Annotated in this window: 112 protein-coding genes, 1 tRNA gene, 1 other RNA gene and 1 riboswitch (1 of these 115 running past the window's edge); of the genes, 71 read left to right on the top strand and 43 right to left on the bottom strand. The window is 63.5% G+C overall.

Annotated elements, in window-relative coordinates; genetic code table 11:
• The 5 genes in view from rodA to PVW51_RS00550 are tightly spaced (at most 49 nt apart) and all read right to left on the bottom strand, a layout consistent with a single transcriptional unit that may run on beyond the window.
• Positions 1-883 carry the 5' portion of a rod shape-determining protein RodA gene (gene rodA / locus PVW51_RS00570; protein ID WP_274573191.1) on the bottom strand. The gene continues 257 nt to the left of window position 1, outside the view, so 883 of the gene's 1,140 nt are visible here — the first part of the coding sequence; its start codon is at positions 881-883; its stop codon lies beyond the left edge, outside the window.
• Positions 880-2,823 carry a penicillin-binding protein 2 gene (mrdA, locus tag PVW51_RS00565; RefSeq protein ID WP_269364064.1) on the bottom strand — a complete coding sequence of 648 codons (1,944 nt, stop codon included), beginning with the start codon at positions 2,821-2,823 and terminating at the stop codon, positions 880-882. Before mrdA ends, rodA begins: the two co-directional genes overlap by 4 nt.
• Before the next feature lies 1 nt (position 2,824).
• Positions 2,825-3,364, bottom strand: a complete 540-nt coding sequence (locus PVW51_RS00560) for a rod shape-determining protein MreD (protein WP_114277377.1) — start codon at positions 3,362-3,364, stop codon at positions 2,825-2,827.
• Positions 3,361-4,266, bottom strand: coding sequence for a rod shape-determining protein MreC (mreC, locus tag PVW51_RS00555; RefSeq protein ID WP_114277378.1), 906 nt, complete (start codon positions 4,264-4,266; stop codon positions 3,361-3,363). Before mreC ends, PVW51_RS00560 begins: the two co-directional genes overlap by 4 nt.
• Positions 4,267-4,315: 49 nt before the next feature.
• The gene (locus tag PVW51_RS00550) at positions 4,316-5,362 is read right to left on the bottom strand and encodes a rod shape-determining protein (protein WP_067295094.1); all 1,047 of its coding nucleotides are present in this window, start codon (positions 5,360-5,362) and stop codon (positions 4,316-4,318) included.
• A 170-nt stretch (positions 5,363-5,532) separates the two neighbouring features.
• On the opposite strand from PVW51_RS00550, the gene PVW51_RS00545 reads away from it, so the two are divergent.
• Positions 5,533-6,117 carry a VOC family protein gene (locus tag PVW51_RS00545; RefSeq protein WP_269364070.1) on the top strand — a complete coding sequence of 195 codons (585 nt, stop codon included), beginning with the start codon at positions 5,533-5,535 and terminating at the stop codon, positions 6,115-6,117.
• 34 nt (positions 6,118-6,151) lie between these two features.
• On the opposite strand, the gene PVW51_RS00540 is transcribed toward PVW51_RS00545, so the two are convergent.
• On the bottom strand, positions 6,152-6,463 hold the full coding sequence (locus tag PVW51_RS00540; RefSeq protein ID WP_269364072.1) for a DUF1244 domain-containing protein: 312 nt from the start codon (positions 6,461-6,463) through the stop codon (positions 6,152-6,154).
• Positions 6,464-6,700: 237 nt separating this feature from the next.
• On the opposite strand from PVW51_RS00540, the gene pyk reads away from it, so the two are divergent.
• From pyk to rplT, 4 genes are all read left to right on the top strand, one after another.
• Entirely contained in the window at positions 6,701-8,146 is a 1,446-nt protein-coding gene (gene pyk, locus PVW51_RS00535) for a pyruvate kinase (protein WP_269364074.1), read from the top strand.
• 44 nt (positions 8,147-8,190) lie between these two features.
• Positions 8,191-8,415 carry a hypothetical protein gene (locus PVW51_RS00530; RefSeq protein ID WP_274573190.1) on the top strand — a complete coding sequence of 75 codons (225 nt, stop codon included), beginning with the start codon at positions 8,191-8,193 and terminating at the stop codon, positions 8,413-8,415.
• Positions 8,416-8,592: 177 nt separating this feature from the next.
• Positions 8,593-8,793 (top strand): 50S ribosomal protein L35, encoded by a 201-nt coding sequence (gene rpmI, locus PVW51_RS00525; RefSeq protein ID WP_071973065.1) that lies wholly within the window; start codon positions 8,593-8,595, stop codon positions 8,791-8,793.
• Between the two features lie 15 nt (positions 8,794-8,808).
• On the top strand, positions 8,809-9,174 hold the full coding sequence (gene rplT, locus PVW51_RS00520) for a 50S ribosomal protein L20 (protein ID WP_067295078.1): 366 nt from the start codon (positions 8,809-8,811) through the stop codon (positions 9,172-9,174).
• A gap of 156 nt (positions 9,175-9,330) precedes the next feature.
• Here rplT and PVW51_RS00515 read toward each other — a convergent pair whose 3' ends face one another.
• The gene (locus PVW51_RS00515) at positions 9,331-9,918 is read right to left on the bottom strand and encodes an NAD(P)H-dependent oxidoreductase (protein WP_274573189.1); all 588 of its coding nucleotides are present in this window, start codon (positions 9,916-9,918) and stop codon (positions 9,331-9,333) included.
• A gap of 105 nt (positions 9,919-10,023) precedes the next feature.
• Between PVW51_RS00515 and PVW51_RS00510 the strand changes: the two genes are divergently transcribed.
• From PVW51_RS00510 to PVW51_RS00485, 6 genes are all read left to right on the top strand, one after another.
• Positions 10,024-10,602, top strand: a complete 579-nt coding sequence (locus PVW51_RS00510; RefSeq protein ID WP_274573188.1) for a TetR/AcrR family transcriptional regulator — start codon at positions 10,024-10,026, stop codon at positions 10,600-10,602.
• Between the two features lie 78 nt (positions 10,603-10,680).
• On the top strand, positions 10,681-11,754 hold the full coding sequence (pheS, locus tag PVW51_RS00505) for a phenylalanine--tRNA ligase subunit alpha (protein ID WP_114277385.1): 1,074 nt from the start codon (positions 10,681-10,683) through the stop codon (positions 11,752-11,754).
• Positions 11,751-12,176, top strand: coding sequence for a hypothetical protein (locus PVW51_RS00500; protein WP_274573187.1), 426 nt, complete (start codon positions 11,751-11,753; stop codon positions 12,174-12,176). Before pheS ends, PVW51_RS00500 begins: the two co-directional genes overlap by 4 nt.
• Entirely contained in the window at positions 12,173-14,572 is a 2,400-nt protein-coding gene (pheT, locus tag PVW51_RS00495; protein WP_274573186.1) for a phenylalanine--tRNA ligase subunit beta, read from the top strand. The genes PVW51_RS00500 and pheT overlap by 4 nt, the downstream gene beginning before the upstream one ends.
• A gap of 9 nt (positions 14,573-14,581) precedes the next feature.
• Positions 14,582-15,028 (top strand): YtoQ family protein, encoded by a 447-nt coding sequence (locus PVW51_RS00490; protein ID WP_274573185.1) that lies wholly within the window; start codon positions 14,582-14,584, stop codon positions 15,026-15,028.
• Positions 15,029-15,156: 128 nt separating this feature from the next.
• On the top strand, positions 15,157-15,837 hold the full coding sequence (locus PVW51_RS00485; protein WP_274573184.1) for a dimethylsulfonioproprionate lyase family protein: 681 nt from the start codon (positions 15,157-15,159) through the stop codon (positions 15,835-15,837).
• Here PVW51_RS00485 and PVW51_RS00480 read toward each other — a convergent pair.
• Positions 15,785-16,483 carry a glutathione S-transferase family protein gene (locus PVW51_RS00480; RefSeq protein WP_274573183.1) on the bottom strand — a complete coding sequence of 233 codons (699 nt, stop codon included), beginning with the start codon at positions 16,481-16,483 and terminating at the stop codon, positions 15,785-15,787. The genes PVW51_RS00485 and PVW51_RS00480 overlap by 53 nt on opposite strands.
• 145 nt (positions 16,484-16,628) lie before the next feature.
• Between PVW51_RS00480 and mscL the strand changes: the two genes are divergently transcribed.
• Positions 16,629-17,063 (top strand): large conductance mechanosensitive channel protein MscL, encoded by a 435-nt coding sequence (gene mscL, locus PVW51_RS00475; RefSeq protein WP_269364234.1) that lies wholly within the window; start codon positions 16,629-16,631, stop codon positions 17,061-17,063.
• A 58-nt stretch (positions 17,064-17,121) separates the two neighbouring features.
• Here the strand turns inward: mscL and PVW51_RS00470 are convergent, their stop codons facing one another.
• Complete coding sequence (locus PVW51_RS00470; RefSeq protein WP_274573182.1) at positions 17,122-17,733, bottom strand: TetR/AcrR family transcriptional regulator; 612 nt, start codon at positions 17,731-17,733, stop codon at positions 17,122-17,124.
• A gap of 86 nt (positions 17,734-17,819) precedes the next feature.
• On the opposite strand from PVW51_RS00470, the gene PVW51_RS00465 reads away from it, so the two are divergent.
• Positions 17,820-18,161 (top strand): darcynin family protein, encoded by a 342-nt coding sequence (locus tag PVW51_RS00465; protein WP_269364093.1) that lies wholly within the window; start codon positions 17,820-17,822, stop codon positions 18,159-18,161.
• A gap of 176 nt (positions 18,162-18,337) precedes the next feature.
• Here the strand turns inward: PVW51_RS00465 and ald are convergent, their stop codons facing one another.
• Positions 18,338-19,456 (bottom strand): alanine dehydrogenase, encoded by a 1,119-nt coding sequence (gene ald, locus PVW51_RS00460; RefSeq protein WP_114277391.1) that lies wholly within the window; start codon positions 19,454-19,456, stop codon positions 18,338-18,340.
• A gap of 137 nt (positions 19,457-19,593) precedes the next feature.
• Here ald and PVW51_RS00455 point away from each other — a divergent pair, with 137 nt between their 5' ends.
• Entirely contained in the window at positions 19,594-20,052 is a 459-nt protein-coding gene (locus tag PVW51_RS00455; protein WP_274573181.1) for an Lrp/AsnC family transcriptional regulator, read from the top strand.
• Positions 20,053-20,799 carry a sulfite exporter TauE/SafE family protein gene (locus PVW51_RS00450; RefSeq protein WP_274573180.1) on the top strand — a complete coding sequence of 249 codons (747 nt, stop codon included), beginning with the start codon at positions 20,053-20,055 and terminating at the stop codon, positions 20,797-20,799.
• An 87-nt stretch (positions 20,800-20,886) separates the two neighbouring features.
• Here PVW51_RS00450 and rpsU read toward each other — a convergent pair whose 3' ends face one another.
• Positions 20,887-21,093, bottom strand: a complete 207-nt coding sequence (gene rpsU, locus PVW51_RS00445; protein WP_007118112.1) for a 30S ribosomal protein S21 — start codon at positions 21,091-21,093, stop codon at positions 20,887-20,889.
• 141 nt (positions 21,094-21,234) lie between these two features.
• Here rpsU and PVW51_RS00440 point away from each other — a divergent pair, with 141 nt between their 5' ends.
• The 4 genes from PVW51_RS00440 (at position 21,235) to PVW51_RS00425 (ending at position 23,988) form a co-directional block, all read left to right on the top strand.
• Positions 21,235-21,933, top strand: coding sequence for a COQ9 family protein (locus PVW51_RS00440; RefSeq protein ID WP_274573177.1), 699 nt, complete (start codon positions 21,235-21,237; stop codon positions 21,931-21,933).
• 158 nt (positions 21,934-22,091) lie between these two features.
• Positions 22,092-22,811, top strand: a complete 720-nt coding sequence (locus PVW51_RS00435; RefSeq protein ID WP_274573176.1) for an energy-coupling factor ABC transporter ATP-binding protein — start codon at positions 22,092-22,094, stop codon at positions 22,809-22,811.
• Positions 22,786-23,382, top strand: a complete 597-nt coding sequence (locus PVW51_RS00430; protein ID WP_274573175.1) for an energy-coupling factor transporter transmembrane component T family protein — start codon at positions 22,786-22,788, stop codon at positions 23,380-23,382. The genes PVW51_RS00435 and PVW51_RS00430 overlap by 26 nt, the downstream gene beginning before the upstream one ends.
• Positions 23,383-23,442: 60 nt before the next feature.
• Positions 23,443-23,988 carry a biotin transporter BioY gene (locus tag PVW51_RS00425; RefSeq protein ID WP_274573174.1) on the top strand — a complete coding sequence of 182 codons (546 nt, stop codon included), beginning with the start codon at positions 23,443-23,445 and terminating at the stop codon, positions 23,986-23,988.
• Here PVW51_RS00425 and PVW51_RS00420 read toward each other — a convergent pair.
• Positions 23,977-25,080: a thiolase family protein gene (locus PVW51_RS00420; protein WP_274573512.1), complete on the bottom strand. Its 1,104-nt coding sequence runs from the start codon at positions 25,078-25,080 to the stop codon at positions 23,977-23,979. The two genes, PVW51_RS00425 and PVW51_RS00420, sit on opposite strands and share 12 nt — an antisense overlap.
• Complete coding sequence (locus PVW51_RS00415; protein WP_274573173.1) at positions 25,074-26,309, bottom strand: class I adenylate-forming enzyme family protein; 1,236 nt, start codon at positions 26,307-26,309, stop codon at positions 25,074-25,076. Before PVW51_RS00415 ends, PVW51_RS00420 begins: the two co-directional genes overlap by 7 nt.
• Positions 26,310-26,415: 106 nt before the next feature.
• Here PVW51_RS00415 and PVW51_RS00410 point away from each other — a divergent pair, with 106 nt between their 5' ends.
• On the top strand, positions 26,416-27,402 hold the full coding sequence (locus PVW51_RS00410; protein WP_274573172.1) for an NAD(P)H-quinone oxidoreductase: 987 nt from the start codon (positions 26,416-26,418) through the stop codon (positions 27,400-27,402).
• Between the two features lie 292 nt (positions 27,403-27,694).
• On the opposite strand, the gene PVW51_RS00405 is transcribed toward PVW51_RS00410, so the two are convergent.
• The gene (locus PVW51_RS00405; protein WP_274573171.1) at positions 27,695-28,342 is read right to left on the bottom strand and encodes a ribonuclease T2; all 648 of its coding nucleotides are present in this window, start codon (positions 28,340-28,342) and stop codon (positions 27,695-27,697) included.
• Positions 28,343-28,469: 127 nt separating this feature from the next.
• On the opposite strand from PVW51_RS00405, the gene PVW51_RS00400 reads away from it, so the two are divergent.
• The 3 genes from PVW51_RS00400 (at position 28,470) to PVW51_RS00390 (ending at position 31,870) form a co-directional block, all read left to right on the top strand.
• Positions 28,470-29,237, top strand: a complete 768-nt coding sequence (locus PVW51_RS00400) for a DUF1013 domain-containing protein (RefSeq protein WP_274573170.1) — start codon at positions 28,470-28,472, stop codon at positions 29,235-29,237.
• Between the two features lie 85 nt (positions 29,238-29,322).
• Complete coding sequence (locus PVW51_RS00395; RefSeq protein WP_274573169.1) at positions 29,323-30,435, top strand: endonuclease/exonuclease/phosphatase family protein; 1,113 nt, start codon at positions 29,323-29,325, stop codon at positions 30,433-30,435.
• A gap of 256 nt (positions 30,436-30,691) precedes the next feature.
• Positions 30,692-31,870, top strand: a complete 1,179-nt coding sequence (locus PVW51_RS00390; RefSeq protein ID WP_269364117.1) for a type III PLP-dependent enzyme — start codon at positions 30,692-30,694, stop codon at positions 31,868-31,870.
• Between the two features lie 204 nt (positions 31,871-32,074).
• Here the strand turns inward: PVW51_RS00390 and recR are convergent, their stop codons facing one another.
• From recR to PVW51_RS00370, 4 genes are all read right to left on the bottom strand, one after another.
• On the bottom strand, positions 32,075-32,668 hold the full coding sequence (gene recR, locus PVW51_RS00385) for a recombination mediator RecR (protein ID WP_114277405.1): 594 nt from the start codon (positions 32,666-32,668) through the stop codon (positions 32,075-32,077).
• A gap of 62 nt (positions 32,669-32,730) precedes the next feature.
• Complete coding sequence (locus PVW51_RS00380; protein ID WP_114277406.1) at positions 32,731-33,075, bottom strand: YbaB/EbfC family nucleoid-associated protein; 345 nt, start codon at positions 33,073-33,075, stop codon at positions 32,731-32,733.
• Positions 33,076-33,128: 53 nt separating this feature from the next.
• Complete coding sequence (locus tag PVW51_RS00375; RefSeq protein WP_274573168.1) at positions 33,129-34,865, bottom strand: DNA polymerase III subunit gamma/tau; 1,737 nt, start codon at positions 34,863-34,865, stop codon at positions 33,129-33,131.
• Between the two features lie 64 nt (positions 34,866-34,929).
• Entirely contained in the window at positions 34,930-35,292 is a 363-nt protein-coding gene (locus PVW51_RS00370; RefSeq protein ID WP_269364123.1) for a YidH family protein, read from the bottom strand.
• Positions 35,293-35,356: 64 nt separating this feature from the next.
• Here PVW51_RS00370 and ypfJ point away from each other — a divergent pair, with 64 nt between their 5' ends.
• Entirely contained in the window at positions 35,357-36,196 is an 840-nt protein-coding gene (gene ypfJ / locus PVW51_RS00365; protein ID WP_269364124.1) for a KPN_02809 family neutral zinc metallopeptidase, read from the top strand.
• Between the two features lie 236 nt (positions 36,197-36,432).
• Here the strand turns inward: ypfJ and ffs are convergent.
• Positions 36,433-36,530: signal recognition particle sRNA small type (gene ffs / locus PVW51_RS00360), an RNA gene on the bottom strand.
• Positions 36,531-36,672: 142 nt separating this feature from the next.
• On the opposite strand from ffs, the gene nudC reads away from it, so the two are divergent.
• Positions 36,673-37,641, top strand: coding sequence for an NAD(+) diphosphatase (gene nudC, locus PVW51_RS00355; RefSeq protein WP_269364126.1), 969 nt, complete (start codon positions 36,673-36,675; stop codon positions 37,639-37,641).
• Between the two features lie 85 nt (positions 37,642-37,726).
• Entirely contained in the window at positions 37,727-38,194 is a 468-nt protein-coding gene (locus PVW51_RS00350; RefSeq protein WP_114277410.1) for an SRPBCC family protein, read from the top strand.
• A 603-nt stretch (positions 38,195-38,797) separates the two neighbouring features.
• On the opposite strand, the gene PVW51_RS00345 is transcribed toward PVW51_RS00350, so the two are convergent.
• Complete coding sequence (locus PVW51_RS00345; RefSeq protein ID WP_274573167.1) at positions 38,798-39,286, bottom strand: MarR family winged helix-turn-helix transcriptional regulator; 489 nt, start codon at positions 39,284-39,286, stop codon at positions 38,798-38,800.
• Between the two features lie 79 nt (positions 39,287-39,365).
• On the opposite strand from PVW51_RS00345, the gene PVW51_RS00340 reads away from it, so the two are divergent.
• Positions 39,366-40,235, top strand: a complete 870-nt coding sequence (locus tag PVW51_RS00340; protein WP_443287199.1) for an EamA family transporter — start codon at positions 39,366-39,368, stop codon at positions 40,233-40,235.
• A gap of 20 nt (positions 40,236-40,255) precedes the next feature.
• Here the strand turns inward: PVW51_RS00340 and PVW51_RS00335 are convergent, their stop codons facing one another.
• The gene (locus tag PVW51_RS00335; RefSeq protein WP_269364130.1) at positions 40,256-41,095 is read right to left on the bottom strand and encodes a prephenate dehydratase; all 840 of its coding nucleotides are present in this window, start codon (positions 41,093-41,095) and stop codon (positions 40,256-40,258) included.
• Between the two features lie 128 nt (positions 41,096-41,223).
• Here PVW51_RS00335 and PVW51_RS00330 point away from each other — a divergent pair, with 128 nt between their 5' ends.
• The 6 genes from PVW51_RS00330 (at position 41,224) to PVW51_RS00305 (ending at position 49,067) form a co-directional block, all read left to right on the top strand.
• Positions 41,224-41,724 (top strand): c-type cytochrome, encoded by a 501-nt coding sequence (locus tag PVW51_RS00330; protein ID WP_114277415.1) that lies wholly within the window; start codon positions 41,224-41,226, stop codon positions 41,722-41,724.
• A 166-nt stretch (positions 41,725-41,890) separates the two neighbouring features.
• A complete protein-coding gene (locus PVW51_RS00325) occupies positions 41,891-43,822 on the top strand; it encodes an extracellular solute-binding protein (protein ID WP_274573166.1) in 1,932 nt (643 codons plus the stop codon).
• Between the two features lie 6 nt (positions 43,823-43,828).
• The gene (locus PVW51_RS00320; protein ID WP_274573165.1) at positions 43,829-44,917 is read left to right on the top strand and encodes a microcin C ABC transporter permease YejB; all 1,089 of its coding nucleotides are present in this window, start codon (positions 43,829-43,831) and stop codon (positions 44,915-44,917) included.
• Positions 44,917-46,098, top strand: coding sequence for an ABC transporter permease (locus tag PVW51_RS00315; protein WP_274573164.1), 1,182 nt, complete (start codon positions 44,917-44,919; stop codon positions 46,096-46,098). The genes PVW51_RS00320 and PVW51_RS00315 overlap by 1 nt, the downstream gene beginning before the upstream one ends.
• Before the next feature lie 67 nt (positions 46,099-46,165).
• Positions 46,166-47,749 (top strand): ABC transporter ATP-binding protein, encoded by a 1,584-nt coding sequence (locus tag PVW51_RS00310; RefSeq protein ID WP_269364138.1) that lies wholly within the window; start codon positions 46,166-46,168, stop codon positions 47,747-47,749.
• Positions 47,750-48,164: 415 nt separating this feature from the next.
• A complete protein-coding gene (locus PVW51_RS00305) occupies positions 48,165-49,067 on the top strand; it encodes a LysR family transcriptional regulator (protein ID WP_274573163.1) in 903 nt (300 codons plus the stop codon).
• Here PVW51_RS00305 and PVW51_RS00300 read toward each other — a convergent pair.
• Complete coding sequence (locus PVW51_RS00300) at positions 49,048-50,514, bottom strand: D-alanyl-D-alanine carboxypeptidase family protein (protein WP_274573162.1); 1,467 nt, start codon at positions 50,512-50,514, stop codon at positions 49,048-49,050. The two genes, PVW51_RS00305 and PVW51_RS00300, sit on opposite strands and share 20 nt — an antisense overlap.
• A 250-nt stretch (positions 50,515-50,764) precedes the next feature.
• Positions 50,765-51,475: an HAD family hydrolase gene (locus PVW51_RS00295; protein ID WP_274573161.1), complete on the bottom strand. Its 711-nt coding sequence runs from the start codon at positions 51,473-51,475 to the stop codon at positions 50,765-50,767.
• 88 nt (positions 51,476-51,563) lie between these two features.
• On the opposite strand from PVW51_RS00295, the gene clpS reads away from it, so the two are divergent.
• From clpS to PVW51_RS00280, 3 genes are read left to right on the top strand one after another with little or no spacing between them, the layout of a single operon-like run.
• The gene (gene clpS, locus PVW51_RS00290) at positions 51,564-51,905 is read left to right on the top strand and encodes an ATP-dependent Clp protease adapter ClpS (RefSeq protein ID WP_067294983.1); all 342 of its coding nucleotides are present in this window, start codon (positions 51,564-51,566) and stop codon (positions 51,903-51,905) included.
• Positions 51,906-51,908: 3 nt separating this feature from the next.
• Positions 51,909-52,898 carry a class I SAM-dependent methyltransferase gene (locus tag PVW51_RS00285; RefSeq protein ID WP_274573160.1) on the top strand — a complete coding sequence of 330 codons (990 nt, stop codon included), beginning with the start codon at positions 51,909-51,911 and terminating at the stop codon, positions 52,896-52,898.
• Between the two features lie 22 nt (positions 52,899-52,920).
• Positions 52,921-53,721, top strand: coding sequence for an SDR family NAD(P)-dependent oxidoreductase (locus PVW51_RS00280; RefSeq protein ID WP_269364146.1), 801 nt, complete (start codon positions 52,921-52,923; stop codon positions 53,719-53,721).
• A gap of 13 nt (positions 53,722-53,734) precedes the next feature.
• Here the strand turns inward: PVW51_RS00280 and PVW51_RS00275 are convergent, their stop codons facing one another.
• The 4 genes from PVW51_RS00275 to PVW51_RS00260 form a co-directional block, all read right to left on the bottom strand.
• Entirely contained in the window at positions 53,735-54,124 is a 390-nt protein-coding gene (locus PVW51_RS00275; protein WP_274573159.1) for a DUF1304 domain-containing protein, read from the bottom strand.
• Between the two features lie 157 nt (positions 54,125-54,281).
• Positions 54,282-55,217: a fatty acid desaturase family protein gene (locus PVW51_RS00270; protein WP_274573158.1), complete on the bottom strand. Its 936-nt coding sequence runs from the start codon at positions 55,215-55,217 to the stop codon at positions 54,282-54,284.
• A 123-nt stretch (positions 55,218-55,340) separates the two neighbouring features.
• Positions 55,341-55,898: a fasciclin domain-containing protein gene (locus PVW51_RS00265; RefSeq protein WP_269364149.1), complete on the bottom strand. Its 558-nt coding sequence runs from the start codon at positions 55,896-55,898 to the stop codon at positions 55,341-55,343.
• Between the two features lie 95 nt (positions 55,899-55,993).
• On the bottom strand, positions 55,994-56,995 hold the full coding sequence (locus PVW51_RS00260) for a phosphatase PAP2 family protein (protein ID WP_274573157.1): 1,002 nt from the start codon (positions 56,993-56,995) through the stop codon (positions 55,994-55,996).
• 190 nt (positions 56,996-57,185) lie between these two features.
• Between PVW51_RS00260 and PVW51_RS00255 the strand changes: the two genes are divergently transcribed.
• From PVW51_RS00255 to PVW51_RS00190, 14 genes are all read left to right on the top strand, one after another.
• Positions 57,186-57,262 (top strand) — tRNA-Met (locus PVW51_RS00255).
• Positions 57,263-57,798: 536 nt separating this feature from the next.
• Positions 57,799-58,830 carry a TRAP transporter substrate-binding protein gene (locus PVW51_RS00250; protein WP_269364152.1) on the top strand — a complete coding sequence of 344 codons (1,032 nt, stop codon included), beginning with the start codon at positions 57,799-57,801 and terminating at the stop codon, positions 58,828-58,830.
• A gap of 81 nt (positions 58,831-58,911) precedes the next feature.
• A complete protein-coding gene (locus tag PVW51_RS00245) occupies positions 58,912-59,493 on the top strand; it encodes a TRAP transporter small permease (RefSeq protein WP_269364154.1) in 582 nt (193 codons plus the stop codon).
• 1 nt (position 59,494) lies between these two features.
• Positions 59,495-60,811 carry a TRAP transporter large permease gene (locus PVW51_RS00240; protein ID WP_274573156.1) on the top strand — a complete coding sequence of 439 codons (1,317 nt, stop codon included), beginning with the start codon at positions 59,495-59,497 and terminating at the stop codon, positions 60,809-60,811.
• Positions 60,812-60,827: 16 nt separating this feature from the next.
• A complete protein-coding gene (locus PVW51_RS00235) occupies positions 60,828-62,645 on the top strand; it encodes a feruloyl-CoA synthase (RefSeq protein WP_274573155.1) in 1,818 nt (605 codons plus the stop codon).
• 73 nt (positions 62,646-62,718) lie between these two features.
• On the top strand, positions 62,719-64,257 hold the full coding sequence (locus PVW51_RS00230) for a benzoate-CoA ligase family protein (RefSeq protein ID WP_274573154.1): 1,539 nt from the start codon (positions 62,719-62,721) through the stop codon (positions 64,255-64,257).
• Positions 64,257-65,081, top strand: a complete 825-nt coding sequence (locus tag PVW51_RS00225; protein ID WP_274573153.1) for an alpha/beta fold hydrolase — start codon at positions 64,257-64,259, stop codon at positions 65,079-65,081. The genes PVW51_RS00230 and PVW51_RS00225 overlap by 1 nt, the downstream gene beginning before the upstream one ends.
• Positions 65,074-65,523, top strand: coding sequence for a DUF309 domain-containing protein (locus PVW51_RS00220; RefSeq protein WP_274573152.1), 450 nt, complete (start codon positions 65,074-65,076; stop codon positions 65,521-65,523). Before PVW51_RS00225 ends, PVW51_RS00220 begins: the two co-directional genes overlap by 8 nt.
• Before the next feature lie 115 nt (positions 65,524-65,638).
• A complete protein-coding gene (boxC, locus tag PVW51_RS00215) occupies positions 65,639-67,297 on the top strand; it encodes a 2,3-epoxybenzoyl-CoA dihydrolase (protein ID WP_274573150.1) in 1,659 nt (552 codons plus the stop codon).
• Between the two features lie 103 nt (positions 67,298-67,400).
• Complete coding sequence (boxB, locus tag PVW51_RS00210; RefSeq protein WP_269364163.1) at positions 67,401-68,852, top strand: benzoyl-CoA 2,3-epoxidase subunit BoxB; 1,452 nt, start codon at positions 67,401-67,403, stop codon at positions 68,850-68,852.
• 118 nt (positions 68,853-68,970) lie between these two features.
• On the top strand, positions 68,971-70,149 hold the full coding sequence (gene boxA, locus PVW51_RS00205; protein WP_274573149.1) for a benzoyl-CoA 2,3-epoxidase subunit BoxA: 1,179 nt from the start codon (positions 68,971-68,973) through the stop codon (positions 70,147-70,149).
• Positions 70,149-70,571, top strand: a complete 423-nt coding sequence (locus PVW51_RS00200; RefSeq protein WP_114277436.1) for an acyl-CoA thioesterase — start codon at positions 70,149-70,151, stop codon at positions 70,569-70,571. Before boxA ends, PVW51_RS00200 begins: the two co-directional genes overlap by 1 nt.
• Before the next feature lie 77 nt (positions 70,572-70,648).
• Positions 70,649-71,536: a helix-turn-helix transcriptional regulator gene (locus PVW51_RS00195; RefSeq protein ID WP_274573148.1), complete on the top strand. Its 888-nt coding sequence runs from the start codon at positions 70,649-70,651 to the stop codon at positions 71,534-71,536.
• Positions 71,533-72,045: a 3-hydroxyacyl-CoA dehydrogenase family protein gene (locus PVW51_RS00190; protein WP_274573147.1), complete on the top strand. Its 513-nt coding sequence runs from the start codon at positions 71,533-71,535 to the stop codon at positions 72,043-72,045. Before PVW51_RS00195 ends, PVW51_RS00190 begins: the two co-directional genes overlap by 4 nt.
• 13 nt (positions 72,046-72,058) lie before the next feature.
• Here the strand turns inward: PVW51_RS00190 and PVW51_RS00185 are convergent, their stop codons facing one another.
• From PVW51_RS00185 to PVW51_RS00170, 4 genes are all read right to left on the bottom strand, one after another.
• Positions 72,059-73,186 carry a CaiB/BaiF CoA transferase family protein gene (locus PVW51_RS00185; protein ID WP_274573146.1) on the bottom strand — a complete coding sequence of 376 codons (1,128 nt, stop codon included), beginning with the start codon at positions 73,184-73,186 and terminating at the stop codon, positions 72,059-72,061.
• 38 nt (positions 73,187-73,224) lie between these two features.
• Positions 73,225-74,790, bottom strand: coding sequence for a 2-isopropylmalate synthase (locus PVW51_RS00180; RefSeq protein WP_274573145.1), 1,566 nt, complete (start codon positions 74,788-74,790; stop codon positions 73,225-73,227).
• A gap of 653 nt (positions 74,791-75,443) precedes the next feature.
• Positions 75,444-75,788, bottom strand: a complete 345-nt coding sequence (locus tag PVW51_RS00175; RefSeq protein ID WP_114277441.1) for an antibiotic biosynthesis monooxygenase family protein — start codon at positions 75,786-75,788, stop codon at positions 75,444-75,446.
• On the bottom strand, positions 75,785-76,108 hold the full coding sequence (locus tag PVW51_RS00170; RefSeq protein ID WP_269364175.1) for an NIPSNAP family protein: 324 nt from the start codon (positions 76,106-76,108) through the stop codon (positions 75,785-75,787). The genes PVW51_RS00175 and PVW51_RS00170 overlap by 4 nt, the downstream gene beginning before the upstream one ends.
• Positions 76,109-76,180: 72 nt before the next feature.
• On the opposite strand from PVW51_RS00170, the gene PVW51_RS00165 reads away from it, so the two are divergent.
• Positions 76,181-76,879, top strand: coding sequence for an ArsR/SmtB family transcription factor (locus PVW51_RS00165; RefSeq protein WP_274573144.1), 699 nt, complete (start codon positions 76,181-76,183; stop codon positions 76,877-76,879).
• A gap of 15 nt (positions 76,880-76,894) precedes the next feature.
• Here the strand turns inward: PVW51_RS00165 and PVW51_RS00160 are convergent, their stop codons facing one another.
• Positions 76,895-77,698, bottom strand: coding sequence for an alpha/beta hydrolase family esterase (locus PVW51_RS00160; protein ID WP_274573143.1), 804 nt, complete (start codon positions 77,696-77,698; stop codon positions 76,895-76,897).
• Positions 77,699-77,792: 94 nt separating this feature from the next.
• Positions 77,793-78,383, bottom strand: coding sequence for an NAD(P)H-dependent oxidoreductase (locus PVW51_RS00155; protein ID WP_274573142.1), 591 nt, complete (start codon positions 78,381-78,383; stop codon positions 77,793-77,795).
• 142 nt (positions 78,384-78,525) lie between these two features.
• On the opposite strand from PVW51_RS00155, the gene PVW51_RS00150 reads away from it, so the two are divergent.
• Positions 78,526-78,921: a metallopeptidase family protein gene (locus PVW51_RS00150; RefSeq protein WP_269364182.1), complete on the top strand. Its 396-nt coding sequence runs from the start codon at positions 78,526-78,528 to the stop codon at positions 78,919-78,921.
• A 15-nt stretch (positions 78,922-78,936) separates the two neighbouring features.
• Here the strand turns inward: PVW51_RS00150 and PVW51_RS00145 are convergent, their stop codons facing one another.
• A complete protein-coding gene (locus PVW51_RS00145; RefSeq protein WP_274573141.1) occupies positions 78,937-80,595 on the bottom strand; it encodes an NAD+ synthase in 1,659 nt (552 codons plus the stop codon).
• 263 nt (positions 80,596-80,858) lie between these two features.
• On the opposite strand from PVW51_RS00145, the gene PVW51_RS00140 reads away from it, so the two are divergent.
• Positions 80,859-82,313: an MORN repeat-containing protein gene (locus tag PVW51_RS00140; protein ID WP_274573140.1), complete on the top strand. Its 1,455-nt coding sequence runs from the start codon at positions 80,859-80,861 to the stop codon at positions 82,311-82,313.
• 48 nt (positions 82,314-82,361) lie between these two features.
• Complete coding sequence (locus PVW51_RS00135; protein WP_274573139.1) at positions 82,362-83,411, top strand: NAD(P)H-dependent flavin oxidoreductase; 1,050 nt, start codon at positions 82,362-82,364, stop codon at positions 83,409-83,411.
• A 39-nt stretch (positions 83,412-83,450) separates the two neighbouring features.
• Here PVW51_RS00135 and PVW51_RS00130 read toward each other — a convergent pair whose 3' ends face one another.
• Positions 83,451-84,374 carry an MBL fold metallo-hydrolase gene (locus PVW51_RS00130; protein WP_274573138.1) on the bottom strand — a complete coding sequence of 308 codons (924 nt, stop codon included), beginning with the start codon at positions 84,372-84,374 and terminating at the stop codon, positions 83,451-83,453.
• 110 nt (positions 84,375-84,484) lie between these two features.
• On the opposite strand from PVW51_RS00130, the gene PVW51_RS00125 reads away from it, so the two are divergent.
• Genes PVW51_RS00125 through PVW51_RS00115 form a run of 3 tightly spaced genes read left to right on the top strand, consistent with a single transcriptional unit; the run spans position 84,485 to position 87,721 of the window.
• Positions 84,485-84,886: a DUF1801 domain-containing protein gene (locus PVW51_RS00125; RefSeq protein WP_274573137.1), complete on the top strand. Its 402-nt coding sequence runs from the start codon at positions 84,485-84,487 to the stop codon at positions 84,884-84,886.
• A gap of 48 nt (positions 84,887-84,934) precedes the next feature.
• Positions 84,935-86,269 (top strand): glutamate--tRNA ligase, encoded by a 1,335-nt coding sequence (gene gltX, locus PVW51_RS00120; RefSeq protein WP_274573136.1) that lies wholly within the window; start codon positions 84,935-84,937, stop codon positions 86,267-86,269.
• Positions 86,270-86,320: 51 nt separating this feature from the next.
• Entirely contained in the window at positions 86,321-87,721 is a 1,401-nt protein-coding gene (locus PVW51_RS00115) for an MATE family efflux transporter (RefSeq protein ID WP_274573135.1), read from the top strand.
• Here the strand turns inward: PVW51_RS00115 and PVW51_RS00110 are convergent.
• On the bottom strand, positions 87,701-88,255 hold the full coding sequence (locus PVW51_RS00110) for a gamma-glutamylcyclotransferase family protein (protein WP_269364199.1): 555 nt from the start codon (positions 88,253-88,255) through the stop codon (positions 87,701-87,703). The genes PVW51_RS00115 and PVW51_RS00110 overlap by 21 nt on opposite strands.
• A gap of 97 nt (positions 88,256-88,352) precedes the next feature.
• Positions 88,353-88,438: riboswitch (glycine riboswitch) on the top strand.
• A gap of 152 nt (positions 88,439-88,590) precedes the next feature.
• On the opposite strand from PVW51_RS00110, the gene gcvT reads away from it, so the two are divergent.
• From gcvT to gcvP, 3 genes are all read left to right on the top strand, one after another.
• Positions 88,591-89,715, top strand: coding sequence for a glycine cleavage system aminomethyltransferase GcvT (gene gcvT, locus PVW51_RS00105; RefSeq protein WP_274573134.1), 1,125 nt, complete (start codon positions 88,591-88,593; stop codon positions 89,713-89,715).
• Entirely contained in the window at positions 89,702-90,094 is a 393-nt protein-coding gene (gene gcvH, locus PVW51_RS00100) for a glycine cleavage system protein GcvH (protein ID WP_269364238.1), read from the top strand. The genes gcvT and gcvH overlap by 14 nt, the downstream gene beginning before the upstream one ends.
• Before the next feature lie 66 nt (positions 90,095-90,160).
• Positions 90,161-93,007: an aminomethyl-transferring glycine dehydrogenase gene (gene gcvP, locus PVW51_RS00095; RefSeq protein ID WP_274573510.1), complete on the top strand. Its 2,847-nt coding sequence runs from the start codon at positions 90,161-90,163 to the stop codon at positions 93,005-93,007.
• Between the two features lie 260 nt (positions 93,008-93,267).
• Here the strand turns inward: gcvP and PVW51_RS00090 are convergent, their stop codons facing one another.
• From PVW51_RS00090 to PVW51_RS00075, 4 genes are all read right to left on the bottom strand, one after another.
• Positions 93,268-93,534, bottom strand: a complete 267-nt coding sequence (locus PVW51_RS00090; protein ID WP_269364202.1) for a hypothetical protein — start codon at positions 93,532-93,534, stop codon at positions 93,268-93,270.
• A gap of 98 nt (positions 93,535-93,632) precedes the next feature.
• On the bottom strand, positions 93,633-94,505 hold the full coding sequence (locus tag PVW51_RS00085; protein ID WP_274573133.1) for an inositol monophosphatase family protein: 873 nt from the start codon (positions 94,503-94,505) through the stop codon (positions 93,633-93,635).
• Between the two features lie 75 nt (positions 94,506-94,580).
• A complete protein-coding gene (locus tag PVW51_RS00080; protein WP_274573132.1) occupies positions 94,581-97,097 on the bottom strand; it encodes an ABC transporter permease in 2,517 nt (838 codons plus the stop codon).
• The gene (locus tag PVW51_RS00075; protein ID WP_274573131.1) at positions 97,094-97,762 is read right to left on the bottom strand and encodes an ABC transporter ATP-binding protein; all 669 of its coding nucleotides are present in this window, start codon (positions 97,760-97,762) and stop codon (positions 97,094-97,096) included. The genes PVW51_RS00080 and PVW51_RS00075 overlap by 4 nt, the downstream gene beginning before the upstream one ends.
• A gap of 165 nt (positions 97,763-97,927) precedes the next feature.
• Here PVW51_RS00075 and PVW51_RS00070 point away from each other — a divergent pair, with 165 nt between their 5' ends.
• Together PVW51_RS00070 and PVW51_RS00065 are read left to right on the top strand one after the other, a co-directional pair.
• Positions 97,928-98,557: an arylesterase gene (locus PVW51_RS00070; RefSeq protein WP_338019722.1), complete on the top strand. Its 630-nt coding sequence runs from the start codon at positions 97,928-97,930 to the stop codon at positions 98,555-98,557.
• A 3-nt stretch (positions 98,558-98,560) separates the two neighbouring features.
• Positions 98,561-99,178 carry an SOS response-associated peptidase gene (locus PVW51_RS00065; RefSeq protein WP_274573130.1) on the top strand — a complete coding sequence of 206 codons (618 nt, stop codon included), beginning with the start codon at positions 98,561-98,563 and terminating at the stop codon, positions 99,176-99,178.
• Positions 99,179-99,261: 83 nt separating this feature from the next.
• Here PVW51_RS00065 and PVW51_RS00060 read toward each other — a convergent pair whose 3' ends face one another.
• Entirely contained in the window at positions 99,262-99,468 is a 207-nt protein-coding gene (locus PVW51_RS00060; protein WP_067294005.1) for a cold-shock protein, read from the bottom strand.
• 285 nt (positions 99,469-99,753) lie between these two features.
• Here PVW51_RS00060 and PVW51_RS00055 point away from each other — a divergent pair, with 285 nt between their 5' ends.
• Both PVW51_RS00055 and preA read left to right on the top strand, forming a co-directional pair.
• Positions 99,754-101,076 (top strand): NAD(P)-dependent oxidoreductase, encoded by a 1,323-nt coding sequence (locus PVW51_RS00055; protein WP_274573128.1) that lies wholly within the window; start codon positions 99,754-99,756, stop codon positions 101,074-101,076.
• A gap of 116 nt (positions 101,077-101,192) precedes the next feature.
• Positions 101,193-102,497 (top strand): NAD-dependent dihydropyrimidine dehydrogenase subunit PreA, encoded by a 1,305-nt coding sequence (gene preA / locus PVW51_RS00050; protein ID WP_274573127.1) that lies wholly within the window; start codon positions 101,193-101,195, stop codon positions 102,495-102,497.
• Positions 102,498-102,516: 19 nt separating this feature from the next.
• Here preA and PVW51_RS00045 read toward each other — a convergent pair whose 3' ends face one another.
• Together PVW51_RS00045 and PVW51_RS00040 are read right to left on the bottom strand one after the other, a co-directional pair.
• Positions 102,517-102,882, bottom strand: coding sequence for a hypothetical protein (locus PVW51_RS00045; RefSeq protein WP_274573126.1), 366 nt, complete (start codon positions 102,880-102,882; stop codon positions 102,517-102,519).
• A gap of 151 nt (positions 102,883-103,033) precedes the next feature.
• Positions 103,034-103,651, bottom strand: coding sequence for a TetR family transcriptional regulator C-terminal domain-containing protein (locus tag PVW51_RS00040; RefSeq protein ID WP_274573125.1), 618 nt, complete (start codon positions 103,649-103,651; stop codon positions 103,034-103,036).
• A 152-nt stretch (positions 103,652-103,803) separates the two neighbouring features.
• Here PVW51_RS00040 and PVW51_RS00035 point away from each other — a divergent pair, with 152 nt between their 5' ends.
• From PVW51_RS00035 to PVW51_RS00005, 7 genes are all read left to right on the top strand, one after another.
• Positions 103,804-105,054: a Zn-dependent hydrolase gene (locus tag PVW51_RS00035; protein ID WP_274573124.1), complete on the top strand. Its 1,251-nt coding sequence runs from the start codon at positions 103,804-103,806 to the stop codon at positions 105,052-105,054.
• Positions 105,055-105,154: 100 nt separating this feature from the next.
• A complete protein-coding gene (locus tag PVW51_RS00030) occupies positions 105,155-105,439 on the top strand; it encodes a hypothetical protein (protein ID WP_274573123.1) in 285 nt (94 codons plus the stop codon).
• Positions 105,440-105,522: 83 nt separating this feature from the next.
• On the top strand, positions 105,523-106,983 hold the full coding sequence (gene hydA / locus PVW51_RS00025) for a dihydropyrimidinase (RefSeq protein WP_274573508.1): 1,461 nt from the start codon (positions 105,523-105,525) through the stop codon (positions 106,981-106,983).
• Positions 106,984-106,999: 16 nt separating this feature from the next.
• Complete coding sequence (locus PVW51_RS00020; RefSeq protein ID WP_274573122.1) at positions 107,000-107,806, top strand: ABC transporter ATP-binding protein; 807 nt, start codon at positions 107,000-107,002, stop codon at positions 107,804-107,806.
• A 252-nt stretch (positions 107,807-108,058) separates the two neighbouring features.
• Complete coding sequence (locus tag PVW51_RS00015) at positions 108,059-108,922, top strand: ABC transporter permease (protein WP_269364226.1); 864 nt, start codon at positions 108,059-108,061, stop codon at positions 108,920-108,922.
• On the top strand, positions 108,922-109,761 hold the full coding sequence (locus tag PVW51_RS00010; protein WP_274573121.1) for an ABC transporter permease: 840 nt from the start codon (positions 108,922-108,924) through the stop codon (positions 109,759-109,761). The genes PVW51_RS00015 and PVW51_RS00010 overlap by 1 nt, the downstream gene beginning before the upstream one ends.
• Before the next feature lie 39 nt (positions 109,762-109,800).
• Complete coding sequence (locus tag PVW51_RS00005; protein ID WP_269364230.1) at positions 109,801-110,790, top strand: ABC transporter substrate-binding protein; 990 nt, start codon at positions 109,801-109,803, stop codon at positions 110,788-110,790.
• Positions 110,791-111,032: the final 242 nt, after the last annotated feature.

The raw sequence follows: 111,032 nt of genomic DNA, 5'->3' as shown, positions 1-111,032 counted from the left end.
GCAGGCTGAACCCGCCGACAAAGCCGAATTCCTCTGCCAGGGTGGTGAAGATGAAGTCGGTATGCTTTTCCGGCAGGAAGTTCAGCCGCGACTGGGTGCCTTGCATGAAGCCGCGCCCGGTCCAGCCGCCGGACCCCAGCGCGATCTTGGACTGGGTGATGTGATAGCCCGCGCCCAGCGGATCGGCGGCGGGATCGAGAAAGGTGTCGATGCGGCGGTACTGGTAGTCGTTCAGCAATTGCCAGGTGGTGCCGCGCGACTGGAAGACCGCCGTCAGCAGCCCCGTGGCGGAGGCGATGACCGCGGCGAAATAGGCCCAATGCACCCCGGCCAGGAACATCAGCCCGCCCCCCGCCGTCAGCAGCAGGATCGAGGTCCCGAGGTCCGGCTGGCGCAGGACCAGCACGGTCGGCACACAGATGATCAGGACCGGCAGCAACACCCAGAATGGGCGCGATACCTTTTTGGCGGGCAGCCAGTCGTAATAGGCGGCCAGAAACATCACCAGGGTGATTTTCATCAGTTCGGAGGGTTGCAGGTCCATGAACCCCAGGTCGATCCAGCGCTGCGAGCCCTTGCGCTCATCGCCGATCAGCGCCACGGCGACCAGCAGCAGCAGCGAGCCCCCATAGGCCAGGCCCGACAGGTTCCGCCAGAGCCAGATCGGGATCATCGCCACTGCGAGCATCAGGGAGAGGCCAAGGCCGAAGCGTTTCATCTGCGGTTCGGCCCAGGGGGTGAATGACCCTCCGGCGACGGAATAAAGCATCAGGAAACCGATGCAGCAGACCGAGGCCAGCAGCAGCGTCAGCGGCCAGTTCAGGTGCAGGATCTTGCGAAACCCCGTCGGGACCGATTTGACCGTATATTCAAGGTAACTCATGCCTGATCGTTTCCGTTGATCGCGGCCTGGGGCTGCATCTCGCGCAGCTTGCGTTGCTGGGTCTTGATCCGGCCCCGGTCGGCAGAGGGATAGGCCTCCAGCGGGGGCTCGCCCCCTGCAAGCGCCTGCAGGATCACGTCCCGCGCGATGGGGGCAGCTGCCGTAGATCCGCCGCCGCCATGTTCAACCAGCACCGACACCGCATAGCGCGGGTTGTCGAAGGGGGCGAAACTGACAAACAACGCGTGGTCGCGGCGTTCCCAGGGCAGGTCTTCGTTCCGGCTGACCCCGCGCGCCCGTTCGGCGGCGGTGATGTTGCGGACCTGGCTGGTGCCGGTCTTGCCCGCCATGCGGTATTCTTCGGCGATGATGCGCGACCTGTAGCCGGTGCCGCGGCGGTTGTTGACCACCTCGAACATCGCGCGGCGCATCTTGCGCAGGTTGTTTTCGTTCATGCCCAATGACTCGCCCGCGCCACTGGGTTGCTCGACGCCGTCGATTGTCTTGACCAGCCGTGGTGTCACCGCCCGGCCGGTGGCGATGCGCGCGCTCATCACCGCCAGTTGCAGCGGCGAGGCGAGCATGAAGCCCTGCCCGATGGAGGCGTTGACCGTGTCGCCGATGACCCAGTCCGCCCCGCGTGTCTCGCGCTTCCAGCTTTTGGTCGGCGTCAGGCCCGAGGCGACAGAGGACAGCGCCAGTTCATGCTTGATGCCAAGGCCAAAGCGGTTCGCCATGGCCGAAATCTTTTCGATCCCGACCTTGAGGGCGAGATCGTAGTAATAGACGTCGCAGGATTGCTTCAGCGAGTTTTCCAGGTCGACCCAGCCGTGACCCGCGCGTTTCCAGCAGTGAAACCGCCGCCCCGCGACTTCGAGATGGCCGGGGCAATAGACGGTTTCGTCCGGGCCGATGATGCCTTCCTCGATGGCGGCCATGGCCGTCATCATCTTGAAGGTCGAACCGGGCGGGTACGTCCCCTGTACCGTCTTGTTCACCAGGGGGCGGTATTTCGATTCCAGCAGCGGGTTGTAGTCCTTGGAGGAAATCCCGCCGATGAAAAGGTTCGGGTCGTAGGATGGCGCCGAGGCGATGGCGGCCAGGTCGCCGTTCTCACAGTCGATGACCACGACGGCGGCGCTTTCCCCGTCCAGGCGGGCCTGGACGTATTGTTGCAGCTTGGCGTCCACGGTCAGCTGTATGTCCTTGCCCGATTCGCCCTCGCGCCGGGACAGTTCACGCATCACCCGGCCGGTGGCGTTGACCTCCACCTGCTTGGTGCCTGCCTTGCCGCGCAGGATATCCTCGCGCCGGGCTTCCACGTTGATCTTGCCGATCTGGAACCGCGGGATGCGCAGCACCTGGTCGGGGTCCTCCAGCGCGTCGAGGTCGGCCTGGCTGACCCGGCCGACGCGGCCCACCACATGGGCAAAGTCCGAGCCGCGCGGATAGACCCGCGTCAGCCCGACCTCGGGTGTGACGCCGGGCAGGGCGGGCGCATTGACGCTGACGCGGCTGACATCCTCCCAGCTGACATCGTCGACGATGGTGACAGGCAGGAAGGGTGCGGAGCGCTTGATCTCTGCCATGGCGCGTTCGCGGGTTTCCGCGTCAATCGTGATGATCTGTCCCAGACGATCCATCACCGCCTCTGCGTCGCCCGCATCTTCGCGCACCATGACAATGCGATAGCTCGGCACGTTCTGCGCCAGCCGCATGCCGTTGCGGTCAAAGATCTCGCCGCGGGCGGGGGGGATCAGCCGGATGTTGATGCGGTTTTCCTCGGCCAGCAGGCGGAACTGGTCGGCCTGATCGACCTGCAGATACCGCATCCGCGCGGCAAGGCCGCCCATGAACAGCAACTGCGCGCCGCCCAGAAGGGCGGCCCGGCGGGTCAGCCGCGTGTGGTTGGCATCGTTTTCGGCGCGGTTGCGTCTCATCTCAGACCCTCTGCCCCAAAGCATCCAGATCGCCGGGCGCGGTCTTGCGCACCCGCATCAGGCCGTGGGTTACGGCCACGACCAGGGGATAGAATAACAAGGACATGCCCAGTTCCGAAAGGCTGAGTGTGAGGCCCGGCACAGGAACCAGAACAAGGGCAAGTATCAGCCGGTTCGCGACCATGATCAACACCATGATCATGGCAACCGACACCCATTCAGCGGCAAAGCCGCCGTCGCGCAGGGACCGGCCCCGCGACTTGAGGTTTTCACAGCCGACCAGCGCCAGCAACGCCCAGAGGCCCGGCGGGCGCTGCAACAGAAGGTCAGACATCAGAAAGGCGATGGCCAGCGCGAGGGCAGGCACATATTCCGGGCGCCGCAGGCCCCAGGCACAGGCAAAGCACAGCAGCAGGTCGGGGCCGGCCCAGCGGCGGGGCGTGGTTTCCATCGGCAGCAGATGAAAGAACAAGATCACAAGCGCAAGGAACAGGAACGACGCCCGCATCGCCCAAAGCCGGGACAGCGACAGATCGTTCATTCACTCACCTCCGCTTCCGCCTCTGTCTGCACGGGCAAGGGGCCTGCAGGGGAGATCACCTGCGCATTGTCGGTCACCTTCTCGGTGCCGTAGTGCCGCATCACCCGCAGGAATTCCAACCGCTCGTAATCCGCCGCAAGCCGCACGCGCAGCCGCCCGCCGGGGTCGGCGGTGACCTGTCCGATCAGCAGACCCGCAGGAAAGACGCCCCCGTCACCGGATGAAATCACCCGGTCGCCGGGACGCACCAGATCGGGGCTTTCGATGAAATCCAGCGGCGGCGCGGCGGAATTGTCGCCCGCGACGATCGTGCGCTGGCCCGAAGGCTGGATCACCGCCGGGATGCGGCTGGAGGCATCTGTCAGCAGTATCACCCGCGCGGTGTTCTGCGCCACGCCGGAAATGCGGCCGACAAGCCCGATGCCGTCCATGGTGGCCCAGCCGTCCACCAACCCGTCGCGCGCGCCGACGTTCAGCAGGACGGATTGCCGGAAGGGCGAACCGGAATCGGCCAGCACCACCCCGGTGATGAAGGTCAGGCGCGGGTCCAGCCGCACCTTGTTCAGGTCCAGCAGCCTGGCATTTTCCTGTTCCAGTTGCAGGGCCGCTTCCTTCCAGGCCTGCATCTGGCGCAATTCGCTGCGCAGCTCCTGGTTCTGTTCGCTCAGCCGCTGGTAGGATTGAAAGTCGCGCAACAGGTTGATCGTGCCCGTCACCGGCGCCATCGCCCAATCCAGGTTGGGCACCAGCCGGTCGGTGATCTGGGCGCGAAACCGTTCGACGCGCGGACTGTCGATGCGCCACAAAAGAAAGATCGCACCCAGCAGCAGGATCAGCACAGCCAGCAGCAACCGGCGCAGCGGGCCGGTGAAATCACTGCTGGTTGAGCGGTCTTTGGCCATGTCACAAAGGCTCCTGCCCGAGGGGCGGGCGTGGCAATGGTATCAGGATTCAGCTGTCGTAGTCGATGGCGTGGCGCAGCTGTTTTTCGTATTCCAGCGCCTTGCCCGTGCCCAATGCGACGCAGTTGAGCGATTCATCCGCAATGGAAACGGCAAGCCCGGTCTGCTCGCGCAGCGCGAGGTCCAGATCGCCCAGCAATGCGCCACCGCCGGTCAGCATGACGCCCCGGTCCACAATATCCGCCGCAAGGTCGGGCGGGGTGGTTTCCAGCGCGGTCATCACCGCCTCGCAGATCTGCTGCACCGGTTCGGCCAGCGCCTCGGCGATCTGGGCCTGCGTGACCTCGATCTCTTTCGGCACGCCGTTCAGCAGGTCGCGGCCACGGATCTGCATCGAAGTGCCGCGCCCGTCGTCGGGCATCCGCGCCGTGCCGATGGAGGTCTTGATGCGTTCTGCGGTGGTTTCGCCCACCAGCAGGTTCTGCTGACGGCGCAGGTAGCTGATGATTGCCTCGTCCATCCGGTCGCCGCCGACGCGGACGGAGCGGGCATAAACGATGTCACCAAGGCTGAGAACCGCCACTTCGGTGGTCCCGCCACCGATGTCCACGACCATATTGCCGGTGGGATCGGTGATCGGCATCCCCGCACCGATGGCCGCCGCGATGGGTTCGGCGATCAGACCCGCGCGGCGTGCGCCAGCGGAAAGAACCGATTGGCGAATCGCGCGTTTCTCGACCGGGGTGGCGCCATGCGGCACGCAGACGATGATCTTGGGCTTTGAAAAGGTGGAGCGTTTATGCACCTTTCGGATGAAGTGCTTGATCATCTCCTCGGCGGTGTCGAAATCCGCGATGACACCTTCGCGCATCGGGCGGATCGCCTCGATACTGCCGGGGGTGCGTCCCAGCATCAGCTTGGCGTCCTCGCCCACGGCCAGCACCTTCTTGACCCCGTCCTTGATATGATAGGCAACGACCGACGGCTCAGACAGAACAATCCCGCGACCCTTGACGTAGACAAGCGTATTCGCCGTGCCCAGATCAATCGCCATGTCGGAAGAAAACATGCCGCGGAGATTTCCAAAGATGTTCATGCGGTGCAAACCTTGATTAAAAGCCCAATCAGCCCGCGACTCTGACAGAGGCGGGCGCGCAGCCCTTATAGGCTTCGCTCCACTGAGGCGAAAGGGGGGCTCTGAGAAGTCTCGGCATCTTGTCGCCGCCGGGTTAGGCTGGGCAAGAAAACAAAGGGTGGAGATATATAATGAAGAAAATTCAATCGCTCGGCGTCCATCACATCACGCTGACCGGTGCCGACCGTCAATCCTCGATCGACTTCTGGGAGGGGGTGCTGGGCATGCCTTTCATCTTCGACCAGCCCAATCTGGACGACCCGGACGAGGGGCATCTGTATTTTGATCCCGGTGACGGCCGGTTGATCACGATATTCACAAATGAAAACCGAAAGCCTGTTCATAACAGAACCCCGACCGATCCGGGCTGCGTGCATCATCTGGCGCTTGAGGTCGATCAGGCGACGCATGAACAGGTGCTTGACCGCCTGGCAGAGCGGGGCATCCCGAATTCCGGGATCAAGGACCGGGGTTTCATGAAGTCGATCTATTTCAAGGACCCGCTGGGCTTTCTGATCGAACTGGCCTGCTACACCTTCATCCCGCCGCGCGGCAGCAGCCATGCCGAGGTCATGCTGGAGGCACACAAGCTGCGCGTCGCACGGGGCGACAAGGCCATCGGCCGCAGCCATCTGGCCGACGCGGTGCTGTTGATCGTGGAGCGCAGCCAGTTGTCGCTGAGCGAGGATCGCGGCGCGCGCAACCCTTACGGGTGAGCCATCGCAAGGCGGCAGGTCGCGCGCAGGGCGGTCAGCCTTCGCCGACGTTTTTGGCAAAGGCTTCCTTGAACTCAGCCTGCTGGCCGGATGTCGCATCGGTCTGGTAGTTCTTCTTCCAGTCCTCCATCGACATGCCGTAAAACAGCTCGCGGGCCTCTTCCTTGGTCATTTCGATGCCCCGTGCATTGGCCGCTTCCTGATACCAGCGGCTCAGGCAGTTGCGGCAGAATCCGGCAAGGTTCATCAGGTCGATGTTCTGAACGTCGGTGCGGTCCTGCATCAGATGCTGTTGCAGACGGCGAAAGGCGGCGGCCTGCAGTTCGATCTCTTGCTGATCTGGCATGGTGATCTCCTTTTGGATGAAAGCTGGGGGGGCATCGCACAGGTGTCAAGCAGATGCGCCATTGAGCATCGAAATCATCCGGTGAAAGGCGGCCGGGGCTGGCAGAAGCTTAGCATTCATGAAACCTTGGGTGATTATGACGGTGGGGCTTCATATGGGCGGCAATGTATGTTACCGCTAACGGAAGAAAATTAACGGGCCACTGTCTGGCCCAGAAGAAAGAACAGGGAAAATCACATGAGACGCCTGCGCAACGTAAAGATCGTGGCAACCTTGGGCCCTGCATCCGATACCTACGAGATGATCGAAACGCTGCACAAGGCCGGGGCGGACGTGTTTCGCCTGAACATGAGCCATGGCAGCCACGAGGAAATCCGCGAAAAGCACCGCATCATCCGCGAGGTCGAAGAGAACCTTGGCAGCACCATCGGCATTCTGGCTGACCTGCAGGGCCCGAAACTGCGCGTGGGTGTCTTTGCCGGTGACAGCGAACAGCTTGATCCCGGTGCCAGTTTCCGGCTCGATCTGGACGAGGCGGAAGGTGATGCAAGCCGGGTCAACCTGCCCCACCCCGAGATTTTCCAGGCGCTTGAGCCGGGGGCGACCCTGCTGGTCAATGACGGAAAGATCAGGCTGAAGGTCAAGGACTGCGGTCCGGATTTTGCCAATTGCGAAGTGGTGATCGGCGGCATCATTTCCAACCGCAAAGGGGTGAACGTGCCCGATGTTGTGCTGCCGCTGGCGGCGCTGTCGGACAAGGACCGCGCGGATCTGGAATTTGTCTGCGGCCTGGGCGTGGACTGGCTGGCGCTGAGCTTTGTGCAGCGCCCCGAAGACGTGACCGAAGCACGCGATCTGGCAAAGGGACGGGCCTCCATCCTGTCCAAGATCGAAAAACCCTCGGCGGTGACGCGGTTCGACGACATTCTGGCGGTCAGCGACGGCATCATGGTCGCACGCGGCGATCTGGGTGTCGAACTGCCGGTGCAGAACGTCCCGCCGATCCAGAAACGCCTGGTGCGCAAATGCCGTATGGCGGGCAAGCCGGTGATCGTCGCCACCCAGATGTTGGAATCGATGATCGAAAGCCCGATGCCCACCCGGGCGGAAGTGTCGGACGTGGCCACCGCGATCTATGAGGGGGCCGATGCTGTCATGCTCTCGGCCGAATCCGCGGCGGGCGCCTATCCGGTCGAGGCGGTGCAGACCATGAACAATGTCGCCTCCGAGGTGGAGCTGGACCCGACCTATACCCAGATCATCGAATCCTCGCGCATCGCCGACCGTGAAACCGTGGCCGACGCCATTGTTGCTGCGGCCCGCGAGATTGCGGAAACCACCGAGATCAAGGCGATCTGCTGCTTTACCCAAAGCGGGACCACCGCCGTGCTCACAGCCCGTGAGCGGCCCCGCGTGCCGATCATCGCGCTGACCCCCGATGTGCGCACCGCCCGGCGGCTTGCATTGAGCTGGGGCACGAACTGCGTGATCACACCGCCGCTGGACCGGTTCAAGCTGGCGGTTGTCGCGGCCGTCAAGGCGGCAACCGCCGAAGGTTTCGCACAGGCGAAAGACCTGATTGTCGTCACCGCCGGCGTGCCCTTCAACGTGCCGGGCACCACCAATATCCTGCGCGTTGCCCCCTGCGACGAAAGTTTGATTTTTGCATCCGATCCGGAGTAGCCTGTTCAGGTAGTTGATTTTTTCTCAATCAGGAGTGGTCGGTAATGGACCCTGATCTGGCACTTGTCCTCGGCATCGTGATCGGGGCGCTCTCGATCCCGTCCATCCTGTCGGCCCTGTCTGACAGGCGCGCGCCGCGCGCCTCGGCGCTGACGATCCTGATCGCCGGGGGGCTGGTCCTCTATGCTGCGCAGAACAAGCCGCAGGGCTATGCGCTGGAAGAGGTGCCGGATGTCTTTGTGGATGTCGTCGCCCGCTATATGCCCTGAGGCCGGACGAGGTTTCACCGGCCGGCGGATGCGCCGGTAAACCAGCAGCCGCGCAACCGCATCGCGGCACTTGCCAAACCGGCACAACCCTCCTATACGCCCTCACTCAACCCGCGCGTCCGGCCAACGTGGCATGCCGAGTCGCGCGTCAACCGAACTCAATAGACGGAGACGGAAATGCCCAAGATGAAGACGAAATCGAGCGCCAAGAAGCGCTTCAAGATCTCGGCGACCGGTAAGGTCATCGGGGGTCAGGCCGGCAAACGCCATGGCATGATCAAGCGGACCAAGAAATTCATCCGCGACGCACGCGGCACGACAGTTCTGTCAGAGCCCGATGCAAAGATCATCAAGGGCTATATGCCCTACGACCGCTGATAGAGGAGAACCGAGATGTCCCGAGTTAAAGGTGGTACAGTCACCCACGCCCGTCACAAGAAGATCGTCAAGGCCGCCAAAGGTTACTACGGCCGCCGCAAGAACGTCTTCAAGGTCGCCACACAGGCGGTCGACAAGGCGAACCAATACGCCACACGTGACCGCAAGAACCGCAAGCGGAACTTCCGCGCGCTGTGGATCCAGCGGATCAACGCCGCTGTGCGCTCCCATGACGAATCGCTGACATACAGCCGTTTCATCAACGGTCTGAACCTGGCCGGCATCGAAGTGGACCGTAAGGTTCTGGCCGACCTGGCCGTGCACGAACCCGAAGCCTTCGGTGCGATCGTCAAGCAGGCACAGGCGTCACTGGCCGCGTAATCCGCGCCAGTCGGAAATTTCAAAAGGCCCCCGCAGCGATGCGGGGGCCTTTTTGTTTGGGCAGGTTCAGCATGGGTGGCACTGGCTGTGCGGCTGCGGGTTTCCGGCCGGCAGGGGGCAGGGCGCGTTACAGGGGCCGCGCACCAGCGTTGCGGCTCAGACCCCCGCCTTGCCCAATTGCCCCACATTCGCCAGCCAGCCGTCAACCTGCCCGGCCCCGGGGCTGCTTGCGGCAGAGAAAAAGCTTACCCTGGTCGGTTTGATTCCGACAAAGCGCAGGATCTGCCCGCGCATCTGATGCAGGATCGCATTGCGATAGATCAGCGACAGGAACCATCTAGGCGTGTCCGAGGTCAGGATCAACCGCGCCGAACGGCCCGAGAGCAATGGTTTGGGCATCTTGCCCCTGGGCACCCGGCTGTCAAAGGTCCGGCCCGGCAGGAACGCCCGGTCAATCGCGCCCTTCAGCTTGGCCGGAATGCCGCCCCACCACATCGGCGCGGTCAGGACGACATGCTCTGCCCATTCGATGTCCGCCAGCAGCCTTTCCAGGGCGGGCTCCAGCGGCTTGGTTTTGCCAAAACCTGCAAATCCATGGTCGGGGTCGAAATCCATCGCTGCGATATGGGTCAGGCGCACCTCATGCCCCGCTGCACGCGCCGCGACGGCATAGGATTCGGCCAAGGCGCGGTTCAGGGAGGTTTCGGCCGGGTGGCCATTCAGGATGTAGATGCGTTTCGACATGGTGATTCCTTGTAATTGACCGTGGTCATTAATTGCTAGCGGTTAAAATGACCACGGTCAATAATCAAATTTGACCGCGGTCAGGGATCGTGCCACATCTGGGGAATGAAACAGGCTGTCCAGAAACGCACCCTCGAAACCCGCGCCCGGCTGGTGGCCGCGGCCAAGGGGCTGGTCGCGGCGCAGGGCTATGCCGCGCTGCGGGTCGAGGATGTCGTGGCAAAGGCGGGGGTGGCCAAGGGCACCTTCTTTGCCCATTTCCCCGACAAGGATGCACTGATGGATCTGCTGATCGGGGCCGAGATCGACCGCCACCTTGATGCCATCGCGGATCTGTCCGCCCCGCGCGACGTGGATGAATTTGTCACGGTTCTGATGCCGTTACTGCGTTTCATGACCTGCGAACGCTATGTCTTTGACGTGATCCTGCGCCACTCCGGCGCGGCGCTGGCAGAGGAGATCGGACCGATTGCCACCACCTTTGTGCGCCAGGCCGAGGTTGTTGCCGCATGGCTGGACCAGGGCCCGTTTCGCCGCGATGTCTCCCCGGATCTGCTGGCCGAAGGGGTGCAGGCATTTGTCACCCAGGCGATGGCGCTGCATTTCTGCGCACTGCACAACGCCGTGCCGCTGGACCAGCGCCTGCGCCCCTATCTGTCGGCCTGGCTGCACCCGGGCATCTGAACCCGCTTCACGCCCCGCATGGCTTGTATTCAGCGGCCAGTCTGCTAGCACGACCCCGACAGTTGAAGGACGATTGCGATGGACGATCTCAAGCAGAAATACCTTTCCCGGATTGCCGATGCGGCGGACGAGGCCTCCCTCGAAGACATCCGTGTCACCGCCGTGGGCAAGAAGGGTGAGATTGCGCTGAAAATGCGCGAGCTGGGCAAGATGACCCCGGAAGAACGGCAAGTGGCCGGTCCCGCGCTGAATGCCCTGAAGGACGAGATCAACTCCGCCCTCGCGGCCAAGAAGGCGGCGCTGGGCGACGCGGCACTGAACGAGCGCCTGCGCAGCGAATGGCTGGATGTGACCTTGCCCACCCGCGCCCGGCGGCAGGGCACGATCCACCCGATCAGCCAGGTGACCGAGGAGCTGACGGCAATTTTTGCCGAGATGGGCTTCTCCGTCGCGGAAGGGCCGCGCATCGACACCGACTGGTACAATTTCGACGCGCTCAACATCCCCGGCCACCACCCGGCACGGGCGGAAATGGACACCTTCTATATGGCGCGCGCGGAAGGCGACAACCGCCCGCCACATGTGCTGCGCACCCATACCTCCCCGGTGCAGATCCGCACGATGGAAGCGCAGGGCGCGCCGCTGCGCATCATTTGCCCAGGTGGCGTCTATCGCGCGGATTACGACCAGACCCATACGCCGATGTTCCACCAGGTCGAGGGGCTGGCGATTGACCGCGATATCTCCATGGCGAACCTCAAGTGGGTGCTTGAGGAATTCTTTGCCGCCTTCTTCGAGATCGACGGGATCAAGACACGCTTCCGCGCCTCGCATTTCCCCTTCACCGAACCCTCGGCAGAGGTCGACATCCAGTGTTCCTGGGTCGATGGCCAGTTGCGCATCGGCGAGGGCGACGGCTGGCTGGAGGTGCTGGGCAGCGGCATGGTGCACCCCCATGTGCTGCGCTCCGGCGGGGTGGATCCGGATCAGTGGCAGGGCTTTGCCTTTGGCATGGGGATCGACCGCATCGCGATGCTGAAATACGGCGTGCCGGACCTGCGGGCCTTCTTTGATTCAGACCTGCGCTGGCTGCGGCACTATGGGTTCGCCTCGCTGGACCAGCCGAATTTGCATGGGGGGTTGAGTCGGTGATTGTCGAGACAATACTTGCCGCTCTAGTTGCTTCAGCTTTTGGTTCAGCCGCCTATCTCTACCAAAAATCTGTTGATCGAAAAGAAGCACTTATCGAGAAAAGACGCACCGCCTATGAGGCGATGTTATCAGCGCTCTATCACTTCGACTTCCGTGAAAGGGCGCGAGGCACCGAGCAATATGACAAAGCTCGCCTGCAGCTTGCGCTTCTGGCATCTGACGACGTCCTTCGTGCCCTTTCAATGGTGCATGAAGGTACGCATGTTGATGGCGATGGCATTGGCCCTGAAGACCTAAATCAACGGTCAGTGGACCTTGTATGTGCAATGCGAGAAGATGTTTTTGAGTCAACAAAGATATCTGGATCTGACCTAGAATACATCCTGCCGATTGGCATTCGTAGCGTAGGAACGACGATATGAAATTCACCCTGTCCTGGCTGAAAGAGCATCTGGATACGACCGCTTCGGTCGATGAAATCACCTATGCCCTGACCGATCTGGGTCTGGAGGTCGAAGGGGTCGAGGACCGCGGCGCGAAACTGGCGGATTTTACCATCGGTTACGTGAAATCTGCGGAAAAGCATCCTGATGCGGACCGCCTGAACGTCTGTCAGGTCGAAACCGACGAAGGTGTGACCCAGATCATCTGTGGCGCGCCCAATGCGCGTGCAGGCATCACCGTGGTGGTCGCCAAGCCCGGCGTCTATGTGCCCGGCATCGACACGACCATCGGCGTGGGCAAGATCCGCGGCATCGAGAGCTATGGCATGATGGCCTCCGAGCGCGAGATGGAACTGAGCGAGGAACACGACGGCATCATCGAACTGCCCTCGGGCGAGGTGGGGCAGCGGTTTGTCGACTGGCTGGCCCAGAATGACCCGGCCAAGGTTGATCCGGTGATCGAGATTGCCATCACCCCCAACCGCCCCGATGCGCTGGGCGTGCGCGGCATCGCCCGCGATCTGGCGGCACGCGGTCTGGGCAAGCTGAAACCGCGCGACGTGGATGCGGTGGAGGGTGCCTTCCCCTGTCCGGTCACCGTCAGCATCGACGAGGACACACGCGACCAATGTCCGGTGTTTTACGGCCGCATGATCCGGGGCGTGACCAATGGCCCGTCACCTGCCTGGCTGCAGGACCGCCTGCGCGCCATCGGGTTGCGGCCGATCTCCTTCCTCGTGGATGTCACGAACTTCTTCACCTATGACCGCAACCGCCCGCTGCACGTCTTTGACGCGGACAAGATCGCGGGCAATGCGCTGCGGGTACATCGCGCCCTGGGCGGCGAGACGATAATGGCGCTCGACGACAAGGAATATACATTCGAAGCGGGCATGACCCTGATTTCCGACGCCGATGGCGTGGAAAGCATTGGCGGTGTCATGGGCGGCGCCGGGTCGGGCTGCACGGCGGAAACCACCAATGTCTTCATCGAGGCGGCCTATTTCGATCCGGTGCGCACCGCCTATACGGGCCGCGCGCTCAAGATCAATTCCGATGCGCGTTACCGGTTCGAGCGCGGGATCGACCCGGCCTGGACGCCTTTTGGCATCGAACATGCCACCCGGATGATCCTGGATCACGCGGGCGGCGAGGCTTCCGAGGTTGTGGTGGCGGGGCAGATCCCGGACACGGCCCGCGCCTACAAGCTGGACGCGGCAAGGGTGCAGTCGCTGGTCGGCATGACCATTCCCGAAAGCGATCAGCGCCAGACGCTGACATCGCTGGGCTTCCGGCTGGAAGGCAACATGGCCCATGTGCCGACATGGCGGCCCGATGTTCAGGGAGAGGCGGACTTGGTGGAAGAGGTGGCCCGTATCGCCTCGCTGACCAAGCTGGAGGGGCGGCCGCTGCCGCGCCTGACCGCAGGTGTGCCGCGCCCCGTGCTGTCTCCGACACAGCGCCGGATCGGGGCGGCGCGCCGTGCCACCGCCGCGCTGGGCTATAACGAATGCGTCTCCTACAGCTTCATTGACCAGGCCTCAGCCGCGCTTTTCGGGGGCGGCACGGATGCGACCCGGCTGGAAAACCCGATCTCAGCCGACATGAGCCACATGCGCCCGGCGCTTTTGCCGGGATTGTTGCAGGCGGCCGCGCGCAACCAGGCGCGGGGCCATGCGGATATGGCACTGTTCGAGGTCGGCCCGGCCTTTCAGGGGGGCGAGCCGGGTGAACAGGCGGAGATGATCACCGGGCTGCTGATCGGGCGCACCGGACCCAAGGATGTGCATGGCGCGTCCCGGCCCGTGGATGTCTTTGACGTCAAGGCGGATGCGGAAGCGGTGCTGTCGGCGATGGGCGCCCCGGCGCGGGTGCAGATTCTGCGCGGCGCGCCGGATTACTGGCATCCGGGCCGGCACGGCATGATCTGCCTGGGCCCGAAGAAGATCCTGGGCATCTTCGGCGAAGTGCATCCGAAAATCCTGACCGCGATGGACGTGAAGGGGCCCGCCATGGCCTTTACCATCTGGCCTGATGAAATCCCGCTGCCGCGCAAGGCCGGGGCCACCCGTGCCGCGCTTCGGATCAGCGATCTGCAGGCGGTTGAGCGTGACTTTGCCTTTGTCGTGGATGCCGGGGTCGAGGCGCTGACGCTGGTCAATGCGGCGCTGGGCGCGGACAAGTCGCTGATCGAGGATGTGCGCGTCTTCGACGAATTTATCGGCGGATCGCTGGGCGAGGGTAAAAAGTCGCTGGCGATCACGGTGCGGATGCAGCCCAGCGAAACCACATTGAAAGACGCGGATATCGAGGCGGTCGGGGCCAAGGTGATCGAAAAGGTCACCAAGGCCACGGGCGGCGTTCTGCGCGGTTAAGGGGGACATATGCTCAGAGTTTACCTGTCCGGCGAAATCCACACCGATTGGCGCGAACAGATCGTCGAGGGGGCCAGCGGGCTGGATGTCGCCTTTGACGGTCCGGTCACCGACCACGCCGCCAGCGACGATTGCGGCGTGGCGATCCTGGGCGCGGAGGCGGACAAGTTCTGGCACGACCGCAAGGGCGCGCAGATGAACGCCATCCGCACCCGCAAGGGGATTGCGGATGCGGATGTGGTGGTTGTGCGCTTTGGCGATCAATACAAGCAATGGAACGCCGCATTCGACGCGGGCTATGCCGCCGCCCTGGGCAAGTCGCTGATCATTCTGCACGGGCCTGACCATGCCCATGCGCTGAAGGAAGTGGATGCCGCTGCCCTGGCGGTTGCGTCGGAACCGGCGCAGGTGGTGCAGATCCTGCGCTATGTGCTGAACGGCACGCTGCCGGATTAGGCCCCAGGACCCGTTCATTGATCCTACGTGTTCGGCGGCGCGTTTTCGACGCTGCCGCGTCGCAATCAGGCGCGTCGCGCGATGCGGCCTTTCTTACATCTCCCACCAGCTTCAGGGAGGGCGCGAGGATGCAAACGATTGCGGCGGACCGGAAAGTCTGGGACCACCTTCTGGCCACGGCCCGCGCCACACACGAGGCGCATCCCGCCCTGCAGGCCTTCTGTCCGTTCCCCGACGATCTGCGCCCGCAGGATGTCGCGCCGTTCGAAGTGCCGGCAGCGGCCGTTATGGCGGCTGAAACCGGGCTGTATGATGGGTGTAACGACGCCCTGCGCGATGCCTTTCTTGCCGCCGGTGGCCAAGCGCTCTGGCATGAAACCTACAAAGGTACGGATATCGGCCAGGATTTCATGGAGCGGTTTGGCTGCTTTTGCCTGATCGGCGAGGGCGGCGCGTTTCACAGTGACCGGATGCGCGCGTGGATGGTCTATATGCCACCGCACCTGCACTACCGCTGGCACCACCACCCGGCCGAGGAAATGTACCTGACCGTGGCGGGGGATGCCCTGTTCATGCGCGCCGGGTGCGAACCCGAAGTCCTGTACGCGGGCGACACCAGCACACATGCCAGCAACCAGCCCCACGCGATGGAAACCGGGGAGCACCCGATCATGGCCTATGTGATCTGGCGCAACGGCTTTGACATGCCGCCAATGCTGACCGACAGTTTGTCCGCCCTGCCAGAAACGGTGCCGGTCATTCCCGCGGGGGTGTCACCAGACCCTTCTGCACTGCGGGGCGGGCAGTGAACCGTTCCAGATAATCCACCAGGTTGCTGTGATCTTCCCAGCCCACCACCTCTTTCGCGCCATAAAAATCGAGCCCCCGCAGCCAGGGCGCGATGGCGATGTCGGCGATGGAATAGTCACCGGCAATCCAATCCTTGCCCTCAAGTGCCAGGTTCAGCACGTTCAGCAGGCGCTTTGCCTCGTTGACGTAGCGTTGCTGGGGGCGTTTGTCTTCCCATTCGGATCCGGCGAATTTGTAGAAAAAGCCGAGCTGGCCCAGCATCGGACCAAGACCGCCCATCTGGAACATCAGCCACTGGATGACATGCGCCTTTTCGGTCGCGGTGCTGCCGATCAGCTTGCCTGACTTTTCTGCCAGATAGATCAGGATCGCGCCGGATTCGAAAAGGCCCACAGGTGTGCCGTCCGGCCCTTTCGGGTCAATGAACGCCGGGATCTTGTTGTTGGGGTTCAGCGACAGGAACTCCGGGCTTTTCACGTCGGCATCCGACAGGGTGACTTTGTGCGCCTCATAGGGAATGCCCATTTCCTCCAGCGCGATGGAGACCTTGACGCCGTTCGGCGTGGGAAAGGAATAAAGCTGCAATACGCCCGGGTCTTTCGGCGGCCATTTGCGGGCGATGGGGAAGGAATCGAAAACTGACATGGAGGGCTCCTTTGGTTTCATGATGCAAGGTAGTTGCTTTTCCCCGCAGTAACAGACTTCCACCTGTGCGAAGTTATGCTAACAAATGTGCATTGCTGAACGGACCGAAAGCCGTCCGGGCATCTACTGGAAAGAGGGACATGTTGTGATTAACGAATTCAAGGACTTCATCGCCAAGGGCAATGTTATGGACATGGCCGTCGGTATCATCATCGGCGCGGCCTTTACCGCCATCGTGACATCGCTGGTCGGCGATCTGATCAATCCGATCATCGGCCTGTTCTCGGGCGGGGTGGATTTTACCAATAACTATGCCGTGCTGGCCGGTGACGTGCCTGCCGGTGCCTCATTGGAAGCCGCGCGGGAGGCGGGCGCCTCTGTCTTTGCCTATGGCGCCTTCATCATGGCGGTCATCAATTTCCTGATCATCGCCTTTGTGGTCTTCATGCTGGTCAAGATGGTCAACCGCGTCAAATCAGCGGCCGAGAAACCCGAAGAGGTCGCTCCCGAAGTCGAGACCGGGCCGTCGGAGCTGGACGTTCTGCTGGAAATCCGCGACCAGCTTGCCAAGGGCAAGTGATCCGCTCCGCTTTCGATCAAAGGCCCGCTTTGGTGGGCCTTTTTCTGTTTCCGGCGCTTCAGTCGCCCGCAGCCGGGCTTGACCCCAGGCCGAGGTATCCGCGCGCCAGCCGCCCGGATCTGAGCAACAGTGCCTCCTGATCGGTTTCACCGGCCATGCCTGCGGCATCAATCATGCCACGCAGCGCCGCCACCAGATCGCGGGCCAGCAGTTCGGCATCCTCCAGCCCCGCATGGGTCAGAAATGCTGCGACCCTTTGTAGAATGGCGGCGTTCAGGGCCTTTGTTTCTTCCTCCAGCGGGAGGACAGCATCGGCATATTCCAGCATCCGGGCCAGTTTGGGCCGGCGCAGCTGATGGCCGACGGCCGCGTGCAGCAACCTCTCCAGGGTGGTCTCCACATCCTCCGCGGCCATGTCGCGGGTGGCTGTCTGCACATCTTCCAGCAGTTGAGCGCGCTCCCGGCGGATGATCTCGGCCAGGATCGCCTCCTTAGACGGGAAATATTGATACAGCGTCCCGATGCTCACCCCCGCGACCTCGGCCACGCGGTTGGTGTTCAGCCGGTCAAACCCTTCTGCCACCAGAATGCGAGCAGCCGCCTCCAGGATGGCGTCGTAACTGACGCGGGCGCGGGCCTGCGTTGGTGTTTTTCGGGGGTTTATCCGCATCTCCAGGGCCACCTCCAGAAGCGAGTAGAGGAATGTGAGCGATTGCTCATACTAATGAACTGCAAGCAGGGAAAAAGGAATGCCCGATGAAATGGACCATTTTTGTCAACATGCGCGCCACACCGGCCTGGTTGCGCCAGCCGCCCGGGGAACGCGACAGGATCGCTGCGGCATGCCTTGGCACGGCGATGGTGGACGACCGCGTGACCATGCGGTTCTACGATGCGGAAGCCTTCAGCGGTTATTGCTCCGACGTGGCCGTGTTCGAGACGACCGACATGCAGGCCTATTATTTCGTCATGGAGAGGCTGCGCAATACGGCACTGTTGTCCGTGCCGTACTTTGAAATTATCTCCATCATCCCGGCCATGGAAAACGGTTTCCGGGAGTTCCAGCGCGCCGAGCAGGGGGTGCGGCAAGGCGGGTGATCAGGCCATCCGACGCAAGCGCCGGCCCGGCCCGCACATTGCATTACCTTGGGCCCGACCGGAGCTTCGCCGCATTCTCACCTATGACCGCTTGGCCCCTGCCACCTCCTCCTGACGTGCTGCAGCATTCAGGGACGACGAGGTGACACAAAGCCGGGTTTGACTGGTGTCTGACGTTACGCCTTCAGCGCAAGCCGGGGTGACAACACGTCGATCCCCAGCGCCTTGCCCACCGCATGATAGGTCAGTTTGCCCGCATGTACGTTCAATCCGTTCAGCAGGTGCTCGTCCTCTTCGCAGGCCTGACGCCAGCCCTTGTTGGCCAGCGCCAGCATGAAGGGCATGGTCGCATTGCCAAGCGCGATGGTCGAAGTGCGCGCAACGGCACCCGGCATGTTGGCCACGCAATAATGCATGATCCCGTCGACCTCATAGACCGGATCCTGGTGCGTGGTTGCCTTTGACGTCTCGAAACACCCGCCCTGGTCAATCGCCACATCGACAAGCGCCGCACCGGGTTTCAGTTCGGACAATTGTGCGCGGGAAATCAGCTTGGGCGCCGCAGCACCGGGAATCAGCACCGCGCCGATGATCATGTCGGCCTGACGCGCCAGCTCCATGGTGTTCTGGGCAGAGGCATAGGCGGTCTTGAAGGTGCCGCCGAAGACATCGTCGAGATAGCGCATCCGGGGCAGGGACCGGTCCAGCACGGTCACATCCGCGCCCATGCCCGCCGCGATCCGCGCCGCATGGGTGCCGACAACACCGCCGCCGATCACCATGACGCGGGCCGGGTTCACACCGGGCACACCGCCCATCAGCACGCCGCGTCCGCCGTTGGCCTTTTGCAGGGTCCATGCGCCAACCTGCGGTGCCAGACGGCCCGCAACCTCGGACATTGGTGCCAGCAGGGGCAGGCCGCCCATGCGGTCGGTTACGGTTTCATAGGCGATGCAGGTCGCGCCTGAGGCCATCAGGTCGCGTGTCTGCTCGGGGTCGGGGGCAAGGTGAAGATAGGTGAACAGCACCTGGCCCTCGCGCAGCATCTTGCGCTCCACGGCCTGCGGCTCCTTGACCTTCACGATCATGTCGGCGGCGGCGAAAACCTCCTTCGCGGTCCCGATGATCTGCGCACCGGCGGCCTGGTAATCGCTGTCCTCGAAGCCCGCGCCGATGCCCGCGCCGGTCTCGATCAGGACCTCATGTCCTGCCGTTGTCGCCTCCAGCGCCGCCGAGGGGGTCAGCCCAACGCGGAATTCCTGCGGTTTGATCTCTTTCGGGCAGCCGATTTTCATGATGAGTCCCCTGTTGATTTATTGGCGGAAGCATGGGCAATTCTGCACGCAAAGGGACACGAATAAAGGTGGCGCGACCGGCATTTATCAGGATATCATTGCGCCATGATCAACATATACGCGAAAGTCTTGCGCCGATGAGTCTCGACGAGATTGATCGCCGTATCCTCAGGGCACTTCAACGCAACGGGCGGATGTCAAACGCCGAACTGTCCGACGATGTCCATCTGTCCCCCTCCGCCTGCCACCGCAGGGTCCAGCGGATGGAGCGGACCGGCTATATCAGCGATTATGTCGCCCTGCTGAATCCCCGGAAACTCGGGGTGCCGACAACGGTCTTTGTGGAGATTACCCTGCAGGGCCAGGCCGATGAAACACTGGACGCATTCGAAAAATCCGTCGCGCGGATTCCCGATGTGCTGGAGTGCCACCTGATGGCGGGCTCTGCCGATTACCTGTTGAAAGTGGTGGCCGAGAATACCGAAGACTTCGCGCGCATCCACCGCCAGCATCTCGCACGGCTGCCGGGGGTGCAGACCATGCAGTCCAGCTTTGCCTTGCGCACCGTCTGCAAAACCACCGCATTGCCTGTCTGAATGCAGATTGAACCCGAGATGGGCCTGCTGGTGGCCGCCGTGTTCCTGTTTGCCGGCACGATCAAGGGTGTGATCGGGCTGGGCCTGCCGACGGTCGCGATGGGGATCATGGGCCAGTTCCTGCCGCCCACCACTGCCCTGGCGATCATCGTGCTGCCGCTTCTGGTGTCGAATGTCTGGCAGGTGATCCGCGCCGGGGCGGGGCTGGGCACGCTGCGGCGCTACTGGCTGCTGATGGCACTGCTGGGCGGATCGCTCTGGCTGACGACGTTCTTCACTGCCTCGGTCTCGCCCGAATTCCTGCTCGGCGCCATCGGGGCCGCCATTGTCGTCTTTGCCGTCTCGAACCTGCTGGGGACCCCGCCACCGGTTCCCGACCGCTGGGACCGGACAGCACAGGCGGTCACGGGGATCAGCGCGGGCGTGCTGGGGGGCTTTACCGGCATCTGGTCGCCGCCCTTTGTGACCTACCTCATCGCCCGGCGCACCGATGCGGATGAATTCGTGCGCGCCTCGGGCCTCTTTATCCTGATCGGGGGCGTGCCCCTTGCCATCGGCTTCTGGCAGTCGGGCATCCTGAACGGGACCACCGGGCCGCTTTCGGCGGCGATGATCGTACCGACGCTGGCGGGCTTTACCCTGGGCGAGGTGCTGCGCCGCCGGATGAGCGCCAGGGCCTTCCGCCGGGTGTTCCTCTGGCTTTTCCTGCTGATGGGGCTGAACCTGCTGCGCCGCGCGCTGTTCTGACCGGCCCGGGGCCCGGACGGCAGGCCAAAGAAAACCCCCGCAGCGCGGGGCTGCGGGGGTTCTGATTTCCGGCATCGCGGGAATGATTTACATCATGCCTTCGCGTTGCGCTTTTTTGCGTGCCAGCTTGCGGGCACGGCGGATCGCTTCAGCTTTCTCGCGCGCTTTTTTCTCGGAGGGTTTCTCGAAATGTTGCTTGAGCTTCATTTCGCGGAACACGCCTTCGCGCTGGAGCTTTTTCTTCAGAGCCCGGAGGGCCTGATCGACATTGTTGTCGCGAACACTAACCTGCATGTGGTTGTCACCACCTTTCTAGGAAAAAGTTGCAAGGATTTGCAGGAAATGGCCCTATATCAACCTTGAAACTGTTTGTCGAGTCCGACAGGACCGCAATTGGAAGGTATGTCCGACAGGACCGCAAAAAAGGAGCGCAAGATGACCAAGGCAGCAACCGACCCCAGGCTGAAACTGCTGGATGCGGCCTTGCCGCATGTGCCCTTCGATGGCTGGTCGGAGGTGACCTTCAAGGCCGCCATCGACGAAAGTGGCGTGGACCCGACAGTGGCGCGCGCGGTCTGCCCGCGCGGCGCGGTCGATCTGGCGGTGGCCTATCACCGGCAGGGCGATGCCGCGATGCTGGCCGCGCTGAAATCCGAAAACCTTGAAGACCTGCGTTTCCGCGACCGCGTGGCACGGGCGGTCCGCCTGCGTCTGGAACAGGTGCAGGACAAGGAACTGGTCCGGCGGGGCACCACCCTGTTTGCGCTGCCGCAATATGCGCCCGATGGCGCGAAGCTGATCTGGGAAACCTGCGATGCCATCTGGAACGCGCTGGGCGACACATCCGAGGATGTGAACTGGTATACCAAACGGGCCACCCTGGGCGGTGTCTATTCCTCCACCGTCCTGTACTGGCTGGGCGACGACAGCGAAGGCCACATGCGCACCTGGGCCTTCCTGGACCGGCGCGTCGACAATGTGATGCAGATCGAAAAGCTCAAGGCGCAGGTGAACCAGAGCCCGACCCTCAGCAAGCTCATGGCGGGGCCGAACTGGCTGTTGAGCCACATCAAGGCGCCCAGCCGCTTTCCCAAGGGCGATCTGCCGGGGTCATGGACCGCCCCGCGGGATTGATTACAGTGCCCCGCCTTTAACCTGATACAAGTTTGAGGCGGGGCGCTTGCCCCGGGAACTCGGGCCAAAACGGGTGCAATCTGGCGCGGGTGCCTTTACACCCCGGCCAGACATGCTAGGCGGTAGCGCCTTGATCCCAGCCGGAACAGACCCGCCTCATGCCGCTGATAGATGCACAAAACATCACATATGCGCCGAATGGCGTGCCTGTGTTGTCCGATGTAACCCTGGTCAGCAACGCCCGCCGCATCGGCGTGGTGGGACGCAACGGATCGGGCAAGACCTCCTTCGCCCGTGTGCTCGCAGGGCTGGTCGCGGCGGACAGCGGGCAGGTCCGTATCGCCGGTGCCCGGGTGGCAAAGGACCGCAAGGCGGCGCTGGGGGCCGTGGGCATCCTGTTCCAGAACCCCGACCACCAGATCATCTTTCCCACCGTGGAAGAGGAAATCGCCTTTGGCCTCGCGCAGATGGGCCATGCCCCTGCGGAGGTGGCGCAACAGGTTCAGGCGATCCTCGGGCAGTTCAACAAGGGCCATTGGGCGCGCGCCGCGATCCACCAGCTTTCGCAGGGCCAGCGGCAGCTGGTCTGCCTGATGTCGATCCTGGCCATGCGCCCGCAGGTGATCCTGCTGGACGAACCATTTGCCGGGCTCGATATTCCCACCGCCATGCATCTGTCCCGGGTATTGGAAGGGCTGGAGGCGACCCTGGTCCAAATCACCCATGATCCCGGCATGGTGCGCGGCTATGATCATGTGCTCTGGCTGGAAGGTGGCGCGGTGATGCAGCAGGGCAGGCCACAGGACGTGTTGCAGGCCTTCGAGGCACGTATGGTGGAACTGGGGGCGGCTGATGATCTCTCTGACCTCGCCGGTTGAAACCCGTGCCCATGGCTGGCCCGCCGGGGCCAAGCTGGCGGCGCTCTGTGCCGCGACGGTGGTGTTGTTCGCCACCAAGGCGCTGCTGTGGCACGGGGTCTTCCTGGCGCTGACCCTGGGGCTTTACGCCCTGCCGGGGGCGCTGTTCCTGCGCACCGGGATCGTCCGGCTCAGGCCGCTGTGGATCTTTGCGGCGGTGATCCTGCTGTGGCATCTGGTCACTGCCGATCTTCGGGCCGGGCTGGTGATCGTGATGCGGATGATGACCGCCGTGGCACTGGCCAATCTGGTCACCATGACCACGCGCCTCGCCGACATGATGGGGGTCGTGCGCTGGCTGCTGACCCCGTTTCGCGCCTTTGGCCTGCGCACCGATCTGGTGGAGCTGGCAATGGCATTGGTGATCCGCTTCACCCCCGTCCTGGCCGACAAAGGCCGCATGCTGGCACTGGCCTGGCGCGCCCGTGCGGTCCGCCGCCTGGGTTGGCGCATCATCACGCCCTTCGCCGTGCTTGCGATAGACGATGCGGAACATGTGGCCGACGCCCTGCGCGCGCGGGGCGGGTTGTAACTTGACGGTTTCGCCCTCAGCCCCTACCGCTGCGGGGTCGGAATTCAAAGGACCTATGCCATGGAACGCTCCCTGACCCTCATCGCCCTTTTCGCGGCCCTGATCGCAGCACTTGGTCTGATCCCCAAGTTTACCCTGGGCTTCGGCGTGCCGATCACGGCGCAAACGCTGGGCGTGATGCTCTGCGGGACGGTTCTGGGCGCACGGCGCGGCGGTCTTGCCGTGCTGTTGTTCATTGCCCTTGTGGCACTTGGCCTACCGCTGCTGGCAGGTGGGCGCGGCGGCCTCGGCGTCTTTGCGACACCCAGCACGGGCTTCCTGATCGGCTGGCCGGTCGGTGCCTTTGTCTGTGGCCTGATCATGGAGCGGAGCCGCCGCCTGCCGGTGGCATGGGCCGCCGGGATTGCCTCGGTGCTGGGCGGAATCGTGGTGATCTATGTCTTTGGCATCGCGGGACTGATGCGCGCGCTGGACAAGAGCGCGCTTGAGTCCCTGGGGCTGGTGACCGCCTTCATCCCGGGGGATCTGATCAAGGCCGTCCTCGCAGGTCTGATCACCGCCGGTCTGGCACGGGCGCGCCCCGCAAGCCTGCTGTCACGCGGATAACAACAGGGCGGTCCCGAGGCCGCCCGCGGCGGCAATCGCGGCCAGCCCGGTCCCGCCCGTCCGGCGCAGCGTATGGAACAGCCGCACGGCGTTGATCGCGCCGGAGGCCCCCACGGGATGCCCGCGCGCCAGCGCCCCGCCGCCGGTGTTGACGATCTGTGGATCAATCCCCGCGCCGCGCACACAGGCGATGGCCTGCACCGCATAGGCCTCCATCACCTCGGCGGCCTGCAGGTCGCGCGGGGTCCTGCCGGCTGTGGCCAGCACATATTCAATCGCGGCAACCGGGGCCAGGCCGGGCATATCCGGGGTGCCGCCGCGCGTCGCCCCGCCCAGGATTTCCTGCACAGGCGTCCGCAGCTGCCGCGCGGCCCGTTCCGACACCACAACGACAAATCCCGCGCCATCTGCGGCCACGGCGGTATTGGCTGTGGTGATGTCGCCGGTCAGAACCCTGGCACGCCGGCATAAGGCGGGCCGCAGATCACGGGTAAAGGCATCCGCCGTCAGCCCCGCAACGGGAATGATCTCTCCGGCCGCTACTGCATGGGCGCGCGCCTTTGCATGGCTGGCCATCGCCCAGGCATCCTGCGCCTCCCGGCCGATTCCCAGCAAGGCACCAAGGGCCTGGGCGGCCTCGGCCATGTCGGGGTCGCGGTCGGGCCAGGGGGTAAACTCTGCCTGCTCATAAGCCTCCGGCGCGCGGCCATCCGCAAAGCGCCGCAGGCGCAGGGGGCGGCGCGAGTAGCTTTCGACGCCACCGGCCACAACCACATCCGCAGCCCCCGCCAGAACCATCTGCCGCGCCAGAACCACCGCATCCAGACCGCCCGCGCATTGGCGGTCGATGCTCAGCCCCGCCACCCGTTCGGGCAGACCGGCCGCCAGCGCCAGCACCCGCGCCGGGTTTCCACCCGCCCCCAGGGCATTGCTGACAATCAGCTCGTCGACATCCTCGGCGGTCAGCCCCGCCTGCGCCAGAACGGCCTTGATCACCGGCGCACCGAGTTCGTGCAGCGACAGCGCCGAGAGCGCGCCGTCACGCGGGGCCACCGCGCTGCGGCAGGCCGCTGCCAGCCAGGCGCTCACGATCCGCCCTCCAGCAGGCGGGCCAGTTCGGCGTGATCGGTTTTGCCCGACACCAGCCGGGGCAGGTCATCGAGAAAATGAACGCGCCGCGGCGCGACAAGCGGGCCAAAGCGCCGCCTGCAGGCATCGGTAACCGCGGCGCTCAGGCGCGGGTCCCTTGCCCCTTCGAGACAGGCCACAAGCCGATGGCCACGCAGCGCATCGGGCAGGGGCAGAACGGCACAGGCGGCCACGCCGGGCAGGTCGGTGATGAAATTCTCGACTTCCTCGGGATAGACGTTCTGATCCGCAATCGTGATCATCCGCGTCCTGCGCCCCTTGAGCCAAAGCAGGCCGTTCCCGTCCAGATGGCCGATTTCGCCGACAAAGACGAAACCGTCCCGCCGATGCGCCTCAGCCCCCGGCGCGCCGAGATACCCGTCAAACAGGTAAGGGCTGCGCACCCAGACCTCGCCCACGCCCCCGGTGCTCTGCCCGGCCTCGTCCAGTATGCTCAGCGTCACGCCGGGATAGGCGGCGCCGACCGCGCCATCCGGCGTATCCGCCCCGCCAAGGGTGACAAAACTGGTCTCGGCGGCGCCATAGAACACATGCAGGGCGGCATTGGGGGCAAGCGGCCTGACGGCGGCGCGGCCCGTCGCCTGCAGCGCCCCCCCGCCGCAGAGGATCAGCCGCAGCGCCGGCAGGCACTGGCCTTTTGCGGCGCGGGCGAGGCGCAGCAGCTGCGTCGGCGTCGCATAGAGGATCCGCACCCCATGGCGCAGGCAATGGGCGATCTGCGCACGGGGCGAAAGACTGTCGAGCACATGCACATCCGCGCCCAGATGCAGCCCCTCCAGGACACCATAGAGGGCCAGCGAATGGCTGAGCCTGCCCAGAACCGCAATGCTGTCCCCGGGCACGATGCCAAAGATCGCCGCATTCTGCGCGAAACTGGCGGTCCAGGATTTCTGACTGCGCAGGATCGCCTTGGGCAGGCCCGTCGAGCCGCCGGTCAGCGTGACGAAATGGGTTGCGGGCACCTCGGCCCCGGTCAGCGGCGCGCCATCGCGCAGGCAGAAGCTGCCCCGCGCTGCGATCTGTGCTGTCAGCCGGGTCAGGCAGGCCTCGGTCGGATGTGCCGGAATGCACAGGTCCGAAGGCACAGCCGCCGCAGCGGGCCGCGCGATTTCCGCAGACCCGGCAAAGAGCCGGGCATCGGCATGCCAGGTGAACCTGTCCCGATCCGTCATGCTTGTCTCTTGCTCCGGTGTTCCTGACCCTTGCGCAGAGTTATCGGGGTCGACGCGGCGCGCGCAAGACCTATGCTGAAACGCAAGCGATGTGAAAGGAATTCCGATGAGTGACACAATGACCGCGATGGAGATCACCAAACCCGGTGGACCGGAGGTCCTGCAACCGGCCACCCGCCCGGTGCCCTTGCCTGCCCATGGGCAGGTGGTGATCAAGGTGGCCTATGCGGGTGTGAACCGCCCCGATGCCCTGCAACGGGCCGGGAAATATGCACCGCCCCCCACGGCCAGCGACCTGCCGGGGCTGGAGGCCTCGGGCGAGGTGGTGGCGCTGGGTGAGGGCGTCAGCGGCATCGACCTGGGCGATCAGGTCTGCGCCCTGCTGCCCGGCGGCGGCTATGCCGAATATGTGGCCACCCCGGCTGCACATTGCCTGCCGGTGCCCGATGGCATGGGGCTGAAGGAAGCCGCCTGCCTGCCGGAGACCTTTTTCACCGTCTGGTCCAATGTCTTCATGCGGGGCGGGTTGAAGGCGGGCGAACGCTTCCTGGTGCATGGCGGCTCCTCAGGGATCGGGACGACGGCGATCCAGCTTGCCCATGCCTTTGGCGCGCGGGTCTTTGCCACGGCGGGCACGGACAAGAAATGTGCCGCCTGCATGGACCTTGGCGCCGAGGCGGCAATCAACTATCGCGACATGGATTTCGTGGATGTGCTGGAGGCGGAAGGCGGCGCCGACCTCATTCTCGACATGGTGGGCGGGGATTACATCCCCCGCAACCTCAAGGCCCTGGCCCCGGACGGCCGCCTGGTGCAGATCGCCTTCCTGCAGGGGCCGAAGGTCGAGGTGAACTTTGCCATGCTGATGACCAGGCGGCTGACCATGACCGGATCCACCCTGCGCCCGCAGAGCGACCTGGACAAGGCGCGGATTGCGCAGGAACTGCGCGAGGCGGTCTGGCCGCTGTTGTCGGCGGGGCGCGTGGCACCGGTGATGGACAGCAGCTATCCCCTGGCCGAGGCCGCCGCCGCCCATGCACGGATGGAAGGCAGCGGGCACATCGGCAAGATCGTGCTGGAGGTTGCCCCCTGACCCAAAAGCCGCGCTGACGCGCGACGCGATGCCCGGTGTCCGTGGCGCGCCTGAGCCCACCACCGGTGAGGTCTTTTGCGGTGCCACCGTCGCGCAGGGATATTTGCCTGCCAAAAAGAGAGGGTAAGAAAATCTTAACCCTCATCGGGCAGGTTGGTTCTGCGGTACAGGCGGGGACGCCGATGACCGTGCCAGAAAGAGAGCGAGGCTTTCCGGAAGGGGGAGGGGGCATGACGTCCCCCTCCTCTTTTTGGCTTCAAATATCCATCCGACGCTGGCGACAGGTGCAAGGTCAGGGAATATTGCGCATGTGCGTGAACAGGGCATCTTTCATCCGGCAATCTTTCACCACATCCTGCCCGCAGGGCACCGGATCGAGGGTTTTGCTCAGGCAGATCCGCGCCTCCTGAATGTGACCGTCGCGGCAGGTGATGGTGATCCCGTCGGGCTCCAGCCCCGGATTGGCCTTGAGGAATGCCGCTTCCACCACCGAGGCGGGCAGGCGCACGTCCCGGGACAGCTTCCGAAACACCTCGGGCCGGCGGATTGTGCCATAGGCCTGCCGGGACAGCGCGTAATAATCGGCGGCGGACAATCCGCTGCAGCTTCCGTGTTTCTTCCACTGGTGCCAGGCCAGCCCGCCGGTGCCCATGATGTCGGCCATCGCCGCCGTCATCCCGCGCGAGGGCGGGCGCTGCGCGGTCTGGCAGAAGGCGGGATAGCCGCGGTGAAACTGCGGCCAGAGACCATGCAGAACCCATCCGTGGCCGGCATCCCGCGCGCATTGCGGCGAGCGCCGCGCATCGCCCTCCAGCGCGCACCAGTTCGGCGACCAGCTCAGCGCCAGCACGTAATAGTCGAATTCACCGGCACGTTCGTCCCCGGCACGCAGGGCGGTTGCGCTGCAGAGCAGGGCGAGGATCAGGGCAAGCGCGCGCATTGGGTCTTTCCTTTGATGTGCGGGGCCACTATAAGGCGCCCGAGTTCCCCGACAATGGAAACCGTCCCGGCCCGCCGGGAAAGCCCTTTCAGGCGACGGGAAAGTTGCGACGTTCAGGAGAGATAAAATGGCAAAACCGATTATGGCCAAGGCCACCGCCGTATGGCTGGTGGACAATACGACGATCAGCTTCAAGCAGATCGCCGATTTCGTCGGCCTGCATGAACTGGAAGTCCAGGGCATCGCGGACGGTGACGTGGCGCAGGGCGTCAAGGGGTTCGACCCGATTGCGAACAACCAGCTGACCCAGGAAGAGATCGACGCGGCGCAGGACAATCCGATGCACAAGATCCAGCTCAAGTTCAACGCCGCCGCCCAGGGCGAGGAAAAGCGTCGCGGCCCGCGTTACACCCCGCTCAGCAAGCGCCAGGACCGTCCCGCCTCCATCCTGTGGCTGGTGAAATTCCACCCCGAGCTCAGCGATGGCCAGATCAGCAAGCTGGTGGGCACGACCAAACCCACGATCCAGGCGATCCGCGAGCGGACCCATTGGAACATCTCCAATATCCAGCCGATCGACCCGGTGGCACTGGGCCTGTGCAAACAATCCGAATTGGACATGGCGGTTCAGAAGGCCGCCGCCAAGAAGGCCGCAGCCGGCGAAGTGATGAGCGATGACGAGCGTCGCAAGCTGGTCAGCACCGAGCAGAGCCTCGGTATGGAAGCGGAGCCGAAGATCCCGACCGCGATCGAAGGGCTGGAAACCTTCACGCTGGGCGGTGACGACGACGATGAGGACGAAGCGGACAGCAAGAGCGATTATTCCGACGCCGACAGCTTCTTCTCCCTGCCCGAAAGCGACGACGAGGACGCGGACGACACCTCGCGGTCCTGAACCTTCGCGCGGCGGCGGAACCCCGCAGGGGTTTTCGGAGTTGATCACACTCGGGGGTCGTCCCCGCGATTGACCGGGGGCGTTGATGGGTTGGGTGAATATAGCGATTGATGGCGTGATCTGGGTCATCGCCGCCCTGCTGTTGATCGCAACCCTGCTGCCGCTCAGCAAACTGCCACATGGCATTGTGCGCGGGGGCGAGTTTCCCCGCGAACAGATTTTCGTTCTGGCGGTGGTTCTGGCCACCGTCATGGCCACCACACAGAGATATCATCTGGGCAGCCTGGCAGCGGCCGTGCTGGTACTGATCGCGATTGTCCAGCTGGCCTTCATCCTGAAATTCACCCCGATCTGGCCGCGCCAGTCCGTAGCGGCGGACCAGGTGTTGCGGCAGGACACCGACTGCCAGATCAGCCTGCTGACCGCCAACGTCAAGAAGTCGAACCGCGATTACGGGCGGTTGATCGACATGACCCTGCAGCGTGCGCCCGACCTCATGATGGCAATCGAGGTCGACGCCGATTGGGTCGCCGCACTCAGACAGGGGCTGGGCGCGCAATATCCCCATTGGATCGAAGCCCCCCGCGACAACGGCTATGGCATGTGCCTGATGTCGAAACTGAAGCTGAGCCGATCTGAAGTGCGCGATCTGATCGTCGATGAGGTGCCGTCGATCCGCACCATCGTCACCCTGCGCAACGGCATGTGCTGCCGGGTCTATGTCGTGCATCCCGAACCGCCGGTCATCGACCATGACACCAAGGGGCGCGACAGCGAAATCGCGCTGGTCGGGCTGGAGGCGGAGCAGGACGAACTGCCCGCGATTGTCACCGGCGATCTGAACGATGTGGCCTGGTCCACCACCACCCGGCGGTTTCAGCGGCTCTCGGGCCTGCTGGACCCGCGCGTCGGGCGCGGCTTTTACAACACCTTCAGCGCGACCATGCCCTGGATGCGCTGGCCGCTGGATCACCTGTTTCACGACCCTCAATTCCGGCTGGTTGACATGGCGCGCCTGGGCAAGATCGGCTCGGACCATTTTCCCATGTGGTTTGTCCTGGCCCTGACAGGGCAGGACGCCTGCGACAGCGATCCGGGCGATTGCGAAGAGGATGAGGTCGAAGAGGCCGAGGACATGATCGAGGCAGAGAAGCGGCGCGACCGCGAGGCGATCGGCAGCGATTGGGAGGACGAATAGAGCCCGGCCAGACCCCCCGAATGCCCCCCTGAAAGTGATGCGGTTAGGTGACAGGAAGCCGCGCGGGGGCAGCTTTTTCAAAACGACTGATTTTTCACTTGTACGAATCTGAAAAGGGCCTAAATGGCGGAATACAGACGCCAACGCACGCGCCTCTGGCCGGTCAGATCAACACTGACTGACCCGCGTTTATGTAGCGACGGTAACGTCTCTTGAAACGACTTCTGGGGGAATGTCCCCCATCTGCTCTTTGGAGATGACCATGAACGCTACAGTACCCGGCGCCCTGCGCGCCGCAACCTCCGTATATGCCGATCCCGCTGCGGCCTACATTGCCGCAAACGATTTTGACCGCCCCACGCTGGTGATCAGCCGCGACCGTGTTGCGGCGCAATACGATGCGTTGCGCGCGGGTCTGGGTCATGCGCATATCCACTACGCGGTCAAGGCGAACCCGGCAGCGCAGATCATCCGCCTGCTGGTCAAGAAAGGCGCGGGCTTTGACGCCGCCTCCCGTCAGGAAATCGAACTCTGCCTGGCCCAGGGTGCGAAGCCGCAGAACATCTCTTTCGGCAATACCATCAAACGCGCCTCCGACATCGCATTTGCCCATTCCGCCGGTGTGACCCTCTTCGCAGCCGATTCCGACGCGGAGCTGGAAAAGATCGCGGCCCATGCGCCGGGCGCAAGGGTCTATATCCGCCTGATCGTGGAAAACTCCATGGCCGACTGGCCGCTGAGCCGCAAGTTCGGCTGTGCGCCCGCCTCCCTGCCGGGCCTGCTGGATTACGCCAAGTCCCTGGGGCTGATCCCCTATGGCCTGTCCTTCCACGTCGGCTCGCAGACCCGCAAGGCGGAATACTGGAACCCGGTCCTGGACCAGGTATCGGCATTGTGGCACGCGGCGCAGGCCGATGGCCACGATCTGCAACTGCTCAACCTCGGCGGCGGCTTTCCGGCCTTTTACGGCGAAAGCATCGAAGCGCCGCGCGCCTATGCCGCTGCGGTGATGCGCGCGGTCGAGGCACGTTTCGGCGCGGTGCCGCAGGTGATGGCAGAACCGGGCCGGGGCCTGGTGGCCGAAGCCGGGCATATCGCGGCGGAAGTCATGCTGGTGTCGCGCAAGTCCGCCGATGACCTGCACCGCTGGGTCTATCTGGATATCGGCCGGTTCTCCGGCCTGGCGGAAACCGAGGGTGAGGCGATCCGCTATCAGATTGCGACACCGCATGACGGTGGCGAAACCGGCCCCTGTGTGCTGGCTGGACCTTCCTGCGATTCTGCGGATATCCTGTACGAGAAACGCCCGATTCACTTGCCAATTGCCCTTAAATCAGGCGATAAGGTGATGATCCGATGCTGTGGGGCCTATACCAGCTCTTACAGTTCTGTCGGGTTCAACGGGTTTCCGCCGCTTGATGTGGTCGTTCTCTGAGAGGACGTGAGATCGCGACGGACGGGCCGTCTGCTTTGGGAGGAGCAGGCGGCCTGCGTTGTTTATCGGCAGGGCCGTCCGGGGCGGAGTTTTCAAAAACTCCGGTCCGTTTTCTTCAAAGAAAACGATTTGGGATCGGCAGGTTTTGTTGATGTGCAACCGGAGTTTTCAAAAACTCCGACCCGTTTTCTTCAAAGAAAACGGCTAAAGCGCCTTGCGCGCCCGCATCGCCGCCGTGATCGTTCCGTCATCGAGATAATCCAGCTCACCGCCAATCGGCACACCCTGCGCCAGCGATGTCAGGCGCACCTGGCCCTCCAGCCGGTCGGCGATGTAATGGGCCGTGGTCTGCCCGTCGATGGTGGCATTCAGCGCCAGAATCACCTCTGAAATCCCCTCGCTGGTGACCCTGTCGATCAGCCGGGGGATGCGCAATTCCTGCGGGCCGATGGCATCCAGCGCCGAAAGCGTGCCGCCCAGCACATGATAGCGCCCCTTGAAGACGCCCGAGCGTTCCATCGCCCAGAGGTCCGCCACGTCTTCGACCACGCAGATCTCGCCATTGGCGCGTTTTTCCGATGTGCAGATATCGCAGACATCGGCCGTGCCTACATTGCCGCAGTTCAGGCATTCACGCGCCGTCGCGGCAACGGTCTGCATCAGGTCGGCCAGCGGGGTCAGCTGCAGCGCGCGCTTGCGGATCAGATGCAGCACCGCGCGCCGGGCCGACCGGGGGCCAAGCCCGGGCAGTTTCGCCATCATCTCGATCAGGGCGTCAATGTCGCGGGTTGAACTCACACACGGGCTCCCGGCGGCGGCTGTTGCATTGAGGTATTCAGCGCATAACGAAGGGGCTGGGCTCAGAACGGCAGTTTCATGCCCGCAGGCAGGCCCAGCCCTTCGGTCAGCTTGGACATTTCCTCCTGCGCGCGTTCGCTGGCCTTGGCCTGTGCGTCCTTGATCGCAGCAAGGATCAGGTCCTCGACCACTTCCTTGTCGTCGCCGTTGAAGATCGAGGGGTCGATGTCCAGCGTCTTCAGCTCACCCTTGGCGGTGCAGCTTGCCTTGACCAGCCCCGCGCCGCTTTCGCCGGTGACCATGATATTGTGCATCTCGTCCTGAAGCTGGGCCATCTTGCCCTGCATTTCCTGGGCTTTCTTCATCATCCCGGCCATATCGCCAAGCCCGCCTAATCCTTTGAACATCTGTTCTCTCCTGTATCTGGTTGTCTGCTATATGAGCGCCGCAGCGGTCGGGATCAACTGTCCTCGAAGGGGTCCCATTCGTCCTCGACCTCCGGCAGCGCTTCGGTTTCGGCCAGGGCCGCGACCTGTTCGGGGGTGCGGATCGCGGTGATCCGGGCCTTGGGAAAGGTTGCCAGGACCGCCTGCATCAGCGGATGCGCCTGGGCATCGGCGCGCAGGGCGTTCTCCTTGGCGTCGCGCAGCTCCGCAATGGTTTTTGCCTCGGCCCCGTTCACCACGCTGACCGCCCAGCGGTTGCCGGTCCACAGCTGCAACCTGGCCCCGATGCGCTGGGCAAGGTCGCGCGGCGCGCTGTCGGTCGGGGTGAATTCGATGCGGCCCGGCTGGTAGGCTGCAAGGCGCAGGCTGGTTTCCACCTCCACCAGCAATTTGACATCACGGTTCGCGCGGATCAGCTCGACCACATGTTCAAAGCTGGGAAAGCGCGCCAGCGCCGCATCCGCCTGCGGGGCCAGCGCCGTCGCCGCGCCAGAGGATTGGGCCGTGGGCGCCACGCGCGCCTGCCGGGCCGGCCCGCCGGATGCGCCGCCACCCTGGGGCATGTTGCCCCCGCCGGGCGCCGGGGGCGGCGTGGCGTTCTGCAGCCTGCGCACCAGTTCCTCGGGGCTGGGCAGGTCGGCCACATGGGTCAGCCGGATGATCGCCATCTCGGCGGCCATCATCGCATTGGGCGCGCTTGCCACCTCGTCCAGCGCCTTGAGCAGCATCTGCCACAGGCGCGTCAGCACCCGCATCGGCAGGGTTTCCGCCATCTGCGTGCCGCGGCTGCGTTCTTCCGGTGACACCGTGGGGTCTTCGGCCGCTTCCGGCGTGATCTTGACCACCGAGACCCAATGGGTGATCTCCGCCAGGTCGCGCAGCACCGCCATCGGGTCGGCCCCATCGGCATATTGGCCGGAAAGTTCGGTCAGCGCGCCTGCCGCATCGCCGCGCAGGATCATGTCGAAGAGGTCCAGCACCCGGCCCCGGTCCGCGAGCCCCAGCATCGCACGCACCTGCACCGCGGTCGTCTCGCCCGCGCCGTGGCTGATCGCCTGATCCAGCAGCGAGGTCGCATCGCGCGCAGATCCTTCCGCCGCGCGGGTGATCAGCGCCAGCGCATCCTCGGCAATCTCTGCCCCTTCGGCCCCGGCAATCTTGCGCAGCAGGGCGATCATCACTTCCGGCTCGATCCGGCGCAGATCAAACCGCTGGCAGCGCGACAGCACCGTCACCGGCACCTTGCGGATCTCGGTGGTGGCAAAGATGAACTTCACATGCTCGGGCGGCTCTTCCAGCGTCTTCAGCAGCGCGTTGAACGCGCCGGTCGACAGCATGTGCACCTCGTCGATGATATAGACCTTGTAGCGCGCCGATGCCGCGCGGTAGTGCACCGAGTCGATGATCTCGCGGATGTTCGCCACCCCGGTGTTGGAGGCCGCGTCCATCTCCATCACATCCACATGACGGCCTTCCATGATCGCCACGCAATGTTCGCAGACGCCGCAGGGCTCCGTCGTCGGCCCGCCATTGCCGTCCGGCCCGATGCAGTTCATCCCCTTGGCGATGATCCGCGCGGTGGTGGTTTTCCCGGTCCCCCGGATGCCGGTCATGACAAAGGCCTGCGCGATGCGGTCGGCCTCGAAGGCGTTTTTCAACGTCCGGACCATCGCGTCCTGGCCAACCAGATCGGCAAAGGTCTCGGGGCGGTACTTGCGCGCAAGAACGCGGTAGGCGGTGCTGTCGGTCATGGGCGTCCTTCGGATTCGGTCCAGGGGCCAAGTTAGGCCGTCGGGCAGGGCGCGTCCACCACCGTCACAGCGCCCAAAGTACCCCGCCCACAGCCAGCGATGCAACGCTCAGCAGGATCGCCAGGGTCCGCATCCGGCTGTTCGGCTGCGCTTCAGCATGGTGGTCGGTCAGCCGTTTGAGGGTCTTGGTGGCCTGATCATGTGCGGCCCAGAAAATATAGATCGCGGCGATGATAAATACCGTCGCCACGGCCTTGGCCGCCCAGGTTGGCTCGAAATCCCCGAATACGGCACGCAGGCCGATCGCCACGGCTAGTGAAGCCATGCCGGTGCGCATCCACCCCGCAAAGGTGCGTTCGTTGGCCAGAATCGTGCGATCTTCGGCCCAGTCCGTGCGATCTTCGGCCAGTTCATTGTCGGTGCTCATTGAACCATTGTGCGGCGGCGGCGTTTGACTGACAATATCCGGTGACACAGCAAGGAAAACAATCATGCGGCTACGTGGCATCCGACGCAGCAGGAATGTCGAGGTCCGGCGCGGTGGCGGCGGTGCAAGGGCAGGCGGACTTGGCCTCGTCGGGGTCCTGTTTGTCCTGGGCATCGGTTATTTCACCGGCATTGACGTGACCCCGCTGCTGACCGGCAGCGGCGGCAGCGCCCCCAGCCAGCAAACGACGCCGGTCTCGGCAGAGGATGACGCCGCCACGCAATTCACCGCACAGGTGCTGGCCACAACCGAAGACGTCTGGAGCAAGGTGTTTCAGGAACAACTGGGCCGCACCTACGAACCGCCGCGTCTCGTGGTCTTTTCCGGCGTGACCCAAAGCCCCTGCGGCGGGGCCTCCGGCGCGACCGGGCCGTTCTACTGCCCGGTGGATGAAAAGGCCTATCTCGACACCGGTTTCTTTACCATGCTCAGCCAGCGCATGGGCGCCGGGGGCGATTTCGCCGCCGCCTATGTGATTGCCCATGAGGTTGCGCATCATGTGCAGAACCAGCTTGGCATCCTGCCCAAGGTCAACGCCGCCCGCCAGCAAGCCTCTCAGGTCGAGGCCAATGCGCTCACCGTGCGGCTGGAACTGATGGCCGATTGCCTGTCAGGTGTCTGGGCAATGAACGTGCGGGGGCTGATGGAACGGGGCGATCTGGACGAGGCGCTGAACGCCGCCCGCAAGATCGGCGATGATTACCTGCAAAAGCAGGCGGGCCGGGTCCCGCAGCCGCATACCTTCACCCATGGCACCTCCGAACAACGCGCGCGCTGGTTCGACCGGGGTTATGACAGCGGGCAGGTGGGGGATTGCGATACCTTCGCAGCGGCGCAGCTGTGACGGGTTAATCAGTTATTTCCATTAACTAACAGTTGGTTAAATTTCCTGCGGGGGGCTTAAGGATGCGTCCGGGACGCAAGGCGCGGACAAGGCACTTTGGGTTGTCAGGCAGACACGCTTTTGCGTAGCAAAAGCTGGGGAAGACAGGTTTCTGTTCAATGTTGGAGGCTTGCCCTCTCGGGAGCATCTTTCAGATGCCCCTGCCGGGCGACGCGCTTTTGCTTTGCAAAAGCGCTTGGTGAGAGATTGATAACGACCCAAGCGGGACTCGTTACGGCTGCTTCCTTCCGGATCTGACCGGGTTGGCGAGGCGCCTGCCCGCACCAACCTCTCATTTCCGGATATAATGGCGCGGTTTTCGGAACGCAAGGGGTGCGGCGGCGGGCCTGGCGGCGGATGTCATTGCCCTCCCCCCTGCCATGGTGCAAACCCCTGATGCGGGCCGCAAAGGGGCCGGCAGGGATAAGGACGGCAAGATGCGACATGCGGAAACGGTGACTTTCGGGGGATCGGCGCTGGACCGGGCCGGGGAAATACGCAGCAACCCCGAGGCCATCGGCGCGGCGCTCAAGGACCCCGATGCGCGGGCGATCCTGTTCTGGCGCGGCAAGCCGCTGATCGCCACGGCCCGTCCCGCCCATCTTGCCCGCCTGCCGCTGGACCATCCCGTGCTCGCCGACGCGGGCGACGACATCATCCTGCTGGGGCGCGAGGACGGGGCAGCGCGTTTTGCCTATGACCTCTCCTCCTGGCAGCCCGAGGATCTGGACGAGGCGGCGCTGGGCGGTTTCCTGGATCCCAGCGAACAACGCCACCCGGCCCTGGGCGAAGAGATGGCTTTTGCCGAGCTGCGCCGGGTGATGACCTGGCTCAGCCCGCGCGACGCGGAACTTGCGGCAACCGGACGGGCGATGTTCAGCTGGCACCGCAGCCATGGTTTCTGCGCGGCCTGCGGTCACAGGTCCGACATGGCACAGGCGGGCTGGCAGAGGGTCTGCCCGGCCTGCAAGGCCGCGCATTTTCCGCGCACCGACCCGGTTGTGATCATGCTGATCACGCAGGGCAATTCGGTGCTGATGGGCCGGTCCCCGGGCTGGCCCGCGGGCATGTATTCGCTGCTGGCCGGCTTTGTCGAACCGGGCGAGACCCTGGAGGCCGCAGTGCGCCGCGAAGTCTTTGAGGAGGCGGGTGTCAGGGTCGGGCAGGTGTCCTACCTGTCGAGCCAGCCCTGGCCGTTTCCGGCCTCCCTCATGTTCGGCTGCGCGGGCGAGGCGCTGAGCCGTGACATCAGCATCGACCCGGTCGAGATCGAGGATGCGCTCTGGGTGTCGCGGGAAGATATGATGGAGATTTTCGCGGGCAACCATGCTAGCATATTGCCAGCCCGCAAGGGGGCCATCGCACATTTCCTGCTTGAGAACTGGCTTGCGGACAGGCTCGATTGAGGCAAAAGTGAAGAACAAGAAGAATAAAGGTCGGCAGGACAATGCTGACCGTGGTATCTGAGGCAGCGGAGTTCGGGGCGGATTTATGAAGTTTTCGACCAAGGAAGATGTTGAAGCGCCGATCGACGCCGTTTTCACGATGCTCTGCGATTTCGAGAGTTTTGAACGCTCGGCAATGCGGCGCGGTGCCGAGGTCCAGCGGGTGGATCAGATGAATGTGCCCGGCCCGGGCATGACCTGGCGCGTGGCCTTCGATCTGCGCGGCAAGCGGCGCGAGCTGGAGCTGGAGATGGTGACCTTTGACAAGCCCAACGAGATGGTGCTGGAAAGCACCTCGCCGGGGTTGCTGGGGCAGATGCGTTTCGAGCTGCTGCCCCTGTCGCGCAGCCGCACGCGGATTCTGGTGGAGCTTGAAATCAAGCCGCTGAACCTGAGCGCACGCCTGCTGGTGCAGTCGCTCAAGCTGGCCAAGAACACGCTCACCCGCAAATACAAACTGCGGGTGGCCGAACAGGCCAAGGCGATGGAAGAACGCTATTCCCGATCGGCCTGAACGGGGCCGGAGGTGGTCTGGATTGCTAAAGTAACGCCAGGCCGCGCATCGCTTGGCCTGGGGACGGCCCGTTACGTCGCATACATGCCTCTGGCATGATGCGCGGCGGCCTGCGGCCTTGATTCCGTGTGGGAGGAACGTGGAGAGGGCTCTTTCCGGACATTCGCCGCAAGGCCTGCGAAAATCTGGTCACCGGGCAGAGCTGTCGTCAATCAATGCCACCAAGGCCCGGAACAAGCCGAAGGTGCCGGGCCATCGCCTGCCCGCCGCTCGCACCGAAGGTGCGCCTTTGAACGTCGGCATGCCTTTGGCATGACGGTAGGCGATATGGTTAGGCTGGGTAGTTCCCATGATAGGGCTCATCAAAGCTGAGAAACAAAGTGGCATGAGCCAAGGGCAGTATCGCCCACCCCTGGCAGGCGATGGCCCGGCTTGCGCTTCGCGTCTGAGGTTCAAGAGGATCGTCGCGCGAAGGGAAAGCGGGAAGGGTTCGCATCTTCCGTTCTGTAGTTGTGTTGCCGCCCCGCCCGGCCTGCGCCCCAAGTCACACCGGGGTCTCTCCTGACTGTTGCTGCGGCAGCACCATTGGCGATTGCATCCCTGCTAATTCGCTTCGAAAGTGGCCAGGTAAGTCCGGAGCAGCGCGTTCAGATTGCCGCGCTCCTCCCCGGACAGGCCCGCAACAAGTTTCTTCTGCGTTTCGACGTGATCCGTCACCGCCGCATCAATGATCTTTTGCCCCTTGCCGGTCAGCTGGACCAGCACGCTGCGCTTGTCGTCGGGGTTCCTCACCCGGGTGACCAGATCATCCTTTTCCAACTGGTCAATGCGGTTGGTCATGGTCCCTGAGGTGACCATCATGGTCTCAAGCAACTGGTTGGGCGACAGCGCATGCGGCGGACCGGACCGCAGCAGCGTGGCAAGCATGTCAAAGCTCGGGCCGTTCAACCCGTGGCGGGCAAAGGTCTTGCCCATTTCTTCGGACAGATGGGCAGAGAGCCGCGTTATCCGTCCGATGAGGGCCATCGGCTCCGTGTCGAGGTCGGGCCGCTGTCTGGCCCATTGCGCCTTGATCTTGTCGATATCGTACATGAAGGAACCACAGCGCATATTTATCTTGACGTCAAGTTATTCGTTAGTATCTTGAGATCAAGATAAAAAGGATTCCATCATGTCACGCAGCTTCGACATTGCATTGACGGCGGTTGCTCCGGTGATCTGGGGCAGCAGCTACATCGTTACGACGCAATTCCTCCCGAACCTTGACCCGCTGACGATCTCGCTGCTGCGGGCCCTGCCTGCCGGGCTGCTCCTGCTGTGTCTGGTCCGGCAACTGCCCAGCGGGGGCTGGATCCCCCGGATGTTTGTCCTGGGCGCGCTGAACTTCTCGATCTTCTGGTCGCTTCTGTTTTTTGCGGCCTACCGGTTGCCCGGCGGGGTGGCGGCGGTCATGGGGGCGCTGCAGCCTTTGGTGGTCATTTTCGCTGCCCGCGCCTTGCTGGGCTCTCCGATCCGAAAGCTGTCGCTGGTGGCCATCGCGGCGGGGGGTGTCGGTGTTGCGCTGCTGGTCCTGACGCCGGCGGCGGGGCTGGATGCCCTGGGTGTCATCGCCGGGATCGCCGGCTCTGCCAGCATGGCGCTGGGCACGGTGCTGAGCCGGAAATGGCAACCGCCGGTCTCTGCCCTGACCTTCACGGCATGGCAGCTGACAGCGGGCGGCGTGTTGCTCTTGCCATTTGCGCTTGTGGCGCCGACGCAATGGGCGACGATTTCCGGGACCAATATCCTGGGCCTGATGTATCTGGGGCTGATCGGCGCGGGTCTGACCTATGTCATCTGGCTGCGCGGGATCAAGCTGCTGCAACCCTCCGCGGTTTCCGTCCTTGGCTTCCTCAGCCCGATGAGTGCGGCCCTTCTGGGCTGGCTGGTCCTGAACGAAACCCTGACCGCGCCACAGGCATTTGGCATGGCGCTGGTGCTGGGCAGCGTGTTCCTTGGTCAATATGCGCTGAGACCGGAACGGGCCCGGGCGGCGGCGTGACGGCCGCCGCGCCAGGGATCTCAGCCCCGGTCGGGATGGGCGGGGTAGACCCCCAGAACATTCAGCATATTGGTGAAATAGGCCAGCTCATCCAGCGCCCGTTTGACCGCCGGATCCTCCGGGTGCCCTTCGATATCCGCATAGAACTGCGTCGCGGTGAAGGAGCCGCCAACCATGTAGCTTTCCAGCTTGGTCATGTTGACGCCATTGGTCGCAAAACCGCCCATGGCCTTGTAAAGCGCGGCGGGGATGTTGCGGACCTCGAAGACAAAGGTGGTGAGCATCTTGTCGCCGCGTCGGGAGGTATCGATCTGCGGCGACATCAGCAGGAAGCGGGTTGTGTTGTGGTCCATGTCCTCGATGTCGCGGGCCAGCACCTCCAGCCCGTGAATGTCGGCGGCGACCTCGCTGGCCAGCACGCCGTCGCGGCTGCCTGCGGTCTCGGCAAGATCGGCGGCGGCACCGGCACTGTCGGCGGCGGCCTCGGAGGTGATGCCACGTGCCTCAAGAAAGCTGCGGGCCTGCGGCAAAAGCACCATATGGGCGCGCACATGTTTCACCTCGTCCAGCGTCACACCGGGACGGGCCATCAGCGCGATGCGCACCCGCACAAATGCCTCGGCCACGATCTTGAGCCCGCTTTCCGGCAGGAGGCGGTGAATATCCGCGACCCGGCCATAGGTGGTATTCTCGACCGGCAGCATCGCCAGATCCGCGCGTCCCTCGCGGACTGCGCGGATGACCCCTTCGAAGGTGGTGCAGGGCACGGGAATCATGCCCGGGACAGCCTGGAGACAGGCCTCGTGGGAATAGGCACCCAAAGCGCCCTGAAAGGCGATGCGCGGCGGCGTTTCTGCCATCTTTCTGAACATCCTTCGACAAATTGCGCCAGCAGGGGCGTTTGGTCGCGGTAACTACACCTTGCCCCGCGAGAGGGAAAGCAATAGATACCCGCCCAAGATAGCCACAGAAGTAATGGACCATGCCCATGTTCGATACGATGACAATCACAAAAATTGCCGGCGGCCTGTTTGGTGCATGGCTGATCCTGCTGCTGGGCAAATGGGCCGGCGAAGAGATCTATCACGCCGAGGCGCATGGCGATCAATCCTATGTCATCGAAGTTGCGAGCGCCGATTCCGGTGAACCCGCCGAAGAAATCGATATGGCGGCCCTGATGGAAGCGGCTGATGCCGGCAAGGGCGAGGGGATTTTCCGCAAGTGTTCGGCCTGTCACAAGGTCGATGGCACCGATGCGGTTGGCCCGCACCTGAACGGTGTGGTCGGGCGTGACATCGCTTCGGTTGGCGGTTTCAGCTATTCCGGTGGCCTGTCCGGCAAGGAAGGCGCCTGGGATCCCGAGAAGCTGAGCGCGTTCCTGACCAGCCCCAAAGGCTGGGCGCCGGGCACCACAATGGGCTTTGCCGGGCTGAAAAAGCCCGAAGATCGCGCCAATGTGATCGCCTATCTGCAGAGCCTGGGTGGCTGAAAAACAACGCGATTGATGCAAGGGCCGTCCGATTTGGGCGGCCTTTTGCATGTCTGCGCAGGCGCGGCCCCAAGATTACATATTCGCAACTTGTATCTTGGCGGCGTTGGCCTTTAGCTTACATCTGGTTTGAACAGACGATTTGAGACCCTCAAAGGAGAGCCTGATGATCCGATCCCAGTCCCGCGCCGCCGAACTGCCCCCTGCAAACCGGCTTTGGACAGCCTGGAACGCGCTGTTGGTGATCGGTCTGGCACTTGGGCTTGCCACTGCCGCAGCCGCCCAGGACGAAAAGATCATCAAGAGCCACGGATATTCCTTTTACGGCGATCTGAAATATCCTGCGGATTACACCCACTTCGACTATGTGAACCCCGATGCGCCCAAGGGGGGCGAGATTTCCCTGGGCGTCGTCGGCACCTTCGATTCCATGAACCCCTATACCCGCAAGGGCCGTGGCGGGGCCTTGTCGACGGTGATGTATGAAAGCCTGCTGGGCGAGGGCGTGAATTCTGCCGCGCCTGCGGATGTCTATGGCGAGGCCTATTGCCTTGTCTGCGAGAGCCTGGAATATCCCGAAGACAAGGATTGGGTGATCTTCCACATGCGCCCCGAGGCCCGGTTTTCCGATGGCACGCCGCTGACGGCATATGATGTGGAATTCAGCCAGAACCTGATCCTTGAGCAGGGTCTGAAGTCTTATGCCGATGCGGTGCGCAAGCTGATCCCCAAGATCGAGGTGATCGACGAACATACGATCAAGTATTACTTTGCCCCCGATGTGTCGCGCCGCAGCCTGATCGAGACGGTTGGCAACATGTCGATCTGGTCAAAGAAATGGTACGAGGAAAGCGGCTCGCGGCTGGATGAATCCCGGTTGGAAATATCCCCCGGTTCGGGCCCCTATATGGTCGACAGCATAGATGTGAACCGCCGCATCGTTTACAAGCGCAACCCCGACTACTGGGGCAAGGACCTGCCGTTCAACGTGGGCCGCAACAACTTCGACACCATAAGGATCGAGTATTTCGGCGACGATACCTCGGCTTTCGAGGCGTTCAAGGCCGGTGAATTCACCTTTGAAACCGAGGGTGATTCAAAGAAATGGGCGACAGGCTACGATTTTCCCAAGGTCAGGAACGGCGATATCATCCGCGAGGAACTGCCCGACGGTGCGCCGCCCGATGCGGCCGGGATCGTGTTCAACCTGGGTCGTGAAGTGTTGCAGGACAAGCGCGTGCGCGAAGCGGTGGCGCTGGCATTCAACTTTGAATGGACCAACGAGTCGCTGCAATACGGGCTGTTCAAGCAGCGCGCGTCCTATTCGCAGGACACCAAGCTGATGGCCACTGGCGTGCCCGAAGGCAAGGAGCTGGAGCTGTTGAAATCCCTCGGCGATCTGGTGCCGCCCGAAATGCTGACCGAAGAGGTCCGCATGCCGCATACCTCTGATCCCTCCCGCCTGCTGGACCGGCGCAATCTGCGCCGTGCCATGGGGCTGCTGGACGAGGCCGGCTGGCCGGTGGGCTCCGACGGCAAGCGCCGCAATGCGGAAGGGGAGCCGCTCAAGCTGACTTTCCTGTTCAATGCGTCAAGCTCGGCCACCCTGCGGGCGGTGATGGAGAACTTCATCTCCAACGTGAACAACCTCGGCATTGATGCGGAACTGCAGACCGTCGATCCGTCGCAATACACCCTGCGCGAGCGTGACCGCGATTATGATCTCGTCTATGACTCCTATTCATCCTACCTGAGCACCGGCGGTGGCCTGACCCAGCGTTTCGGGTCGGAAGATGCGGCATATTCGCTTTTCAACCCGGCCGGCCTCGCCAGCCCTCTGGTCGATGCGATCCTTGAAAAATCCCTGCGCGCCGAGACGCTGGAAGACACGGATGTCGCGCTGCGCGCGCTGGACCGGGCGCTCAGATATGAGTTCATCATGATCCCGACATGGTACAAGCCGACCTATTGGGTGGCCTATTACAACCAGTATGAACATCCCGAGGTCATACCGCCGTTCTCCCTGGGCAATCTTGATTTCTGGTGGTTCGATCAGGAGAAGGCGGACGCCCTCAAGGCTTCTGGCGCATTGAGGTAACGCGGCGTGGGTGCCTATATCCTTCGCAGATTGCTGCTGATCATCCCGACCCTGCTGGGGATCATGCTGATCAACTTTGCCCTGGTCCAGTTCGTGCCCGGCGGCCCGGTGGAGCAGGCCATCGCCCGGATTCAGGGCGGCGGCGATGTCTTTGCTGGTTTTGCAGGGGCCAATGAGGATGCGGGTGCAGGTGGGCTGACCGCCAATGACAGCGCTTATGTGGGCGCGCGGGGGCTGCCGCCGGAGTTCATCAAAGAACTTGAAAAGGAGTTCGGCTTTGACAAACCCCCGGTCGAGCGGTTCTTCAACATGCTCTGGAATTATGCCCGGTTCGATTTCGGCGACAGCTATTTCCGGTCGATTTCGGTGATCGAGCTGATCAAGGAAAAGCTGCCGGTGTCGATCACCCTGGGGCTATGGTCGACGCTGATTGCCTATGTCGTGTCGATCCCGCTGGGCATCCGCAAGGCGATCAAGGATGGCAGCCGCTTCGATACCTGGACATCGGGTGCGATCATTGCGGCCTATGCGATACCGGGGTTCCTGTTTGCGATCCTGCTGCTGGTGCTGTTTGCCGGCGGATCCTATTGGCAGATATTCCCGCTGCGGGGGCTGACCAGCGACAACTGGCACAGCCTGTCGCCGATGGGCAAGGTCGTGGATTACTTCTGGCATATCACCCTGCCTGTCCTGGCCTCGACCATCAGCGCCTTTGCCACGCTGACCCTGCTGACCAAGAACAGCTTTCTGGACGAGATCAAGAAACACTATGTCATGACCGCCCGGGCCAAGGGCCTGTCGGAGCGGCGCGTGCTGTACGGGCATGTCTTCCGCAACGCCATGCTGATCGTGATCGCGGGCTTTCCGGCAGTGTTCATTGGCGTCTTCTTTGGCGGCTCGCTGATCATCGAGACGATCTTTTCGCTGGACGGGCTTGGGCGGCTCGGCTTTGAGGCTGCGGTGGCGCGGGATTATCCCATCGTCTTCGGCACCCTGTTCATCTTTGGCCTGATTGGGCTTATTGTAGGCATCCTGTCGGACCTGATGTACGTGCTGGTGGATCCGCGCATTGATTTCGAGCGGCGGGAAGGCTGATGTCACAGGTTGATCTGATCCCCGAACGCGCCCCCGGTCAGGATGCGCCCCCGCCCGTGCCCCAGGCCCCGCGCGGCTGGCTATCGCCGCTGAACAAGCGGCGCTGGCGCAATTTCAGCCGCAACCGCCGGGCCTTTTGGAGCCTGTGGATCTTTGCCATCCTGTTCGGCATCTCGCTGTTTGCCGAATTCGTCGCCAACGACAAACCGATCCTCGTGAACTACCGCGGCGAATACTACATGCCGATCTTCAGCTTCTATCCCGAAACGGCCTTTGGCGGTGATTTCCAGACCGAGGCGGTCTATCGCGACCCGGAGGTGAAATGCCTGATCGCGACCGGCGGGCTGGAGGAATGTTTCGACGACCCCGGGGCGCTGATTGCGGACGCGCAAGACGGCATCGTCGAGGGCGAGGCGATCGAGAAGGGCTGGAGCATCTGGCCGCCGATACCCTATTCCTTCAACACCGCGGTGGACCGGCCCGGTGCCGCACCGCTGCCGCCCAATGGCCAGAACCTGCTGGGCACCGATGGCACCAAGCGCGATGTGCTGGCGCGGGTGATCTATGGCTTCCGCCTGTCCATTATCTTTACCCTGATCGTCACCGGGCTTGCCTCGCTCATCGGCATCTTTGCCGGGGCGGTACAGGGGTTCTTTGGCGGCTGGCTCGACCTGATCTTTCAGCGGATCATCGAGATCTGGTCATCGACCCCGTCGCTTTATGTCATCATCATCATGTTCGCGATCCTGGGGCGCAGTTTCTGGCTGCTGGTGATCCTGCTGACGCTGTTTTCCTGGACCGCGCTGGTGGGTGTCGTGCGCGCCGAATTCCTGCGCGCCCGGAACCTGGAGTATGTCCGCGCCGCCCGCGCGCTGGGCGTGGGCAATGCCACCATCATGTTCCGCCATATGCTGCCCAATGCCATGGTGGCGACGCTGACCATGCTGCCCTTCATCATCACCGGCACGATCAGCACGCTGGCGATCCTCGATTTCCTGGGCTTCGGCCTGCCGTCCTCTGCCCCCTCGCTGGGAGAGCTGACCCTGCAGGCGAAGCAGAACCTGCAGGCCCCCTGGCTGACCTTCACCGCCTTTTTCACCTTTGCGATCATGCTGTCGCTTCTGGTGTTCATCTTTGAAGGTATCCGCGACGCCTTTGACCCAAGAAAGACCTTCACATGACGCAGGATCGGAATTTTCGAAAATTCCGGACCGATTTCTTCGAAGAAATCGGGCAGGGGGTGCGCGGATGAGCACAGCACTTCTGGATGTCCGCAACCTGAACGTCTCGTTCCGGCAGGACGGCGCGCTGACCCATGCGGTGCGCGGCGTGTCCTTTTCCGTGGAACGGGGGGAGACTGTGGCACTGGTGGGCGAAAGCGGATCGGGCAAATCGGTTTCGGCCCTGTCGACCGTGTCGCTTCTGGGTGACAGCGCCGAGGTGTCGGGCTCCGTCACCTATGACGGCCAGCAGATGATCGGTGCGGATGCGGCACTGCTGCGCAAGGTGCGCGGCAATGACATCAGCTTTATCTTCCAGGAGCCGATGACATCGCTGAACCCGCTGCACACCATCGAAAAGCAGCTGGGCGAAAGCATCGCGCTGCATCAGGGCCTGACCGGCGCGCAGGCGCGTGCGCGGATTCTCGAACTGCTGGAAAAGGTCGGGATCACCGATGCGCAAAGCCGCCTGGGGGCCTATCCGCACCAATTGTCGGGCGGGCAGCGCCAGCGGGTGATGATCGCCATGGCGCTGGCCAACAAGCCCGATGTGCTGATCGCGGATGAGCCGACCACGGCGCTGGATGTCACGATCCAGGCGCAGATCCTCGACCTGCTGAAGGACCTCAAGGACAGCGAGGGCATGGGGCTGCTGTTCATCACCCATGACCTCGGCATTGTCCGCCGCATCGCCGACCGCGTCTGCGTGATGCAGCATGGCGAAATCGTGGAGCAGGGGCCGACGCGGGAAATTTTCGACAATCCGCAGCACCCCTATACGCTGAAGCTGCTCAGCGCCGAACCCACGGGCAGCCCCGCGCCCGCCCCTGCGGAAGCGCCCGAGATCGTATCGACAGAGAACCTCAAGGTCTGGTTCCCGATCCAGCGCGGCCTGCTGCGGCGCACCGTGGGCCATGTGAAGGCGGTCAACGACATGTCGCTGACGCTGCACGCGGGGGAAACCCTGGGTATCGTGGGGGAAAGCGGATCGGGCAAGACGACAATGGCGCTTGCCATCATGCGGCTGATCCAGTCGGACGGGCGGATCACCTTCATGGGGCAGGACGTGCGGCAATGGTCGACCCGGCAGTTGCGGCGGCTGCGGGCGGATATGCAGATCGTCTTCCAGGACCCGTTCGGCTCGCTCAGCCCGCGCATGACCTGTTTCCAGATCATCGCCGAGGGTCTTGGGATTCACGGGGTCGGCAAGGGCCAGGATCAGCGGATTCTGGTGCATGAGGTGATGATGGAAGTGGGGCTCGACCCGGCCACGATGGACCGCTATCCGCACGAGTTTTCCGGCGGTCAGCGGCAGCGCATCGCGATTGCCCGCGCCATGGTGCTGCGCCCCCGTCTGCTGGTGCTGGACGAGCCGACATCGGCGCTGGACATGACGGTGCAGGTCCAGATCGTCGAACTGCTGCGCGACCTGCAAAGGAAATACGGGCTGGCCTATCTTTTCATCAGCCACGACCTGCGGGTGGTGCGTGCCATGTCGCACAAGGTCATGGTGATGAAACGGGGCGATGTGATCGAATACGGGCCGGTGGATGATCTGTATGACAATCCGCAGACCGACTATACCCGCACCCTGCTGCAGGCCACGACCTGAGCGGCGGGGGCGGAATTTTCGAAAATTCCGGGCCGTTTTATTCGAATAAAACGGCGCAGGCCGCCGGGGCCACGGCGGCCTGAATTGGCGCTTGCGCTGCCTGCGGTTGAAAGCGGCCGGGCCGGTGTCTGAGCGCGCCCGCGCCTGCTTTCCCCATGTTCAGACCGGTTACAGGCGACTCAGGTCGATGCAGCTGGTCCTGGCGCGCTGCCACCAGCGCAGGCGCAATGACTTTGCGCCGGGCAGTATGCTGCGGACAGAGAGGCAGTCGGTCCGGGTCGCTGTTTGCATGGCGGATGCGTATATACTTAACATTTCGGGCTCTCCTTGTGCTGCGTTTCACCCTTTCAATACTGGGCATTTCCCGGCAAAATGCGACTCATGTATCGTTTCTACATGTAAGTCAGGGTTGCATATGGACTGGAAGCAACTGCCCCCGATGGCCGCGCTGCGGGCCTTTTCCGCCTTTGCCCAAAGCGGCAATGTGCAGGCGGCGGGTGATGCGCTCGGGGTCAGCCATGCGGCGATCAGCCAGCAATTGCGGGTGCTTGAGAAACATCTGGATGTGGCGCTGCTGGATCGGTCGGGCCGGTCGATGCGCCTGACCCCGGCGGGAGACGTGCTGGCCAAGGCGCTGCACGCGGGTTTTGCCGCGATGATCGAGGCGGCGCAGGAAATCACCGGCACCCGGGACGAGCGGCCCCTGCATATCTCCTGCACACCGACCTTTGCCGCCTCCTGGCTGATGCCACGCCTGCCGTCGTTTCGCGCCCAGCATCCGGAGGCGAATCTGCGGCTTGATCCCACGCCGGCGCTTGCGCCGCTCTCGCCGGACGGCATTGACATCGCGATCCGTTACGGCGTCGGCCCTTGGCCGGGGCTGGAAACGGAGCTGCTGCTGGAATCCCCCATGGTGGTGATTGCGGCGCCCTCGCTGGTGGGGGAGGGGCCCTTGCCGCCGATTGATGCCCTGTCAGGCTACCCCTGGCTGGAGGAGGCGAGCACCTCGGAAAGCACCGATTGGCTGCGCCGTTTCGGCAATGGCGCGCTGGCTCCGAAGGCGCTGATGCAGGTCCCGGGCAATCTGCTGCTTGACGGGGCCCGGAACGGGCAGGGGGTGGCGGTGACGGTGCTTTTGTTTGTGGCACGCGACATTGCCGCCGGACGGCTGCGGGAATTGCACCGGACGGAAAGACCCGGATCGGGCTATAACATCGTCACGCGGCCCGGCGTGATGCGGCCCGCGCTGAAGGATTTCGTGCGTTGGATTCGCCGTGAGGCGGCGCAGGATCAGGCGGTCAGCCGGGCCCGATCATGAAGCAGCTGACATTGCGCGCGGCCAGCCTGCGGCAGGCCAGGTCGGCGCTGTCGCGGGTCATGCCGAGAAAATTGGCATCAAACCCCTGTGGGCGCTGCACCACCTTGCGCAGGCTGCCGTCCAGGGTTGCCATTTCTGCCAGTGCGGTCTTGAGCAGCACCTTTTCGGCGGCATAGCGGCTGGGATAGCGGCCCACGTTGACGCCCCATTGGCGTCCGCCCGATGTGGACAGCCGGGTGACCACTTCCTGCTCCACGGGGGCTGCCGCTGCGGCTGCGGGGGCGTCTGAGGCTCTGGGCCGCAGGGTCGGGCGCACGGAAGCCTGCGCCGCAGAAGCGAGGGTGACCACGGCGTCGCTTTCGACGGGTTTCGCCGGTGTCGGGGCCGGAGTCTGCACGGCTTCCTTGAGGGCTGCGGTGATGTCTGCATTTGTCACGACAGGTTCCGCAGAGGCCACCATGACAGGCGCGTCGCTGCCGGGGCGCAATTGCGGCCGCTTGGAGCTTTTGACCGCGCCGACCAGGCGAATCGTCTTGCCGGCACCACCCGGTACGGCACCTGCGCTGTCGTCCTCGACATCGGCGTAAACCGTTTCACGCTGGGGCTTGCGCAGGGGGGCATTCGACGGCGCGCGGCGGAATCCGAGATCCATCAGCTCGGCCACCTTGGCGTTGCGCGATGCCGTGGACTGACCGCCGAAAACGGTCACGATGATACGCTCGTTGCCACGTTCGGCTGAGGCGGTCAGGTTGAAACCCGCCGCCCTTGTATAGCCGGTCTTGATCCCGTCGGCGCCTTTGTACGAGGTCAGGAAGCGCCGGTTGGTGTGGCTGACCTTCTTGACCCCGGCATCGGCCTCGATGCGCGAGAACAGGTTGTAGTATTGCGGGTAATCATACAGCAGGTGCCGCCCCATCAGCGTCATGTCATGGGCGGTGGAGAGATGGCCCGCCTCGGTCAGCCCGTGCATGTTCTTGAATGTCGTCCGCGTCATCCCCAGGGATTTGGCAGTCCGGTTCATCCGGCGGGCGAACTTGGCTTCGGACCCTTCGATTGCCTCGCCGATGGCGGTGGCGGCGTCGTTGGCGGATTTCACCGCGGCGGCGCGGATCAGGTAGCGCAGCGCGATCTTCTGACCCGGACGCAGACCCAGCTTGCTGGGCGGCTCGGACGCGGCATTCTGCGAGACCGTCACTTTGGTATCGAGCGAAATTTCACCACGTTCGATCGCCTCGAAGGCGATATAAAGCGTCATCATCTTGGTCAGGGAAGCAGGGTGCAGCCGGGTATCGGCGTTTTGCGCATGCAGGACCTTTCCAGTCCTGGCGTCGATCACATAAGCAGCATAGGGGGCGGCGATGGCGCTGAGCGGCAGAATGACCAGAAGCCATAGTGCTGCGAGGAAAAATAGCCCGAAACGGGCCGGCTGAATGCGCCGCGCCTTCATTGGAAACCTGCCTTTTACTGCCTCTGGACCGCCGATTTTTCGACTGGCCACAATTTGATTACAGTTAAGGTAACACAGGATCCGATTTCGGGAAAGGCATAACGTACTGGTAAATCAGCGAAAAAAGGGCCGGGTGTCGTCCACATCTAGGGGGAGGAAAATCTGATGCCACAATAGGGGCGATTAAGGCAAGATTGTGGCGGCAGTTTGGCGGTCATGCCATTATTGAATTTGGGGCGCGCCTGACCGGTCAGCCGACTGATTTGCACTGCGCGACCAGCGCCGGCAGATGCGCCAGATTGGGGATCTCCGCGAACCTGGGGTGATCCTGGGGTGCTTTGGCGTGTTCCAGCGCCCAGGTCAGCCCGTGGGGGATCAGAACCCCCCATCCGCCAGCCTCCAGCATCGGCAGAACGTCCGAGGACATGGAGTTGCCTGCCATCAGCCCCTGGTCGGCGCCGGTGCCATGCCGCCGGAAAATCTCGGTATATTCGGCCGGGGTCTTGTGGGACACGATCTCGATGGCGTCGAAATGCTCGCGCAGCCCGGATTGCTCCACCTTGCGCATCTGGTCGAGCAGGTCACCCTTGGTGATCAGAAGCAGCTTGTGATCGGGCCGGAGTGCTTCAAGCGTGTCCTGCACGCCCGGCAGCAGTTCGACCGGGTGGGACAGCATATCGCGCCCGGCATCGAGGATTTCGCCGATCACGGTGGCGGGCACCTTGCCTTGCGTGATCTCGATTGCAGTTTCGATCATCGACAGGGTAAAGCCCTTGATCCCGAATCCGTAGTGCGAAAGGTTGCGCCGTTCCGCCTGCATCAGCCGCGCCATCAGGTCGGGCTTGTCCGCGTGATCGGCCAGCAGATCGGCAAAACGGTCCTGGGTCATGGCAAAAAACTGTTCATTTTGCCAAAGCGTATCGTCCGCATCAAAGCCGATTGTGGTTAATGCAAGTGCCATTTCCAAGCTGCCTCTTTTCTCAATACAGGAACAGGTTATATAGACGCTCATACGACTCACCAACGCACAGCAACCTGTCGGAGCAGCAATGCGCCTTGAAGAACACATGATGGCGGACAAGTCGGACGATGACGGTCAGACCGATCTGCTGACCAAGACCAAGCCCAAGACAAAGCGGCCCCCGCTCTACAAGGTGTTGCTGCTGAATGACGACTTTACCCCGATGGAGTTTGTCGTGCATGTGCTGGAGCGGTTCTTTGGTCTGAACCATGCCCAGGCCTTCGAGATCATGCTGACGGTTCACAAGAAGGGCCTGGCGGTGGTGGGTGTGTTCAGCCACGAGATTGCAGAGACCAAGGTTGCGCAGGTGATGGATTTTGCCCGCAGGCATCAGCATCCGCTGCAATGCACCATGGAAAAAGAAGAATAGCGTGTGATTGACGCACGACTGGATCTGGCGCTGCAAGGCGGGCTCGACCTGCCTGAGCAAGGGCTGATCGCCGTATTTCACCCCAATGCAGAGGCGCGGCTGCCGGGTCTGGATCCTGACCGTTGCCATATCGTGCAGGACTTCAAGCCGCTTTACGACAGTTGGGAGGCGCGCGGTTACAAGGCGATTCACATGATCGGCGACCGCTATGCCGCCGCGATTGTCTGTCTGCCCCGCGCCAAGGCCGAGGCGCGCGCGCTGATCGCCCGGGCCTGCGAGGCCTGCGACGGGATCGTGGTGATCGACGGGCAGAAGACCGATGGCATTGATTCCATTTTTCGCGAGATGAAAAAGCGTGTCACCGTGAATGGTCCGATTTCCAAGGCGCATGGCAAGTTGTTCTGGATCGACCCTGCCGCCAAGGATTTCTTTGCCGACTGGCTGCAACGGCCCGCTCAGACGGCAGAGGGGTTCTGGACAGCGCCGGGCGTGTTCTCTGCCGATGGGGTCGATCTGGCATCGGCGCTTCTGGTTGATGCCTTGCCCGAGAAGCTGGGTGCCGAAGTGGCCGATCTGGGTGCAGGATGGGGGTTTCTGGCGGCCCATGTCCTGACACGGGAGAGCGTCCAGACCGTGCATCTGGTGGAGGCCGGGCACAGCGCGCTGGAATGCGCGCGGCACAACGTGACCGACGAGCGCGCCAAGTTCCATTGGGAAGACGCGACCAAATGGGCACCGCCGCACCGGATGGACACAATCGTGATGAACCCGCCGTTCCATCAGGGCCGCGCCGCCGAGCCGCAGATCGGCCAGGCCTTTGTCGCGGCGGCGTCAAGACTGTTGCAACCCAATGGCAATCTGTGGATGGTTGCCAACCGTCACCTGCCTTATGAGGCCGAGTTGAAGAAGAACTTTGCCCATGTTGATGAACTGGGCGGCGATGCAAGGTTCAAGCTGTTCCATGCAGCCAAACCGACGCGCCAGCGGCGCTGAGCATATCTGAGAAGGGATAGCGATGTCTTTTTCGATTTCCGGCAAGACCGCAATTGTCACCGGCGCGGCCAATGGCATCGGCCTGTCGATTGCGCGGCATCTGGCGAATGCGGGTGCCAATGTGATGTGCGCCGATGCGGATGAAAAGATGCTGATGGATGAACTGGGCGATGAGCAGGAAGAGGGCAACATCCGCACCTTTGCCGGCGACCTGCGCCAGCGCCTGACCATCGCAAACCTGATTTCCGCAACCATAGATGCCTTTGACCAGGTGGATATTCTGGTCAATGCCTCGCGCCAGGTGATGACCACCGACGCGCTGGATGTGGAGGACACCTCTGTCGAAACCCTGCTGGATCAGAACCTGATGACGGCCCTGCACCTGACGCAGGCGGTGTCGCGGCGGATGATCAAACAGGCGGATCCTGAATCCAAGGCGCAGGTCGGTTCGATCATCAACCTCAGCTCTACCGCCTGCAAGCAGACCCGGCCGGAACTGATGGGCTATGCCATCGCCGCCTCTGCGGTACAGCAGATGACCCGCTCGATGGCGCTGTCGCTGGCCCAGCACCGGATCAGGGTCAACGCGATTTCCTTTGGCAGCGTGATGAGCGCCTCGCTGCGCGCCGCCGTGGCCGAAAACCGCGAGTGGCGCGACAACATCCGCAACAACACGCCGCTGGGGCGCATCGCGTCACCGAACGAACTGTGTGAGGCGGTGCAGTTCCTGGCGGCGGAGAGTTCCGGTTTCATGACCGGAGAGATCATGGTGATCGACGGCGGGCGCACCCTGCTGGACGCGGTATCCGCCCCGGCGCATTGATCCGGTCGTCAGGTCACGACCGGGAAGACGGGCCTTGCTTCCTTGAGAGCACGAGCAACGCCAGGGCAATGCTCGCGGGCACGAATTGCGGAAGGCCGGATTTCACCGCAACAGTCACCGCGGCCCCGACCCCTGCAAGGGCAACGAAGGTCAGGAAACAGGCGGCAATTCTGAACTGCCATTTCTCCTCTTTGATGAGCAGAGACCAGACCAGCCCGGCCGCGAGAAAAGCGTTATAGAAGCCCTGGTTGGCGGCCATCTGGATGGTCGGTTCAAAAAGCTCGGGCGGCATCGAGGTAAACACTTTCGGGCCGCGCGACGTCCAGGCGAAGATCTCAAACCAGGCGATATAGAAGTGGAGCGCAGCGATGAGGCCCACGAGAACCAGTGCAATTTTCTTCATCTTCGTAACTCATCTGTTGCGGTGCTTGGGCCCGGGATGGGAAAGCAGGTTGGTTGATTGAGGCCGCTCTATCACAGCCCCAGGTGGAAAGGGAGCCGTTTCAGCGCAGCGCCTGCACGGGCTGACAGCCGACGTTAGCGTCTTGATCCGAGCGGTTCTACCAACCGGCCTCTGCCAGCGCGCGACCATAGTTGGGCGAGATGCGCATGCGGTCCCCGATACCGGCATCGCAAAGCGCGCGGTGCAGGTCGGGCAGGCGCCAGCAGGGGACATGCATGACCATGTGATGTTCCAGGTGGTAATTGACCCAATAGGGCGCGAGCAGCGCACGGGCGATGGGGCCCGCGCGGGTGGTGCGGACGTTGCGCAGCGGGTCCTCCGACTGTTCCGTCGCGCCATGTTCCGCAATGTTGCGGATGCGCAGGACCAGTTGAAACCAGGTAAGATAGGGCAGCAGCCAGAAGGCCAGACCGTACCACCATTGTCCGAGGATGCTCATCAACAGGGCAACGCCCAGAAAGACCAGCAGGGATTTCCACAGGTCCCGCGCCTTGAACGCCAGCGCGGCATCCTCGGTTGCCGCCGCGATTGCGTCGTCGTCCCCGGCCAGCCGGAAGGACATGACAATCTGCCCGACCACCTGCCGAACCCCGGTCTGCCCGGTCAGGTCGCGGATGAACTTGCGCCGCAGGCTGGCGTGGCTTGTCGGGAACTTGGCGGAGAGGACCAGATCGGGGTCCTTTTCGGTCTGGGTATAACGGTGGTGGGTCAGATGATAATGGCGGTAGCTGGAAAGCTCCGCCAGGATCGGACGACCGCAGAGCCATTCGCCCGCGAATTCGTTGATCCTGCGGTTATTGAACAAGGCGTTATGCGCGGCGTCATGCATCAGGATGGCAAGGCCCAGCTGACGCGAGCCGATAAGCACGACCGCCAGCAGGAAGGTCAGCGGATTGGGCCATAGGGCGAAGAGGGCGACAGCGCCAAGGATCACGCCCCAGCAATGGACCACCAGCCAAGCGCCCATGGCGTCGGATCGGCCTGCCAGCCTGTGGATGGCGTCAGCATCCAGATATGCTTTGCCAGGTGTCATGAACCCATGCTGTGCCAGAGGCGTCGGCAGGTCAAGCGTGCAAAATGCCCCGGCATTTCCCACGGCAAAACCCCCGGGGTTTGCACCCCGGGGGTCAGGTATTCAGCCGGTCAGTGCGGTGGCTTACTGCTTGGGCAGCATCACGCCGTCAATCACGTGGATCACGCCGTTCGACTGGTTCACATCCGCGATGGTCACGAAGGCACCGTTCTGGTTTTCATCGGTGATCAGCACACGGCCATCGTCAGCGATTGACGCGGTCAGCATGCAGCCGCCGACGGTGGGGACCATATGCTTGCCGCCATCTGCCGCGATCATGCCGGTCAGCGCTTCGGCTGTGACCTTGCCGGCAACAACGTGGCAGGTCAGTGTTTTTGTCAGCAGATCACGGTTGGCCGGTTCCAGCAAAGTGGTGACGGCACCGTCTTCAAGGCGTTCGAAGCCTTCGTTGGTGGGGGCAAAGACGGTAAAGGGGCCTTCGCCCGCCAGCGTCTCAACCAGGCCAGCCGCCTTGACCGCAGCAACAAGCGTTGTGTGATCCGCCGAATTCACGGCGTTTTCGACGATGTTCTTGTCGGCGAACATTTCCGCACCACCAACCATGGGATTTTCTGCAGCAAAAGCGGCGGTTGTCCCCAGGGCAATGGCAGAAGCGGCAAGTGTCATTTTCAGCGTATTCATTTTGTCTCCCAACATTAAAATCTGTGTCGTATGGGGGATCAACGAACGCCTAATGGCATTAGTTTCAAAAGTTTGGAAAGTTTTGAAATATTCCGTCAGAAAGTAGCGCCCGGGTCCGGCCGGGCTGATTTTTCTGGCACCATCAGGCGGGCAAAGCCATAGGCGAGGGCAAAGGTGAGCAGCCCGCCGAGGACATCGCTGAAGTGGTGGCCGCCATGTGACAGGATCGCGGGGAGCATCGCGATATTGATCAGCAGCATCGGCCAGAAGATCACTGTCCCGGCAACAAAGCAGACCGCAAGACAGGCCATAACCGTGTGGTAGGACGGAAAGGCGATGGTTCCCATGATGATCTGTGGCGTGATCACAGCATTGCCGTTCTGCGCCATGTCGCGCAGCCGGGCACCTGCCTCCTGTCCGTGGATCAGCCCAAGGGCGCGTTCTGTTTCTGCCGGAAGCGTGACATAGGCCGAAGGGCCAAGGCTGGGCCAGAGCCACCAGAAGGCGACGGCCAGCAGCAGCGAAACCGTGCCGGTGATCAACACCCGGTAGAGCGCGACGGACCGGCCGAGGTAGCCCAGCATGAAGATCACCGCGAAAAGCTGCATCAGCGAACTGCCATAGACCCAGCCGATTGCACGGCCGATCACGGGATAGGCGGCAATGGCAGTGGTGAACCCCTGCCAATCGTACCCGAAGATCTGCGCATCCAGCCGCATCAGATCCGCGTCCAGCAGGGGCACCGTGATCGGAAAGCGCAGATAGATCAGGATCGTGATCACCCCGGAAAAGCCGATGTAGATGCCGGTGGCGATGGCGCAGACCGCGGCGCGGGGCATGTTTTTTGCGCTGCGGACATAGGCCCCCAACAGGATCAGCCCGGCGCTGGGGGCAAAGCTGATCAGAAAGGCGTTCCAGGCAACGGCCTGGGCAAAGAGGACCGACAGAATCAGCGCAACGGCTCCGGTGGCGGCGATCAGCGCGATCAGGAACAGTTCCGGCCCTGCAAACCAGCGGCGCGGGTCGAGGGCGGCCAGCCCCGCCAGGGGGGCAAGGGGCCGGGCGGCGACGTAATCGGGGCTCATGTCGGTCGGCATCGGGCGCGGTTCACCTGCTTTTGGTCATCTCAGCAGGTGGGATAGGGGCAGTATCGGGCCAGATTGGGGCAGCGCCGGGGCAATTGAATGAGCTTTGTACCGGCCCGGCGCGCTGCGGCCCGGTTCGGGACAAAACAAGTTGGTTTTATGCTTGACGGGCGCGGTGGGCTGGCATAGTCCACGCGCTCATGGCGTTATAGCTCAGTTGGTTAGAGCGAACGACTCATAATCGTTAGGTCGGTGGTTCGAGTCCACCTAACGCCACCATATCCCCCTTTGTGCAGGCCGCCATAGTGCGGCAGTCACGGGGTTTGACCCGGCGCGGTGGATTTTCTGAAATCCCGTCAGCGGGTGCTGCCATGCGATACTGGCCCGAGGGGCAAACATTTCTGATCCGGATCGGACGTTGGCCGTGCCATGGTTGCCTTCGCGGAACTTGCCGTCCCGTTGCTGCTTGGTCTGGCCAACTTCCCGCCCGACCTCCCGCCCGGAGGGCGATTTTGCACCCTTTGCCAAGCCATGACCGGCCCGCGGATTGAGACGTTCTTCTCCGCGTCAAAGCTCTGATCGCCCTCCAGGTCGGGCGTTGCCTTCCGGCGCCTGTTTCCCCCGATCCAGGGCAGCCTGTCAGGAACTATAATGCCTAAATCGCCGCGCAATTGGCGATTTTGCTGAATTGGCCGACTTGGAGCCAAGCCTTTGTTGACGCCGATACGCTGGTATTGTCTGATCCAGTAGCATTCACAAAAGGCCATCGTCCGGTGATAAGGGCGAGGTCGGGAATCTTAATGGGAGAAGACCACATGATGTTTCGCAGAACGCTTCTGGGGGCAGCAGGTGCCGCACTGGCAACCGCGCTCACAGCAACCACCGCCATGGCGCAGGATGTCACCCTGCGCATGCACCAGTTCCTGCCGCCGCAGGCCAACGTGCCCAAGCTGGTTCTCGATGTCTGGGCCGACAAGGTCGAAGAGGACAGCGCAGGCCGCATCAAGGTCGAGCGTTATCCGTCGATGCAACTGGGCGGCACCCCGCCCGAGCTGATGGACCAGGCCATCGACGGGGTTGCAGACATTGTCTGGACCGTGGTCGGCTATACGCCCGGCCGCTATCCGTCGACCGAAGTCTTTGAACTGCCCTTCATGGTCGACGATGCGCGCGCGGCATCCTCTGCCTATTGGCAGATGTTCGAAAAGCACATGAAGGACGGCGAATTCAAGGATGTGCACATCCTGGGCACATGGGTCCACGGCCCCGGTCTGATCCATGCCAACAAGGAAGTGCGCACACCCGCCGACATGGAAGGCATGAAGATCCGCGGCGGCTCGCGTCTGGTGAACCGTCTGCTGGAAATCACCGGTGCGACACCGGTCGGCATGCCGGTTCCGGCGATCCCCGAAGGTCTGTCCAAGGGTGTCATCGACGGCACCACGATCCCCTGGGAAGTCACCGCAGCACTGAAGGTGCCGGAGCTGGTCAAGAACCACACCGAATTCGACGGTGCGCTTTACACGCTGACCTTCGTGCTGGCGATGAACAAGGACCGCTATGAAAGCCTGCCCGATGACCTGAAAAAGGTGATCGACGACAACTCCGGTCTGGAGTTCTCTATCTTCGCGGGCGGCACCCAGGCGGATGCCGATGGCCCCGCCCGTCAGCTTGCCGTTGATCTGGGCAATAACATCGTTACGCTGAACGATGCGGAGACCCAGGTCTGGCGCGATGCGGCCCAGCCGATCTACGAGGAATGGGTTGCGGACATGCAGGACAAGGGCATCGACGGTCAGGCTCTGATCGACGAGGCGAAGTCGCTGATGGACGCCTACCAGCAGTAAAACGCCCGGCGTTTGACCGACCCGCAGCCTGCATGCTGCGGGTCGGTTTTTTGGCACTATTTTACCGAAAGGTTGTCGAGGATGCGCAATATTGTCCACGCCCTTGCACGCGTTACGGCGCTTTTGGGGGGCTTCGTTCTCTTGGCGCTGATTCTGCTGACCACGCTGTCGATCATCGGACGCTCGGTGAACAAGTTCCTGCATGCGGATTTCTTCGACAGGATGCTGACCGGGGTTTCGCAGTTTCTGCTCGATCTCGGGATCGGAGAGATCAACGGCAGCTATGAACTGCTGGAAGCCGGGGTTGCCTTTGCGATTTTTTCCTTTTTGCCGATCTGCCAGCTGCACGGTTCACATGCCACCGTAGACATTTTCACCGCGGCCCTGCCGGATGCCTTCAACCGCTGGCTGGCCGCGATCTGGGAGATCGTGCTGACAGCGGTCGTGATCCTGCTGATCTGGCGGCTTTTCGGCGGGTTGGAACGCTACTTCGGCAATGGCGAGACAACGCTGTTCCTGCAATTCCCGGTCTGGTGGGCCTATGCCTGCAGTTTTGCCGCCGGGGTGGTCGCCTGTATCGTGGCGGTCTATTGCGCCGCCCTGCGCCTGGCGGGGGCGCTTACCGGACGCGACCTGCTGCCAAACCAAGCGGAAGGGCACTGACATGAGCGGTCTTGAGCTGGGCTTCTGGTCCTTTCCCGTTCTGCTGATCATGGTCTTTCTGCGCGCGCCCATCGGGCTTGCCATGATGCTCTGCGGTTTCGGCGGCTGGTATTTCTTCATGGGCGGCAATCCGACACCGCTTTTGGCCAAGCTGAAGTCCGAAACCTACACGACCTTTTCCAGCTATTCGCTGAGCATCATCCCGATGTTCCTGCTGATGGGTCAGTTTGCCACCCTGTCGGGCATGTCGAGCGCGCTGTTCAAGGCGGCGGAATCCTTCCTCGGTCACCGCCGGGGCGGGGTCGCCATGGCGGCGGTCGGGGCCTGTGCAGGCTTTGGCGCGATCTGCGGCTCTTCCCTGGCCACGGCGGCGACCATGTCCAAGGTCGCCCTGCCGGAGCTGCGGCGCTACGGCTATTCGGGTGGTTTCTCCACCGCGACGCTTGCGGCGGGCGGGACGCTGGGCATCCTGATCCCGCCCTCGGTGATCCTGGTGATCTATGCGATCCTGACCGAACAGAACATTGCCAAGCTGTTCCTGGCAGCCTTCGTTCCCGGCATCCTTGCCGCCATCGGCTATATCATCACCATCTCGATCTATGTGCGCCTGAACCCCAGGGCGGCAGGCACGCGCCCCGCTGTTCCCATGGCCGAAAGATTCCGGGCGCTGGCCGATACCTGGCCGGTGCTGGTGATCTTCTTCATCGTGGTCGGCGGCATCTACCTGGGCTGGTTCACCCCGACCGAAGGCTCTGCCATCGGCGCTGCAGGGACCGGGCTGGTCGCGCTGCTGTCGGGCAGCCTGAACTGGGCGGTACTGCGCGACAGCCTGCTAGGCACGGCAAAGACCACCGCGATGATCTTTTTCATCGTGCTGGGAGCAGGGTTCTACAACGGGTTCCTGGCCCTGTCCGGCGTGCCCGAGTTCATGGCCGACTGGGTGGTGAACCAGGGCTTCAGCCCGCTTCTGGTGCTCTGCATCATCCTGCTGTTCTACCTGATCTTCGGCTGCCTGATGGACAGCCTGTCGATGATCCTGCTGACCGTACCGATCTTTTTCCCGGTTGTCTCTGCCATGGATTTCGGGATGAGCCCGGAACATGTGGCGATCTGGTTCGGCATCCTGGTGCTGATCGTGGTGGAGGTGGGGCTGATCACGCCGCCGGTGGGGATGAACCTGTTCATCATCAACACGATGGACCGCGAAACCCCGATGACGGAAACCTACAAGGCGGTGATGTATTTTGTCGGCTCCGACATCCTGCGTGTCATCATCCTCGTTGCCTTCCCCGGCATCACCCTTTTCCTGTTGTCCTAGGGGAGGTCCCCTTGCCATGACATCGCATCTGAACCTGAAACCGCATGATGTCACCTTGCAGGAGCGGGCGGATGGCAGTTTCCTGATGCGGTCGAACCTGCCGCTGGGGCCGGTGGCGCGGCGGACCGGTGACTGGCTGGATCATTGGGCGGCAAAAACACCCGATGCGGTGTTCCTTGCGGAACGTCAGGGGCAGGGCTGGCGCGAGGTGACCTATGCGCAGGCGCTGACCTGCGTCCGCGCCATCGCCAGTCATCTGGTGAAGCGCGACCTGGGCCCGGGCAGGCCGGTCATGATCCTGTCCGGCAATGGTGTGGATCACGGGTTGCTGACACTGGCGGCGCAATACGTGGGCATCCCCACGATCCCGGTGGCTGAACAATACAGCCTGATCCCGGCGGCCCACCCGCGCCTGTCCCATGCGGCGACGCTGGCACGGCCCGGTCTGGTCTTTGCCGCCGACGCCACGCAATACGCGGCGGCGCTTGCGCTGGACGACTTTGCCGGGGTCGAGGCGCTTTCCGCTGCGCCAGGCGACAGCGGGGCCACGGACCTTGCCGATCTGCTGGTGCCTTCAGGGGCCGACATCACCGCCGCCGCCGCAGCGGTGCGGCAGGATACGCTGGCCAAGATCCTGCTGACCTCCGGGTCCACCTCGGCGCCGAAGGGCGTGTTGACCACACATGGGATGCTGACCACCAACCAGGCACAGATCGCGGCCTGCCTGCCGTTCCTGTCGACCCGCGCGCCGCGGATCGTGGACTGGCTGCCATGGAACCATACCTTTGGCGGCTCCTATAATTTCAACCTCATGCTTGCCAATGGCGGCAGTCTTTATGTGGATGATGGCAAGCCCGCGCCGGGGCTGTTCGACCGCACGGTCGAAAACCTCGGGCTGATCCCGGGCACGCTCAGCTTCAACGTGCCGGTAGGTTTTGCGCAGCTGGTGCGCGCCCTGGAGCAGGACGCGGCCCTGCGCGATACCTATTTTGCCGATCTCGACATGATCTTTTATGCCGGGGCCTCGCTGCCGCAGGACACCTGGGCGGCGCTGGAGCGTCTGGCGCTGGCGGCGGGTGGGAAGCTGCCGCTGATCACCACCTCCTGGGGCCTGACCGAAACCGCGCCCGGCTGCCTGATCAGCCATGAGCCGGCGAAAGGTGCCGGTATCGTTGGGGTCCCGATGCCCGGGATCGAGGTCAAGCTGGTGCCGGATGCCGATATGCGCTGCGACGTGCGTGTCCGCGGCGGCAGCATCACCCGCGGCTATCTGGACAACCCTGAAAAGACGGACGAAGCCTTTGACGACGAGGGGTTCTTTATCACCGGCGATGCAATGCGGCTGGTGGACCCTTCGGATGCGAACCGGGGCCTGCGGTTTGACGGTCGCCTGTCGGAAGATTTCAAACTGACATCCGGCACCTGGGTGCGCGCGGCGAACCTGCGGCTTGATCTGCTGTCGGCCCTTGCCCCCTTTGCGCAGGATGTCGTGATTGCCGGCGAGGGGCGTGACGACGTGCGCGCCATGATCCTGCCGAACCGTGCCGCAATCGCAGCAAAGGGCTGGGAGGTTACCGAAACGGCAGGCGTGCTCAAATGCGCCGCATTGGAGGCCGAACTCGCACAGCGCCTGACCGCGCTTGCCACCACTGCGGCGGGCAGTGCCGGGCGGGTCTGTGCCGCCATCGTCCTGGCAGAACCCGCGTCGATGGCGGAGGGGGAGGCAACGGCGAAAGGCAACCTGAACTTCCCCCGCTTTTTGTCCCGCAGGGCCGCGCTGGTGGCGCGTCTGTTTGGCCCGGAAACCCCGGATGTGATCCGTATTTTGCACTAAAGTGCAATTCTTCTCCGCATAGCTTGCGGCTGCGGCACTCAAGTGCACACTGCCTCTACCGTGGGAGGAAGAGATGCAGTCAATACAAGCGAATGCCGTCACCTATTTCGTGGACCGCCATATCGACGAGGGGCGGGGGGAGAAGATTGCCTATACCGAGGCTGAAACCGGGCGCAACCTGAGCTATGCGCAGATGGCGGCAGGGGTGGCCAAGGTCGCCGGGGCCCTGACCCATGCGGGCATCCGCCCCGAGGAACGCGCGGCGATGCTGGTGCTGGACCAGATCGAATTCCCGCAGATTTTCTGGGGCGCGATCAAGGCGGGAGTGGTGCCTGTCCCCCTCAACACCCTGCTGGCGACCCCTGTCTATGACGCGATCCTGCGCGATTCGCGCGCCGCAATCCTTTTCGTCTCGGCCCCCCTGTGGGAGGTGGTGGCCCCCGCCATCGCCGATAACCCCTGGTTGCGCCAGGTGGTGGTGATCGGCGATGCGCCCGAAGGCACCCAGGATTTTGCCGCTTTCACGGCAGATGCGCCACCGCAGGATACCCTGCCGGTCAGCAGCGACGAGGTTGCGTTCTGGCTTTATTCCTCAGGCTCCACCGGTCAGCCAAAGGGCGTGGCCCATGTCCATTCCGCCTTGCGTGCCACCGCCGACACCTATGGCGCCGAAGTGCTGGGCATCCGCGAGGATGACGTGGTGCTCTCGGCGGCCAAGTTCTTTTTCGCCTATGGGCTGGGCAACGCCATGACCTTTCCGCTGTCGGTGGGGGCCAGCACGATCCTTTACACCGGCAGGCCGACACCCCCCGGCATGCTGGAGACGATCGGGACCCACAAACCCACGATCTTTTGCGGGGTGCCGACCCTCTATGCGGCAATGGTTGCCCAGATGAACCGCGACGGCGCGCCAAAGGCCCCGCTGCGGGTCTGCATCTCGGCGGGCGAGGCGCTGCCGGAGGATGTTGGCATCCGCTGGGAAAAGCACACCGGGGTCGGCATTCTGGATGGGGTCGGCTCCACCGAGATGCTGCATATCTTCCTGTCCAACGCACCGGGCGACATCGTTTATGGCACCTCGGGCCGCGCGGTGCCGGGCTATGCCCTGCGGCTGGTCGACGAGAATGGCGAGGAGGTCGCGGCGGGCGGCATCGGCGAATTGCTGGTCAACGGCGCTTCGGCGGCCAATGGATACTGGAACCAGCGCGACAAGTCGCGCAGCACCTTCGAGGGGGTCTGGACCCGGACTGGCGACAAATACGAGAAACGCGCCGACGGGCGGCTGGTCTATTGCGGGCGCACCGATGACATGTTCAAGGTCTCGGGCATCTGGCTGTCCCCCTTCGAGGTTGAGGGCGCGCTGATCAGCCACCCGGCGGTGCTGGAGGCCGCGGTGGTGGCCAAACGCGACGCGGAAGGGCTGGAGAAACCGCAGGCCTTTGTTGTCTTGCAGGCGGGGGAAGACCCGGATGCGCTCCGCGAGGTGCTGAAGGACCATGTGAAAGAGAAAATCGGAAAGTGGAAATATCCGCGCTGGATCGAGGTGGTCGAAGAGCTACCTAAAACAGCGACGGGCAAGATCCAGCGTTTCAAGCTGAGAGAGGACTGTTGATGGCAATTGAATGGAGCGAGAAACCGGCTGACCGGATCACACTGGGGGGCTCTGCGCTGGAATACGGCTGCTGGGGCCCCGCGCCGGATCAGGCACCAACGCTGGTCATGCTGCATGAAGGTCTAGGTTCCATCGCGCAATGGCGCGACCTGCCCGCCCGTCTCGCGGCGGCAACGGGATTTGGTGTGCTGGCCTATGCGCGGGCGGGCTATGGCGGGTCCGACCCCGCGACGCTGCCGCGCCCGCTGAACTACATGTCGCTGGAAGCGGAGAATGTGCTGGGCCCGCTGCTGGATGCCGCCGGGATTGCCCAGGCGGTGCTGCTGGGCCATTCGGACGGTGCTACCATTGCCGCCATCTATGGCGGCTCCGTCTCCGACATGCGGGTGCGGGGGCTGGTGCTGATCGCGCCGCATTTCTTTGCCGAGGCCGAGGGGCTGACAGCCATCCGCGCGGCGGGCAAGGCATACCGCGAGGGCACCCTGCGCAATCGTCTGTCAAAGTATCACCGCGATGTGGATTCCGCCTTCAACGGCTGGCACGACGCCTGGACGGACCCGGCTTTCGAGAGCTGGAATGTGGCCGATTGCATCGACCACCTGCGCATTCCCGTGCTGGCGATCCAGGGCCGGGAGGACCCTTACGGCACCCTTGCCCAGATCAGCGAGATCGAAGCGCGCATCTATTCCCCGCTGGAGACGCTGATCCTGGAGGGGTGTGGCCACGCGCCGCATCTTGAGTATCCCGAGCAGACAGAGGCGGCAATCGTCGAATTCTGCGCAAGGCTGCACCGGCTGGAGCGGGAAGAGGTCCGTATTGCCTGACGCGCCGGATGGTCCCGAACTGCCACCGCACGTCTATGTCCCCGGCGTGACGCGCCGCCACCCGGAAGGGTGGTTCGACAGGATAAAGGCCAGCGTGACCGATGAGGTCGCGGTCACCGACCTGCACCACACGGCGGCCTGGCAGGCGGGTCGGGCCTATTTCGATGCGGGCTATTACTGGGAGTGTCACGAGGTGCTGGAGGCGGTCTGGATGCGCACGCCGGAAGGGTCGCAGGAGCGCGACATGACCCAGGCGCTGATCCAGCTGGCCAATGCGCGTCTCAAGATCACCATGCAACGGCCCCGCGCGGCCTGGCGGCTGTGCAACATGGTGGAGGGGCATCTGGCCCGCTGCGATGCAACAGCCAGGATTCTGGGGCTGGAGGTCGCAGAGGTCCGGCATTGGGTGGTGCAGACGCGAAAGACGCTGGAAACCACGTAGATATGCATAATACTGCAAAAACTGCGGCGAATTCTGGCAAGTTCACTGGTTTACCCGCAAGGGGATGGAATTATAATACACCAACAGGTCCAGGCAGGCTGTGAAAGGATTACCCATGACCAAGATCATCGACTTTCAGACGGACCCGTCGAAATACCGGCACTGGAAAGTGACCTATGACGGCCCGGTGGCCCATCTGTTCATGGATGTGGATGAAAAGGGCGGGCTTTTCGACGGCTATGAGCTGAAGCTGAACAGCTACGATCTGGGCGTGGACATCGAACTGGCCGATGTGGTGCAGCGGATGCGGTTCGAACACCCGGAGGTCAAGGTGGTGGTGATGCAATCGGCCAAGGACAAGGTGTTCTGTGCCGGGGCCAACATCCGCATGCTGGGCGGTGCCGCGCACAGCCACAAGGTCAACTTCTGCAAATTCACCAATGAGACGCGCAACACCTATGAGGCGGCGCTGGCCGACAGCGGGCAGAACTACATCTGCGCGGTGAAAGGGGCCTGCGCGGGCGGCGGCTATGAACTGGCGCTGGCCTGCAACCACATCATGCTGACCGATGACAGCACGTCATCGGTTGCCCTGCCCGAAGTCCCGCTGCTGGCGGTACTGCCCGGCACCGGCGGGTTGACCCGTGTGACCGACAAGCGCAAGGTGCGCCGGGATCTTGCGGATGTCTTCTGCTCCATCGAGGAAGGGGTGAAGGGCAAGCGCGCGGTCGAATGGCGTCTGGTGGACGAGGTCTTTCCGAACTCCAGGTTCGACGAGGCGGTGCGGGAACGCGCCCGCGAACTGGCGGCCGCTTCCGACAAGGCGGATGTGGCCGAGGGCATCACGCTGACCCCGATCAGCCGCAGCTTTGCCGAGGATGGCGTCACCTATTCCACCGTCGAGGTCGCCCTGAACCGCAAGGGCGCGCGCGCCACGATAACCATCAAGGGCCCGGATGCGGATGCGCCTGCCGATATGGCGGCTTTTGCCGCCGAGGGGGCGGAAACCTGGCTGCTGCGTTGCGCGCGTGAGCTGGACGATGCGATCCTGCATCTGCGCAACAATGAAAAGGAACTGGGCCTGATCGAATTCCAGACCCAGGGAGACCCCGAAAAGGTCATGGCCCATGAGGCGCTGCTGCTGGGCAACAAGGATCACTGGCTGGCCAACGAGGTGCTGCAATACTGGAAACGCGTGCTCAAGCGGATCGACATGACCTCGCGGTCGCTGGTGGCGATCGTGGAACATGGGTCCTGCTTTGCCGGGCCGCTGGCCGAACTGCTCTGGGCGGTGGACCGCAGCTATATGATGCTTGAGGAATTCGACGGCGACAATCGCCACATGGCAGCCATCACCCTGTCCGAAGGCAATTTCGGCACTTACCCGATGGGCAATGACCTGACGCGGCTGCAAACGCGGTTCCTGGGCACGCCGGAGCAGGTGGAAAGCCTGCGGCGTTCCATCGGCGCGGCGCTGGAAGCCGATGCCGCAGAGGAGCTGGGGCTGGTCACCTATGCCTATGACGACATCGACTGGGAGGACGAGGTGCGCCTGTTCATGGAAGAACGCGCCTCCTTCAGCCCCGATGCGATGACGGGGATGGAGGCGAACCTGCGCTTTGCCGGGCCGGAGACGATGGAAACCCGCATCTTTGGCCGGCTGACGGCCTGGCAGAACTGGATTTTCCAGCGCCCCAACGCGGTGGGCAAGGAAGGCGCGCTGCAACGCTATGGCACCGGCCAGCGCGGCGAATATGACATGGAACGTGTGTGAGATATTGGTGCGCATGAATGCGCACCCTACGCCGGATACGGCGACCAACGGATGTAACCAACCGTAGGGTGCGCATTCATGCGCACCGATCTGGAGGAATAAGATGCTCGACCTGATCAACGTAAGCTATGACACCCAAATCCCCAACAATGTGGGCCTGAGCGAGGACAAGAAGGTTCTCAAGGCGCTGGAAAAATGGCACCCCGGCTATATCAACTGGTGGAACGACCTGATCCCGCAGAACTTTCAGGAATCCATGGTCTACCTGCGCACCGCCGTCAGCGTGGACCCGAAAGGCTGGGCCAAGTTCGACTATGTCAAGATGCCCGAATACCGCTGGGGCGTGTTGCTGGCCCCCGCCGTCGAGGACCGCAAGATCCCCATGGGCGAACATTACGGCGAACCGGCCTGGCAGGAAGTGCCCGGCGAATACCGCAACATGCTCAAGCGCCTGATCGTGATCCAGGGCGATACCGAACCGGGTTCGGTCGAACAGCAGCGCTTCCTCGGCCTGACAGCGCCTTCGCTTTACGACATGCGCAACCTGTTCCAGGTCAACGTGGAAGAGGGCCGTCACCTCTGGGCGATGGTCTATCTGCTGCAGAAATACTTTGGCCGCGATGGCCGCGAAGAGGCGGATGACCTGCTGGTCCGCTCCTCCGGCTCCGATGACAGCCCGCGGATGCTGGGGGCCTTCAACGAGGAAACGCCGGATTGGCTGTCCTTCTTCATGTTCACCTATTTCACCGACCGTGACGGCAAGATGCAGCTGGAAAGCCTCGCGCAATCGGGGTTCGACCCGCTGTCGCGCACCTGCCGCTTCATGCTGACCGAGGAAGCGCACCACATGTTCGTGGGCGAAACCGGCGTGGGCCGCACCATTCAGGCGACGCTGGAGGCGATGGCGAAACATGGCATCACCGACCCCACCGACATCAACAAGATCCGCGATCTGGGCGTCATCGACCTGCCCACGATCCAGAAAAAGCTGAACCTGCATTACACCCTGTCGCTGGACCTGTTCGGGCAGGAGGTGTCGACCAATGCCGCCAATGCCTTCAACTCCGGCATCAAGGGGCGGTATATGGAGCAGCGGATCGACGACGATCACAAGCTGACCGGCGACACCTATCCCGTGACCTCCATCAAGGACGGCAAGATCGTGACCGAAGACGCCCCGGCGCTGACCGCCATCAACATGCGCCTGCGCGACGATTATGTGCGCGATGCGGCCGGCGGCGTGGGCCGCTGGAACAAGCAGATCCAGAAGGCCGGGGTGGATTTCGAACTGAAGCTGCCGCATGAGGGCTTTCACCGCCAGATCGGCGTGTTCAGCACCGTGGCCGTGGACCCCGATGGCCAGATCATCTCGGCCGAGGAATGGCACAAGCGCCGCGATGAATGGTTGCCGACCAAGGCAGACGGTGATTTCATCCAGTCGCTGATGGTGCCTTGCTACGAGCCGGGCAAATACGCCTCCTGGATCGCCGCACCCAAGGTCGGGATCGACAACAAGCCGGGCGACTTCGAATATGTGAAGTTGCACATGGCCTGATCGGCAGGGTGGGTTTCAAACCCAGCTTGCGGCAAGATCGAAAGGTGCGTGCCGGTCATGCACCTTTCGCACAGGAAGGACATGCCGCCCGACCAGCGGGCCGGAGGGGAGAGCGCATATGAACAAACCGGTCAAGCAACACCTGATCGATCCGGAAATCTGCATCCGCTGCTATACCTGCGAAATGACCTGCCCGATCAACGCGATCGAGCATGACGACAACAACGTCGTGGTCAACGCCGACATCTGCAACTTCTGCATGGATTGCATCCCGGTCTGTCCCACCGGCTCCATCGACGAATGGCGGGTGGTGCAGACCCCCTATACATTGGAACAACAGTTCGAATTCGACGAGCTGCCCGAGCAGGAAGACATCGAAGCCGCCCCCGCCAGCGATGACGAGGAACCGGTCGATCCGATTGCCGCCCTGCTGGCAGAGGCGCACAAGGGCGCGGGTGGCAAGGCCAAGGCCCCGCTGAGTGCGGGCAAGCCCACGGTCAACATGTACACGCTGGGCAAACCGGCACGGATGAAAGTGCAGGGCAATTACCCGCTGACCCGCGACCCCGACCATGACGTGCGCCACATCATCCTGGACCCCGGCGCGCTGCCCTTTCCGGTGCTGGAGGGGCAATCGGTCGGCATCATTCCCCCCGGCACGGATGCAGAGGGCAAGCCGCATCTGCCCCGGCTTTATTCCATCTCCTCGCCCCGCGACGGCGAGCGGGCGGGCTATCACAACATCTCGCTCACGGTGAAGCGCGAGGACAAGGGCCTTGCCTCCAACTACCTCTGCGATCTGGAGCAGGGTGCGGAAGTCGAGGTTACCGGCCCCTTTGGTGCCACCTTCCTGATGCCCTCCACGGCGGAATCGCATCTGCTGCTGATCTGCACCGGCACCGGCTCCGCCCCGATGCGTGCCTTTACCATGCAGCGCCAGCGCAGTGGTGCGACGGGGGGCATGACCATGTTCTTCGGCGCGCGCACGCCAGACAGCCTGCCCTATTTCGGCCCGCTCAAGAAGGTGCCGGAAACCCTGTTGAAGCAACACCTTGTGTTCTCGCGCCAGCCGGATCAGGACAAGGAATATGTGCAGGACCGCATCCTGGCCGAGCAGGACAGGGTGGCGGAACTGCTTGAGGATGACCGCACGCATATCTACATCTGCGGGTTGCGCGGCATGGAGGAAGGGGTCGAACTGGCCCTGACCTCCATCGCGGAAAGCCTGGGCCAGCAATGGACCGCCCTGCGCGATGCCATGCGTGAGGATGGGCGTTACCACGTGGAGACCTATTGATGGCCGATCCCTTTATCCACCCTGTCAACGTCACCTGGGGTGACTGTGACCCGGCGCGCATCGCCTATACCGCCCGTCTGCCCTATTTCGCGCTGGATGCGATCAACGCCTGGTGGGAGGCGCATCTGGGCGGTGACGGCTGGTTCCAGATGGAGATCGACCGCAATGTCGGCACGCCCTTCGTCAGCCTGGCGATGGAGTTCCGCAGCCCGGTCACCCCGCGCCATACGCTGATGTGCGACACTTTCCCGACCCGGCTGGGTGACAAATCCATCAGTTTTGCGGTGAACGGATCCCAGGACGGCAAGCTGTGTTTCGAGGGGCGGTTCACCTGTGTATTCACCATCGCGGACCAGTTCAGAAGCCAGCCGGTGCCACCGGACCTTCGGGCCATCGTTGAGCCGCATATTCGTGCGAAATAATGCAGAATGCCCTGGCTGATCCCTTGCCGGGGTGATCGACTTGCGGAATAATGCATTAATGTCTCTGATTGCGCCCCATGGCTGATACGCAGGATGCCCCGGACCCCGGTGCCGCGCTGATCGCGCGCATGGCCGAACGGGTCGCCGCCGCCCGCAAGAAGCGGGGCCTGCCGCGCCGGGTGCTGTCGGACCTGTCGGGTGTCTCGCCCCGCTACCTCGCACAGCTTGAATCGGGCGAGGGCAACATCTCCATTCTGCTGCTGTCGCGCGTCGCGGCGGCGCTTGATCTCAAGGTCGAGGCGCTTTTGGCGGATGAAATCCCGATGGACCACGACGCACAGCGCTTTGCGACCCTCTACCGCAATGCCCCGGCCGAGGTGCAGCACAAGGTCAGCGCCCTGCTGGCCCCGCGCGACCCCGGGCTGATGCGCGCCGGGCGGATCAGTCTGATCGGGTTGCGCGGCGCGGGCAAATCCACCCTTGGCCGCCTTGCAGGCGAGGCGTTGAAGATCCCCTTTGTCGAATTGAACGAGGATATCGAGAACGCGGTCGACATGCCATTGGCAGAGGTCATGGCGTTTTACGGTGAGGACGGATACCGCCGGTTGGAGGCGGAGGCGCTGGACCGCATTTCAACCGTGCACGACCGCGTCATTCTGGCTGTCGCGGGCGGCATCGTCGCGCAGAAAAACACCTATGACCGGCTGCGCGAACGGTTCCACACCGTCTGGATACGCACCAGCCCGCCCGAGCACATGCAGCGCGTGCGCGCCCAGGGCGATGTGCGCCCGATGCAGGGCAATCCCGCAGCGATGGCGCACCTCAAGGAATTGTTGACGGCGCGCAGCCCGCTTTACGATCTGGCCGAGGCGCAGGTGAATACATCGAACCGGACCATCAGTTCCTCGCTGAACGATCTGCTCACCACCATTGCCAGGCACAATTTCCTCGATCCGGTGACATGAGCCAGGCGGCGCTGACCGCAGGGCTTCAGGATGTGTTCTGGCGGCGCGGCGAGGCGCTGCTGTTTCAGCATACAAACCCCTGGGAACTGGACGAAGCGCTGACCGCCTGGGGTTATGATATGGGTCCCTGCGAAGCGCAGGATCTGCTGGGACTGGACAGGGTGCTGGCGCGCGGCCAGGACCGCGAGGTGCCGATCCTGCCGCGCATGGTGGCAGAGGGGCGCATGGGCAAGCAGGGCGGCGTGGGCTATTACCGCTATCCCGGTGGCGGCGGTGCCGTGGTCGACCCGCTGATTGAGGATCTGATCCTAGAAGAAGCCTGGTTTGCCAGGGTCACACGATCCGAATTGAGCGATGCGGCCCTTGTCGCGGAGATGCATGCGGCGCTGCTGGCGGCGTGCCGCATGCTGCTGGCGCAGGGGGTGACGCGCGCGGCCCTTGCCATGGCGCTGACAAAGGGGCTGCATCTGCCACAGGGCCGTGCCTCTGAACTGTCGGACCTTGCCTGACGGCGGTGCCGGTTCAGGTCAGGACAGCTGCGTTGCGCAACCGGGCAATGGCGGCATCATCATAGCCGAGTTCGCGCAGGGTCGCCTCAGTATCAGATCCCGGGGCCGGGGGGCTTTGCAGATCGTCTGGCGTGCTGCGCGAGAACCGGGGCGCCGGGGCGGCCTGGGTGACCCCGGCCACTTCGGTAAAGGTGCCGCGCGCCGCCATCTGCGGATGTTCGGGGGCTTCGGACCAGGTCAGGACGGGGGTTGCACAGGCGTCGGTGCCGTCGAAAATGGCAGCCCATTCATCGCGGGTCTTGCGCCTGAAGACCTCGGCATAGGCCGCGCGCCTTTCGGGCCAGGTGACGCTGTCCATCTGGCTGGCCATATGATCCTGCGGCAGGCCGGCAAGGCGCACCAGTTCCGCAAAGAACTGAGGTTCCAGCGGCCCGACCGCAAGGAATTTTCCATCTGCACATTCATAGGTCCGGTAAAAGGGCGCTCCGCCATCCAGCAGGTTGGCCTCGCGCATTTCGGACCATTGGCCGCGCGCGATAAAGGCATGTACCAGCGCCATCATCGCGGATGCGCCATCGACCATCGCGGCGTCAATCACCTGACCCTTGCCGGATGTCTGCCGCTCAAAAAGGGCGGCCATGATGCCAAACAACAGGAACATCGTGCCGCCGCCGTAATCGGCCCCGATGTTGAGCGGCGGCATCGGGGTGCCGTCCGCAGCACCGGTGGCCTGCAGAAATCCGGTAAGCCCCAGATAGTTGATGTCATGCCCGGCCGTCTGCGCCAGCGGCCCGTCCTGGCCCCAGCCTGTCATCCGGCCAAAGACTAGGCCTGGGTGCTGCGCCAGGCACTCCGCCGGTCCCAGCCCCATCCGCTCCATCACGCCGGGGCGGAACCCTTCGATCAGCACGTCGGCGCGCGCGATCATGGACATCGCCACGGCGCGCCCCTCGTCTGATTTGAGGTTCAGCGCGACAGAGCGTTTGCCGCGGTTGTTGATGTCGGTCGGATCGGCCGGGCCGGATTTTCGGGTGATCAACGTGACCTCCGCCCCGAGGTCAGCCAGCAGCTGGCCCGCCAGCGGGGCGGGGCCAAGCCCTTGCATCTCCACGACCTTCAACCCTTTGAGTGGTCCGCTCATCCTGTCCTCCGGCCGGGTGGATACCTTGTGATCCGCGCTCAGGACACGTCCTTGTAGCTGACCTCGCGCTTGTCGGTGCCGCCCTTTTCGCGGCGCACCAGCAGGCGGTTCAGCGCGTGGATATAGGCGCGGGTGGAGGCGACAACCGTGTCGGTATCCGCCGACTGGCCGGTCACGATCCGCCCGTCCTCTTCGATCCGGACAGAGACCGTGGCCTGCGCATCGGTGCCTTCGGTGACCGCATGCACCTGGTAAAGCTGCAGCCGCGCCTCATGCGGCACCAGCGCCTTGACGCAGTTGAAGGCCGCATCGACCGGACCATCGCCGGTCTGTTCGGTGGTCTGTTCGGCACCGTCCACGTTCAGCGTCATCCGCGCCTGGTTCGGCCCTTCGGTCCCGCAGACCACATGCATCGACACCAGCGTGACGCGGTCTTCCTCGGGGTCGGTGGCGGTGCGCATCAGCGCAATCAGGTCGTCCTCGTAGATTTCCTTTTTCCGGTCGGCCAGTTCCTTGAACCGCACAAAGACATCCTTGAGCTGGTTGTCGCCCAGCTCGTATCCGAGGTCTTCGAGCTTGGAGCGCAGGGCCGCCCGGCCCGAATGTTTGCCCATGACGATATTGGTCTCGGTCAGGCCAACGTCTTCGGGGCGCATGATCTCGAAGGTCTCGGCGTTCTTGAGCATGCCGTCCTGGTGGATGCCGGATTCATGGGCAAAGGCGTTCTTGCCGACGATCGCCTTGTTGAACTGCACGGCAAAGCCGCTGACAGATGCGACCCGGCGCGAGATGTTCATGATCTTGGTCGAGTCGATCCCGGTCTGGAAGGGCATGATGTCGTTGCGCACGCGCAGGGCCATCACGACTTCTTCCAATGCGGTATTGCCCGCCCGTTCACCCAATCCGTTGATCGTGCATTCGACCTGACGCGCGCCCGCCTCGACCGCGGCAAGGCTGTTGGCCGTCGCCATGCCAAGGTCGTTGTGGCAATGGGTGGCAAAGACGATCTCGTCCGCGCCGGGAACATTCTCAAGCAGTTTGCGGATCAGATCGGCGCTTTCGCGCGGCGCGGTGTAGCCCACCGTATCGGGGATGTTGATCGTTGTCGCCCCGGCCTTGATCGCGATCTCGACCACCCGGTAGAGGTAATCAAGCTCGGTCCGGGTGGCATCCATCGGGGACCATTGCACGTTGTCGCAGAGGTTGCGGGCATGGGTGACCGTGTCGTGGATGCGCTCTGCCATTTCGTCCATGGTCAGGTTCGGGATCGCCCGGTGCAGGGGCGAGGTGCCGATGAAAGTGTGGATGCGCGGCTGGCGCGCATGTTTCACCGCCTCCCAGCAGCGGTCGATGTCGGGCAGCTGCGCGCGGGCAAGGCCGCAGATCACCGCGTTCTGCGACTGGCGCGCGATTTCGGAAACGGCGGCAAAGTCGCCTTCCGAAGCGATGGGAAACCCGGCCTCGATGATATCGACACCCATTTCGTCCAGAAGGCTGGCGATTTCCAGCTTTTCGGCGTGGGTCATGGTGGCGCCGGGGCTTTGTTCGCCATCGCGCAAGGTTGTGTCAAAGATCAAGACGCGGTCTTGGGATTGGGTATTCATGTCGGGTTCTCTCTGTTCTGCTGTAAATCCATGGCGCGTCACCATCCCTCTGAGCGGACGCGCCGGATGGCACGCTCAGAGGCGGATTAGCAGCAGCAGGTTGGCACGCAGCAGCGCCGCGCAGGGGCGCGGCAGGGTCGGGATATGGGCGGCGTGTGTCATGCCGCTATTTATACGCCGCGTTTTTCAAATGGAAAGGGGGCAATGCGCTTTGCGGTGAAGTCAGTTCGCGCCGACCCCGGACCTTAGGCTCTGGACCCATTGATTCTATATGCTCAGCGGCGATTTCACGAAATTTCAATGGTTTGGGGCGTGCAGCCAATAGTGGTTCTATTTGCAAGCGACCCAAGACGTTGAAATGAAGTGAAATCGCCGCCCTCCGGGTTTGACGGATTTTCCCGCAGCCTGCGGCGCATCTGCTTGAAATAGAACCACTATTCTTGCGCAGATGCTTCTTGTCTGCGAAAAAATCTGTCAAACTGAGTATATAGAATTAATGGGTCCAGAGCCTAAAAATTTGATACAGCGTCAACGACCCAAATGCGCCCCGCCCGGCCTGCGCCTGATGTCACCCCGGAGGTCGCTTTTCCCTTCGGATCAATGGAGCGCAGGAAGGCCAAAGTCATCCGGCCTTCAACAGCCTGCCTCACCCCTCAGTCATGCGCTGCGCGGCTGTCTTGCGGGGCCTCGGCGCGGTCGAACATGCCATAGTCGCGGATCACATGGGCGATGCGCAGGTGATAATCGGTAAAGATTCCGTCCCGCCCCTTCGCCTGTGCGCCGCGATGTGCCGTCAGCTTGCGCCAGCGCGCAACGGCGGCCTCATCCTCGAAAAACGACAGCGACAGCAGCTTGTCCGGATTCGTCAGGCTCTGGAACCGCTCGACAGAGATGAACCCCTCGACCTCGTCCACCAGCGGGCGCATCGCGGCGGCAATGTCGAGGTAATCCTGGCGGCGATCCGGGTGCGGCATGACTTCGAAGATGACAGCGATCATGTGGCGGCTCCATGCGGGCTGGAGGCCAGTTTCAGAAAGGTCCGCTCCTCGCGCAAGAGGAATTTCTCCGACTGGGCGAAAGCATAGTTTTCCCGGCCCAGCGGGTCTTCGGCCAGCCGGGCGCGGTAGGCTTCATAGGCGGCCAGGCTGGGAATGTTGTAAATGCCATATGCAAGGGTCGATGACCCCTCATGCGGGGCGAAATAGCCGATCAGGTCGGCGCCGCAACGCGGAATCGCCTGTCCCCAGTTGCGGGCGTATTGGCGGAATTGATCGTGTTTGGTAGGGTCGATTTCATATTTGATGATACAGGTCAGCATGGGGTGTCCTTCATGTTTGCACCTCCGGTCTAGCCTATTGAACGCACCCAATGCTTCGACTAGGGTCGAAGTATGAAAGAAGGCCCTGACATATCCCGCATTGCAGCCCTGATCGGAGATCCGGCACGCGCCAATATCCTGGGCGCGCTGATGAGCGGCAAGGCCCTGACCGCCACTGAACTGGCGGCAGAGGCGGGGGTGACCGTGCAGACAGCCAGCACCCATCTGGCCAAGCTGGAGGACGGCAGGCTGATCGCCCACCGCAAGTCCGGGCGGCACAAGTATTTCACCCTTGCCGGTGCAGAGGTCGGCCATGCGCTGGAGGCGCTGATGGGTCTTGCGGCGGGGGCAGGCCACCTGCGCACCCGGACCGGGCCGCGCGATCTGGCCCTGCGCGAGGCGCGTGTCTGCTACAACCATCTGGCCGGGGAACGGGGCATCGCGCTCTATCAGGGGCTGCTGGCCCGTGGCGCGATTGCCGAAGACGGGCCTGCGCTGATCCTCACCGAAGAGGGCAATGCCTTGCTGGCGGATTTCGGCGTTGATGTCGCGGCGCTGCAAAAGGGTCGCGTGCCGATGTGCCGGCCCTGCCTGGACTGGAGCGCGCGGCGCAATCATCTGGCAGGCGCGGTCGGACGGGCAATGCTGGCACGGATGCAGGTGCTGGGCTGGTGCAAGAGGGTCGAGGGCACCCGCGTGATCGACTTCAGCGCCGCGGGGCGCGCGGCATTCGATCGCAGGTTCGGGGTGTCGGGCGCAGCGGCGTCCTGACCGGCCGGCAGCAAATCAAAGCTGCCCGGCCTCTTTCAACTGTTCGATCCCGTAAAGCAGATGTTCGGTGCGAAAGGAATGGCCGCCGGGAAACAGGCAGAAATCAAGGATTTCGCCTGATGCATTGGTTTTGTCTTCGCAGGTCAGATCGCCTGCGCTGGCAGGTTGTGCCGGGCCAAAGCCGCCGAAATCCGTGTAAAGGGCAAGCGCATCCGATACCTTGCCCTGTCTGGTCTCGTTGATGGCGCGGCCATCCAGTGGCACGGTGTTGTCCGCGTCGCCGTGAATGTGAACGATGGAGGATACCGGCTGCGCGCAGGTCTCGGGCGGTTCCAGCCAGAAGGTGCCGGACATCGGGATGAAACCCGCAAAACCCTGCGGGTGGCTGCAGGCCAGGTTCCAGACCATCATTCCGCCTGCCGAAAAACCGGAGACGATGATCCGTTCCGGGTCGATGGCGAAACGCGCCTGCGCATCGGCCAGAACCGCATCGAAATAGTCGAATTCCGCCGCGCCGGTGCTGTCGAAAGTGCCAGGCCCCTTGGGCAAATCCCACGACCCGTCCACGCCCTGCGCGGCAATCAGGGCCAATCCTGCGTCCGATACCATGCGGCGCAGGCTGCCGTTGCGCATCGCCCCGGCGGCAGAGCCGCGGTAGCCGTGCGACCAGACCAGCGCCCCCACCGGGGTCTTGCCATCATAGCCTTCGGGCATTGCGATACGGTAGGTCCTGTCGCCCAGCACGCAATCCGTGTCGGCACCACAGGCAAAGGCGGGTGAAGCAGAGATCAGGGCAAGCAACAGGGCTGAAATACGCATGGGCATCCTTTGGCATACCGGCGTTTCCGGTACAAATCACATGATCGTTTGCGCGGGGCCGCGCCGATCACGACGCGACCCGAATGCCATTGTGTCAGCCGTTGAGCCTGGCGGTGATCTCCACCAGGCGCTTGGCCTGAAACCCGACCGATTTCTTGCCGAGGTCGTCGAACTTGCCCGCCGTGCCGGAATAGCCATAGGGGTTCCCGTCTTCGAACTTGACCTCATCCGCATAGCCCGGCGCGACGATGATGGTGCCCCAGTGCATGGCCGATTTGTAAAGGTTCTGGATCGTGCCTTCGCGCCCGCCATGAGCGGTCTGCGCCGAGGTCGTCGCGGTGATGGTCTTGTTCACCAGCTTGCCCTGCTGCCAGAGCGGGCCAAGCGTGTCGATAAACGCGGCCATCTGGCTGGGCAGGTTGCCGTATCGCGTCGGGACAGAGAAGAAATAACCGTCCGCCCATGTCATGTCATCGTGGGAGACTTCGGGAATGTCCTTCATCTTTTCCAGCTGGGCCTTCCAGGGCTCCTGACCGTCGACGACGGATTGCGGCGCGGTTTCGGCGGCGCGGCGCAGGCGGACCTCGGCACCCGCCGCTTCCGCGGCTTCCTGCGCGGCCAGCGCAATCTGATGGTTTGTTCCGTAGGTGGTGTAGAAGATGATGGCGATCTTGGGGTTGGCCATGTGCGGCTCCTTGGGTTTTGTTCGCTGGACCAATGGCCGGGCGCGCGCTTTGGTTCCGCTCGGGCATGCACAGGCACTGTGCGAAATTGTCAGATTCCCGGCCGCTCTTTTACTTTGCCCCGCGCCTGACCATATCAACTGAATGACCCCGGATGCCCCAGACCTCGACAGTTTCGAAGATATCGCCCTGCGCACGGTCGAGGGTTTCCCGCCGCCCTTCCGCGACGCGGCGCGGCAGGTGCTGCTGCGGGTGACAGACTGGCCGACGAAAGAGATGCTGGCCGCCCTGCAGATCGCCGAACCTGTCCGGCTCACAGGGCTTTACGAAGGCATCCCGATGACCCGCAAATCAGTGCTCGACATGGCGATGCAGCCCGATACGGTCTGGCTGTTCCGCGAACCGATCCTGCACGAATGGCGTCTGCGCGGGAACGTGGAGATCGAGGATCTGATCGCCCATGTCACAATCCACGAATTCGCCCATCATTTCGGCTGGTCCGACGCGGAAATCGCCCGCGTCGCCCCCTGGGAGACCTGAGGCGCGGCGCGCCTTTCAGGACGGATCGCGCCAGCGGTTCACGATGGGATAACGCCGGTCCAGCCAGAAGGCCCCCTTGGTCAGGCGCGGGCCGGGTGCGGATTGAAAGCGCTTGTATTCGCTGATGTAGATCAGGTGCTCGACCTTTTTCGCCACATCGCGTTCAAACCCTGCGGCGACGCAATCGGCGACCGACCCGTCCTGATCCACCAGAATGTCCAGGATTGCATCCAGTTCCGGATAATCGGGCAGGCTGTCGCTGTCCTTTTGATCCTCGCGCAGCTCGGCGCTGGGCGGCTTGGTGATGATATTGTCGGGGATCACGGCACCGGCAGGCCCCATCATCCAGTCACGGTGGTTTTCATTGCGCCAGCGGCAGGTCTCGAACACGCGGGTCTTGTAGAGATCCTTGATCGGGTTGTAGCCGCCCGCCATGTCGCCATAGATCGTGGCATAGCCTACCGCGACCTCTGACTTGTTGCCGGTGGTCAGCAGCATTTCCCCGAATTTGTTGGACATCGCCATCAGCAGCAGGCCGCGCAGGCGGGACTGGATGTTTTCCTCGGTCAGGTCCGCATCGCGCCCTTCGAACAGCGGGGCGAGGGTGTTGGTGATCGCCTGACGCCCTTCCCTGATCGGCACATAGTCATAACGGCAGCCAAGCGCCTTTGCCACGGCCTCCGCATCGTCGAGCGAGGATTGCGAGGTATATTCCGAAGGCAGCATCACGCAGCGCACGTTCTCCGCGCCCAGGGCATCCACCGCGATGGTGGCGACGATAGCCGAATCGATGCCGCCCGACAGGCCCAGCAGCACCTGTCTGAACCCGGTCTTTGCCATGTAGTCGCGCAGCCCCTGCACCATGACGCGGTAATCCTGCTCCCAGGCGTCGGGCAACGAGGCAAACGGCTGTTGCACGACGCGCCAGCCCTCCGGTCCGCGTTCCAGATCGACGTGATGCACCATTTCATCGAAGGCAGGCATCTGCATTGCCAGCCTGCCGCCGGGATTCAGCGCAAAGGAGGCACCGTCGAACACCTGATCGTCCTGTCCGCCCACCATGTTGAGATAGATCAGCGGCAGCCCGGTTTCGACAACGCGGGCGACCATCATGTTCATGCGGGTGTCCAGCTTGCCCCGGTAATAGGGCGACCCGTTCGGCACCAGCAGGAACTCCGCCCCGGTCTCGGCCAGGGTCTCCGACACCTCCGGGTGCCAGGCGTCCTCGCAGATCGGGCTGCCGACACGGGTGTTGCCCACCGCATAGGGGCCGCCCAGCGGACCGGAATCAAAGATGCGAACCTCGTCAAAGACCGTCTCGTTGGGCAGGTTGTGCTTGAGCGTGCGGTTGGCGATCCTGCCGTTCTTGAGGATCAGATAGGCGTTGAACAGCTCTGTCCCCTCCGCCCAGGGCGCGCCGATGGCCAGCGCCGGACCGTCGGCGCAGTCCTTTGCCAATTGGTCGATATGGGTCATCACATCCAGTTGAAACGCCCGTTTCATCACCAGATCCTGGGCGTTGTAGCCGGTGATGAACATTTCCGGCAGCGCCACAAGGTCGGCATTCGCCGCCTTGCCCTCTGCCCAGGTCCTTGCCGCCAGCGCGGCATTGCCCGCAAGATCGCCCACGGTGGGGTTCAATTGGCCAAGGGTGATGCGGAAACGGTCTGCCATGGAAACGCCTTTGCGGTTTGGTCTGCCCCGGATGTAACAGATCAGTCAGGGGGGAAAAGCCCAAAGGATGCCGCAATGCCGCCCCTCGCAGGGGGCAGGTGGAAAGAAAAACCGCGCCGCCCCGCGCCCGGTGATCCCGATTGCGGCGGTTTGGCGCGAGGTGAGCGGATGTGGCGCAAAAGACGATTGCCCCTCTATGCCCCATTGCTTAGGCTTACCGGCGACCCCGCCTGATGCGCGGCGCAAACAATACGGGTATGCCGATGTCCTTTCGTTCGATGATCTTGTGCCTTTCCCTGCTTGCTGTGCCGGCCCTGGCGCAGGAGGGGCAGGTCCTGACCAAGCAATACGACGATGGCGGCGTCTATGAAGGGGCGTTCCGCGGCGGCCTGCAACACGGGCAGGGCACCTACAAGCTGCCCAATGGCTATGAATATTCCGGCAACTGGGAAGATGGCGAGATCAAGGGCGAGGGCGTCGCACGCTTTCCCAACGGGTCCATCTACGAGGGCAATTTCTCAAAAGGGAAGCCGGAGGGTTTCGGCAAGATCACCTTTGCCGATGGCGGCACCTATGAAGGCGACTGGGTGGCAGGCGCGATCATGGGCCAGGGTGTCGCGCTTTACGCCAACGGGGTGCGCTACGAGGGCGGTTTCCGCAATGCCAAGCACCACGGCAAGGGCGTGATGCAAAGCCCCGGCGGCTATGAATACAAGGGCGACTGGATCGAAGGTGTCAAACAGGGCACCGGCACCATCACCTATCCGGACGGCGCGGTCTATGAAGGCGCGATCGAGGCGGGCAAGCGCAATGGCGAGGGCACGCTGACCATGCCCGACGGTCTGGTCTATGTCGGGCTCTGGCAGGACGGCCAGATCGAGGGCACCGGCACGCTGACCCAGCCCAACGGCGATGTCTACGAGGGCAACCTCGTGGCCGGACGCCGCGAGGGGCAGGGCAAGGTGACCTATGCCAATGGCGACACCTATGTCGGCTCCTTCAAGGATGACCGGCGCGACGGGCAGGGGACTTTCACGGGCGCGGATGGCTATGTCTATACCGGGTCCTGGGTGGCCGGACAGATCGAGGGCGAAGGCCAGGTGACCTATCCTGACGGTTCGGTCTATGTCGGTGAATTCCGCGACGACCTGGCCGATGGACAGGGCAAGATCACCTATCCCGACGGCTCCACCTATGAAGGCGCCTGGTCGGCCGGCGTGATCGAGGGCGAGGGCCGCGCGACCTATCCCAACGGGGTTGTCTACGAGGGCGGCTTTTCCAATGCCCGCAACGAGGGGCAGGGCGTGATGACCTATGCTGACGGCTATCGTTACGAGGGCATGTGGAAAGACGGCCAGCGTCACGGCATGGGCACCGCGACCTATCCCGACGGGACGGTCTATGCGGGCAACTTCGAAGACGGCAAGCGCCACGGACGCGGCAAGATCACCATGGCGAACGGCTTTGTCTATGACGGTGAATGGACCCGGGGCGAGATCGAGGGCCAGGGCGTTGCCACCTATGCCAATGGCGACGTCTACGAAGGCACCTTCAAGGCGGGCAAGCGTCAGGGCACCGGCACCATGCGCTATGCCTCGGGCGAACAGGCCAGCGGCGACTGGGACAATGGCGCGCTGACGGATCCTGCGTCCGGCGATGGTGCCGCGGCAGCGGAGACCACCCCGCCCAGTGACGAAACCCCGCCCAGCGATCAGTAATTTCACCCGGCGGGTGCGCTGACCGCCGCTTTTGTCAAAAGGTGCTGCATGCTGGACAGTCTTGGCATTCAACTTCCGATCTTTCAGGCCCCGATGGCCGGGGTTTCGACCCCTCGTATGGCCGCGGCGGTGTCAAACGCGGGCGGGCTGGGCGCGATTGGCGTGGGGGCGACCGATGTTGCCGGTGCCGCGCAAATGATCGCGGAGACCCGCGCCGCGACAGATCACCCCTTCAACGTCAATGTCTTCACCCATGAGACGCCACAGGCGGACCCGCAGGCGGAGCGCGCCTGGCTCGACCTTCTGCGCCCGCTCTTTGCCGAATTTGGTGCCGAGCCGCCCGCAGAACTGCATACGATCTATCAAAGTTTCAACGACAACCCCGACATGCTTTCCCTGCTGGTCGAGACCCGTCCGGCGGTTGTCAGCTTTCACTTCGGCCTTCCCACACCACAGGCTGTCACGGCGCTGCGCGATGCGGGCATCACCCTTCTGGCGACGGCGACGAACCTGGAAGAGGCGCGCCGCATCAGGGCTGCGGGCATGCACGGCATCGTTGCCCAGGGGATCGAAGCGGGCGGCCACCGCGGCGTGTTTGACTGCGCGGCTCCCGACCCGCAGCTTGGCACCTTCGCGCTGACCCGGCTGCTGACCGCTGAAATCGACCTGCCGGTGATCGCGGCGGGCGGGATCATGGATGGCGGGGGCATCGCCGCCGCGCTGAATCTGGGGGCTGTCGCGGCGCAGCTTGGCACCGCCTTCATCGACTGTGCCGAATCTGCCGCTGATGACGCCTACCGCGCGGCGCTGCATGGGCCGGGGGGCTATCACACGCGCCTGACCCCGGTCATTTCCGGTCGTCCGGCCCGCGCGCTCGAAAACCGGTTCACGGCCAGCGACAGCGTCGCACAGGGCGGCACGCCGCCCGCCTATCCGATCGCCTATGACGCAGGCAAGGCGCTGCATGCCGCCGCAAAAGCCGCCGGTGAACATGGCTTTGGTGCGCAATGGGCCGGGCAGGGCGCCCCGCTGGCCCGGACCCTGCCCGCAGCGGAACTGGTGGCGGTCCTCGCTCGGGAGCTTCAGGCGCGGCGCTGACAACCCGGCACGGGGCGGCCCCTCGCCGGGCGCATCATCTCACAGCATCAGCTGATAGCTGTGCGGCAGATAGGCAAACCCGTCCTCCCGCGTCTCCACATAGCCGAAGGCGGGGAAGGGCATGTGATAGCCGACAAAGGGGATGCCATCGGTCGCCAGCATGTCCAGCAGGCGACGGCGGGTCGCGGCGGCGGCTGCCTTGTCCTGATCGAATTTTACCTCCCAGTCCGGATGGGCCAGCGACCAGACATAATGGTTCGCGAAATCCGCCCCGAGCACCAGTTGCCTGCCGTCGGATTCGATCATGTAGGCCATGTGGCCCGGCGTATGGCCAAAGGCCGCCATCGCCGTGATGCCAGAGGCAACCGACCCGCCGTCATCCAGGAACGTCATCTGCTCTGCCAGCGGCTTGACCTTGGTATTGAATCCTTCGTTGTCCATCTCGGACCAGGCATCGAACTCCACCTGGCCGGTGACATAGCGCGCATTGGGAAAGGTCGGCGCATCGCCCGTCATCAGCCCGCCGATGTGATCGCCGTGCATATGGGTCAGCACCACAATGTCCACCTGATCGGCGGCATATCCCGCCGCCTGCAGCGCCGCCAGCGTGCCTTCGGCGCTCAGCCCGGTATCGAAAAGGACCAGTTCCGACCCGGTGTTGACCACCGTGGGCGTGAAGAAGAACTGCGCAACCTCCGTCGGGATATGCGCGGCCCGGGACACGCTTTCGAAAGTCTCGTGATCCACGTTCAGGCCAAAGATGTCATGCGGCGCTTCGACCGGGCGGGTGCCCGCGAGGATCGTCGTGACATCATAACCGCCAAGCGAGACACGCCGGAACGGCGCGCTGCCCGCACCCATGATCGGCGCTTCGGCGCGGGCAGAGGTCGCCATCGCGGCCAATGGCAGTGCAGCGGCACCGGCAAGGGCGCTGCGGCGGGACATCTTGAGGCTGTTTCGCATGGCTTGGTCCTTTGGTTTATTACTGGTTGTCGGAATGGTAGCCTCTCTTTGCTGCCCGCCAATACAATTCCGGGCGGGCTGCCATCATATTTTCGTCAGGAGCAGGTGCGATGACAGACGTCCCCACTTTCCTCGCCGGGGTCACCCCCGAGAGGCGGCACCGCGAGGCGGTTGAACTCGACGCCTTCTTTCAACGGGTCACAGGCTGGAAGCCGGTGCTCTGGCGCGGCGGGATGCTGGGGTACGGGACGTATGATTACACCTATGCATCGGGCCGCAGCGGCAACTTTCTCGCGACGGGTTTCGCACCCCGCAAGGCCAGGCTGTCAATATACGTGATGCCAGGATATTCCGATTTCGGCCCGATCCTGACCCGGCTCGGCAAAAATGCAAAGGGCATGTCTTGCCTTTACCTCAACAAGCTGGCGGAGGCGGACATGGAGGTGCTGGAGGAACTGATCCGCGCCGGACTGGCCGACCTCGCGAAGCGCTGGCCGGTGCATCCGACCTAGACAAACATTCGGCTCTGTGACACTTGACCGGGGTCCAAGGAGAACAGCATGTCCGCCGATACCGTCACCCGTTTCGCCCCTTCCCCCACCGGTTACATCCACGTGGGCAACCTGCGCACGGCGCTGATGAACTACCTGATCGCGCGCAAGGCGGGCGGCACCTTCATCCTGCGCATCGACGACACCGACCCGGAGCGGTCGAAGGAAGAATATGTCGACGGCATCAAGCAGGACCTGACCTGGCTGGGGCTGGAATGGGACCGGGTGGAGCGCCAGTCGGAACGGCTGGACCGCTATCACGCCGCCGCCGACGAACTGCGCGCCAAGGGCCGGTTCTATGAGGCTTTCGAGACCCCGACCGAGCTGGACCTCAAGCGCAAGAAACAGCTGAACATGGGCAAGCCACCGGTCTATGACCGCGCGGCGCTGTCCCTGACCGATGCACAGAAGGACGCGCTGCGGGCCGAGCGCGGCAGCGGTGTCTGGCGGTTCAAGCTGGACCAGAGCCGGATCGAATGGGCCGACGGCATCCTTGGCGATATTTCAATCGACGCGGCCAGCGTCAGCGACCCGGTGCTGATCCGGGGCGACGGGCAGATCCTCTACACCCTGGCCTCTGTCGTCGATGACACCGAGATGGGCGTGACCCATGTGGTGCGCGGGTCTGACCATGTGACCAACACGGCGACCCAGATCCAGATCATGCAGGCGCTGGGCTTTGATCACCCCGCCTTTGCCCACCATTCGCTGCTGACCGGCCCCCAGGGCGAGGCGCTGTCCAAACGCCTCGGCACCCTGGCGCTGCGCGATCTGCGCGAACAGGGTGTCGAACCCTTTGCCCTGCTCAGCCTGATGGCGCGGCTGGGCTCCTCCGACCCGGTGGAACTGCGCACCGACATGGCCGCGCTGATCGAGGGTTTCGACATCGAACGCTTCGGCTCTGCCCCGACGAAATTCGACGTGCAGGACCTGTTCCCGCTGACCGGCCGCTACCTGCAGACCCGCACCGCCGAGGATGTCGCGGAGACGATTGCCGGTCTGGGCGTGCCGCAGGCGCAGGCGGCGCAGTTCTGGGCTGTCACACGGGAAAACATCGAAACGCTGCATGACCTCAAACCCTGGTGGGAAATGTTCCGCGACGGCGCCGACCCGGTGATCGAGGACGGTGACGAAGCCTTTGTCGCCGAAGCCATGGCGCTCTTGCCCGAGATGCCCTTTGACGAGACCACCTGGTCCAGTTGGACCGGCGCCGTCAAGGAGGCGACAGGCCGCAAGGGCCGCGGGCTGTTCCGACCCCTGCGGCTGGCGCTGACAGGGCAGGAACACGGGCCGGAAATGGCTGCTGTAATGCCCCTGCTGCGGGTCGTGAAAGCGCGCGGGTGACCTGCGTCCGACAGGACCGGCGCAGGAGCGCGCCGCACGCCGGGGCCTGTCATGCCTGAAGGGGCGCAGGCCAAGTTCCTGACCGGCAACCTGTTTGTGCATGTTGCGGTCATGGCCTTGACCTCCTCCATCGGTCTGATGGCCGTCTTCCTGGTCGACTTTGTCGATATGATCTTCATCTCGATGCTGGGGCGGTCGGAACTGGCGGCGGCGGTGGGCTATGCCGGCGCGATCCTGTTCTTTACCGCCTCTTTCGGCATCGGCATGGGCATCGCCGCGGGCGCGCTGGTGGCCCGGGCGCTGGGCGCGAATGATCCCGTGCTGGCGCGCGAACGCTCGACCCATGCGCTGCTCTATGGGCTGATGTTCGGCATTGTCTTTTCCATCGTGGTCTGGTCGGCGCTGCCCTGGCTGGTCAACATGCTGGGCGCGCGCGGAGAGACCGCCGGACAGGCGATACATTTCCTGCAGATCGTCGTGCCCTCGGTGCCCTTCCTGATGGTCGGCATGATGGGGTCCGCCATCCTGCGCGCCCATGGCGATGCGCGACGGGCGATGATGGCCACGATTGTCGGCGGTATCGTCAACGCGGTGCTGGATCCGATCCTGATCTTCGGGCTGGACCTTGAACTGACCGGGGCCGCCATCGCCTCCTTTGTTGCGCGGGTGGCGATTTCAGGCATGGCGATCTGGCCCCTGATCAAGGTCTATGACGCCCTGGTGCGGCCCCATTTCAAGGGCATGCTGCGCGACCTTGCCCCGGTGATCGCCATCGCCTTTCCGACCATCCTCGCGCAGGTCGCAACCCCGGTGGGGCAGGCCTATATCACCCGCGTCATGGCCGAATACGGCGAGGATGCGGTGGCAGGCATGGCTGTGGTGGCGCGGCTGATGCCGGTTGCCTTTGCCGTGGTCTTTGCCCTTTCGGGGGCGGTGGGGCCGATCATCGGCCAGAACTATGGCGCGGGCAACATGGCGCGGGTCCGGCGCGGCTTCACCGCGGCGGTCATTTTTGTCGCATTGGTGATCCTGAGCGTGTCTGCGGTGCTGTTTGCGCTGCGCGCGCCGATTGCCGATCTCTTCAACGCGACCGGCGTCGCCCGCGACCTGATCTATCTGTTCTGCGGCCCGCTCTCGCTCGCCTTCTTCTTTCCCGGCGTGCTGTTCGTGGCAAATGCCGTGTTCAACAACCTCGGCCAGCCGTTCCTCTCCACGGTAACCAACTGGGGCCGCAACGCGGTGGCCCTGATTCCGCTGGTCTGGATCTGCGCGGCCATCGGGGACGCCCCCGGTGTGCTGGTGGGCCAGTCGCTGGCCGGTGTCGTCTTTGGCGTGGTGGCCTGGGTCATGGCGCTGCGCTGCATCGCGCGTGGCGGCAAGCCAGAGGGGCGCGGCAAGGAGATTTTCGGGCGGGAGGGCCGCCTGATGACCCTATTCCACGCGCGCCGATAACCGCGCGAGGTGATCGTCCACCAGCGCTGTTTCCGCCGCCGACAACACCTTGTGCCGGGGATAACGCGGTGCGGCACGGTCGTTCAGTACCGGCGTGTCCCAGCCATCGGTGGTGTCAAAGAACGCGGCAACCCCCGCCTCGCCGAATTCATGCAGGAAACCCTGCACCACCACGTCGAGATAGCTCAGCAGGATGGCATGGTCGCCCGGCACCCCGGTGTCGGCGGGCGGCACCGCATAATGGGCGATGTCCGGCGCGGGGCTGATCGGATGGATCACCGCACCGCCCGATGACAGCCGCGCGTAACCTGCTTCGCGGGCATCCAGCGCGGCCCAGTCGGCCCCCGGCACGGCCGCAATCAACCCGTCGATGGTGGTGCCGGGGTCCTCGACCACGCTGAGAAACACAAGATCACGCACCGCTGTGCGCACCCAGGCCCGCCGCCAGCCGCGCAACCGGGCGGGATGGGCGTCGGGGTAATTGTGGGTCTGGCGGTTCACAAGGCTGCCATAGCCGAAAAAATAGGGGGTCATGCTGTCCGGGGTCCGTCAATTGTGCGGGCAACAGATCATTGATGTCAGGGGCGTACAACCCCGCTTGACGCCCCATGTGCCCCCGGCATACCAAAGGACATCCGCCACGGGAGAATCGGACCAACCGATGCCGAAGGAGCAACCGCCCCGGAAACTCTCAGGCTCAGGGACCGTGCCGGATATCGACACTCTGGAGAGTGGTGCGACACGCACCCGCCGAAGGGATAACGATCTCAGGCGAAAGGACAGAGGGGGCATCTTGGACCGCGATCTGCGGGGGAAAGATGCCGGATTGATCCCTGGGGACAGCGGCAGGAATATGGGACGCTGCGCCGATGGATGATCTGAAACATACTGCCCTTTTTGACCTGCATGTGGAACTGGGTGCCCGAATGGTGCCCTTTGCGGGCTATGCCATGCCGGTGCAATACCCTTTGGGCGTGATGAAGGAACACCAGCATACCCGCGACGCGGCAGGTCTTTTCGATGTCAGCCACATGGGGCAGGTGATCCTGTCGGGGCCGTCCTGGGACGTGGTCGCCCGCGCCTTTGAGACTCTGGTGCCGATGGATGTGCTGGGCCTGGAGGACGGGCGCCAGCGCTACGGGTTTTTCACCAATGACGCTGGCGGGATCGAGGATGACCTGATGTTCGCCCGGCGCGGCGGGGACCTGTTCGTGGTGGTCAACGCGGCCTGCAAGGAGGCCGACATCGCCCGGATGAAAGCGGCCCTTGAACCCGAAGTGACCGTGACCCCGCTGACCGACCGCGCGCTGATCGCGCTTCAGGGGCCGGCGGCGGCAGCGGTGATCGCCGCGCTGGACAGCCGCGCCGATGATATGGGGTTCATGGATCTGCGCGATCTGGAACTCGATGGCGTGCCGGTCTGGGCCTCGCGCTCCGGCTACACGGGAGAGGACGGGTTCGAGATTTCCGTGCCGGAAGCCCGGGCAGAGGGCCTGACCCGCACCCTGCTGGCGCAGGACGGGGTCGAGGCCATCGGCCTCGGCGCGCGGGATTCGCTGCGGCTGGAGGCGGGACTGTGCCTTTACGGACATGACATCGACACCGGCACCACCCCGGTTGAAGGCGCGCTGACCTGGGCGATCCAGAAGGTGCGCCGCGCCGGGGGCGACCGCGCGGGTGGCTTTCCGGGTGCGGCCATCGTGTTGGACCAGATCAGCGAAGGGGCCGCGCGCAAGCGCGTCGGCCTGCTGCCCGAAGGCCGCGCGCCGATGCGCGAAGGCACCGAGGTTTTCGACGCCGCCGAGGGTGGCACCCGCGTCGGGCAGGTGACATCGGGCGGCTTTGGGCCCACCGTTGGGACACCCGTGGCGATGGGCTATGTAGAGGCGGGGTCTGCCGGGATCGGCACATCCCTCTGGGGAGAGGTCAGAGGCAAGAGACTGCCCCTCACCGTGGCGAAGCTGCCCTTCGTGGCGGCGAATTTCAAACGATGAAGTCAACAGGGAAGAAGACATGAAATTTACCGAAGAACATGAATGGCTGCGCGAGGAAGACGGCGAAATGGTGGTCGGCATCACCATCCATGCGGCCGAGCAACTGGGCGATGTGGTCTTTGTCGAACTGCCGGAGGAAGGCACCATCGTCAGCAAGGACGACGAGGTTGTGGTGATCGAAAGCGTCAAGGCGGCCTCCGACATCCTGGCGCCTGTGGATGGCGAGATCACCGAAGTGAACAGTGCCCTGGCAGAGAATCCCAGCCTGGTGAACGAGGACCCGCAGGGCGATGCCTGGTTTTTCAAGATGAAGATCAGCGACCCGTCGCAGCTGGACGAATTCATGGACGAAGCCGGATACCAGAAATTCATCGGCTGATCCGGCCGCACCCGCCGGAGCCTCCGGCGGGGATATATGAAAGCCAAAAAGAATGAGGGTGTCGCGATGAGCTTCAAGCCGACCGATTATCTGCCGTATGATTTTGCCAACCGCCGCCACATCGGCCCGTCACCGGCTGAAATGTCGGACATGCTGAAGGTCGTGGGGGCGAAATCGCTTGGCGACCTGATGGATGACACCCTGCCAAAGGGCATCCGCATGAAAGGGTCGCTGGACTTTGGCAGGGCAAAGTCGGAACGCGAGGTGCTGGAGCACATGCGCGTGGTGGCGGGCAAGAACAGGGTCCTGACCAGCCTGATCGGCCAGGGCTATCACGGCACCGTCACGCCGCCCGCGATCCAGCGCAACATCCTGGAAAACCCGGCCTGGTACACCGCCTATACGCCCTATCAGCCGGAAATCAGCCAGGGACGGCTTGAGGCGCTGCTGAACTTCCAGACCATGATCAGCGATCTGACCGGTCTGGAGGTTGCCAATGCCTCCCTGCTGGACGAGGCGACCGCCTGCGCCGAGGCGATGACCATGGCGCAGCGGGTGTCCAAATCGAAGGCGGTGAAGTTCTTTGTCGACCGCGATTGCCATCCCCAGAACATTGCGGTGATGAAGACCCGCGCCGCCCCCCTGGGGATCGAGGTCGTGGTCGGCGACCCGGCCAAGATGGAGGCATCGGAGGTGTTCGGCGCGATCTTCCAGTATCCGGGCACCTATGGCCATGTGCGCGACTTCACCGACAGCATCGCGGCCCTGCATGAACACAAGGGCATCGGTATCATCTCGGCCGATCCTTTGTCGCTGACCCTGCTCAAGGAGCCGGGCGCGATGGGCGCGGACATCGCCGTGGGTTCGACCCAGCGTTTCGGGGTGCCCGAAGGCTACGGCGGCCCGCATGCGGCCTATATGTCCTGCAAGGACGCCTACAAACGCGCGATGCCGGGGCGGATCGTGGGTGTGTCCATCGACACCCACGGCAACCGCGCCTACCGCCTGTCCCTGCAGACCCGCGAACAGCATATCCGCCGTGAGAAGGCGACCAGCAACGTCTGTACCGCCCAGGCCCTGCTGGCGGTCATGGCGTCGATGTACGCGGTGTTCCACGGCCCCGAGGGGCTGAAGGCCATCGCGCAGCGCATCCACCGCAAGACGGTACGTCTGGCCCGTGGGCTGGAAGAGGCAGGCTTCAAGGTGGACCCGCAGGCCTTCTTCGACACGATCACTGTCGATGTGGGGCCGCTGCAGGCCGCCGTGATGAAATCGGCGGTGGACGAAGGGGTCAACCTGCGCAAGGTGGGCGAATTCCGCGTCGGCATTTCACTGGACGAGCGCACACAGCCAAAGATCATCGAAGCGGTCTGGCGTGCCTTTGGCATCGTCAAGGAGGACAACGATTTCGCCCCCGAGTACCGCGTGCCGGAAGAGATGCTGCGCAGCTCCGAATACCTGACCCATCCGATTTTCCACATGAACCGGGCCGAGACCGAGATGATGCGCTACATGCGGCGTCTGGCGGATCGTGATCTGGCACTGGACCGCGCGATGATCCCGCTGGGTTCCTGCACGATGAAGCTGAATTCGGCGGCGGAGATGATGCCGGTCAGCTGGCGGGAATTCTCGCTGATCCACCCCTATGCCCCCGCCGACCAGGCGCTGGGCTACAAGGAGATGATCGACGATCTGTCCGCCAAACTCTGCGACATCACCGGCTATGACGCGATCTCGATGCAGCCCAATTCGGGTGCGCAGGGGGAATATGCGGGGCTGCTGACCATTGCCGCCTATCACCGCGCCGAAGGTCAGGGGCACCGCAACATCTGCCTGATCCCGGTCAGCGCCCATGGCACCAACCCGGCCTCCGCACAGATGGTGGGCTGGAAGGTGGTCGTGGTGAAATCGGCGGCCAATGGTGACATTGACCTGGACGATTTCCGCGCCAAGGCGGAAGCGGCGGGCGATAACCTTGCCGCCTGCATGATCACCTATCCCTCGACCCATGGCGTGTTCGAGGAAACCGTGACCGAGGTGACAAAGATCACCCACGCATACGGCGGCCAGGTCTATATCGACGGGGCCAACATGAACGCCATGGTGGGGCTGTCGCGGCCCGGCGATCTGGGTGGCGACGTGAGCCACCTGAACCTGCACAAGACCTTTTGCATCCCGCATGGCGGCGGTGGCCCCGGCATGGGGCCGATTGGCGTCAAGTCACATCTGATCCCGCATCTGCCGGGCGATCCCAACGCGGGCGGCGCGGCGGTATCGGCCGCACCCTATGGCTCGCCCTCGCTGCTGCCGATTTCATGGTCCTATTGCCTGATGATGGGCGGCGAGGGGCTGACACAAGCCACCCGCGTCGCGATCCTGAACGCCAACTATATCGCCAAGCGGCTGGAAGGGGCGTTCGACGTGCTTTACAAGGGGCCGACCGGCCGGGTGGCGCATGAATGCATCATCGACGTCCGCCCCTATGACGAAAGCGCGGGCGTCACGGTGGACGACATCGCCAAGCGTCTGATCGACTGCGGATTCCACGCGCCGACCATGTCCTGGCCGGTGGCGGGAACGCTGATGATCGAACCGACCGAATCCGAGACCAAGGCCGAGCTCGACCGATTCTGCGATGCGATGCTGGCGATCCGCGACGAGATTGCCGCGATCGAGGCGGGCGAGATGCCGCGCGAGAACAATCCGCTGAAGAACGCGCCGCATACGGTGGAGGATCTGGTGGTCGAATGGGGTGACCGGCCCTACACCCGCGAACAGGGGTGTTTCCCGCCGGGGGCCTTCCGGGTGGACAAATACTGGCCGCCGGTGAACCGGGTGGACAACGTCCACGGTGACCGGAACCTGATCTGCACCTGCCCGCCGCTGGAAGACTACGCCGAGGCGGCGGAATAGAGCCAGATCGGTAAACGGCCACCGGAACACGTGGCCGTTTGTCTTTTGCTACAGCGTTTCGGGATAAACTTGAAACATCCCGCATCACTTTTCGCGTTCGACCGAAGGGAGAGGCAGCGAACAAGTGATTCAGGTATATCGCGAAACGCTTTAAAGCGCCCGACCTTTACCCTGAAGCATCCAGCGACATGATTGCCCCGAGAGCGCCGCAGGCGCGGCAGGGTATTCATGTCTCGGGTTTAAGGTCGGGCGCTCTGAGGTCAGCCCAGAAGCAGGACGGCGCCCAGGGGAATAACCACGTCACAGCTGCCGATGGCAGGTTGCGCTGTTTTTGCGCGGTCGGGATACCACAGACGGCAAGAGCCGGCCGGCGGGTAATAGCCCTTTGGCACGACGAGGTTGCTGCTGCTGAACGGGTCGTTGCGCACGACCATCCTGGTCTGCTTGGCGTTGGCTTCAGTCAGGGGCAAGCTGATGGCAGTCAGCGCGGCGAGAGCGATGCAGGATTTACTAAATGATTTTAACATCTCAAGTCTCCTTCGAAAGGGCCAGGGACGTAAATGACCGATGGCCAAGGACCTAACGCGCGGCGTAACGAAAAAGTTCCGGATCGTGACCGACCTTGCTATTGATCTGCGTCGTTCAGGAATTTGAAGACCCTGGCGAGGCGGTTCCAGGTTGCCTTGTCCGGCGCGGCCAGTATGTGCCCGCGGCGCAGGGTGGCGTCATAATCGCCGCCCGACAGCATCTGCACATAGCCGCCCGCCTGCTGGCAGATCAACGCGCCTGCGGCATGATCCCAGGGATTCAGGCTTTGGGTGAGCAGAAAGTCGAAGTGACCCTGCGCCAGCATCCGGTATTCATGCGCCGAACAGCGCAGGCAGTTGACCCAGTTGAAATTGCAAAGGGTCGCCGCCAGCTTCTCCCGCCACGCGTGATCGAACAGATAGAGCGGGATATAGCCTGAAAGCCCCGCCAGTTCGCCGCCCCTGCTGACCCGCAGATCATGCGTGACGCCGGAGGGACGCTGCATCTGTGCAGGGGATTGATCATCCGCGATGGCCCAATCGTCCATCACTGGGTCATAGATCAGCCCGAAGGCCGGTTTGCCGTATCGGGTGACCGCGAGGATGACGCCGAAGACCGACATGCCCCGCGCGAAATTCCAGGTGCCGTCCACCGGGTCGATGATGAAGCACAGTGGCGCATCGGCGATCTTGTCCAGCAGGGTGGGATCGGCGGAAACTGCTTCCTCGCCGATCACCAGCGCGCCTGGAAAGGCCATGTTGAGGGCACGGGTGATCATCGCCTCTGCCGCCGTGTCCGCGATGGTCACCAGGTCGTCCGGCCGCGATTTCGTGGCGATGTCGGCGGCATTCAACGCGCGGAAACGCGGCATGATCTCGGCTTTTGCGGCGCGGCGCAGGATGTTGATCACATTGTTGCGCTGGGCAGGGCTCAGGGCGGGGGCGCGTTTGGCGGGCAGATTGTCAGGCATTGTCGCTCCTTTGTATTCTGGCGCTGACTTGCCCGATCCGCCGGGGGATGTGCAAGCCGGGTGGTGGTGCTTGCGTCATTCTCGCGCACGCAGGACCTGCGCGGGCCGGGCGTTGAGTGCGCGCAGGGCAAAGCCCAGCCCGGCCAGGACAGAGGCCAGCGCCCCGCCTGTCACGATCAGCAGGGCAGAGGGCCAGATCACGCTGAAGCGGGTTTCCATCACGAAGTGGCTGACGGCCCAGCCGCCCAGGATCCCCGCCAGCAGTGCAACGCTGCCCGCGAAAAGCCCCAGCAGGGCCGCGCGCAGCACGAAGCTGGCGGCGATGGCGCGCCGCGAGGCCCCCAGCGTCTTGAGCAGTGCGGATTCGTAGCGCCGCGCCTCCGCCCCCGCGGCCGCCGCGCCGATCAACACAACGAACCCCGTCAGCAGCGTGGCCAGCGCACCATAAGAGGTCGCGGCGGCAAGGCTTGCCAGCACGGCGGAAACCCGGTCGATGGCGTCGCGCACCCGGATCGCGGTGATATTGGGGTATTGCGTGGCCAGATCGCGCAGAATGGCGGCTTCGGCCTCTTCCTCTGCATAGACGGTCGAGATGAAAGTATGCGGCGCACCGGCCAGCGCTGCGGGGTTCATCGTCAGGACAAAGCCGATCCCGGCGGTGGAAAAGTCCACCTCCTGAAAGGCGGCAATGGTGCCGGTGATGTCGCGGCCCAGCACGTTGATGGTCAGCGTGTCACCCAGCTTCAGCCCCATCTCCTCGGCCTCTTCGGCGGCAAAGCTGATCAGCGGCGGGCCGTCGTAATCCTCCGCCCACCATTCACCGGCGGTGATCCTGGCATCGGCACCGGGCTTTGCGGCATAGGTCACGCCTCGGTCACCGCGCACCACCCAGTGATCGCCCGCAACCTCCCGCGCCGGCTTGCCGTTGATCCGGGTGACGACACCGCGCAGCATCGGCGCGCTGTCGATGCGGCTGACGGCGGGGTCATCCTCCAGCCGCTTGGTATAGCCGGGCATCTGGTCCTTCTGGATATCGACAAAGAAATAGGAGGGCGCCACATCGGGCAGGTTGCCCGCGATGGCCTGCCGCAGGTTGCCGTCGATCTGCCCCACGGCGGCCAGCACCGACAGGCCCAGACCCAGCGAGAGCACCACCGCACCGGCTCCTTCGCCCGGTCCCGCAAGAGCCGCCAGGGCCCAGCGCAGCCGGGGGCGGCCCCGCGCCAGCCGCGCGCCGCCCCGCGCCACCACGCGCAGCAGCAGCGCCGCCAGCACAAGGATCAGCAGCGCCCCGGCAATGCCGCCCAGAGTCCAGAGCGTCAGCCGCCAGGATCCGTTGAACCAGCCCGCCAGCCCCACCAGCGCCGCCGCGAGCGCCGCGATGGCCACCAGGTACTTCGCGGCAGGCAGCCGCCGCGCCCCGGCCCAGGCATCGCGGAACAGGGTCGCGGCGCGCACATCCTCGCTGCGGGCCAGCGGCCAGAGGGTAAAGGCCAGCGCCGTCAGCAGACCATAAAGCGCCGCCTCGATCAGCGGCGCAGGATAGAGCGCGAAACTGGTCGGCAGGGGCAGCCTTGCGGCAATGACCGGCGACAGCAGCAGCGGCACCAGCCCGCCCAGCACCACGCCAATGGCAACGCCCAGCAGTGACAGCACACCGATCTGGATGAAATAGGTCTGGAAGATCGTCGCCCGCTCCGCCCCCAGGGCGCGCAGGGTGGCGATCACCCCGGTCTTGCCCTGAAGATAGGACCGCACGGCGGCAGAGACGCCAACGCCTCCGACAGCCAGCCCCGACAGGCCCACCAACACCAGAAAGGCGCTCAGCCTTTCAACGAAACGCGCCACACCGGGCGCCCCGTTGCGCGCATCGGTCCAGCGCATCCCGGCATTCTCGAACTGCACCTCGGCCTCACCCTCCAATGCGGCAAGGTCTGTGCCCTGCGGCAGGTCCAGCCGGTACTTGCTGTTGTAAAGCGTGCCCGGCGCGAGCAGGCCCGACCCCTCCAGCGCGTCGCGGTGCAACAGGGTGCGCGGCCCCAGGGCAAATCCACTGGCGGCGCTGTCAGGCTCACGCAGGATCAGCGCGGACAGCCGATAGTCACGGGTGCCCAGCCGGAACGTGTCGCCCGGCGTCAGGCCCAACCGGTCTGACAGCGCGCGTTCCATCACCGCGCCGGGCAGCCCCTCCACCTCGGACAAGGCCTGATCCAGCGGCATCGCGGGATCGAGAACCATCTCTCCGACAAGCGGGTAAAGGTCATCCACCCCCTTGATCTGGGTCAGGGCGCGGTCATCGCCGACCACGGCCATGGAGCGGAATTCGACGATTTCAGAGACCGCAGTGGCGCGCGCCGCCATCCACGCCCGTTCCTCCGGGCTGGCAAAACGATAGGTGAAATCAAGCTCCGCCGCGCCGCCCAGCAGGGCCGCCCCCTCCCGCGCCAGGCCCGCCTCGATCGCGGCGCGGACGGAACCGACAGCGGCGATGGCCGCCACCCCCAGCGCAAGGCAGGCCAGGAACAGGCGGAACCCGCGCAGCCCGCCGCGCATTTCGCGGCGTGCGAACCGGGCGGCGAGGGCAAGGCTCATGCGATCTGCCCGTCGGCCAGGGCGATGGGCCGGTCGCAGCGTTCGGCCAGCGCCGGATCATGGGTGACCAGCACCAGCGTGGCCCCATATTGGTCGCGCAGGGAAAACAGCAGGTCCATGATGGCCGCACCATTGGCGCTGTCCAGATTGCCGGTCGGCTCATCCGCCAGCAGGATCGCCGGACGTGGCGCACAGGCCCGTGCCAGCGCCACCCGTTGCTGTTCACCACCCGACATCTGAGCCGGGTAATGGCCGGTGCGATGCCCCAGCCCGACGGTCTCCAGTGCCTCGCGCGCGCGCTCAAAGGCCTCCGGGATCCCGGCCAGCTCCAGCGGTGTCGCGACATTTTCCAGGGCGGTCATGGTGGGGATCAGGTGAAAGGACTGGAACACGATGCCCATGCGCCCCTGCCGGAACCGGGCCAGCGCATCCTCGTTCATCGCGGTCAGATCCTGACCCAGCGCATGTACGGTGCCGCCCGTGGCCTGTTCCAGCCCGCCCATGACCATCAGCAGCGAGGATTTGCCCGACCCCGAAGGCCCGGTCAGCGCGACGCTTTCACCGCTCTCGACGTTCAGGGAAATTCCGCGCAGGATATCAACGGGTCCGGCATTGCCCTTGAGCGACAAAAGCACATCTTGAAGGTGGAAAACGGTGTCACTCACGCGGGGGCCTTTCAACGGGGTCCCTACGGATATGGAGTTGTTACGATGATGCGCAAGGCGATAAAGCGTTTCAGGATAAACTTGAAACATCCCACATCACTTTTCGCGTTCGACCGCAGGGAGAGGCAGCGAACAAGTGATTCAGGTATATTCCGAAGCGCTCTGGTGGGGATTGTTCTGATCTGGGGGCAGGCGGTTGCGGCGCAGCAGGTCGTGATCGCGGCGCTGGGTGACAGCCTGACACAGGGCTACGGCCTGCCGGCGGAACAGGGGTTCGTGCCGCAGCTGGAAGCCTGGCTTGCAGCGCGAGGCAGCGATGTGCGGCTGATCAACGCGGGCGTTTCCGGCGACACGACCGCGGGGGGGCTTGCCCGCGTGGGCTGGACCCTGACGCCAGAAGTGGGCGGGATGATCGTGGCGCTGGGCGGCAATGATCTGCTGCGCGGGCTGGCCCCGGCGCAGGCGCGCGCCAATATCGACGGGATCCTGCAGGCGGCGCAGGCGGCCGATGTCGAGGTGCTGCTGATCGGCATGGAAGCGCCCGGCAATTACGGCCCCGACTACAAAAGCGAATTCGACGCCATCTATCCCGAGCTGGCAGAAGAATACGGCACGCAGTTTGTCGACAGTTTCTTTGCCGGATTGACGGAAGGGGATGCGCCCGCCGACCCGTCACAATTGCGCGGCTTCCTTCAGGCCGATGGCATCCACCCCAATGCAGAGGGTGTGACCCGGATTGTCGAGGGCATCGGGCCGGAGGTTCTGGACCTGATCGCCCGGATCAGGGCGGACTGACCCTTGCCGGGGCGGCTGTTCCTCACCACGCCACTTGCTGCGCTGGCGGAAGAATTGGGGGTGCCGCCGGGCGCGCTTGCGGATGAACCGCCCCGCGCCAATATCTCACCCGGCCAGCAGATCGTCACCTTCAACGGCACCGGCCTTGCCCATATGCGTTGGGGGATCATCCCGGTGGGGCGGGTCAACGCCCGTGGCCGCCCGGTGATGGAGACGCTGATCAACGCGCGCTCCGAAACCGTGTTCGATAAAAGCGCCTTTGCCGGGACGGGCAGGGCGGTGGTGCCGGTGAACGGCTGGTATGAATGGACCGGGGAAAAGCGCCGCAAGACCGCCTGGCGGATTGCACCGAAAGACGGCGGATACCTCTATTTTGCGGCCATTACCGACCTCTGGCAGGCGCCGGGTGGCCTGCAGGTGCCGCAGGTGGCAACGCTGACCTGTCCGCCGAACGCCGATGTCGCGCCGGTGCATCACCGCATGGGCGCGCTGCTTGAGCGGGAGATGATCGGCACATGGCTGACCGGTGACGCGCAAGACGTGAAGCCGCTGCTGCAGCCCTGGCCGGAGGGACGTCTGCTGATTGAAAAGGCCAGCGGCGTCGACTGGACCGGGCCCTGACCGAAGCGACCTGAGAAAGTCCCCTGACAAAAGAAAACGGGCGCCTGACAGCGCCCGAATTCCCTCATGAAACTGATGCTTGCTCAGGCGAGTGCGATGTTCGCGGCGCTTTCGCGGCCGTCGCGGCCTGCTTCGACATCGAAGGTCACTTTCTGGTTGTCGGCCAGACCTGTCAGGCCTGCCCGCTCAACTGCGGAAATGTGAACAAAGATATCCTTGCCGCCCCCGTCAGGGGCAATAAAGCCGTAGCCTTTGGTCGTGTTGAACCATTTTACGGTACCAGATGCCATGGACCGGTTCTCCTGTCTTAGTTCTGCCCGCGGAATGCGGCAGCGTGGCTCGGACGAAGTCGTGATCGTTCCAGCGCCATAAGGCAGGGAGTTTCGAAAGTCGTTCGTGCAGCAATTTCGATAATGAAAGGAATCAAACGAAAATCAAGCCCATTTACCGGGCATGGCCCAATCGGCGGACGGCTGCGCATGAAATTTCACCGGAATGAAATAATTTGACCACTTGATAAAAAAATAACTCTGGGGCAGAGTTTTTCAAGACCCAGCCAATGCAAGGTGAGCCAGATGACTTCAGATGTCTTTGAACCGGGAATTCAATCGGGGCGGTTGAGCCCGGCGGACTATCAGGCGCAATTCTCGGACCTGCACCCGCCGCTGGACCGGCATGAGGCCCTGGTGGCGGCGGATCGGTGCTATTTCTGCCATGACGCGCCCTGCATCACGGCCTGTCCCACGGATATCGACATTCCGCTGTTCATTCGCCAGATCGCGACGGGCACACCCGATGCGGCGGCAAAGACGATCCTGAGCCAGAACATCATGGGCGGCATGTGCGCACGGGTCTGCCCGACGGAAACCCTCTGCGAACAGGCCTGTGTCCGTGAAAAGGCGGAAGGAAAGCCGGTGCTGATCGGCCAGTTGCAGCGTTTTGCGACGGATCATTTGCAGGCGCAGGGGGTGCATCCCTTTGTCCGCGCGGCTTCCACCGGAAAGACCGTGGCGGTGGTGGGCGCCGGCCCTGCGGGCCTGTCCTGCGCACATCGGCTGGCGATGCTGGGGCATGACGTGGTGATCCATGACGCGCGGCCCAAGCCGGGCGGCCTGAACGAATACGGCATTGCGGCCTACAAGACACCCGGCGGCTTTGCCCAGGCGGAGGTCGACTGGCTGATGCAGATCGGCGGGATCAGCTTCAGGCACGAAAGCGCCCTGGGCCGTGACCTGACCCTGGAGACCCTGAAAGCGGAATATGACGCCGTTTTCCTTGGCGTTGGCCTGGGCGGGGTGAACGCCCTTGGGGCCGAGGGCGAGGACAAGCAAGGGGTCAGCGACGCGGTGGATTTCATCGCCGAGCTGCGGCAGGCCAGTGATCTGGCAAGCCTGCCGATTGGCCGCGACGTGGTGGTGATCGGCGGCGGCATGACGGCAGTGGACGCGGCGGTGCAGGCCAAGCTGCTGGGCGCGCTCAATGTCACGCTGGTCTACCGGCGCGGGCGCGACCGGATGAACGCCTCTGTCTTCGAGCAGGACCTCGCGGCCTCCAAGGGTGTGCGGATCGTGACCCATGCGGTGCCGGTGGCGGTACATGGCAACGGCGCGGTGCGCGAGATCGAGTTCGAATATGTCGATGACGCGATGAAGGGCACCGGGCAGATGCTGAAACTGCCCGCCGACCAGGTGTTCAAGGCCATCGGTCAGACGCTGGAAGGCGAAGGCATGCCCGAGCTTGACGGCCGCAAGATCAGGGTGGACGGCACCGGCCGCACCAGCGTGGCGGGCATCTGGGCCGGAGGCGATTGCGCCAGCGGCGGCGACGACCTGACCGTGACGGCGGTGGCCGAGGGCCGCGATGCGGCGATGGACATTCACATGGCGCTGACCAAATGAGGTTTCGCGGAGAAACCTTGTTTATTAACAATGGGTTAATTCTTGACACGCGCGCCCCGCGGTAACCGCCGGGGACATGCGCATCGGGAATGGACGCATCTTTTGAGGATAGTGATATGGCTGATCTGACAACCGACTTCATCGGGATCAAATCCCCGAACCCGTTCTGGCTGGCCTCTGCGCCGCCGACGGACAAGGAATACAACGTGCGCCGCGCCTTTGAGGCCGGATGGGGCGGTGTGGTGTGGAAAACGCTGGGCTCCGAGGGGCCGCCCGTGGTCAATGTGAACGGCCCGCGCTATGGCGCGGTCTATGGGGCGGACCGGCGGTTGCTGGGGCTGAACAACATCGAGCTGATCACCGACCGCGACCTTTTCACCAACCTCGAAGAGATCAAGCGCGTGAAGGCGGATTACCCCGACCGGGCGATCATCGTGTCGATCATGGTGCCCTGCGAGGAGGAAGCCTGGAAGGCGATCCTGCCCCTGGTGGAGGATACCGGCGCGGATGGGATCGAGCTGAACTTCGGCTGCCCCCACGGGATGAGCGAACGCGGCATGGGGGCTGCGGTGGGCCAGGTGCCGGAATACATCGAAATGGTGACCCGCTGGTGCAAGCAGTATTATTCCAAGCCGGTAATCGTGAAGCTGACGCCGAACATCACCGACATCCGCAAGCCCGCCGCGGCGGCCAAGGCGGGGGGCGCGGATGCGGTGAGCCTGATCAACACGATCAATTCGATCACCTCGGTCAACCTCGACACGATGTCGCCGGAGCCGTCGATTGACGGTAAGGGATCACATGGCGGCTATTGCGGCCCGGCGGTCAAACCCATTGCCATGTCGATGGTGTCAGAGATCGCGCGCGACCCGGAAACACGGGGCATCCCCATCTCGGGGATCGGCGGGGTCACAACCTGGCGCGACGCGGCAGAGTTCATCACGCTGGGCTGTGGCAATGTGCAGGTCTGCACCGCTGCGATGACCTATGGTTTCAAGATCGTGCAGGAGATGATCAGCGGCCTGTCCGACTGGATGGACAGCAAGGGCCATACCAGCATTGACGATTTCAAGGGCGCGGCGGTGCCGAATGTCACCGACTGGAACCAGCTGAACCTGAATTACATCGCCAAGGCCAAGATCGACCAGGACCTGTGCATTTCCTGCGGCCGCTGCTTTGCCGCCTGCGAGGATACCAGCCATCAGGCCATCGCCATGTCAGAGAACCGGACCTTCAGTGTGATCGACGCGGAATGCGTCGCCTGCAACCTGTGCGTCAATGTCTGCCCGGTGGAGAATTGCATCACGATGGAGGCGATGGCACCGGGCACCACGGATCCGCGCACCGGAAAGGTGGTACAGCCGGATTATGCCAACTGGACAACGCATCCGAACAACCCGTCGGCAACTGCCGCTGAATAACGGTCGCGGCGGTCAGGGCTCAGGCCTGGCCGGCCCCTTTCAGGAAGGGCGAGGTCGGCAAAGGATCCGGCATGGTTCTGGAAATCTCTGCCAGGGTCGGCATCAGGTTTTCGATCTGCGCGGCCAGGATGGAATTGGGCGTGGCATCCGCCGGGCGACGTGTAAGCGCGGGGCGCTGCGCCGCCTCACCGCCCGCACCGGCACCCGTGCCGGAATGAGAGGTCGAGGACCCCTGCCGGTGCGTATCGGCGGGGCGGCTGGTGGGCGCGATCCTGGCCGCGCTTGATGTCGCGGTGACGCCGCCATCGGTGCCCTGTGCAGCACTTTGCCCGGCCGTGGCCGTGCCATGCACCGCGAATGGATTGGTCAAAAGTAGAACACTCATCTCTGCTCCGATCATGTGAAATTGGGCTTCTCGCCCAGGGAGCAGTTTGCAGCGCAATCGTGAAGGAAGGGTAAAGGCCCCTTTGCACCTGGCCGCGATGCCGCGCCTGCGGCCGGGGGCCACCGGGAAACGGCAGCAGGTTCCGGGCCTCTCAGACCCTGAGCATCGCTTCGAACATGCGGCGCAGATGGGCGGAGGCACGGGCATGCGGGTCTTCCTCGGGGCCCATCAGGATCCTGACCTGGCTTTCGAAATCGGCGTAATGCTGGGTGGTGGACCAGATCGAAAAGATCAGATGTTGCGGATCGAGGGGCGGCAGCCTGCCCTGGGCGATCCATTCGGCGATCAGCGCGCATTTTTCGTCGAACAGCGGTTTGAGATGCCCGGTCAGCTCCGGCGCGATGCGCGGTGCGCCCTGCAGGATCTCATTGGCGAAAAGCCGGCTTTCGCGGGGCAGGTCGCGGGCCATGTTGAGCTTGCGCTGCACGTAGGACAGGATTTCGGCGACAGGCTCACCCTGGGGGCTCATCGCCACCAGCGGGTCAAGCCAGGTGTCCATCAAGCGGCTGAGCAGGGTGACATGGATGTCTTCCTTGCCATCGAAATAATAGAGGATATTGGGCTTGCTCAGCCCGGCCTCTGCCGCAATCTGGTCCAGCGTGGCCCCGCGATAGCCATGGCGCGAAAACACGTCGAGCGCGGCCTCCAGGATCAGCCTGCGGTTGCGCTTCTGGATGCGGCTTGTTTTCTTGGGCGCGCCGTCTGGCAAGGGCGTCTCCGGCAGGGTGCTGAGAAATGAGGCAGTCGCCCCGATGGGTCCCTGCGATGCTAAAAGCAGTTCTTGACAGATGCCAGTGTAATCGCAATCGTGCCTTTACCAAATGGTAAAATTTAATCCGCCAGCCTTTGAGGAGCCAGCAGATGCCTGCACCCGGTGAGAACCTGAAGATCAACCCGGACCGCCTGTGGGACAGCCTGATGGAGATGGCAAAGATCGGGCCGGGGGTTGCGGGCGGCAACAACCGCCAGACCCTGACGGACGAGGATGCCGAGGGCCGCGCGCTGTTCCAGAAATGGTGCGAGGATGCGGGTTGTGCCATGGGGCTGGACCAGATGGGCAACATGTTCGCACGCCGCGAGGGGACGGACCCCGAGGCGCTGCCGGTCTATGTGGGCTCGCATCTGGATACCCAGCCGACGGGCGGCAAATATGACGGCGTGCTGGGGGTGCTGGGCGGGCTGGAGATCATCCGCACGCTGAACGATCTGGGGATCAAGACGAAGCATCCCATCGTTGTGACCAATTTCACCAACGAGGAGGGCACGCGCTATGCCCCTGCGATGCTGTCGTCCGGGGTCTTCGCGGGCATTCACACGCAGGACTGGGCCTATGCGCGGGTCGATGCGGCGGGCAAGACCTTTGGCGATGAGCTCAAGCGGATCGGCTGGCGCGGCGAAGAGGAAGTCGGCGCGCGGAAGATGCATGCGTTCTTCGAGCTGCACATCGAGCAGGGCCCGATCCTGGAGATCGAGGGCAGGGATATCGGCGTGGTGACCCACGGCCAGGGGTTGAGCTGGACCCAGGTGACGGTCACCGGCAAGGACAGCCACACAGGGTCCACCCCCATGCCGATGCGCCGCAATGCGGGGCTGGGCATGGCGCGGATCCTGGAGAAGGTGGACGAGATCGCCTGGTCGCACAAGCCGCATGCGGTGGGGGCGGCGGGCCATATTGATGTCTATCCCAATTCGCGCAATGTGATCCCGGGCAAGGTGGTCTTTACCGTCGATTTCCGGTCACCCGAGCTGAGCGTGATCGAGGACATGGAGGCGCGGCTGCGGGTCGAGGGCCAGAAGATCGCCGATGACATGGGGCTGGAGGTCGCCTTCGAGAAGGTGGGCGGCTTCGATCCGGTGGCCTTTGACGCGGGCTGCGTGGCGGCGGTACGCGCTGCGGCGGAGCGTCTGGGGTACAGCCATATGGACCTGATTTCAGGGGCGGGGCATGATGCCTGCTGGATCAACCGGGTGGCCCCCACGGCAATGGTGATGTGCCCCTGCGTGGACGGGCTGAGCCACAACGAGGCGGAAGAGATTTCGAAGGACTGGGCGATGGCGGGTGCCGATGTGCTGTTGCATGCAGTGGTGGAGACAGCGGAGGTCGTTGGTTGAGGCGGGTGCCGATTTTTTGGAAAAAATCGGGCCGGAATTTTCCAAAATTCCGGGGTTGCACATGATTGCTAAGAGGCTTTCACTCGCTCGGAGGATTGACATGATGCTCGACAGCGAAGTGGCAGAGGCGCTGGCCAGTACAGACCAGGTGACACGGCGCACAGCACGGGATTTTGAAAGCCGCAGACGCGCCCCGCGTGAAGTGACGGTCAATTTTTCGGGCGGGATCACCCAGTGCTGCTGGTCCGTCAGCCGCGGCGATGGCACTTACCGGGTCGTCTATCTGCCCAGGGCCGGATATTTCTCGCTCTGCGTGGAGAGTGATTTCGGGCCGCTGGACATCGGCGTGCACGGGCCTGCGCTGGGGTGTTTCGGATCGGTCTGAGCCAGGGGGCGCTGCCCCCGCAGCCTTCGGCTGCCCCCCGGGCATATTTAAGGCCAAAAAGAATGGAAGACGGGAGAGAAGTGATGAGCAAGGTGATCAAGGGCGGCATGGTCTGTACGGCGGACCGGACGTGGAAAGCGGATGTGCTGATCGAGGGCGAGAAGATCGTCCGCATTGGTGAGGACCTGAAAGGCGACGAATATATCGACGCCGAAGGCGCCTATGTCATCCCCGGCGGGATCGACCCGCATACCCATCTGGAAATGCCCTTCATGGGCACCACCGCCGCCGAGACCTTCGAGAGCGGCACCTGGGCTGCGGCCTGTGGCGGGACCACGATGATCGTCGATTTCTGCCTGCCGGGCGCGGATGGCAGCATCAGGAACGCGATCAACGAATGGCACCGCAAGTCGGCACCGCAGATCTGTTCGGATGTCGGCTATCACATGGCGATTACCGGCTGGGACGAGAATGTCTTCAACGAGATGAAGGACGCCGTGGAGATGGGTGTGAACTCCTTCAAGCACTTCATGGCCTACAAGGGCGCGCTGATGATCGAGGACGACGAGATGTTCGCCTCCTTCAAGCGCTGTGCGGAGCTGGGCGCGCTGCCGATGGTCCATGCGGAAAACGGCGACCTGGTGGCCGAGCTGCAACAGAAGTATTTCGATCAAGGCATCACCGGGCCGGAGGGCCATGCCTATTCCCGCCCGCCGGAGCTGGAGGGGGAGGCCGCGAACCGCGCGATCACCATCGCCGATACCGCCGGCGTGCCTTTGTACATCGTGCATGTCTCCTGCGAACAGACCCACGAGGCGATCCGCCGGGCGCGGCAAAAGGGGATGCGGGTTTACGGCGAGCCGCTGATCCAGTTCCTGACGCTGGACGAGTCTGAGTATTTCAACAAGGACTGGGACCATGCCGCGCGCCGGGTGATGTCGCCGCCGTTCCGCAGCAAGGACCATCAGGACAGTCTCTGGGCCGGGTTGCAGGCGGGGTCGCTGCAGGTGGTGGCGACGGACCATGCAGCCTTTTCCACCGCGCAGAAGCGTGCGGGCAAGGATGATTTCAGGATCATTCCCAACGGGTCGAACGGGCTGGAGGAACGTCTGAGCGTGCTCTGGACCGAAGGGGTGGAGACCGGGCGGCTGACGCCGAACGAATTTGTCGCGGCGACCTCGACCAATGTGGCCAAGATCCTCAACATCTACCCGCGCAAGGGGGCGATTGTGGAAGGGGCGGATGCGGATATCGTGGTCTGGGACCCGAAGATCACCAAGACGATTTCACCTGCGAACCATCATTCGGTGCTGGATTACAATGTCTTCGAGGGCTTCGAGGTGACGGCAAACAGCCGCTATACGCTGAGCCGGGGCGAGGTGATCTGGGCCTGGGGGCAGAACAGCCAGCCGCAGCCGGGCCGGGGCAAGTTCATTCCGCGCCCTGCCTTCCCCAGTGCCAATGTGGCGCTGTCGAAATGGAAGGCGCTGACCAGCCCCAAGATGATCAAGCGCGATCCGTTGAACATTCCGGCGGGGATTTGACGACGTGGGGTCTGCGATGCCTGCTGAACACCATGGTTCTGTCGCCGCGGAGCCTGTCATCTCCGCCCGGGACCTCGACCTGACGTTCCAGACCAATGACGGGCCGGTGCATGCCCTGAAGGGGGTCAGCCTGGACATCGGGAAGGGCGACTTTGTGTCCTTCATCGGCCCCTCTGGCTGTGGCAAGACCACGTTCCTGCGCTGCATGGCCGACCTTGAGCAGCCCACGGGCGGCACGGTCACCGTGAACGGCATGACGCCGGAGGAGGCGCGCAGGTCGCGGGCCTATGGCTATGTGTTCCAGGCGGCGGGGCTTTATCCCTGGCGGACGATTGGCGGCAACATCCGGCTGCCGCTGGAGATCATGGGCATTGCCAAGGCCGAGCAGGACGCGCGCTTGGCGCGGGTGCTGGACCTGGTGGAGCTGAGCGGGTTTGAAAAGAAATTCCCCTGGCAATTGTCGGGCGGGATGCAGCAACGCGCCAGCATTGCGCGGGCGCTGGGGTTCGATGCGGATATCCTGCTGATGGACGAACCCTTTGGCGCGCTGGACGAGATCGTGCGCGACCATCTGAACGAACAGCTGCTGAAGCTTTGGGACCGGACCGGCAAGACGATTGCCTTTGTCACCCATTCGATCCCCGAGGCCGTCTATCTGAGCACCAGGATCGTGGTGATGTCGCCGCGTCCGGGGCGGATCACCGATGTGATCGACAGCCCGCTGCCGCGGGAACGGCCGCTGGACATTCGCGAAACGCCGGAGTTTCTGGAAGTGGCGCACCGGGTGCGTGAAGGTCTGCGGGCGGGGCATGGCGATGTGTGACTACGCGATGTGTGGTGACGGTCAAGCGGCCCGGTGCGCCGCAACTTGCCACGACGCTCCGGGTCCGCTCCGCCGTTTGTGTGGGGAGGAGAGGTCCCCCTTCATCGTTCACGGCCATCGGCTCACCAGCCTGTACCGCCGCTGCAGAAAACAACCAAATCCTTTCATTGTTCTTAAAATACACAAAAGACACCATCTGCGGCTGGCCGGGGCGCAGGTGTATTTGAGGAACAATGAAGCGGGGGGTATCGCATGAGGCGGTCGGTCGTGCCCGTGTTGACTGTTGTCGGGTTCCTGCTGGTGTTCTGGTATGCGGCGGCGGTCTGGCTGAATGCGCCCTGGGCCTACAACAAGGCGCAGCGGGCGGGCGAGAGCTTGTCCTTTTCGCAGGTGGTGGCTGATACCTGGTCGCAGAAGAAGCCGAAACTGCCGGCGCCGCATCAGGTGGCGCGGGAAGTCTGGGAGACCACGGCGCAGAAGGCCGTGACCTCGAAACGGTCGCTGATCTATCATGCCGGTGTCACGCTGAGCGCCACCCTGCTTGGCTTTGTGCTGGGCACCGGGCTGGGCATCTTGCTCGCGGTCGGGATTGTCTACAACAGGACGATGGACATGTCCGTCATGCCCTGGGTGATCGCAAGCCAGACCATCCCCATTCTGGCGATTGCGCCGATGATCATCGTGGTGCTGAATGCGGTGGGGATTTCCGGGCTGCTGCCCAAGGCGATGATCAGCATGTATCTGTCGTTCTTTCCGGTTGTAGTGGGCATGGTGAAGGGGTTGCGCAGCCCTGAGGCGATGCAGCTGGACCAGATGAGGACCTGGCATGCCAGCCGGGGGCAGACTTTCTGGAAGCTGCGGTTGCCCTCTTCGATGCCCTATCTCTTCACCTCGCTGAAGATCGCCATGGCGGCTTCCCTCGTGGGGGCGATTGTGGGTGAACTGCCGACCGGTGCGGTTGCGGGTCTGGGGGCGCGGCTGCTGGCGGGCAGCTATTACGGGCAGACGGTGCAGATCTGGTCGGCGCTGGTGATGGCGGCGGTGTTGGCGGCCTGCCTTGTGGGCATCATCGGATTGTTGCAGCGCGTCATGCTGCGCCGGATGGGGATGAGCTGATGGGCTGGATTGTCTTTGCCCTTGCCGCCTGGGCGCTGGGATGGCTGCTGAATGTCTGGCTGGCGCGCCAGCCGGTGACCTGGTTGTCGTCTTTCGCGGCGCCGGTCATCTTTGGCCTGACGCTGCTGGCGGTCTGGGAAGGTGTGGTGCGCGGGTTCGAGATCAACCAGGTCTTGCTGCCTGCCCCCACGGCGATTGCGGCGCGCATCGGGAGCTCGGCGGATCTGCTTTGGGCGGATTTTGCCCAGACCGTGCTGAAGGGGGCCTTGTCGGGTTATGTGATCGGCTGCGGCGCGGCTTTCCTGATAGCTGTGGCGGTCGACAGGTTCCCGTTCCTGCAGCGGGGCCTCTTGCCTGTGGGGAACTTCGTGGCGGCCTTGCCGGTGATCGGCATGGCACCGATCCTGGTGATGTGGTTCGGCTTTGACTGGCAGTCCAAGGCGGCGGTGGTGGTGGTCATGGTGTTCTTTCCGATGCTGGTGAACACGGTGCAGGGGTTGCAGGCGGCGGATGCCATGCAGAAGGACCTGATGCGCACCTATGCGGCGGGCTATTGGCGCACCTTGCTGAAACTGCGGCTGCCTGCGGCGATGCCGTTCATTTTCAACGGTCTCAAGATCGGGACGACGCTGGCGCTGATCGGCGCGATCGTTGCCGAATTTTTCGGCTCGCCCATCGTCGGGATGGGGTTTCGCATCTCCACATCCGTGGGGCAGTTGACGCTGGACCTAGTATGGGCAGAAATCTTTGTCGCGGCGCTGGCCGGATCGGCCTTTTACGGGGTGATGGCGCTGGTCGAACAGCGCGTGACGTTCTGGCATCCGAGCCAGCGGAATTAACCAAGAAAAGCAACCAACGGGAGTAAAAAGATGAAAAACATGACCAAGATTGCAGCCGGTGCGGCGCTGGGCCTCTGGGGCACGATGGCGCAGGCGGCAGATGATCTGACCCTGCAGCTGAAATGGGTCACCCAGGCGCAGTTTGCGGGCTATTACGTGGCCAAGGACAAGGGGTTCTACGAGGAAGAGGGGCTGAACGTCACGATCAAGCCGGGCGGCCCGGATATCGCGCCCGAGCAGGTGATTGTCGGCGGTGGTGCCGATGTGATCGTGACCTGGATGGCGGCGGGTCTGGCCGCGCGGGAACGTGGCGTGCCGCTGGTCAACATCGCGCAGCCCTTCAAGACCGGCGGTCTGCAGGTCAACTGCCTGAAATCCACCGGTGTGGAAAGCACCGATGATTTCGCCGGGCGCACCATGGGTGTCTGGTTCTATGGCAACGAATATCCCTTCTATGCCTGGATGGCTTCGCTGGGTCTGGAAACCGACGGGGCGGACGACAACGGGGTAACCGTTCTCAAGCAGGCCTTCTCGGCCGATCCCCTGATCCAGGGGCAGGCGGATTGCATTTCCACCATGACTTACAACGAGTACCGCCAGATCCTGCAGGCCGGGATCACCCCGGAGGAGCTGGTGACGTTCAACTACCTCGACATGGGGTTCGGCATGCTGGAAGACGGGCTTTACGTGCTTGAGGATGACCTGGAGGACCCGGCCTTCAAGGACAAGATGGTCCGCTTTGTCCGCGCGTCCATGAAAGGCTGGAAATACGCCGAGGAGCACCAGGAGGAAGCCGCCGAGATCGTGATCGAAAACGATGCCTCGGGCGCACAGGAGCTGGATCATCAGCTTTACATGGTCGGTGAAGTGGCCAAGCTGACGGCTGGCAGCAATGGCACCCTGGACGAGGCGGATTATGCGCAGACGGTCAACACGCTGCTCTCCGCGGTAAGCGAGGAGAATCCGGCGATCACGAAGGAGCCGGAAGGCGCCTGGACCCATGCGATCACGGATGAAGCGCTGAACTGATCGCTTCCGACATCAGGGAAGGGGCCGGTGCGGAAACGTGCCGGCCCTTTTGTTGAATGTGGCAGCTGCAGCTTGCACCGCGCGCGGCGCATGGTTTGAAAGCCGCGCTCCTTGAGCAGAGGCATGAAAAAAAAGGGGCCGATACATCGTACCGGCCCGAGGCTGCTGAAAAAGCACGTTCCTGCACCCGCTCCCCCCGAAACAACGAAATCGTTCTTCCACGACGCCAGCCACAAGCCTTG

Origin of the sequence: Sulfitobacter sp. PR48 (assembly GCF_028807335.1) — a bacterium.
Taxonomy (GTDB): domain Bacteria; phylum Pseudomonadota; class Alphaproteobacteria; order Rhodobacterales; family Rhodobacteraceae; genus Sulfitobacter.
This window is presented reverse-complemented; position numbering and strand designations above follow the sequence as displayed.

What these genes read in the sequence shown, in the direction of transcription:
- mrdA (WP_269364064.1), bottom strand. Translation starts at nt 2,823, where the DNA reads ATGAGACGCAACCGCGCCGAAAACGATGCCAACCACACGCGGCTGACC.
- PVW51_RS00560 (WP_114277377.1), bottom strand. Translation starts at nt 3,364, where the DNA reads ATGAACGATCTGTCGCTGTCCCGGCTTTGGGCGATGCGGGCGTCGTTC.
- mreC (WP_114277378.1), bottom strand. Translation starts at nt 4,266, where the DNA reads ATGGCCAAAGACCGCTCAACCAGCAGTGATTTCACCGGCCCGCTGCGC.
- PVW51_RS00550 (WP_067295094.1), bottom strand. Translation starts at nt 5,362, where the DNA reads ATGAACATCTTTGGAAATCTCCGCGGCATGTTTTCTTCCGACATGGCG.
- PVW51_RS00545 (WP_269364070.1), top strand. Translation starts at nt 5,533, where the DNA reads ATGAAGAAAATTCAATCGCTCGGCGTCCATCACATCACGCTGACCGGT.
- PVW51_RS00540 (WP_269364072.1), bottom strand. Translation starts at nt 6,463, where the DNA reads ATGCCAGATCAGCAAGAGATCGAACTGCAGGCCGCCGCCTTTCGCCGT.
- pyk (WP_269364074.1), top strand. Translation starts at nt 6,701, where the DNA reads ATGAGACGCCTGCGCAACGTAAAGATCGTGGCAACCTTGGGCCCTGCA.
- PVW51_RS00530 (WP_274573190.1), top strand. Translation starts at nt 8,191, where the DNA reads ATGGACCCTGATCTGGCACTTGTCCTCGGCATCGTGATCGGGGCGCTC.
- rpmI (WP_071973065.1), top strand. Translation starts at nt 8,593, where the DNA reads ATGCCCAAGATGAAGACGAAATCGAGCGCCAAGAAGCGCTTCAAGATC.
- rplT (WP_067295078.1), top strand. Translation starts at nt 8,809, where the DNA reads ATGTCCCGAGTTAAAGGTGGTACAGTCACCCACGCCCGTCACAAGAAG.
- PVW51_RS00515 (WP_274573189.1), bottom strand. Translation starts at nt 9,918, where the DNA reads ATGTCGAAACGCATCTACATCCTGAATGGCCACCCGGCCGAAACCTCC.
- PVW51_RS00510 (WP_274573188.1), top strand. Translation starts at nt 10,024, where the DNA reads ATGAAACAGGCTGTCCAGAAACGCACCCTCGAAACCCGCGCCCGGCTG.
- pheS (WP_114277385.1), top strand. Translation starts at nt 10,681, where the DNA reads ATGGACGATCTCAAGCAGAAATACCTTTCCCGGATTGCCGATGCGGCG.
- pheT (WP_274573186.1), top strand. Translation starts at nt 12,173, where the DNA reads ATGAAATTCACCCTGTCCTGGCTGAAAGAGCATCTGGATACGACCGCT.
- PVW51_RS00490 (WP_274573185.1), top strand. Translation starts at nt 14,582, where the DNA reads ATGCTCAGAGTTTACCTGTCCGGCGAAATCCACACCGATTGGCGCGAA.
- PVW51_RS00485 (WP_274573184.1), top strand. Translation starts at nt 15,157, where the DNA reads ATGCAAACGATTGCGGCGGACCGGAAAGTCTGGGACCACCTTCTGGCC.
- PVW51_RS00480 (WP_274573183.1), bottom strand. Translation starts at nt 16,483, where the DNA reads ATGTCAGTTTTCGATTCCTTCCCCATCGCCCGCAAATGGCCGCCGAAA.
- PVW51_RS00470 (WP_274573182.1), bottom strand. Translation starts at nt 17,733, where the DNA reads ATGCGGATAAACCCCCGAAAAACACCAACGCAGGCCCGCGCCCGCGTC.
- PVW51_RS00465 (WP_269364093.1), top strand. Translation starts at nt 17,820, where the DNA reads ATGAAATGGACCATTTTTGTCAACATGCGCGCCACACCGGCCTGGTTG.
- ald (WP_114277391.1), bottom strand. Translation starts at nt 19,456, where the DNA reads ATGAAAATCGGCTGCCCGAAAGAGATCAAACCGCAGGAATTCCGCGTT.
- PVW51_RS00455 (WP_274573181.1), top strand. Translation starts at nt 19,594, where the DNA reads ATGAGTCTCGACGAGATTGATCGCCGTATCCTCAGGGCACTTCAACGC.
- PVW51_RS00450 (WP_274573180.1), top strand. Translation starts at nt 20,053, where the DNA reads ATGCAGATTGAACCCGAGATGGGCCTGCTGGTGGCCGCCGTGTTCCTG.
- rpsU (WP_007118112.1), bottom strand. Translation starts at nt 21,093, where the DNA reads ATGCAGGTTAGTGTTCGCGACAACAATGTCGATCAGGCCCTCCGGGCT.
- PVW51_RS00440 (WP_274573177.1), top strand. Translation starts at nt 21,235, where the DNA reads ATGACCAAGGCAGCAACCGACCCCAGGCTGAAACTGCTGGATGCGGCC.
- PVW51_RS00435 (WP_274573176.1), top strand. Translation starts at nt 22,092, where the DNA reads ATGCCGCTGATAGATGCACAAAACATCACATATGCGCCGAATGGCGTG.
- PVW51_RS00430 (WP_274573175.1), top strand. Translation starts at nt 22,786, where the DNA reads ATGATCTCTCTGACCTCGCCGGTTGAAACCCGTGCCCATGGCTGGCCC.
- PVW51_RS00425 (WP_274573174.1), top strand. Translation starts at nt 23,443, where the DNA reads ATGGAACGCTCCCTGACCCTCATCGCCCTTTTCGCGGCCCTGATCGCA.
- PVW51_RS00415 (WP_274573173.1), bottom strand. Translation starts at nt 26,309, where the DNA reads ATGACGGATCGGGACAGGTTCACCTGGCATGCCGATGCCCGGCTCTTT.
- PVW51_RS00410 (WP_274573172.1), top strand. Translation starts at nt 26,416, where the DNA reads ATGAGTGACACAATGACCGCGATGGAGATCACCAAACCCGGTGGACCG.
- PVW51_RS00405 (WP_274573171.1), bottom strand. Translation starts at nt 28,342, where the DNA reads ATGCGCGCGCTTGCCCTGATCCTCGCCCTGCTCTGCAGCGCAACCGCC.
- PVW51_RS00400 (WP_274573170.1), top strand. Translation starts at nt 28,470, where the DNA reads ATGGCAAAACCGATTATGGCCAAGGCCACCGCCGTATGGCTGGTGGAC.
- PVW51_RS00395 (WP_274573169.1), top strand. Translation starts at nt 29,323, where the DNA reads ATGGGTTGGGTGAATATAGCGATTGATGGCGTGATCTGGGTCATCGCC.
- PVW51_RS00390 (WP_269364117.1), top strand. Translation starts at nt 30,692, where the DNA reads ATGACCATGAACGCTACAGTACCCGGCGCCCTGCGCGCCGCAACCTCC.
- PVW51_RS00380 (WP_114277406.1), bottom strand. Translation starts at nt 33,075, where the DNA reads ATGTTCAAAGGATTAGGCGGGCTTGGCGATATGGCCGGGATGATGAAG.
- PVW51_RS00375 (WP_274573168.1), bottom strand. Translation starts at nt 34,865, where the DNA reads ATGACCGACAGCACCGCCTACCGCGTTCTTGCGCGCAAGTACCGCCCC.
- PVW51_RS00370 (WP_269364123.1), bottom strand. Translation starts at nt 35,292, where the DNA reads ATGAGCACCGACAATGAACTGGCCGAAGATCGCACGGACTGGGCCGAA.
- ypfJ (WP_269364124.1), top strand. Translation starts at nt 35,357, where the DNA reads ATGCGGCTACGTGGCATCCGACGCAGCAGGAATGTCGAGGTCCGGCGC.
- nudC (WP_269364126.1), top strand. Translation starts at nt 36,673, where the DNA reads ATGCGACATGCGGAAACGGTGACTTTCGGGGGATCGGCGCTGGACCGG.
- PVW51_RS00350 (WP_114277410.1), top strand. Translation starts at nt 37,727, where the DNA reads ATGAAGTTTTCGACCAAGGAAGATGTTGAAGCGCCGATCGACGCCGTT.
- PVW51_RS00345 (WP_274573167.1), bottom strand. Translation starts at nt 39,286, where the DNA reads ATGTACGATATCGACAAGATCAAGGCGCAATGGGCCAGACAGCGGCCC.
- PVW51_RS00340 (WP_443287199.1), top strand. Translation starts at nt 39,366, where the DNA reads ATGTCACGCAGCTTCGACATTGCATTGACGGCGGTTGCTCCGGTGATC.
- PVW51_RS00335 (WP_269364130.1), bottom strand. Translation starts at nt 41,095, where the DNA reads ATGGCAGAAACGCCGCCGCGCATCGCCTTTCAGGGCGCTTTGGGTGCC.
- PVW51_RS00330 (WP_114277415.1), top strand. Translation starts at nt 41,224, where the DNA reads ATGTTCGATACGATGACAATCACAAAAATTGCCGGCGGCCTGTTTGGT.
- PVW51_RS00325 (WP_274573166.1), top strand. Translation starts at nt 41,891, where the DNA reads ATGATCCGATCCCAGTCCCGCGCCGCCGAACTGCCCCCTGCAAACCGG.
- PVW51_RS00315 (WP_274573164.1), top strand. Translation starts at nt 44,917, where the DNA reads ATGTCACAGGTTGATCTGATCCCCGAACGCGCCCCCGGTCAGGATGCG.
- PVW51_RS00310 (WP_269364138.1), top strand. Translation starts at nt 46,166, where the DNA reads ATGAGCACAGCACTTCTGGATGTCCGCAACCTGAACGTCTCGTTCCGG.
- PVW51_RS00305 (WP_274573163.1), top strand. Translation starts at nt 48,165, where the DNA reads ATGGACTGGAAGCAACTGCCCCCGATGGCCGCGCTGCGGGCCTTTTCC.
- PVW51_RS00300 (WP_274573162.1), bottom strand. Translation starts at nt 50,514, where the DNA reads ATGAAGGCGCGGCGCATTCAGCCGGCCCGTTTCGGGCTATTTTTCCTC.
- PVW51_RS00295 (WP_274573161.1), bottom strand. Translation starts at nt 51,475, where the DNA reads ATGGCACTTGCATTAACCACAATCGGCTTTGATGCGGACGATACGCTT.
- clpS (WP_067294983.1), top strand. Translation starts at nt 51,564, where the DNA reads ATGCGCCTTGAAGAACACATGATGGCGGACAAGTCGGACGATGACGGT.
- PVW51_RS00280 (WP_269364146.1), top strand. Translation starts at nt 52,921, where the DNA reads ATGTCTTTTTCGATTTCCGGCAAGACCGCAATTGTCACCGGCGCGGCC.
- PVW51_RS00275 (WP_274573159.1), bottom strand. Translation starts at nt 54,124, where the DNA reads ATGAAGAAAATTGCACTGGTTCTCGTGGGCCTCATCGCTGCGCTCCAC.
- PVW51_RS00270 (WP_274573158.1), bottom strand. Translation starts at nt 55,217, where the DNA reads ATGACACCTGGCAAAGCATATCTGGATGCTGACGCCATCCACAGGCTG.
- PVW51_RS00265 (WP_269364149.1), bottom strand. Translation starts at nt 55,898, where the DNA reads ATGAATACGCTGAAAATGACACTTGCCGCTTCTGCCATTGCCCTGGGG.
- PVW51_RS00260 (WP_274573157.1), bottom strand. Translation starts at nt 56,995, where the DNA reads ATGCCGACCGACATGAGCCCCGATTACGTCGCCGCCCGGCCCCTTGCC.
- PVW51_RS00250 (WP_269364152.1), top strand. Translation starts at nt 57,799, where the DNA reads ATGATGTTTCGCAGAACGCTTCTGGGGGCAGCAGGTGCCGCACTGGCA.
- PVW51_RS00245 (WP_269364154.1), top strand. Translation starts at nt 58,912, where the DNA reads ATGCGCAATATTGTCCACGCCCTTGCACGCGTTACGGCGCTTTTGGGG.
- PVW51_RS00240 (WP_274573156.1), top strand. Translation starts at nt 59,495, where the DNA reads ATGAGCGGTCTTGAGCTGGGCTTCTGGTCCTTTCCCGTTCTGCTGATC.
- PVW51_RS00235 (WP_274573155.1), top strand. Translation starts at nt 60,828, where the DNA reads ATGACATCGCATCTGAACCTGAAACCGCATGATGTCACCTTGCAGGAG.
- PVW51_RS00230 (WP_274573154.1), top strand. Translation starts at nt 62,719, where the DNA reads ATGCAGTCAATACAAGCGAATGCCGTCACCTATTTCGTGGACCGCCAT.
- PVW51_RS00225 (WP_274573153.1), top strand. Translation starts at nt 64,257, where the DNA reads ATGGCAATTGAATGGAGCGAGAAACCGGCTGACCGGATCACACTGGGG.
- boxC (WP_274573150.1), top strand. Translation starts at nt 65,639, where the DNA reads ATGACCAAGATCATCGACTTTCAGACGGACCCGTCGAAATACCGGCAC.
- boxB (WP_269364163.1), top strand. Translation starts at nt 67,401, where the DNA reads ATGCTCGACCTGATCAACGTAAGCTATGACACCCAAATCCCCAACAAT.
- boxA (WP_274573149.1), top strand. Translation starts at nt 68,971, where the DNA reads ATGAACAAACCGGTCAAGCAACACCTGATCGATCCGGAAATCTGCATC.
- PVW51_RS00200 (WP_114277436.1), top strand. Translation starts at nt 70,149, where the DNA reads ATGGCCGATCCCTTTATCCACCCTGTCAACGTCACCTGGGGTGACTGT.
- PVW51_RS00195 (WP_274573148.1), top strand. Translation starts at nt 70,649, where the DNA reads ATGGCTGATACGCAGGATGCCCCGGACCCCGGTGCCGCGCTGATCGCG.
- PVW51_RS00190 (WP_274573147.1), top strand. Translation starts at nt 71,533, where the DNA reads ATGAGCCAGGCGGCGCTGACCGCAGGGCTTCAGGATGTGTTCTGGCGG.
- PVW51_RS00185 (WP_274573146.1), bottom strand. Translation starts at nt 73,186, where the DNA reads ATGAGCGGACCACTCAAAGGGTTGAAGGTCGTGGAGATGCAAGGGCTT.
- PVW51_RS00180 (WP_274573145.1), bottom strand. Translation starts at nt 74,790, where the DNA reads ATGAATACCCAATCCCAAGACCGCGTCTTGATCTTTGACACAACCTTG.
- PVW51_RS00175 (WP_114277441.1), bottom strand. Translation starts at nt 75,788, where the DNA reads ATGATCGCTGTCATCTTCGAAGTCATGCCGCACCCGGATCGCCGCCAG.
- PVW51_RS00170 (WP_269364175.1), bottom strand. Translation starts at nt 76,108, where the DNA reads ATGCTGACCTGTATCATCAAATATGAAATCGACCCTACCAAACACGAT.
- PVW51_RS00165 (WP_274573144.1), top strand. Translation starts at nt 76,181, where the DNA reads ATGAAAGAAGGCCCTGACATATCCCGCATTGCAGCCCTGATCGGAGAT.
- PVW51_RS00160 (WP_274573143.1), bottom strand. Translation starts at nt 77,698, where the DNA reads ATGCGTATTTCAGCCCTGTTGCTTGCCCTGATCTCTGCTTCACCCGCC.
- PVW51_RS00155 (WP_274573142.1), bottom strand. Translation starts at nt 78,383, where the DNA reads ATGGCCAACCCCAAGATCGCCATCATCTTCTACACCACCTACGGAACA.
- PVW51_RS00150 (WP_269364182.1), top strand. Translation starts at nt 78,526, where the DNA reads ATGACCCCGGATGCCCCAGACCTCGACAGTTTCGAAGATATCGCCCTG.
- PVW51_RS00145 (WP_274573141.1), bottom strand. Translation starts at nt 80,595, where the DNA reads ATGGCAGACCGTTTCCGCATCACCCTTGGCCAATTGAACCCCACCGTG.
- PVW51_RS00140 (WP_274573140.1), top strand. Translation starts at nt 80,859, where the DNA reads ATGTCCTTTCGTTCGATGATCTTGTGCCTTTCCCTGCTTGCTGTGCCG.
- PVW51_RS00135 (WP_274573139.1), top strand. Translation starts at nt 82,362, where the DNA reads ATGCTGGACAGTCTTGGCATTCAACTTCCGATCTTTCAGGCCCCGATG.
- PVW51_RS00130 (WP_274573138.1), bottom strand. Translation starts at nt 84,374, where the DNA reads ATGCGAAACAGCCTCAAGATGTCCCGCCGCAGCGCCCTTGCCGGTGCC.
- PVW51_RS00125 (WP_274573137.1), top strand. Translation starts at nt 84,485, where the DNA reads ATGACAGACGTCCCCACTTTCCTCGCCGGGGTCACCCCCGAGAGGCGG.
- gltX (WP_274573136.1), top strand. Translation starts at nt 84,935, where the DNA reads ATGTCCGCCGATACCGTCACCCGTTTCGCCCCTTCCCCCACCGGTTAC.
- PVW51_RS00115 (WP_274573135.1), top strand. Translation starts at nt 86,321, where the DNA reads ATGCCTGAAGGGGCGCAGGCCAAGTTCCTGACCGGCAACCTGTTTGTG.
- PVW51_RS00110 (WP_269364199.1), bottom strand. Translation starts at nt 88,255, where the DNA reads ATGACCCCCTATTTTTTCGGCTATGGCAGCCTTGTGAACCGCCAGACC.
- gcvT (WP_274573134.1), top strand. Translation starts at nt 88,591, where the DNA reads ATGGATGATCTGAAACATACTGCCCTTTTTGACCTGCATGTGGAACTG.
- gcvP (WP_274573510.1), top strand. Translation starts at nt 90,161, where the DNA reads ATGAGCTTCAAGCCGACCGATTATCTGCCGTATGATTTTGCCAACCGC.
- PVW51_RS00090 (WP_269364202.1), bottom strand. Translation starts at nt 93,534, where the DNA reads ATGTTAAAATCATTTAGTAAATCCTGCATCGCTCTCGCCGCGCTGACT.
- PVW51_RS00085 (WP_274573133.1), bottom strand. Translation starts at nt 94,505, where the DNA reads ATGCCTGACAATCTGCCCGCCAAACGCGCCCCCGCCCTGAGCCCTGCC.
- PVW51_RS00080 (WP_274573132.1), bottom strand. Translation starts at nt 97,097, where the DNA reads ATGAGCCTTGCCCTCGCCGCCCGGTTCGCACGCCGCGAAATGCGCGGC.
- PVW51_RS00060 (WP_067294005.1), bottom strand. Translation starts at nt 99,468, where the DNA reads ATGGCATCTGGTACCGTAAAATGGTTCAACACGACCAAAGGCTACGGC.
- PVW51_RS00055 (WP_274573128.1), top strand. Translation starts at nt 99,754, where the DNA reads ATGACTTCAGATGTCTTTGAACCGGGAATTCAATCGGGGCGGTTGAGC.
- preA (WP_274573127.1), top strand. Translation starts at nt 101,193, where the DNA reads ATGGCTGATCTGACAACCGACTTCATCGGGATCAAATCCCCGAACCCG.
- PVW51_RS00045 (WP_274573126.1), bottom strand. Translation starts at nt 102,882, where the DNA reads ATGAGTGTTCTACTTTTGACCAATCCATTCGCGGTGCATGGCACGGCC.
- PVW51_RS00035 (WP_274573124.1), top strand. Translation starts at nt 103,804, where the DNA reads ATGCCTGCACCCGGTGAGAACCTGAAGATCAACCCGGACCGCCTGTGG.
- PVW51_RS00030 (WP_274573123.1), top strand. Translation starts at nt 105,155, where the DNA reads ATGATGCTCGACAGCGAAGTGGCAGAGGCGCTGGCCAGTACAGACCAG.
- hydA (WP_274573508.1), top strand. Translation starts at nt 105,523, where the DNA reads ATGAGCAAGGTGATCAAGGGCGGCATGGTCTGTACGGCGGACCGGACG.
- PVW51_RS00020 (WP_274573122.1), top strand. Translation starts at nt 107,000, where the DNA reads ATGCCTGCTGAACACCATGGTTCTGTCGCCGCGGAGCCTGTCATCTCC.
- PVW51_RS00015 (WP_269364226.1), top strand. Translation starts at nt 108,059, where the DNA reads ATGAGGCGGTCGGTCGTGCCCGTGTTGACTGTTGTCGGGTTCCTGCTG.
- PVW51_RS00010 (WP_274573121.1), top strand. Translation starts at nt 108,922, where the DNA reads ATGGGCTGGATTGTCTTTGCCCTTGCCGCCTGGGCGCTGGGATGGCTG.
- PVW51_RS00005 (WP_269364230.1), top strand. Translation starts at nt 109,801, where the DNA reads ATGACCAAGATTGCAGCCGGTGCGGCGCTGGGCCTCTGGGGCACGATG.